106 protein-coding genes, 1 other RNA gene, 2 pseudogenes and 1 riboswitch (2 of these 110 running past the window's edge) are annotated in these 111,406 nt (G+C 58.4%); of the genes and pseudogenes, 62 read left to right on the top strand and 47 right to left on the bottom strand.

All coding sequences use genetic code 11. The features are described from left to right. From ACYZTM_RS10125 to ACYZTM_RS10100, 6 genes are all read right to left on the bottom strand, one after another. Nucleotides 1–291, bottom strand: partial view of a nuclear transport factor 2 family protein gene (locus ACYZTM_RS10125; RefSeq protein WP_131059481.1) — the 5' portion only. 132 nt of this gene lie to the left of the window's left edge; the window shows 291 of its 423 coding nt (coding positions 1–291); the start codon lies at nt 289–291; the stop codon falls past the left edge of the window. Beyond that, nucleotides 284–1,729, bottom strand: coding sequence for a deoxyribodipyrimidine photo-lyase (gene phrB, locus ACYZTM_RS10120; RefSeq protein WP_131059509.1), 1,446 nt, complete (start codon nt 1,727–1,729; stop codon nt 284–286). The genes ACYZTM_RS10125 and phrB overlap by 8 nt, the downstream gene beginning before the upstream one ends. A gap of 20 nt (nt 1,730–1,749) precedes the next feature. Then, nucleotides 1,750–2,691, bottom strand: coding sequence for a MerR family transcriptional regulator (locus ACYZTM_RS10115; protein WP_461988447.1), 942 nt, complete (start codon nt 2,689–2,691; stop codon nt 1,750–1,752). After that, nucleotides 2,691–3,653: a YbgA family protein gene (locus ACYZTM_RS10110; protein ID WP_131059479.1), complete on the bottom strand. Its 963-nt coding sequence runs from the start codon at nt 3,651–3,653 to the stop codon at nt 2,691–2,693. Before ACYZTM_RS10110 ends, ACYZTM_RS10115 begins: the two co-directional genes overlap by 1 nt. Nucleotides 3,654–3,898: 245 nt before the next feature. Then, on the bottom strand, nt 3,899–4,114 hold the full coding sequence (locus ACYZTM_RS10105) for a TIGR02450 family Trp-rich protein (protein WP_461988445.1): 216 nt from the start codon (nt 4,112–4,114) through the stop codon (nt 3,899–3,901). Beyond that, nucleotides 4,111–5,097, bottom strand: coding sequence for an NAD(P)/FAD-dependent oxidoreductase (locus ACYZTM_RS10100; protein ID WP_131059477.1), 987 nt, complete (start codon nt 5,095–5,097; stop codon nt 4,111–4,113). The genes ACYZTM_RS10105 and ACYZTM_RS10100 overlap by 4 nt, the downstream gene beginning before the upstream one ends. Nucleotides 5,098–5,293: 196 nt before the next feature. On the opposite strand from ACYZTM_RS10100, the gene ACYZTM_RS10095 reads away from it, so the two are divergent. Continuing rightward, a complete protein-coding gene (locus tag ACYZTM_RS10095; RefSeq protein ID WP_131059476.1) occupies nt 5,294–6,196 on the top strand; it encodes a TIGR01777 family oxidoreductase in 903 nt (300 codons plus the stop codon). Nucleotides 6,197–6,209: 13 nt separating this feature from the next. Beyond that, nucleotides 6,210–7,235 (top strand): ferrochelatase, encoded by a 1,026-nt coding sequence (gene hemH / locus ACYZTM_RS10090; protein ID WP_131059475.1) that lies wholly within the window; start codon nt 6,210–6,212, stop codon nt 7,233–7,235. Nucleotides 7,236–7,352: 117 nt separating this feature from the next. Here hemH and ACYZTM_RS10085 read toward each other — a convergent pair whose 3' ends face one another. Together ACYZTM_RS10085 and upp are read right to left on the bottom strand one after the other, a co-directional pair. Further along, nucleotides 7,353–8,627: a uracil-xanthine permease family protein gene (locus tag ACYZTM_RS10085; RefSeq protein WP_131059474.1), complete on the bottom strand. Its 1,275-nt coding sequence runs from the start codon at nt 8,625–8,627 to the stop codon at nt 7,353–7,355. A 2-nt stretch (nt 8,628–8,629) separates the two neighbouring features. After that, complete coding sequence (gene upp / locus ACYZTM_RS10080; protein ID WP_131059473.1) at nt 8,630–9,268, bottom strand: uracil phosphoribosyltransferase; 639 nt, start codon at nt 9,266–9,268, stop codon at nt 8,630–8,632. A gap of 175 nt (nt 9,269–9,443) precedes the next feature. Here upp and ACYZTM_RS10075 point away from each other — a divergent pair, with 175 nt between their 5' ends. The 5 genes from ACYZTM_RS10075 (at nt 9,444) to ACYZTM_RS10055 (ending at nt 13,050) form a co-directional block, all read left to right on the top strand. Beyond that, complete coding sequence (locus ACYZTM_RS10075; protein ID WP_461988442.1) at nt 9,444–10,001, top strand: hypoxanthine-guanine phosphoribosyltransferase; 558 nt, start codon at nt 9,444–9,446, stop codon at nt 9,999–10,001. 4 nt (nt 10,002–10,005) lie between these two features. After that, nucleotides 10,006–10,479 (top strand): WbuC family cupin fold metalloprotein, encoded by a 474-nt coding sequence (locus ACYZTM_RS10070; protein WP_461988440.1) that lies wholly within the window; start codon nt 10,006–10,008, stop codon nt 10,477–10,479. 85 nt (nt 10,480–10,564) lie between these two features. Beyond that, the gene (locus ACYZTM_RS10065; RefSeq protein WP_461988438.1) at nt 10,565–11,050 is read left to right on the top strand and encodes a hypothetical protein; all 486 of its coding nucleotides are present in this window, start codon (nt 10,565–10,567) and stop codon (nt 11,048–11,050) included. A 63-nt stretch (nt 11,051–11,113) separates the two neighbouring features. Further along, a complete protein-coding gene (locus tag ACYZTM_RS10060; protein ID WP_038981593.1) occupies nt 11,114–11,401 on the top strand; it encodes a PA4642 family protein in 288 nt (95 codons plus the stop codon). Between the two features lie 380 nt (nt 11,402–11,781). Continuing rightward, a complete protein-coding gene (locus tag ACYZTM_RS10055; RefSeq protein WP_461983557.1) occupies nt 11,782–13,050 on the top strand; it encodes an IS110 family RNA-guided transposase in 1,269 nt (422 codons plus the stop codon). A gap of 123 nt (nt 13,051–13,173) precedes the next feature. Here ACYZTM_RS10055 and mqo read toward each other — a convergent pair whose 3' ends face one another. Continuing rightward, nucleotides 13,174–14,682: a malate dehydrogenase (quinone) gene (gene mqo / locus ACYZTM_RS10050; protein ID WP_461988435.1), complete on the bottom strand. Its 1,509-nt coding sequence runs from the start codon at nt 14,680–14,682 to the stop codon at nt 13,174–13,176. Nucleotides 14,683–15,420: 738 nt separating this feature from the next. Further along, nucleotides 15,421–15,654 (bottom strand): hypothetical protein, encoded by a 234-nt coding sequence (locus ACYZTM_RS10045; protein WP_131059469.1) that lies wholly within the window; start codon nt 15,652–15,654, stop codon nt 15,421–15,423. A gap of 205 nt (nt 15,655–15,859) precedes the next feature. On the opposite strand from ACYZTM_RS10045, the gene ACYZTM_RS10040 reads away from it, so the two are divergent. Further along, nucleotides 15,860–16,444: a YajG family lipoprotein gene (locus tag ACYZTM_RS10040; protein ID WP_131059468.1), complete on the top strand. Its 585-nt coding sequence runs from the start codon at nt 15,860–15,862 to the stop codon at nt 16,442–16,444. A 193-nt stretch (nt 16,445–16,637) separates the two neighbouring features. Here ACYZTM_RS10040 and ACYZTM_RS10035 read toward each other — a convergent pair whose 3' ends face one another. After that, a complete protein-coding gene (locus tag ACYZTM_RS10035) occupies nt 16,638–16,844 on the bottom strand; it encodes a hypothetical protein (RefSeq protein ID WP_010458215.1) in 207 nt (68 codons plus the stop codon). A gap of 192 nt (nt 16,845–17,036) precedes the next feature. Here ACYZTM_RS10035 and ACYZTM_RS10030 point away from each other — a divergent pair, with 192 nt between their 5' ends. Beyond that, the gene (locus tag ACYZTM_RS10030; RefSeq protein WP_131059467.1) at nt 17,037–17,315 is read left to right on the top strand and encodes a hypothetical protein; all 279 of its coding nucleotides are present in this window, start codon (nt 17,037–17,039) and stop codon (nt 17,313–17,315) included. A gap of 260 nt (nt 17,316–17,575) precedes the next feature. On the opposite strand, the gene ACYZTM_RS10025 is transcribed toward ACYZTM_RS10030, so the two are convergent. After that, the gene (locus tag ACYZTM_RS10025) at nt 17,576–18,742 is read right to left on the bottom strand and encodes a 1-acyl-sn-glycerol-3-phosphate acyltransferase (protein WP_131059466.1); all 1,167 of its coding nucleotides are present in this window, start codon (nt 18,740–18,742) and stop codon (nt 17,576–17,578) included. Between the two features lie 139 nt (nt 18,743–18,881). On the opposite strand from ACYZTM_RS10025, the gene ACYZTM_RS10020 reads away from it, so the two are divergent. The 3 genes from ACYZTM_RS10020 to ACYZTM_RS10010 are packed head-to-tail and all read left to right on the top strand — an operon-like array spanning nt 18,882 to nt 19,993. Then, nucleotides 18,882–19,064 (top strand): CPXCG motif-containing cysteine-rich protein, encoded by a 183-nt coding sequence (locus ACYZTM_RS10020; protein WP_131059465.1) that lies wholly within the window; start codon nt 18,882–18,884, stop codon nt 19,062–19,064. Nucleotides 19,065–19,073: 9 nt separating this feature from the next. After that, complete coding sequence (locus ACYZTM_RS10015) at nt 19,074–19,334, top strand: putative signal transducing protein (protein WP_131059464.1); 261 nt, start codon at nt 19,074–19,076, stop codon at nt 19,332–19,334. 35 nt (nt 19,335–19,369) lie between these two features. Then, complete coding sequence (locus ACYZTM_RS10010) at nt 19,370–19,993, top strand: SOS response-associated peptidase (RefSeq protein WP_046048287.1); 624 nt, start codon at nt 19,370–19,372, stop codon at nt 19,991–19,993. Nucleotides 19,994–20,092: 99 nt separating this feature from the next. Here the strand turns inward: ACYZTM_RS10010 and ACYZTM_RS10005 are convergent, their stop codons facing one another. Then, entirely contained in the window at nt 20,093–22,234 is a 2,142-nt protein-coding gene (locus ACYZTM_RS10005) for a methyl-accepting chemotaxis protein (protein ID WP_131059463.1), read from the bottom strand. A 272-nt stretch (nt 22,235–22,506) separates the two neighbouring features. Here ACYZTM_RS10005 and ACYZTM_RS10000 point away from each other — a divergent pair, with 272 nt between their 5' ends. Next, entirely contained in the window at nt 22,507–23,325 is an 819-nt protein-coding gene (locus tag ACYZTM_RS10000; RefSeq protein ID WP_461988431.1) for a M48 family metallopeptidase, read from the top strand. Nucleotides 23,326–23,447: 122 nt separating this feature from the next. Here ACYZTM_RS10000 and ACYZTM_RS09995 read toward each other — a convergent pair whose 3' ends face one another. The 3 genes from ACYZTM_RS09995 to ACYZTM_RS09985 form a co-directional block, all read right to left on the bottom strand. Beyond that, nucleotides 23,448–24,032, bottom strand: coding sequence for a TMEM165/GDT1 family protein (locus ACYZTM_RS09995; protein ID WP_131059461.1), 585 nt, complete (start codon nt 24,030–24,032; stop codon nt 23,448–23,450). Between the two features lie 89 nt (nt 24,033–24,121). Further along, nucleotides 24,122–24,246: riboswitch (yybP-ykoY riboswitch) on the bottom strand. A 39-nt stretch (nt 24,247–24,285) separates the two neighbouring features. Beyond that, nucleotides 24,286–25,284, bottom strand: coding sequence for a methyltransferase (locus tag ACYZTM_RS09990; RefSeq protein ID WP_461988429.1), 999 nt, complete (start codon nt 25,282–25,284; stop codon nt 24,286–24,288). Nucleotides 25,285–25,317: 33 nt separating this feature from the next. Continuing rightward, entirely contained in the window at nt 25,318–26,283 is a 966-nt protein-coding gene (locus ACYZTM_RS09985) for a 2-hydroxyacid dehydrogenase (protein ID WP_131059459.1), read from the bottom strand. Between the two features lie 72 nt (nt 26,284–26,355). Here ACYZTM_RS09985 and ACYZTM_RS09980 point away from each other — a divergent pair. The 6 genes and pseudogenes from ACYZTM_RS09980 to ACYZTM_RS09955 form a co-directional block, all read left to right on the top strand. Then, nucleotides 26,356–26,481 (top strand): annotated as a pseudogene (locus ACYZTM_RS09980) (metal ABC transporter ATP-binding protein); the annotation flags it as partial. A 39-nt stretch (nt 26,482–26,520) separates the two neighbouring features. Continuing rightward, nucleotides 26,521–27,150 (top strand): LysE family translocator, encoded by a 630-nt coding sequence (locus tag ACYZTM_RS09975; RefSeq protein WP_131059458.1) that lies wholly within the window; start codon nt 26,521–26,523, stop codon nt 27,148–27,150. A gap of 163 nt (nt 27,151–27,313) precedes the next feature. Then, nucleotides 27,314–28,996 carry a fatty acid--CoA ligase gene (locus tag ACYZTM_RS09970; RefSeq protein WP_131059457.1) on the top strand — a complete coding sequence of 561 codons (1,683 nt, stop codon included), beginning with the start codon at nt 27,314–27,316 and terminating at the stop codon, nt 28,994–28,996. Nucleotides 28,997–29,333: 337 nt separating this feature from the next. After that, nucleotides 29,334–31,220 carry a DUF1302 domain-containing protein gene (locus tag ACYZTM_RS09965; RefSeq protein ID WP_131059456.1) on the top strand — a complete coding sequence of 629 codons (1,887 nt, stop codon included), beginning with the start codon at nt 29,334–29,336 and terminating at the stop codon, nt 31,218–31,220. Between the two features lie 27 nt (nt 31,221–31,247). Then, nucleotides 31,248–32,612, top strand: coding sequence for a DUF1329 domain-containing protein (locus ACYZTM_RS09960; protein ID WP_131059455.1), 1,365 nt, complete (start codon nt 31,248–31,250; stop codon nt 32,610–32,612). A 293-nt stretch (nt 32,613–32,905) separates the two neighbouring features. Continuing rightward, complete coding sequence (locus ACYZTM_RS09955; protein ID WP_461988425.1) at nt 32,906–35,641, top strand: LuxR C-terminal-related transcriptional regulator; 2,736 nt, start codon at nt 32,906–32,908, stop codon at nt 35,639–35,641. A gap of 187 nt (nt 35,642–35,828) precedes the next feature. On the opposite strand, the gene ACYZTM_RS09950 is transcribed toward ACYZTM_RS09955, so the two are convergent. Together ACYZTM_RS09950 and ACYZTM_RS09945 are read right to left on the bottom strand one after the other, a co-directional pair. Next, the gene (locus ACYZTM_RS09950; RefSeq protein ID WP_461988423.1) at nt 35,829–36,698 is read right to left on the bottom strand and encodes a hypothetical protein; all 870 of its coding nucleotides are present in this window, start codon (nt 36,696–36,698) and stop codon (nt 35,829–35,831) included. Then, entirely contained in the window at nt 36,691–39,459 is a 2,769-nt protein-coding gene (locus ACYZTM_RS09945) for an N-6 DNA methylase (RefSeq protein ID WP_461988421.1), read from the bottom strand. Before ACYZTM_RS09945 ends, ACYZTM_RS09950 begins: the two co-directional genes overlap by 8 nt. Nucleotides 39,460–39,700: 241 nt before the next feature. Between ACYZTM_RS09945 and ACYZTM_RS09940 the strand changes: the two genes are divergently transcribed. After that, entirely contained in the window at nt 39,701–40,345 is a 645-nt protein-coding gene (locus tag ACYZTM_RS09940; protein ID WP_461988419.1) for an MBL fold metallo-hydrolase, read from the top strand. Between the two features lie 102 nt (nt 40,346–40,447). Next, nucleotides 40,448–41,155: an OmpA family protein gene (locus tag ACYZTM_RS09935; protein WP_131059453.1), complete on the top strand. Its 708-nt coding sequence runs from the start codon at nt 40,448–40,450 to the stop codon at nt 41,153–41,155. A gap of 261 nt (nt 41,156–41,416) precedes the next feature. Here the strand turns inward: ACYZTM_RS09935 and ACYZTM_RS09930 are convergent, their stop codons facing one another. After that, entirely contained in the window at nt 41,417–41,851 is a 435-nt protein-coding gene (locus tag ACYZTM_RS09930) for a Z-ring associated ZapG family protein (RefSeq protein ID WP_131059452.1), read from the bottom strand. Between the two features lie 144 nt (nt 41,852–41,995). On the opposite strand from ACYZTM_RS09930, the gene ACYZTM_RS09925 reads away from it, so the two are divergent. The 3 genes from ACYZTM_RS09925 to zapE all read left to right on the top strand — a co-directional run bounded on the left by ACYZTM_RS09925 (nt 41,996) and on the right by zapE (nt 45,190). Next, nucleotides 41,996–42,625 carry an alpha/beta hydrolase gene (locus tag ACYZTM_RS09925; protein ID WP_131059451.1) on the top strand — a complete coding sequence of 210 codons (630 nt, stop codon included), beginning with the start codon at nt 41,996–41,998 and terminating at the stop codon, nt 42,623–42,625. A gap of 24 nt (nt 42,626–42,649) precedes the next feature. Continuing rightward, the gene (locus ACYZTM_RS09920) at nt 42,650–44,005 is read left to right on the top strand and encodes a tryptophan--tRNA ligase (protein ID WP_461966042.1); all 1,356 of its coding nucleotides are present in this window, start codon (nt 42,650–42,652) and stop codon (nt 44,003–44,005) included. A gap of 90 nt (nt 44,006–44,095) precedes the next feature. Beyond that, a complete protein-coding gene (gene zapE, locus ACYZTM_RS09915; protein WP_461988415.1) occupies nt 44,096–45,190 on the top strand; it encodes a cell division protein ZapE in 1,095 nt (364 codons plus the stop codon). A 75-nt stretch (nt 45,191–45,265) separates the two neighbouring features. Here zapE and ACYZTM_RS09910 read toward each other — a convergent pair whose 3' ends face one another. From ACYZTM_RS09910 to ACYZTM_RS09890, 5 genes are all read right to left on the bottom strand, one after another. After that, nucleotides 45,266–46,246, bottom strand: a complete 981-nt coding sequence (locus ACYZTM_RS09910; protein ID WP_461988413.1) for an asparaginase — start codon at nt 46,244–46,246, stop codon at nt 45,266–45,268. Between the two features lie 78 nt (nt 46,247–46,324). After that, complete coding sequence (locus ACYZTM_RS09905) at nt 46,325–47,533, bottom strand: hypothetical protein (protein ID WP_461988410.1); 1,209 nt, start codon at nt 47,531–47,533, stop codon at nt 46,325–46,327. A 16-nt stretch (nt 47,534–47,549) separates the two neighbouring features. Next, nucleotides 47,550–48,437 carry a nitrilase family protein gene (locus ACYZTM_RS09900; protein WP_461988408.1) on the bottom strand — a complete coding sequence of 296 codons (888 nt, stop codon included), beginning with the start codon at nt 48,435–48,437 and terminating at the stop codon, nt 47,550–47,552. A 200-nt stretch (nt 48,438–48,637) separates the two neighbouring features. Beyond that, a complete protein-coding gene (locus ACYZTM_RS09895) occupies nt 48,638–50,584 on the bottom strand; it encodes a flavin monoamine oxidase family protein (RefSeq protein WP_461988406.1) in 1,947 nt (648 codons plus the stop codon). 156 nt (nt 50,585–50,740) lie between these two features. Next, entirely contained in the window at nt 50,741–51,637 is an 897-nt protein-coding gene (locus ACYZTM_RS09890) for a GlxA family transcriptional regulator (protein WP_178083822.1), read from the bottom strand. 245 nt (nt 51,638–51,882) lie between these two features. Between ACYZTM_RS09890 and ACYZTM_RS09885 the strand changes: the two genes are divergently transcribed. Continuing rightward, a complete protein-coding gene (locus ACYZTM_RS09885) occupies nt 51,883–53,019 on the top strand; it encodes an acyl-CoA dehydrogenase family protein (protein ID WP_461988404.1) in 1,137 nt (378 codons plus the stop codon). 103 nt (nt 53,020–53,122) lie between these two features. On the opposite strand, the gene ACYZTM_RS09880 is transcribed toward ACYZTM_RS09885, so the two are convergent. Further along, nucleotides 53,123–54,163, bottom strand: a complete 1,041-nt coding sequence (locus tag ACYZTM_RS09880; RefSeq protein ID WP_461988402.1) for an NADP(H)-dependent aldo-keto reductase — start codon at nt 54,161–54,163, stop codon at nt 53,123–53,125. 245 nt (nt 54,164–54,408) lie between these two features. On the opposite strand from ACYZTM_RS09880, the gene rplM reads away from it, so the two are divergent. The 7 genes from rplM (at nt 54,409) to ACYZTM_RS09845 (ending at nt 59,296) form a co-directional block, all read left to right on the top strand. After that, a complete protein-coding gene (gene rplM, locus ACYZTM_RS09875) occupies nt 54,409–54,837 on the top strand; it encodes a 50S ribosomal protein L13 (protein ID WP_007905295.1) in 429 nt (142 codons plus the stop codon). A 14-nt stretch (nt 54,838–54,851) separates the two neighbouring features. Beyond that, nucleotides 54,852–55,244 (top strand): 30S ribosomal protein S9, encoded by a 393-nt coding sequence (gene rpsI / locus ACYZTM_RS09870; RefSeq protein ID WP_003216038.1) that lies wholly within the window; start codon nt 54,852–54,854, stop codon nt 55,242–55,244. Between the two features lie 267 nt (nt 55,245–55,511). Continuing rightward, entirely contained in the window at nt 55,512–56,105 is a 594-nt protein-coding gene (gene petA / locus ACYZTM_RS09865) for a ubiquinol-cytochrome c reductase iron-sulfur subunit (protein WP_131059445.1), read from the top strand. Beyond that, entirely contained in the window at nt 56,105–57,316 is a 1,212-nt protein-coding gene (locus tag ACYZTM_RS09860) for a cytochrome b (protein WP_138964339.1), read from the top strand. Before petA ends, ACYZTM_RS09860 begins: the two co-directional genes overlap by 1 nt. Beyond that, nucleotides 57,316–58,098: a cytochrome c1 gene (locus ACYZTM_RS09855; protein WP_131059443.1), complete on the top strand. Its 783-nt coding sequence runs from the start codon at nt 57,316–57,318 to the stop codon at nt 58,096–58,098. The genes ACYZTM_RS09860 and ACYZTM_RS09855 overlap by 1 nt, the downstream gene beginning before the upstream one ends. A 150-nt stretch (nt 58,099–58,248) precedes the next feature. Continuing rightward, on the top strand, nt 58,249–58,866 hold the full coding sequence (locus ACYZTM_RS09850) for a glutathione S-transferase N-terminal domain-containing protein (RefSeq protein WP_027922678.1): 618 nt from the start codon (nt 58,249–58,251) through the stop codon (nt 58,864–58,866). A 16-nt stretch (nt 58,867–58,882) separates the two neighbouring features. Next, a complete protein-coding gene (locus ACYZTM_RS09845) occupies nt 58,883–59,296 on the top strand; it encodes a ClpXP protease specificity-enhancing factor (RefSeq protein WP_008155980.1) in 414 nt (137 codons plus the stop codon). Nucleotides 59,297–59,446: 150 nt separating this feature from the next. On the opposite strand, the gene ACYZTM_RS09840 is transcribed toward ACYZTM_RS09845, so the two are convergent. The 4 genes from ACYZTM_RS09840 to ACYZTM_RS09825 form a co-directional block, all read right to left on the bottom strand. After that, the gene (locus tag ACYZTM_RS09840; RefSeq protein ID WP_131059442.1) at nt 59,447–60,025 is read right to left on the bottom strand and encodes a BON domain-containing protein; all 579 of its coding nucleotides are present in this window, start codon (nt 60,023–60,025) and stop codon (nt 59,447–59,449) included. Beyond that, on the bottom strand, nt 60,022–60,615 hold the full coding sequence (locus ACYZTM_RS09835) for a phosphoheptose isomerase (protein ID WP_008025961.1): 594 nt from the start codon (nt 60,613–60,615) through the stop codon (nt 60,022–60,024). Before ACYZTM_RS09835 ends, ACYZTM_RS09840 begins: the two co-directional genes overlap by 4 nt. Nucleotides 60,616–60,719: 104 nt before the next feature. Then, entirely contained in the window at nt 60,720–61,082 is a 363-nt protein-coding gene (locus ACYZTM_RS09830) for a YraN family protein (RefSeq protein WP_007904371.1), read from the bottom strand. Beyond that, nucleotides 61,082–62,893: a penicillin-binding protein activator gene (locus tag ACYZTM_RS09825; protein ID WP_461988398.1), complete on the bottom strand. Its 1,812-nt coding sequence runs from the start codon at nt 62,891–62,893 to the stop codon at nt 61,082–61,084. Before ACYZTM_RS09825 ends, ACYZTM_RS09830 begins: the two co-directional genes overlap by 1 nt. A 175-nt stretch (nt 62,894–63,068) precedes the next feature. On the opposite strand from ACYZTM_RS09825, the gene rsmI reads away from it, so the two are divergent. The 18 genes from rsmI to lpxC all read left to right on the top strand — a co-directional run bounded on the left by rsmI (nt 63,069) and on the right by lpxC (nt 82,574). Next, the gene (gene rsmI, locus ACYZTM_RS09820; protein ID WP_165557428.1) at nt 63,069–63,974 is read left to right on the top strand and encodes a 16S rRNA (cytidine(1402)-2'-O)-methyltransferase; all 906 of its coding nucleotides are present in this window, start codon (nt 63,069–63,071) and stop codon (nt 63,972–63,974) included. A 76-nt stretch (nt 63,975–64,050) separates the two neighbouring features. After that, nucleotides 64,051–64,404, top strand: an RNA gene (gene rnpB, locus ACYZTM_RS09815) — RNase P RNA component class A. Between the two features lie 354 nt (nt 64,405–64,758). Then, complete coding sequence (gene mraZ, locus ACYZTM_RS09810; RefSeq protein ID WP_008147486.1) at nt 64,759–65,214, top strand: division/cell wall cluster transcriptional repressor MraZ; 456 nt, start codon at nt 64,759–64,761, stop codon at nt 65,212–65,214. Further along, complete coding sequence (rsmH, locus tag ACYZTM_RS09805) at nt 65,211–66,158, top strand: 16S rRNA (cytosine(1402)-N(4))-methyltransferase RsmH (protein ID WP_165557427.1); 948 nt, start codon at nt 65,211–65,213, stop codon at nt 66,156–66,158. Before mraZ ends, rsmH begins: the two co-directional genes overlap by 4 nt. Continuing rightward, nucleotides 66,155–66,448: a cell division protein FtsL gene (gene ftsL, locus ACYZTM_RS09800; RefSeq protein ID WP_131059439.1), complete on the top strand. Its 294-nt coding sequence runs from the start codon at nt 66,155–66,157 to the stop codon at nt 66,446–66,448. Before rsmH ends, ftsL begins: the two co-directional genes overlap by 4 nt. Further along, complete coding sequence (locus tag ACYZTM_RS09795; RefSeq protein WP_178083821.1) at nt 66,448–68,187, top strand: peptidoglycan D,D-transpeptidase FtsI family protein; 1,740 nt, start codon at nt 66,448–66,450, stop codon at nt 68,185–68,187. Before ftsL ends, ACYZTM_RS09795 begins: the two co-directional genes overlap by 1 nt. Then, nucleotides 68,187–69,650 (top strand): UDP-N-acetylmuramoyl-L-alanyl-D-glutamate--2,6-diaminopimelate ligase, encoded by a 1,464-nt coding sequence (locus ACYZTM_RS09790; protein WP_461988395.1) that lies wholly within the window; start codon nt 68,187–68,189, stop codon nt 69,648–69,650. Before ACYZTM_RS09795 ends, ACYZTM_RS09790 begins: the two co-directional genes overlap by 1 nt. Continuing rightward, nucleotides 69,643–71,010, top strand: coding sequence for a UDP-N-acetylmuramoyl-tripeptide--D-alanyl-D-alanine ligase (locus tag ACYZTM_RS09785; RefSeq protein WP_131059436.1), 1,368 nt, complete (start codon nt 69,643–69,645; stop codon nt 71,008–71,010). Before ACYZTM_RS09790 ends, ACYZTM_RS09785 begins: the two co-directional genes overlap by 8 nt. Beyond that, nucleotides 71,010–72,092, top strand: coding sequence for a phospho-N-acetylmuramoyl-pentapeptide-transferase (mraY, locus tag ACYZTM_RS09780; RefSeq protein ID WP_131059435.1), 1,083 nt, complete (start codon nt 71,010–71,012; stop codon nt 72,090–72,092). Before ACYZTM_RS09785 ends, mraY begins: the two co-directional genes overlap by 1 nt. Before the next feature lie 5 nt (nt 72,093–72,097). After that, nucleotides 72,098–73,444, top strand: a complete 1,347-nt coding sequence (murD, locus tag ACYZTM_RS09775; RefSeq protein WP_461988393.1) for a UDP-N-acetylmuramoyl-L-alanine--D-glutamate ligase — start codon at nt 72,098–72,100, stop codon at nt 73,442–73,444. Then, entirely contained in the window at nt 73,441–74,658 is a 1,218-nt protein-coding gene (ftsW, locus tag ACYZTM_RS09770; protein ID WP_131059433.1) for a putative lipid II flippase FtsW, read from the top strand. Before murD ends, ftsW begins: the two co-directional genes overlap by 4 nt. Then, complete coding sequence (gene murG / locus ACYZTM_RS09765) at nt 74,648–75,718, top strand: undecaprenyldiphospho-muramoylpentapeptide beta-N-acetylglucosaminyltransferase (RefSeq protein WP_131059432.1); 1,071 nt, start codon at nt 74,648–74,650, stop codon at nt 75,716–75,718. The genes ftsW and murG overlap by 11 nt, the downstream gene beginning before the upstream one ends. After that, nucleotides 75,711–77,171 (top strand): UDP-N-acetylmuramate--L-alanine ligase, encoded by a 1,461-nt coding sequence (murC, locus tag ACYZTM_RS09760; RefSeq protein WP_461988390.1) that lies wholly within the window; start codon nt 75,711–75,713, stop codon nt 77,169–77,171. The genes murG and murC overlap by 8 nt, the downstream gene beginning before the upstream one ends. Then, nucleotides 77,168–78,136: a D-alanine--D-alanine ligase gene (locus ACYZTM_RS09755; RefSeq protein WP_461988388.1), complete on the top strand. Its 969-nt coding sequence runs from the start codon at nt 77,168–77,170 to the stop codon at nt 78,134–78,136. The genes murC and ACYZTM_RS09755 overlap by 4 nt, the downstream gene beginning before the upstream one ends. Nucleotides 78,137–78,140: 4 nt before the next feature. Continuing rightward, nucleotides 78,141–79,010 carry a cell division protein FtsQ/DivIB gene (locus ACYZTM_RS09750; protein ID WP_131059429.1) on the top strand — a complete coding sequence of 290 codons (870 nt, stop codon included), beginning with the start codon at nt 78,141–78,143 and terminating at the stop codon, nt 79,008–79,010. A gap of 15 nt (nt 79,011–79,025) precedes the next feature. After that, nucleotides 79,026–80,285 carry a cell division protein FtsA gene (gene ftsA, locus ACYZTM_RS09745; protein ID WP_128873758.1) on the top strand — a complete coding sequence of 420 codons (1,260 nt, stop codon included), beginning with the start codon at nt 79,026–79,028 and terminating at the stop codon, nt 80,283–80,285. A 71-nt stretch (nt 80,286–80,356) separates the two neighbouring features. Continuing rightward, entirely contained in the window at nt 80,357–81,550 is a 1,194-nt protein-coding gene (gene ftsZ, locus ACYZTM_RS09740) for a cell division protein FtsZ (RefSeq protein ID WP_131059428.1), read from the top strand. A gap of 112 nt (nt 81,551–81,662) precedes the next feature. Continuing rightward, nucleotides 81,663–82,574 carry a UDP-3-O-acyl-N-acetylglucosamine deacetylase gene (lpxC, locus tag ACYZTM_RS09735; RefSeq protein ID WP_131059427.1) on the top strand — a complete coding sequence of 304 codons (912 nt, stop codon included), beginning with the start codon at nt 81,663–81,665 and terminating at the stop codon, nt 82,572–82,574. A gap of 197 nt (nt 82,575–82,771) precedes the next feature. On the opposite strand, the gene ACYZTM_RS09730 is transcribed toward lpxC, so the two are convergent. The 3 genes from ACYZTM_RS09730 to ACYZTM_RS09720 all read right to left on the bottom strand — a co-directional run bounded on the left by ACYZTM_RS09730 (nt 82,772) and on the right by ACYZTM_RS09720 (nt 86,155). Continuing rightward, complete coding sequence (locus tag ACYZTM_RS09730; RefSeq protein ID WP_461988385.1) at nt 82,772–84,268, bottom strand: diguanylate cyclase; 1,497 nt, start codon at nt 84,266–84,268, stop codon at nt 82,772–82,774. Between the two features lie 148 nt (nt 84,269–84,416). Continuing rightward, nucleotides 84,417–85,736, bottom strand: a complete 1,320-nt coding sequence (locus ACYZTM_RS09725) for an OprD family porin (protein ID WP_461988383.1) — start codon at nt 85,734–85,736, stop codon at nt 84,417–84,419. Between the two features lie 194 nt (nt 85,737–85,930). Beyond that, nucleotides 85,931–86,155, bottom strand: a complete 225-nt coding sequence (locus ACYZTM_RS09720; RefSeq protein WP_131059507.1) for a hypothetical protein — start codon at nt 86,153–86,155, stop codon at nt 85,931–85,933. 505 nt (nt 86,156–86,660) lie between these two features. Here ACYZTM_RS09720 and ACYZTM_RS09715 point away from each other — a divergent pair. Beyond that, entirely contained in the window at nt 86,661–87,032 is a 372-nt protein-coding gene (locus tag ACYZTM_RS09715; protein WP_131059424.1) for a DUF6124 family protein, read from the top strand. A 214-nt stretch (nt 87,033–87,246) separates the two neighbouring features. Next, entirely contained in the window at nt 87,247–87,504 is a 258-nt protein-coding gene (locus ACYZTM_RS09710) for a hypothetical protein (RefSeq protein WP_028620828.1), read from the top strand. Between the two features lie 183 nt (nt 87,505–87,687). Here ACYZTM_RS09710 and ACYZTM_RS09705 read toward each other — a convergent pair whose 3' ends face one another. From ACYZTM_RS09705 to norR, 5 genes are all read right to left on the bottom strand, one after another. Further along, a complete protein-coding gene (locus ACYZTM_RS09705; protein ID WP_131059423.1) occupies nt 87,688–88,437 on the bottom strand; it encodes a YkgJ family cysteine cluster protein in 750 nt (249 codons plus the stop codon). Nucleotides 88,438–88,520: 83 nt separating this feature from the next. Continuing rightward, nucleotides 88,521–88,847 (bottom strand): hypothetical protein, encoded by a 327-nt coding sequence (locus ACYZTM_RS09700; RefSeq protein ID WP_461988381.1) that lies wholly within the window; start codon nt 88,845–88,847, stop codon nt 88,521–88,523. 170 nt (nt 88,848–89,017) lie between these two features. Continuing rightward, nucleotides 89,018–89,476 (bottom strand): GNAT family N-acetyltransferase, encoded by a 459-nt coding sequence (locus ACYZTM_RS09695; RefSeq protein ID WP_461989122.1) that lies wholly within the window; start codon nt 89,474–89,476, stop codon nt 89,018–89,020. A gap of 27 nt (nt 89,477–89,503) precedes the next feature. Then, nucleotides 89,504–90,406, bottom strand: a complete 903-nt coding sequence (locus ACYZTM_RS09690) for a chemotaxis protein CheV (protein WP_131059421.1) — start codon at nt 90,404–90,406, stop codon at nt 89,504–89,506. A 293-nt stretch (nt 90,407–90,699) separates the two neighbouring features. Next, the gene (norR, locus tag ACYZTM_RS09685; RefSeq protein WP_461988378.1) at nt 90,700–92,253 is read right to left on the bottom strand and encodes a nitric oxide reductase transcriptional regulator NorR; all 1,554 of its coding nucleotides are present in this window, start codon (nt 92,251–92,253) and stop codon (nt 90,700–90,702) included. A gap of 156 nt (nt 92,254–92,409) precedes the next feature. Here norR and hmpA point away from each other — a divergent pair, with 156 nt between their 5' ends. The 7 genes from hmpA to cyoE all read left to right on the top strand — a co-directional run bounded on the left by hmpA (nt 92,410) and on the right by cyoE (nt 100,069). Then, nucleotides 92,410–93,591 (top strand): NO-inducible flavohemoprotein, encoded by a 1,182-nt coding sequence (gene hmpA / locus ACYZTM_RS09680; protein ID WP_461988377.1) that lies wholly within the window; start codon nt 92,410–92,412, stop codon nt 93,589–93,591. A 310-nt stretch (nt 93,592–93,901) separates the two neighbouring features. Further along, nucleotides 93,902–94,411 (top strand): disulfide bond formation protein B, encoded by a 510-nt coding sequence (locus ACYZTM_RS09675; protein WP_461988374.1) that lies wholly within the window; start codon nt 93,902–93,904, stop codon nt 94,409–94,411. Between the two features lie 814 nt (nt 94,412–95,225). Beyond that, on the top strand, nt 95,226–96,170 hold the full coding sequence (cyoA, locus tag ACYZTM_RS09670; protein WP_109634678.1) for a ubiquinol oxidase subunit II: 945 nt from the start codon (nt 95,226–95,228) through the stop codon (nt 96,168–96,170). 3 nt (nt 96,171–96,173) lie between these two features. Next, nucleotides 96,174–98,204, top strand: a complete 2,031-nt coding sequence (gene cyoB, locus ACYZTM_RS09665) for a cytochrome o ubiquinol oxidase subunit I (RefSeq protein WP_131059417.1) — start codon at nt 96,174–96,176, stop codon at nt 98,202–98,204. Nucleotides 98,205–98,207: 3 nt separating this feature from the next. Further along, nucleotides 98,208–98,834 (top strand): cytochrome o ubiquinol oxidase subunit III, encoded by a 627-nt coding sequence (locus tag ACYZTM_RS09660; protein ID WP_461955624.1) that lies wholly within the window; start codon nt 98,208–98,210, stop codon nt 98,832–98,834. Beyond that, nucleotides 98,835–99,170, top strand: coding sequence for a cytochrome o ubiquinol oxidase subunit IV (cyoD, locus tag ACYZTM_RS09655; RefSeq protein ID WP_131059415.1), 336 nt, complete (start codon nt 98,835–98,837; stop codon nt 99,168–99,170). Nucleotides 99,171–99,181: 11 nt separating this feature from the next. After that, nucleotides 99,182–100,069 carry a heme o synthase gene (gene cyoE / locus ACYZTM_RS09650; protein WP_131059414.1) on the top strand — a complete coding sequence of 296 codons (888 nt, stop codon included), beginning with the start codon at nt 99,182–99,184 and terminating at the stop codon, nt 100,067–100,069. Nucleotides 100,070–100,279: 210 nt separating this feature from the next. On the opposite strand, the gene ACYZTM_RS09645 is transcribed toward cyoE, so the two are convergent. Beyond that, complete coding sequence (locus ACYZTM_RS09645; RefSeq protein ID WP_461988371.1) at nt 100,280–101,683, bottom strand: aminotransferase-like domain-containing protein; 1,404 nt, start codon at nt 101,681–101,683, stop codon at nt 100,280–100,282. 133 nt (nt 101,684–101,816) lie between these two features. Between ACYZTM_RS09645 and ACYZTM_RS09640 the strand changes: the two genes are divergently transcribed. After that, nucleotides 101,817–102,299, top strand: a complete 483-nt coding sequence (locus ACYZTM_RS09640; protein ID WP_371928406.1) for a RidA family protein — start codon at nt 101,817–101,819, stop codon at nt 102,297–102,299. Nucleotides 102,300–102,578: 279 nt separating this feature from the next. Here ACYZTM_RS09640 and ACYZTM_RS09635 read toward each other — a convergent pair whose 3' ends face one another. Further along, nucleotides 102,579–103,283, bottom strand: a complete 705-nt coding sequence (locus ACYZTM_RS09635) for a hypothetical protein (protein ID WP_461988368.1) — start codon at nt 103,281–103,283, stop codon at nt 102,579–102,581. 116 nt (nt 103,284–103,399) lie between these two features. Then, nucleotides 103,400–104,143: a DUF72 domain-containing protein gene (locus tag ACYZTM_RS09630; protein ID WP_461988366.1), complete on the bottom strand. Its 744-nt coding sequence runs from the start codon at nt 104,141–104,143 to the stop codon at nt 103,400–103,402. A 45-nt stretch (nt 104,144–104,188) separates the two neighbouring features. Here ACYZTM_RS09630 and ACYZTM_RS09625 point away from each other — a divergent pair. Then, nucleotides 104,189–104,419 (top strand): annotated as a pseudogene (locus ACYZTM_RS09625) (peptide-methionine (S)-S-oxide reductase); the annotation flags it as partial. Nucleotides 104,420–104,431: 12 nt separating this feature from the next. Here ACYZTM_RS09625 and ACYZTM_RS09620 read toward each other — a convergent pair. The 3 genes from ACYZTM_RS09620 to ACYZTM_RS09610 form a co-directional block, all read right to left on the bottom strand. Then, the gene (locus ACYZTM_RS09620; protein ID WP_461988364.1) at nt 104,432–104,836 is read right to left on the bottom strand and encodes a GNAT family N-acetyltransferase; all 405 of its coding nucleotides are present in this window, start codon (nt 104,834–104,836) and stop codon (nt 104,432–104,434) included. Further along, complete coding sequence (locus ACYZTM_RS09615) at nt 104,833–105,846, bottom strand: sensor domain-containing diguanylate cyclase (protein ID WP_461988362.1); 1,014 nt, start codon at nt 105,844–105,846, stop codon at nt 104,833–104,835. Before ACYZTM_RS09615 ends, ACYZTM_RS09620 begins: the two co-directional genes overlap by 4 nt. 72 nt (nt 105,847–105,918) lie before the next feature. Next, the gene (locus ACYZTM_RS09610; protein WP_461988360.1) at nt 105,919–106,824 is read right to left on the bottom strand and encodes a LysR family transcriptional regulator; all 906 of its coding nucleotides are present in this window, start codon (nt 106,822–106,824) and stop codon (nt 105,919–105,921) included. Nucleotides 106,825–106,926: 102 nt separating this feature from the next. Here ACYZTM_RS09610 and ACYZTM_RS09605 point away from each other — a divergent pair, with 102 nt between their 5' ends. Continuing rightward, complete coding sequence (locus tag ACYZTM_RS09605; RefSeq protein ID WP_461988359.1) at nt 106,927–108,102, top strand: acetylornithine/succinylornithine family transaminase; 1,176 nt, start codon at nt 106,927–106,929, stop codon at nt 108,100–108,102. Between the two features lie 146 nt (nt 108,103–108,248). On the opposite strand, the gene ACYZTM_RS09600 is transcribed toward ACYZTM_RS09605, so the two are convergent. The 4 genes from ACYZTM_RS09600 to ACYZTM_RS09585 form a co-directional block, all read right to left on the bottom strand. Continuing rightward, nucleotides 108,249–108,683 (bottom strand): bleomycin resistance protein, encoded by a 435-nt coding sequence (locus tag ACYZTM_RS09600; protein ID WP_131059405.1) that lies wholly within the window; start codon nt 108,681–108,683, stop codon nt 108,249–108,251. An 11-nt stretch (nt 108,684–108,694) separates the two neighbouring features. Further along, a complete protein-coding gene (locus ACYZTM_RS09595) occupies nt 108,695–109,204 on the bottom strand; it encodes a P-loop NTPase family protein (protein ID WP_131059404.1) in 510 nt (169 codons plus the stop codon). Between the two features lie 14 nt (nt 109,205–109,218). Continuing rightward, nucleotides 109,219–111,141, bottom strand: coding sequence for an alkaline phosphatase D family protein (locus tag ACYZTM_RS09590; protein WP_461988357.1), 1,923 nt, complete (start codon nt 111,139–111,141; stop codon nt 109,219–109,221). 148 nt (nt 111,142–111,289) lie between these two features. Next, nucleotides 111,290–111,406 carry the 3' portion of a hypothetical protein gene (locus ACYZTM_RS09585; RefSeq protein WP_131059403.1) on the bottom strand. 147 nt of this gene lie beyond the right edge of the window, so 117 of the gene's 264 nt are visible here — the last part of the coding sequence; its start codon lies beyond the right edge, outside the window; its stop codon occupies nt 111,290–111,292.

The raw sequence follows: 111,406 nt of genomic DNA, 5'->3' as shown, positions 1-111,406 counted from the left end.
GTCAACGCGAATCAACTGGCCACCGCTCAGGCGCGGATGGCGGTAGCTCATGACCCAGCGCAGATACCCTTCGCCTTCTCCGGTCTGGTCGAAGCCATGAAAATCGAAACGCAGTTCGCTGACGTTGGCGTAGAGCTCGGCGAAGTAATTGCGCAACTGTCCGATTCCTTGCACTTCGTGCAGCGGATCGGTGAAGCGCACGTCTTCGGTGTAGAGCTCACCGAGGCGTTGCAAACTGTCTTTGTCCAACTGGGCGAATTGCCGGGCAAAGCGCCGCAGGAAATCACTCATAAGCACCTCCTGCGCTCTGTCGCGAGGGCAGGTTCTTGAACGCCGCCAAGGCACGTTGGCGACTGGTACTCAGGTTGACGATTGGCGATGGATAATCCGCAACCCCGAACAAGCCGCCGAGGTTCGCCGGGTTGTGCACTTCTTTCTTGTTCAGCCCGGCCAGTTCCGGCAGCCAGTGCTTGATGAACACGCCTTCGGCGTCGAATTTTTCCGACTGGCTCAGCGGGTTGAAAATACGGAAATAAGGGGCCGAGTCAGTGCCCGTGGAAGCACTCCACTGCCAACCGCCGTTGTTCGCCGCCAAGTCGCCGTCGATCAAGTGGCGCATGAAAAAGCGTTCGCCTTCGCGCCAATCGATCAGCAGGTTCTTGGTCAGGAACATCGCCACCACCATGCGCAAGCGGTTGTGCATCCAGCCGGTTTCGAGCAATTGGCGCATGGCTGCATCGATGATCGGCAGACCGGTACGGGCTTGCTGCCAGGCCAGCAATTCTTCCGGGGCGTCGCGCCAGGCCAGGGCTTCGGTTTCCGGGCGGAAGGCGCGGTGACGCGAGACCCGTGGGTAGCCCACCAGAACGTGTTTGTAGAACTCGCGCCACAGCAACTCGTTGATCCAGGTGACCGCGCCAACCTTGCCGCTTTCGAACTCGCCTTGATTACTTTGCAGGGCAGCGTGCAAACACTGGCGTGGGGAAATTACCCCCGCGGCGAGATAGGCGGAGAGCTGGCTGGTGCCGGGTTTGGCCGGGAAGTCGCGCTCGTTTTTGTAGTAGTCGATTTGTGCGTCGGCGAAGGTGTCGAGGCGGCGGCGCGCTTCGGCTTCACCAGCGGGCCAGAGCTTGCGCAGGCTATCGCTTGGCGTTTCGAAACCTTCAACGCTCGACGGGATGACGTCGCTGCTGATGTTCAATGGACCCTGCTCCGCTGGTGAAGCAACCCGTCCCGGAAGAGCGCGGTGCAGGCGTTCATAACAGACTTTGCGGAACTGGCTGAAGACCTGGAAGTAAGTGCCAGTCTTGGTCAGCACGGTGCCCGGTTTGAACAGCAGTTGATCGAGGTAGCTAAAGAAGTCGATGCCATGGGCCTTCAGCGTTTCGGCTACCGCCGTATCGCGTCGGCTTTCATGAATGCCGTATTCCTCGTTGACGTGCACCGCGTCAATGCTCAATTGCTGACACAGCTCAAGCAGAACGTTCGGCGCCTCATCCCAGCGAGGGGCTTGGCGGATCAACAGGGGAATGTTCAGTTCGCCCAGCGCGCGGCTCAGTTCCTCCAGATTGCGCAGCCAGAAATCCACTTTGCATGGCGCGTCATCGTGTACCAGCCATTGCTCCGGGCTCAACAGGTAGACCGCCACCGTCGGGCCGCGCGCTGCGGCAGCCGAGAGGGCGGTGTTGTCGTTCAGGCGCAAGTCGCTGCGCAGCCAGATCAATTGCATGGTGGTGTCCGTACGTTTCATTAAATAAGCCCACGCTTGACCAGTTCCTGATGAGCCGAAAGCGGGTCTTCAACCAGGAACAAATCAGCAATCTCGGAAGTTCTTACGGACAACTCGGCGTGGTGGATGCATACCGTTGGTCCGGCAATTATTTTTGGGCAACTGACGCCATTCAAAAGTTTCGGCAGATGCGAAAGATTCATGGCTTTGCTGGAAAACAGCAGTACGCCGCGGGCTTGCAGGTGATCGACCGCCAACGAGAGTTCGCCCGCCGGAAGCGGCCAGTCGAAGACTTCCACCGGGCAATCGGCGCTGCTGATCAGCCAAGCGGTCAGCCACAGATGAGGTTCCAGTGGCAGGTCCGAGTGATTGATCAACAGCCATGGCGCGGTGCGTAACTGACGGTTGTTATGGTAGATGCGTGCGCCGAATTTGCTGCGCAGCCAGGAGAAGAAAAATACTCGCTCCATCTGCGCGCCGAACTGGCCCTGCCAGCGTTGTTCCAGTTCCGCCAGCAACGGCATCAGCAGTTGTTCGCACAAGGTGCGTGGCGGATACAGCGCCATGGCTTGATTGACGGTGTCATCCAGCGTGCGTTCATTGAGTTGGATCACCGCTTGCAGCAACGTCTGGCCCAGCACCTGCCAATCGTTTTCGATGGCTTCGGTAAAGGCCTGAGGCGTGTCGAGCAGTTGCTTGACCTGGCTGACAGCCACGCCGCGATTGAGCCAGGTGAGGATCGTCATAATCCGTTGCACATGTTCGGCGGAGAACAGGCGATGCCCCTTGGGCGTGCGCTGGGGCACGATCAGCCCATAGCGTCGTTCCCAGGCACGCAGGGTCACGGCGTTCACGCCGGTCTGCCGCGCCACCTCACGGATCGGCAACCAGCCTTCGTCCAGGGCTTTCTTGAAGTCATCGCCCAGGTCTTCCTGGGCGCTGGTGTCGATTGGGGTCTTCATTAGATTGCGTTTCGCAGGCTGAGGTTTTCCGGGTGCGGCTGAAGGTAAACCTGCTGCGCAATGTACGGATCCGGGTGTTGGCGGAAGTAATGTTTGAGCAGCGTCATTGGCACGACCAGCGGCACGATGCCGTGTCGGTACTGGCCGATAACGTGCTGCACTTCCTGCTTGTCTTCAGGGCTGATGACCTGTTTGAGGTAACCACTGATGTGTTGCAGCACATTGGTGTGAGTGCGACGCGTGGCACATTTTTTCAAAGCGACCATCAACTCACTGAAATAGCGCGGGCCGAGTTCGTCGGGATCGGTCTGGCCCATATTGCCCAACAGGTTGCCGAGGGCTTTGTATTGCACCGGGTTGTGGGCCATCAGCAGGTATTTGTAGCGCGAGTGGAAGTCTGTGATGCCGCGCCGGGTCAGGCCTTCTTGCAGTAACTGCTGCCAAGCGCTGTAGGCGAACACGCGGGTGAGGAAGTTTTCGCGCAGCACCGGATCGTTGAGACGGCCATCTTCTTCCACCGGCAAATCCGGATGCAGGGCGCAGAACGCCTGGGCATAGATGCCGCGTCCACCACCGTCCACCGGCGCGCCGTTGGCGTGGTAGACCTTGACCCGGTCGAGGCCGCAGGAAGGGGATTTCTGCATGAAGATGTAGCCGCAGATATCGTCCAGTTCCGCGGCCATTTTCTGACCGTACTCGGCGAGCGGGCGGGTGACATTGATTTCAGGGGTGACGGTGCCGACTGCCTCGGGATGTTCGGGGTCGCCGATCAGGCGGATCGGTTCGCGAGGAATACCCAGGCCAATGGCGACTTCCGGGCACACCGGGACGAAATCGAAATAGTCGGTGAGGGTGCGACTGCACAGCCGTGATTCCTTGTGCCCGCCGTTGTAACGCACCTCGGCCCCCATCAAGCAGGCGCTGATGGCGATTTTCGGACGGGTCGTTGGCTGTTCGCGCATCGGAGCACCTCGAATCTAAACCTGTACAGAGTGATTATTCTGTACAACATGTTCTTCATCATAGATTCAAAGATGTACAAGTCAAATTATTTGTATAAGTTTCCGAGAGGAGTGCAATTCCCTTGTGGGAGTGAGCCTGCTCCGGGCGGCGTTCCGACGATAGCGGTGTGTCAGACGACCCCTTTTTAGCTGGTACACCGCTATCGTCGGAACGCCGCCCGGAGCAGGCTCGCTCCCACAGGGGCCTATTTCCAGCCGAGTATCCAGGCGTCGCTATCTTTCAGGGTCTGCCAGGTCAAACGCTGATTACGTTGAGTCAACACCGCCTGCAACTCGACGTCCAGCACCGTGCCTTCCTCATTGCGGAACAACTCGGTCACCAGAAAATGTTTTTCGCGGTTTTGCGGATGGGCTGCTGTCCATTTCGACAGCAGCAATTTACTCGGGGAAATGCGATTCACTGCAAGTGCTCATGCAAGCGGCGCGCAGCTTCCTGGCCGCTGAGCCAGGCGCCTTCGACACGCCCGGACAAGCACCAGTCGCCACACACATAGAGGCCCAGGTCGGCATCGGCCAGGGCGCCCCATTCGTGACTGCTGGCGGGGCGTGCATAGAGCCAGCGGTGCGCCAGGCTGAAGGTCGGGGCGGGCATGGCGCTGTGCAACAGTTCGGCAAACGCACCGTGCAGTTGCTCGATCACCGCCTCCTTGGGCAGGTCGATATGTTGACGACTCCAGGCACTGGTCGCATGCAGCACCCACGTGTCGAGGGTGTTGTCGCGCCCCGGTTTGCTGCGGTTGCGCGCGAGCCAGTCGAGCGGGCTGTCCTGCACGAAGCAACCTTCCATGGGGGTATCCAGCGGAGTCTCGAACGCCAGCGCTACCGCCCAGGTCGGCTCCATTTTTACCCCGGCGGCGGCCCCGGCGAGTTTCGGCGCGGAAGCCAGCAGCGCAGTCGCCTGAGGCGCCGGCGTGGCGATCACCACGTGACTGAACGGACCATGGGTGAAGCCCTCGGCGTCTTGCAAATGCCAGTGTTCTTCACCGCGATAAACCTCGGTGATCCGGCAGGCGAAATGTACTTCCAGATCCCCGAGCAGGCCGCGAGTGATGGCGCTCATGCGTGGCGTACCGACCCAGCGCGTCTGTTCGTCCGGCGACAGGTTGAGTTGGCCGCCGTGGAAGGTGTAGAGCTGCGGCGTCCATTCGGCGACCCAACCGTTGGATTGCCAGCGCTGGACCTCGGTGACAAAACGCCGGTCGCGGGCAGTGAAATACTGGGCGCCCATGTCCAGGGCACCCGCATCGCTGCGCTTGCTCGACATGCGTCCGCCACTGCCTCGGCTTTTATCGAAAAGTTGAACGATGTGCCCGACTTCTGTCAGGGCCTGGGCGGCTGAGAGCCCGGCGATGCCGGTGCCGATGATTGCGATAGGTACAGTCATAGGGGCCTCGTTTACCTTTCTGTACAGACTACGCCGTGGATTAAACCTGTACAATATTGTTTTTCGGTATAACTTTTAGCGTTCTCGATCTGACAGCTTGGCCTATTGTTAAACACAGAGCCTGCCCGATAACAAAGATCCCTGCTTATAAAAATAGACTAGTGAACAGGGTAAAACGCCACGCGAGGAAGAAGTCATGCACATATTGCTGACCGGCGGTACTGGTTTGATAGGACGTCAACTCTGCCGGCACTGGTTGAGCCAAGGACATCGCCTGACAGTCTTGAGTCGCACGCCGGAAAAAGTCGCAAAAATCTGCGGTGCCCAGGTTCGCGGCGTCGCGTCGCTCGAAGACCTCGGGCAAGAACCGGTGGACGCGATTATCAACCTGGCGGGCGCGCCCATTGCTGACCGGCCATGGACGTCGAGACGCAAAGCCTTGCTCTGGAGCAGTCGCATCACCCTGACCGAGACCTTATTGGCGTGGATCGAAACCCGTGAGCAGAAACCGCAGGTACTGATCTCGGGATCCGCCATTGGCTGGTACGGCGACAGTGGCGAGCGGGAGCTGACTGAAGCGTCTCCGCCGTCCATCGATGATTTCGCCAGTCAGTTGTGCATTGCCTGGGAAGAAACCGCCCAGCGCGCCGAGGCTTTGGGCGTTCGGGTGATTCTGATTCGAACCGGGTTGGTGCTGTCCGCCGAGGGCGGCTTTTTGTCGCGGCTGTTGTTGCCGTTCAAACTGGGGCTGGGCGGGCCTCTAGGCAGTGGTCGGCAATGGATGCCATGGATCCACATCAACGATCAAATCGCCCTGATTGATTTTCTTCTGCATCGCAACGACGCCAGCGGTCCTTATAATGCCTGCGCGCCTAAACCGGTGCGCAACAGCGAGTTCGCCAAGACATTGGGCAGCGTGCTGCACCGCCCGGCGTTCATGCCGATGCCGGCCCTGGCCTTGAAAGTGTGCCTGGGCGAGTTGTCACTGCTGTTGCTGGGCGGCCAGAAGGCCGTACCGGTGCGCTTGCTGGAAGCGGGTTTCACTTTCCAGTTCACTGATTTGCGCGCGGCCCTGGACGATCTGTCCAGCCGCCTTTGAAATAGGACGTTGCATGACCGATCACGCATTGCTTCTGGTTAACCTGGGTTCACCTGCCTCCACGTCGGTGGCGGATGTGCGCAGCTACCTCAATCAATTTCTGATGGATCCGTACGTGATCGACCTGCCATGGCCGGTGCGACGCTTGCTGGTGTCGCTGATCCTGATCAAGCGTCCGGAGCAGTCGGCCCACGCCTACGCGTCGATCTGGTGGGAGGAGGGCTCACCGCTGGTGGTGCTCAGCCGTCGCCTGCAACACGCCATGACCGCCCAGTGGACCCACGGCCCGGTAGAGCTGGCGATGCGTTACGGCGAGCCGTCGATTGAGTCGAAACTGGTTCAGCTGGCGGCGCAGGGCTACAAAAAAGTCACCCTCGCGCCGCTTTATCCACAGTTCGCCGACAGCACCGTTACCACCGTGGTCGAAGAAGCCAAGCGGGTGTTGCGCGAGAAAAATCTCAATGTGCAGCTGTCGATTCTCCAGCCGTTCTACGATCAGCCGGAATACCTCGATGCCCTGGTGGCCAGTGCCAAGCCGCATTTGCAGCAGGATTACGATCACTTGTTGCTGAGTTTCCACGGTTTGCCGGAGCGCCACCTCACCAAGCTCGATCCGACGGGTAAGCATTGCTTCAAGAATGAGGATTGCTGCAAGAACGCTTCGCCAGAGGTCTTGGCCACCTGCTATCGCGCGCAATGCCTGCGCACGGCGTCGGAGTTCGCCAAGCGCATGGGGTTGCTGGACGGCACGTGGTCGGTGTCGTTCCAGTCGCGTCTGGGGCGTGCGAAATGGATCGAACCCTATACCGAGGCGCGTCTTGATGAATTGGCCGGAATGGGCGTGAAGAAAGTCCTGGTCATGTGCCCGGCGTTTGTTGCCGATTGCATCGAGACGCTGGAAGAGATCGGGGATCGCGGGCGGGAGCTGTTTCGCGAAGCGGGGGGAGAGGAGTTGGTGCTGGTGCCGTGCTTGAACGATGATCCGCAGTGGGCCAGGGCGTTGAATACTCTATGCGAACGAGCGCCTCTGGCACTTTAAAAGCTTCGCGGGCAAGCCTCGCTCCAGGTTGTGTGTCGCTCAACACAACGACGCAACTCTGTAGGCGCGAGCGGTGCGGCGATCCGACTTGCCCGCGAAAGCAATCTAAAGACTGACTTACAACAACGGCTCATCCGCCTTCTTGTGCTTCCAGCTGTCATTCCCTGGCAGCAGCAGGTTCAGCCCGATCGCCACCACCGCGCACAACGCGATGCCTTTGAGGCCGAAGTCGTCCGGGCCAGTGCCGGTGCCGACCAGCACACCGCCAATCCCGAACACCAGCGTCACCGAGACAATCACCAGATTGCGCGCTTCGCCCAGGTCGATCTTGTGGCGGATCAGCGTGTTCATCCCCACCGCGGCAATCGAGCCAAACAACAGACACAGAATCCCGCCCATCACCGGCACCGGGATGCTTTGCAGCAGCGCGCCGAACTTGCCGACGAACGCCAGGCTGATGGCAAAGATCGCCGCCCAGGTCATGATTTTTGGGTTGTAGTTCTTGGTCAGCATCACCGCGCCCGTCACTTCGGCGTACGTGGTGTTGGGCGGACCGCCGAACAGGCCCGCCGCGGTGGTGGCAATGCCATCGCCGAGCAGGGTGCGGTGCAGGCCAGGTTTCTTCAGGTAATCGCGGCCGGTCACGCTGCCGACAGCGATCACGCCACCGATATGCTCGATGGCCGGCGCCAGGGCCACCGGAACGATGAACAGAATCGCCTGCCAGTTGAATTCCGGCGCGGTGAAGTGCGGAATCGCGAACCACGGTGCCGCGGCAATCTTCGCGGTATCAACCACGCCGAAATAGAACGCCATGGCAAAACCCACCAGCACCCCGGAAATGATCGGCACCAGGCGGAAGATGCCTTTACCGAACACCGCGACGATCAGGGTGGTCAGCAGCGCTGGCATCGAGATTAGCATGGCGGTCTGGTAGTGAATCAGCTCGGTGCCGTCGCCCGCCTTGCCCATCGCCATGTTGGCGGCAATCGGCGCCATGGCCAGACCGATCGAGATGATCACCGGGCCAATCACCACCGGTGGCAGCAGGCGATCAATGAAACCGGTGCCTTTGATCTTCACGGCAAGGCCTAAGAAGGTGTAGACGAAACCCGCCGCCATCACGCCGCCCATGGTCGCCGCGAGGCCGAACTGGCCCTTGGCGAGAATGATCGGGGTGATGAAGGCAAAGCTCGACGCCAGGAACACAGGCACCTGACGCCCGGTGACGATCTGGAACAGAATCGTCCCCAGACCCGCGGTGAACAACGCCACGTTCGGGTCGAGGCCGGTAATCAGCGGCATCAACACCAAGGCGCCGAAGGCCACGAACAGCATCTGTGCGCCAGACAGCACCGTGCGCCAGAGCGGATCGTTGAACTCTTGCTGCATGCTCAAGCGTCCTTCTGCTTGGTACCGAAGATCTTGTCACCGGCATCGCCCAGGCCTGGGATGATGTAACCGTGTTCGTTGAGTTTTTCATCAATGGAGGCGGTGTAGATCATCACGTCCGGGTGAGCTTTCCCTACAGCAGCGATGCCTTCAGGCGCGGCAACCAGCACCATGGCGCGGATGTCGCGGCAACCGGCTTTTTTCAGCAGGTCGATGGTGGCGACCATTGAGCTGCCGGTGGCGAGCATCGGGTCGATGATCATCGCCAGGCGTTCATTGATTTCCGGAACCAGTTTTTCCAGGTAGGTGTGGGCCTGCAGGGTTTGTTCGTTGCGGGCCACGCCGACGGCGCTGACTTTGGCGCCCGGGATCAGGCTCAGCACGCCTTCGAGCATGCCGATGCCGGCGCGCAGGATCGGTACTACCGTAATTTTCTTGCCGGCGATTTTCTCGACCGACACCGTGCCGCACCAGCCCTCGATGTCGTAGGATTCCAGCGGCAGGTCTTTGGTGGCTTCATAGGTCAAAAGGGCACCGACTTCCTGAGCGAGCTCACGGAAATTCTTCGTGCTAATGTCGGCGCGGCGCATAAGGCCGAGTTTATGACGGATCAGCGGATGGCGGATCTCGAGGATGGGCATGGGAAAGGCTCCGGCGGCGGGCAAAAAAACCGGCCTAGATTAATCTATCCGAGGGTGTTGTCCTATAGACATACAGTACGTTAGTCCACAAACGCTTGATCTGGCCTCGCTTGATGCGTACCTTTGCCCGCTTTTCCGAACCCGTCCCTCCCCTCAACCTCCCTTGGAGAGCGCCATGTCCGCTGATCTCGAGCATATCCGTCAAATCATGCGAGAGGCTGACTGCCTGTACACCGAAGCTGAAGTCGAGGCGGCCATCGCCCGCGTCGGTGCACACATCAACGAACAGATGGCGGACACTAACCCTGTGGTGTTCTGTGTGATGAACGGCGGGTTGATTTTCGCCGGAAAGCTGCTCACCCATCTGCACTTCCCGCTGGAAGCGTCCTACCTGCATGCTACCCGTTATCGCAACGAAACCAGCGGCGGCGACCTGTTTTGGAAAGCCAAGCCGGAAGTCTCGTTCATTGACCGTGACGTGCTGATCATCGACGACATCCTCGACGAAGGCCACACCCTGGGCGCGATCATCGACTTCTGCAAACACGCCGGCGCACGTAAAGTGCACACCGCCGTGCTGATCGACAAGGACCACGACCGCAAGGCTCGTCCGGACCTGAAAGCCGATTTCGTCGGCTTGCCGTGCATCGACCGTTACATCTTCGGTTACGGCATGGACTACAAAGGCTACTGGCGTAACGCCAACGGGATTTTTGCCGTTAAAGGAATGTAAGAACATGACCGCGCCCAGCTTTCTTGATCAAACACTGTTCGCCGGGTTGGCCGAGAAAGCGGCGGCGAATCCTCGCGGGCGTCAGCATCACAACTTCCATCAGATGGAAGAGTCGTGCCATCGCATGGCGGTGGGCTTGCAGCCAAACACGTATATCCCGCCTCACCGGCACTTGGGCGATAACAAGGCCGAAACCTTGTTGGTCCTCAAAGGCCGGCTCGGTTTGCTGATCTTCGATGAGTCCGGCGTGGTCGTGAAGAAACAAATCCTCGTGGCGGGGGGTGACTGTGTCGGCGTGGACCTGCCAACCGGTGTGTTCCATGGCCTGGTGGTGCTGGAAGCCGATAGTCTGATGTTCGAGTGCAAGGCCGGGCCTTATCGCCCGGTCGGCGAAGGCGAGCTGGCGCCCTGGGCGCCGCGCGAAGGCGAGCCGGGTGTGGCCGAGTATCAGGCGTGGATGCGCGCGCAGTTCGATTGATCTCCGCTCCTACAGAGACGGTGTACACAGATCCACGTTCGTGTGCCCATGCTAGAGTGCTCAGCCCCGCCCTCCGGAGCCCGTCATGAGTCTTTTGATCCGCAGCTGCGCCGCCCTGTTGCTGACCCTCAGCCTGCCTCTGGCTGCCGCTCCGGCGCCGATGCACGCGCAGTTCCTGCCGCCTGACGACCTGACCCTGCGTGACGCGGAGCCCGAGCAGCAACAACTGTTGCAGGTCACCGAGTATTCAGTGGTGGTCGGCAGCCAGCGTCAGTCCAATCAACAGCCTATTCCGGTCACTTCACCGCTACTGATCCGCCTCAAGGGCAAATCCTTGAACAAGGGCGCGACCATCAACCAGGTGCTGGTCAACTTCGATGGCGAAAGCAAAAGCCTGAAAAAGCCGATCTACGACGAAAAGAACAAGACCCTGACGCTGTTTTACCCGATGGCGCAGTACCGGGTGGTGATCGACTTGTTGCGCAATGACACGGTGTATTGCCAGTTCCTCAGCTACGCCAACGGTCATATCTGGGCCGATCTGCATACCGGGGCTGTTCGTCCGCGTTGAGCCTTGTGCCCGGGCAGGAGTAAACTGCCCGCCCCGTGAAATGTCTGCGAGCTGGAGTCGGCAATGCGTAAAGATAAGAAACAAGTGATTGGTGACGAGATCGGCGATGAGCAGATCAAGTTGTTTCTCGATTTCGAGCCGGTCGACGCCACTTCGCCGTCCCTGCACAAACTGATCAAGGCCTACCGTGGCCTGCGCATCGATGACTTCGAGCGTTTTCTGACGTTCTTTGTTGAAGCTGGCCTGGATCTGGATGGCAAGGATGAGCACGGCAATGACTTCGTCGCCTTGATCAAGGATCAGCGCAACGCCGCCGAGTACATCGAGCTGATCAGCAAGGCTCGCGGTTAACCTCAGACACACCGGTTGTTGCCCTGAGTTGGTTGGTGCTTGTTCTGGCCCCTTCGCGAGCAAGCCCGCTCCCACATTTGATTTGTGTACGCCGATCCACTGTGGGAGCGGGCTTGCTCGCGATATAGGTAGTCCGTTCCTTTCTCTTCCATACTGATATCGCTGGAAGTCAGTTGTCGGCGAGGAAGGAACATGCACCTGTGGGCTACGAATATGCTCGCGCAGCACTCGATGATTACGCCTTCACCTTCGAGTCCACAGGTGCGCTTGCGCCCTCTAACGAATTCTCAGGGAAAGCCCGACACGGCTCTCTATATCGCCTTCGCTGGACGCAAGCATGCATGTCCCTGCATGTACTTTAGCGCCTGTTGAGGTGTTCCATGCAAACGCTCCTGTCTCAGAGTTTCACTGCTTATATCGGAATTGATTGGGCAGACGCCAAGCACGACATCTGTTTGCAGATAGCTGGAGAGGCTCAGCGCAGTTTCGAGGTCATCGACCACAAGCCCGAGTCGATTGATCGCTGGGCCAAGTCGCTGCATCAACGTTACGGTGGCCCTATCGCGATCGCCGTGGAGTTGAACAAAGGCCCACTGATAGCGGCTCTGCAAAAATATGAGTTTTTTTGTATCTTTCCGATCAATCCGAGCACCTTGGCCCGGCACCGTAAAACCTTCGTCCCCAGTGGCGCCAAGGATGATCCAACGGATGCTCAATGGGCGCTTGAGCTGTTGCTGAATCACCCCGAACGGTTTCCTCAACTGGTCCAGCAAAGCTCCGCCATGCGTTCGCTCGCCAGCCTGACCGAACATCGGCGCGGGCTGGTCGATGACCGGGTCAAGCTCAGCAACCGTCTGGTCTGCATGCTCAAACAGTATTATCCGTTGGCTCTTGAGCTGTTTCATGACCATGACACGCTGGTTTTCTGTGATTTTTTGGCGCGCTGGTCGACCTTTGAAGTGCTTAAGCACGCTCGGCCGGCCAGCGTTTTGAAGTTCCTTCACGCGCACAATGTTCGCCATGCTGAGCTCAATCAGCAGCGTTTGGCGTTGATCGCCAAAGCCATGCCGTTGACTGAAGATCCAGGCGTGGTCAGTCCTTCAGCGCTGTATGTGGTGGCCCTGGTCTCGCAACTGAAAGGGGTTGTCACGGCGATCAAAGACTTTGATCGGGAGATCGAAAAAACTGCCAACACCCTGGCCGACTACCGACTCTTCAAGGCCTTGCCCGGCGCGGGACAGCAGCTTGCCCCACGGTTGATGGTCGCCTTTGGTGAGCAGCGTGATCGCTTCAAGGATGCCAGTGCGGTGCAGCGATATGCCGGAATTGCCCCGGTCACCGAACGCAGTGGCAAGAAAAAAGTCGTCCACTGGCGCTATCAATGCGCAACTTTTTTGCGCCAGACCTTTGTTGAGTGGGCTGCCCACAGCATCAATCAATCGGTGTGGGCAGAGGCGTATTATCGCCAGCAAAGGGCCAAAGGCAGCTCTTACCAAGCGGCCCTCAGGGCCTTGGCGTTCAAGTGGATCCGGATCGTTTATCGGTGCTGGAAGACCAGTACCGTGTACGACGAAAAGGTTTATTTACAGGCCTTGCTCCGGCACGGCTCACCGTTGACCAGCGAGCTGGACACAGCAAAACCGCGTTGACGGAAAGGCTCAGGGCGTGAAGGCGGTGTAACTAACACCGAGGATCTTAAGGCCATCTGTTGCACAGCCCATAAAAAAACGCCCCGCCCTCAATGAGGACGGGGCGTTTTTTATGCGACCGAATCAAGCGTAGCTTTCGGTCTCGTTACTGGCTTCAACCAGTTCCAGCGCGACGTTGTTGTGCGCATTGATCTTGCGATACAGCGCAGCGTCGGTTTCCAGAACCGTCTCCCGAGCCGGGAAGATTTCCGCCAGTTTGGCAGCCCATTCACCAGACGCCTTGTTCGGGAAGCATTTTTCGATCAGCTCAAGCATGATCGAAACAGTCACCGAAGCACCTGGGGACGCGCCCAGCAGGGCGGCAAGAGAACCGTCCTTGGCCGCGACCAGTTCGGTACCGAACTGCAGAACGCCGCCCTTTTTCGGGTCTTTCTTGATGATCTGCACCCGTTGGCCGGCCACTTCCAGGCGCCAGTCTTCGGCTTTCGCTTCAGGGTAGAAGCGCCGCAGGGAGTCCAGACGCTGCTCCATCGACTGCATCACTTCGCTGACCAGGTACTTGGTCAGGTCCATGTTGTTTTTCGCCACGGCCAGCATCGGGCCGATGTTGCCAGCGCGAACCGACATCGGCAGGTCCATGAAGGAACCATGCTTGAGGAACTTGGTGGTGAAACCGGCGTAAGGTCCGAACAACAGGGACTTATTGCCGTCGACCACGCGGGTGTCCAGGTGCGGCACCGACATCGGTGGCGAACCCACCGCCGCCTGGCTGTAGACCTTGGCCTGGTGGTGTTTGACCACTTCCGGGTTGTCGCAACGCAGCCACTGGCCACTGATCGGGAAGCCGCCGAAGCCTTTGCTTTCTTCGATGCCCGACGCCTGCAACAGCGGCAGTGCCGCGCCGCCAGCGCCGAGGAAGACGAACCTGGCGTCGACTTCACGGGAGTTGCCGCTGTTGACGTCCTTGATGCTGACGGTCCAGCCGCTGCCGTTGCGCTTGAGGCCGGTCACGCGCTTGCAGTACTTGACCTGGGCATCGGGTGCGCTGGTCAGGTGCTTGAGCAGTTGATTGGTCAGGGCGCCGAAGTTGACGTCGGTGCCGTTCATCACGCGGGTGGCCGCGACGACTTCGTCGGCTGGACGGCCCGGCATCATCAATGGCATCCACTCGGCCATGGTGGCCTTGTCTTCGGTGTATTCCATGTCCGAGAACGCGTGGTGCTTGCTCAGGGTCTTAAAGCGTTCCTTGAGGAAAGAAACGCCATCATTTCCTTGCACGAAGCTCAGGTGCGGCACCGGGCTGATGAATGTCTTGCACGAGCCGAAAGTGCCTTTTTTGGTCAGGTAGGACCAGAACTGCTTCGACACTTCAAACTGAGTGTTGATGTGCACGGCTTTCTTGATGTCGACGTTGCCGTCGGCGGCCTGCGGCGTGTAATTGAGCTCACACAGCCCGGCGTGACCGGTACCGGCGTTGTTCCACGGGTTCGAACTCTCCGCGGCACCGGAATCCATCAGCTCGACGACTTCCAGCTTGATCGCGGGGTCGAGTTCTTTGAGCAGTACGGCAAGGGTGGCACTCATGATGCCGGCCCCAACCAGTACTACGTCGACTGCTTCGTTATGCGCCATTTAACGCGTCTCCAAAATCTGCAGCACCAAATTGTCGGCATGGCTGCCAGGCGTTCAGGGGCGTGTCAGTGATGCCCCAGGTACCTATGGCAGTATCGCCATGTCCGAATCTTCGCAATTTTTCGCAACTTCGACGGATGCATGCGGCCGGGCCTAAAGAGTTACATGAACTCATCTCAGCGCGCGGCTGGCAATTCGACTTATGGTCGAGACATCCGTTTGTGCAACCAAATCCGTAGCGGACAGGCTTCAGGCTCCGGTGTTCGAGGAGTACTCGGTCCTGTGTCGTTGGGCTGTTTCAGACGCTAATGGTGCATGTTCAGACGCAAAACTATTCATTTGCTCGCCACACTCTTGTGAAGTTGTGAAAACCCGTTTTTTTCACGCTCTTTTGAAGACGTGAACCTCAAAAAAGGGCTGTCCCAGCCTGGCACTGTGCCCGGATGGATTGCCGTCATGGGGTACATGACAGGCAAAACGGGCAAACACCTCAGTAACCGAGCGTAATGACAGCTCTGCAGATTCGCGAAAAGTGGGGGTTTTGCTCAAGGAACAGCAAGCGCGCCAGCTTCACTCGATCTGTGTGGGCGGCTCTCTGTGGGCGGTGCGGGGTGCCAATACCGAAGCATTGACGATGCTGCGAGGCCCGATCAGGAGACGTCCTTATAATCGGGGGGAGATTGTATCTAAGAAACGCGGGGAAATGGACGTGTTTAATGACTTTTATTAGGTGTCTGGTCAGGTGGTCAACAGATGTTGCACCCGTGCACGTGGCTGGCGTTGGCTGACACGGGCGCTCGGGGGCAGAGGATGATGCAGCCAGTTGAGGCGGATTTCTTCGATTTCGACCCAGCCATCGCCCATCGGCTGGAGGCTGCACTGCTTGAACGCCTGGCAGTGGCCATTGCGGTCGAGCAGGGCGAAGCTGCGGTGCAACGGACGTGGCGCGAACAGCGAAATGAGATAACGCATGGGGAAGTACCTTGTGGGTGACCTGATGTGAAGGTTGCCAGCGAGCCGTGACGTGAACGTGTATGGGCGATGACAGATGTGTGACAGGAACCGGTTTCCCAAGGGTTTGTCAGACATTTCAGTATTCATTGCGAGACGCTAGTTAGCGACGATGGCCCACCGCTATACTGCGGGCCTGTTTGTGCCTGATTCTGGAGAGAAGAGCATGTTGCAACGCCTGTTGTTCGGTTTGATCACTGTGACCAGTTTGACCCTCGTCGGCTGCGCCCACAGCCCGCAACAACTGAACCCTGAACCCAAGCTGACGACTCAGCTGGCGCCGGTCGGCCGTGGTCAGCCGGTGGTAGTGCGTGTGGTGGACGGTCGTCCGTCGCCAACCCTGGGCACCCGTGGTGGCTTGTACCCCGAGACCAGCGCGATCACCGTGCAGGGCGCGCAGGTCCTGCCGAAGTTGCAGGCTCAGGCCGAGGCGGCCGTGCGGCTGCTGGGCTTTACCCCGACGTCGAATGCGCCGAATGCTCCGCAGTTGACGGTGACCTTGGCCGAGCTGAAGTACCAGTCGCCCAAAGAAGGCATGTACGTGACCGAGGCGACCATCGGCGCGACGTTCCGCTCTGATGTGCAGAACGCCAACCGTCGTTACAGCGGTCGTTACGGTGCGTCCCTGGATCAGCGTTTTGGTATGGCGCCGAATCAGGAAACCAACACCAAACTGGTCAGTGATGTGTTGAGCGATGCGTTGACGCGTCTGTTCAAGGATCCGACGATTGGTCAGATTCTCAGCGAATAACGGTCCGCGAGATTCAAAAAAGCCCGGTGCCAGCAATGGCCCGGGCTTTTTCATGCCTGTTGATTTTCGTGAGTTCCACCCGAACAAATGTGGGAGCGGGCTTGCTCGCGAAAGCGGTGTGTCAGACGACGTAAATGTTGAATGTCACACCGCTTTCGCGAGCAAGCCCGCTCCCACAAGAGGTCAGTGGTGGTCAGGCAGCTTGCGAATAAAAATCCAGCACACTCACACCTGTCAGCAAATCCGTCTCAGGCAAATCCGCATGTTGATGCCCGCCCAGCGCGCAATAAACCAGCCAGTGGCGGTCCTGGACGTTAAAGGCGAGGCTTCCTACGAGGTTTTGTTGTTCGTCACTCTGGGCGATGAGGTAGAGGCGGTCCTGGTTTTCGGCGTGCAGCATGACGGTTTCCGTGTCGGTTTCGAGGGGCGCCAGACTGGCGTATTCAGATGACGGAGCCGTGACACAGGGCAACATTTGGTCAGTGGTTTCGTTATTTGTCGGAAAGGTGGGGCAGGTGGACAGGCTTTCGGTAGAATCCGCGCCGCAGTCGTCGGTTCGGCGTCCGCCACACCTGTTTTGCCGAGGTCCGTGATGTCGTTGCATTTGATTTCGCTGTTCACCAACCATCCCGCCAAGTTGATCAACCTGCTGGCTTTGCTGTTGGCCTTCCCGGGCGGCTGGCTGCTGCACGCTACTCGTCGCCGCGAACAACGCGCCATGGCCAGCCTGGTCGCCCAGCGCCAGAGCCGCCCGAGCGAGGAGCCCATCCTGGATTGGGCAACCTTGCGTATGAACCGGTTCTTCTACCGTTTCGGTTTCGCCTGCCTGGGGTTGGCGTTGCTGGTGTCGTGGATCAGCACCCGGTTTTGAATCTCTGACGCAGAACCCTGTGGTGAGGGAGCTGATGTGTTGAGAGGACTCTGTGGCGAGCGGATTTAGCGAAACGTCGCACCGCCCCGTTCGGCTGCGCAGCAGTCGTAAAATCGGTACCCACGGTATGTCTGAAGAAATGTGATTGCAGGTTTCGGGACTGCTGCGCGGTCCAACGGGGATAAATCCCCTCGCCACAATAATGTTGTGTCAGGCAAATAGAAACGGCGCCCGAAGGCGCCGTTGTTGTATCAGGGCAATTACAGCGGTAAACCAGCCTTGACGCGATACTGATTACGCACCGGCGTCGCATATTGCAGCACCATGAACGGACGATGTTCCTCAGGGCAGTCTTCCAGACGGCGTTGCCATTCTTCCTGCGCCTTGGCCAGTTCATCCGCCGCAAACATTTCGGCAGCTTTCGGCACCTGCAGTTGCGGGTCGGCGTCCTTCCACTGGGCGTAAGCCAGGTAGTGCACCGGGAACAATCGGTAGCCGCCGAGGATCTGCCGGTCCATTTCGATCGCCAATTGCTTGGTGTCGTCGAACAGTTCGGTGATCGGCGCGGCGAAGTTCACATGCACCCGGCCTTTGTAGCCGGTGATGCCCTTTGCGATGCTGACGTCGTCCTCACCCGGGACTTTGGTGTAGCTGCCGGTGGTAGCGCGGATGAACAGCTCGCGAGCCTTGGCCTGGTCGCACGGGTCGTATTCGTAGCTGATCGACACCGGGCTGACGTTAAGCGAGCGGATGACTTCGCCGAACGGCTCGTCCTTGCGGCTCATGTGGAACATTTTCAGGATCGCCGACTCGGTGCGGTCGTCGCCGTCCTTGGCCCGGCCTTCGGCCTGGGCGATCCAGATCGAGGCGCAATCGTTGCGGATCGAGTGGTTGATGTAGGCCGACAGCAGCTGATACGCCGCCATCTTCTCGCGGCGACCGGTGATCGAACGGTGCACGATGAAGCTCTTGTTCAGGCGCATCAGATCGCTGACGAAGGGCTTTTGCAGCAGATTGTCGCCGATCGCGATGCGCGGTGTCGGCAGGCCGGCGTGGTACACGGCGTAGTTGACGAAGGCCGGGTCCATCACGATGTCGCGGTGGTTGGCGATGAACAGGTACGCGCTGCCGGACTTGAACTGCTCGACGCCGGTGTACGTCACACCGTCCGTGGCCCGTTCGATAGTGTGGTCGACGTACATCTCGACTTTATCCTGCAACGTGGCCACCGACCTGACATCGGCGAACTCACGGCGCAGCCGATGAGCTATAAGAGGTTTGAGCGCCCAGCCGAAAGCACCGGCAAAACGCGGGAAGCGGAAGTGGATGAGGATGTCTAGAAACGCCTTGTCGCCGAGCAGCCTGTCCAGCACCGCTGGGACTTCGCTATCGTCGTACGGTCGGATGGCATCGAATTCGCCCATCATGCTCTCTTGTTAGAAACGGCTAGGGTAAGTAAAGGTTTTGCTCGAAAACCAACGGGGCACGGTCTGAAAAGGTAGCCAGACAAAAATAGCCCTGCAAATAGACCGGCGATTATACGCATAAGTCACTTGGGAGACCGCGATGCTGGAAACTGCGCAGTATGAATGTCCGTATTGTGGTGAAGAGGTTGAGACGACGGTGGATCTGTCCGGGGGCGATCAGACCTATATCGAGGACTGTCAGGTGTGCTGTCGGCCGATAACGTTTGTGTTGCAGGTTGACGGAGCGGAATGGCATCTCGAAGTGTTCAGCGAAAACGAGTGAGGGGCGTCTATGCAGCGAATCTACGAGCCGGAAAACCTGATGGAAGGTGAGTTGCTGCAAGGCATGCTGGCCAGCGAGGGCATCGAGGCGCATCTGGTGGGGCGCGATTTGCTTGGCGGGACCGGCGAATTGCCGGTCTATGGCCTGCTGGGCTTGTCGGTGGATAACGACCAGGCCGAATACGCCCGCGAGCTGATCACCGCGTACAATGCCGCGCTGCCACTGCCCGGCGATGAACCGGACAGTTTTCCCGGCACGCTGGTCTGTTAGGCTGGCGTTCGTTTTACTGAGAGTCGTGTTGCCCCATGTGTGGACGTTATGCCCTGTTTCGCTGGAACCCCGCCTTCGCGGCCCTGCCTGGCTTCCCCGCCGATCAGCAGGCCCAGTGGAATATTTCCCCCAATGATTCGGTGTTGATGCTGCGTGCAGGCGTTGACGGTCAGCGTGAGCTGGCTCGAGCGCGTTGGGGTTTGACGCCGCCGTGGCTGACTGACCTTTCCCGCACCCCGGCCCATGCCCGGGCCGAAACGGTCGCCGAACAACCGATGTTTCGCCAGGCCTTGCGCGAACGCCGTTGCCTGCTGCCGGCCAACGGTTTTTACGAGTGGCGTGGTACGACCCGCAAGCGCCCCTATTGGCTGACGCCGGGGGAGGGCTCGACTTTGTTTTTTGCCGCCATCTGGGAAGCGTATCCGGTGCAGGAGCAGGTGTGGTTGAGCACGGCAGTGATCACCCAACCGGCGGCGAGTCAGCGTCGACCGTTGATTCTGGATGCGGCGGGGCAGGAGGCGTGGCTGAATCCTGAAACACCTTTGCATGCGTTGCAGGCATTGCTGGCCAGTGAGCCTGCGGCGTTGCGCGAGCGGGTGTTGGCGAATCTGGTGAATGATCCGAAGCTGAATGGGCCGGAGTGTTTGACCCCCGGCTGATGGTTGCCTGGGCTGACGCCTTCGCGGGCAAGCCTCGCTCCTACAGGGGGGATCACTTAACCCGTAGGAGCGAGGCTTGCCCGCGAAGGGGCCTTTGGATCAAACCTTGAACTGATTGATCAACCGCCGCTGCTGCTCAGCCAGCTTGGTCAAATCCGCACTCGCCGCACTCGATTCATCCGCCCCGCCAGCCACTTCATTGGCCACTTGCCCGATGTTGATTACGTTACGATTAATGTCATCCGCCACCGCGCTCTGTTCCTCAGCCGCGCTGGCAATCTGCGTGTTCATGTCATTGATCACCGACACTGCCTGAGTAATCGTCTCCAGTGCTTCAGCCGCTTTCGCCGCATGCTGCACGCTTTCGTCAGTACGGCTCTGGCTGTCTTCCATCACCCGCACCACATCGCGGGTGCCTTGTTGCAACTGCTGGATCATGGTCTGGATTTCTTCCGTGGCCTTCTGGGTTTTCTGCGCCAGGTTGCGCACCTCATCGGCCACCACCGCAAAACCACGGCCCTGTTCGCCAGCGCGGGCGGCTTCAATGGCCGCGTTCAAGGCGAGTAGATTGGTTTGTTCGGCGATCCCGCGAATGGCGGTCAGGATCGCGTTGATGTTCTCGCTGTCCTTGGCCAGGGTCTGTACTACGCCGACAGCCTTGCCGATTTCCACGGCCAGCACGCCAATCGAGTTTGACGTATCGCGCACAATCTGCATGCCCTGGGCCGCTGCCTGATCGGCATGGCTGGCGGCTTGCGCAGCCTGGGTCGCGTTGCGCGCCACGTCTTGCGCGGTGGCGGTCATTTCATGCACCGCGGTGGCCACTTGATCGATTTCGGCCATTTGTTTCTGCACGCCAATGTTGGTGCGGATCGCAATGTCGGCGGTGTGTTCAGACGAATCGCTGACGCTCTGCACCGACGTCACGACCTGGGTGATCATCGCCTGCAACTTGGCGAGGAACGTGTTGAAGCCTTTGGCGATCGAGCCCAGTTCGTCGGCGCGGTCGCTGGTCAGGCGGCGCGTCAGGTCGCCTTCACCTTTGGCGATATCGTCGAGCATCGCGACCATTTGCTTGAGCGGACGGGCAATACCGTGGCCCACCAGCCAGATCACCAGCAAACCGATACCGGCGATCAATAAACCGACCATGGCCATACCGAAGGTGTCGGATTTGCGTTGAGCGTCCAGGTCGCCCTGGAGTTTTTGCAGGTCGGCCATTACGGCGTTCAGCGGCAGTTGCAGCATCAAGGTCCAGCGCGCATCGGTCTGGCCGATGCCGAACGGCAGGTACAGCTCGATCCGGCCCTGGGCCTTGTCGACGGTGTAGGTCACTTCGCCGCGCTTGAGGTTAGCCATGTTGGCGATCTGTTTGCTGTCGAGAATGTCGCTGACTTTTTCGCCGAATTTGCTCGGGTCCTTGGTGTAGGCAACGATCCGGCCATTACCGCCGATCAGCGCCATTTCCCCTGCGCCGCTGTACAGTTTCTGATTCGCGCCCAACAACATTTCCTGGATGAAGTTCACCGACAGATCGGCGCCGACGATGCCTTGGAAGGCGCCGTTGAGCATGATCGGTTCAATAAAGGAGGCGAGCATGACGATCTTGTCGCCGACCTTGTAGGGCGCGGGATCAATCACGCAGGATTTCTTGGCTTCTTTCGAACACAGGTAGTATTCGCTGGCGCGCACGCCAGTGGACAGGGTTTTCTGGTCGTCGACGTCCACCAGTTTGTCCAGGCCCAGGGTGCCGTCCTCGTTGCGGAACCACCACGGCAGGAAGCGCCCGTTGCTGGCGTCGATGCCGACCACTTTGGTATCGACGTAGGCCGCGTCGTTGTGGTCAAGCGCGTCTTTTTCCCAGCCTATATAAGTGCCGAGAATTTTCGGGTTCTTGACCACGTTTTCCTTGATCAGGCTGATCAACTGCTCACGGCTCAGGCTCAGCTGCGGCTGGCCATCGGCGCCCGGTGTGCCGATCAGCGCGTTGGCCCGCACCAGGCCGCCGGCGATCAGCAGCGGCGCTTCGAGCTCACGCTGGATCTGGCTGACCTGGGTTTGCGCCAGAGAGGTCAGGCGCTGCTCGATCACTTGCTCGAATTGCGCCTGGGTCCGCTCCTGGACCATGTCTTGCGTCCGCGCGCCGGAAAACAGTGCGTACAGCACCAGCGCGGCGACTACGCTAAGAACGATGGCGCCGGCGAGGGCTGCCACGGAAAACTGGATCGACTTGAATTTCATGGGTGCTCCGCACGCAAGAGGACGTCTGCGGAGGTTTATCGGCAGGAGCCTGGAGGGTCATGAGCGGGGTCGGGCGAAATGGCTGTTTTGGAGTGTTGGATGTCGCAAATGAATCATTGCGGGGCCGTTGTCGGCCGGGGCCAGCGTCGGTATGTGAATTTTTTCCTACGGCCATGAGAGCTTTGGCTGAAATGTGCGTCTACTCATCTGCGTAACTGGCGTCGATAACATTCCCGCCCAGGATACGCGCCATGTTTCCAGGGAGTTTTTTGATGAACAAGACATTGGTTGTGTGTGCGCTGAGTGCAGGTTTGCTGCTTGCCGGTTGTCAGTCAGTCAATACCACCAGCGGCGGCGCCGTCGGCGTTGAGCGTAAGCAGTACATGTTCAGTATGTTGTCCACTGACGAAGTCAACCAGATGTACGCCCAGTCTTATCAAAAGACTGTCGGAGAGGCGAACACCAAAGGCGTGCTGGACAAGACCAGTAACGATGCCAAGCGCGTCCAGATGATTGCCGACCGGCTGATTGCCCAGGCGCCGGTTTTCCGTCCGGATTCGGCCCAGTGGAAATGGGAGGTCAATCTGATCAAGAGCGACGAGCTCAACGCCAACTGCGGGCCTGGCGGCAAGATCTTTTTCTACACGGGGCTGATCGACAAACTGCAACTCACCGACGATGAAATCGCCGCGATCATGGGGCATGAAATTGCTCATGCCCTGCGCGAGCATGGTCGTGAAGCGATGTCCAAGGCGTACGGCGTCGAAATGGCCAAGCAGGGCGCTGGCGCGTTGCTCGGTCTGGGCCAGGACAGCCTGGCCCTGGCGGACACCGTGGCGAAATACGGCATGACCTTGCCCAACAGTCGTGGCAATGAAAACGAGGCGGACCTGATCGGCCTCGAACTGGCGGCCCGTGCCGGATACAACCCGAACGCCGCGATCACGTTGTGGAACAAGATGAGCAAAGCCTCGGAAGGCGCGCCGCCGGAGTTCTTGAGTACTCACCCGGCTTCGTCCAGCCGGACGGCGGCGTTGCAGGGGGCGATTCCGAAGGTGATGCCGTTGTACGAGAAAGCGCCTAAATCCTGATAGTCATGCAGTGAGGCTGCTGATGCCTTCGCGGGCAAGCCTCGCTCCTACAGTTCAGCGCATCCCTGTAGGGGCGTGGCTTGCCCGCGAAGAACGATAACGCGGTCTAACGACCTACCGCGTCAAACCCACCCACTGCTCTGCATCGCCTTGTACACCGCCACAATCGCCAGGATAAAGAACGCCGACGCCGCCAGGCGACGGATCAGGGTGAGCGGCAATTTGTCCGCCGCAAAGTTACCCGCCAACACCACGGGCACGTTGGCAATCAACATCCCGGCGGTGGTGCCGATGATCACCAGCCACAGTTCCGGGTATTGCGCGGCGAGCATCACCGTGGCGACCTGGGTTTTGTCGCCCATTTCGGCCAGGAAAAACGCAATCAGCGTGGTCAGGAACGGCCCGAACTTGCGGGCGGTGCTGGCTTCATCGTCGTCCATCTTGTCCGGCACCAGGGTCCACAGCGCGGTCGCGGCGAAGCTCGCTGCGAGGATCCAGTGCAACACTGCATCCGAGAAGAAACTCCCGAACCAGGCACCTACTGCGCCGGCTGCCGCGTGGTTGGCCAGGGTCGCGGCGACGATGCCGGCAATGATCGGCCAGGGTTTGCGAAAGCGGGCAGCGAGAATGAGCGCGAGCAGTTGCGTTTTGTCGCCGATTTCGGCCAAGGCAACGATTGCGGTGGGAACGAGCAGAGAGTCCAGCATCAGGGATTTTCCTAAGGGGCGGGTCGACACGGCTATGACACGTACAGCCTTCCCGCCCCGGGTAAGGTGTTCGTGTCATAGGTCTTGTCAAACCCTGCGATCCGTCTGATGCGGACGCTTGGGTCGCATACGCCATGGTCTGTTGACCAAGTATGTTGACGTATGCCGGACGAGCATGACGCTCGTGGGAGACTACTCCCCTAGGACGGAGCGGATTCTGCCTAGGCAAATCCGATTGGGCAAGCAGAAAGTTTTATCCACGCTTGGCCCGGTAAATCCTGAAACCCTGTCCTTCAGCCTTGATCGCGCACACGCCCAAGTGCTCTTCGATCAGCGGTTGGTACTTCAGGAAACTGTTCGCTACCAAGCGCAGTTCGCCGCCGTTTTTCAGATGTTTGGCTGCTTTTCGCAGCAAATTCTCGGTTGCGAAGTAATCGGTATGGACGCCGACATGGAACGGTGGATTGCTCAGAATTGCACTCAAACCCATCGGTGCCGCATCGATGCCGTCACCGGTTATCACGTCGGCTTCCAGGCCATTGGCGGCCAGTGTCAGGCGACTGCTGGCTGCTGCAAACGCATCCACGTCCAGCAAAGTGACCTGATTGTGTGGATAACGGCGTTTCACGGCGGCGCCCAACACGCCCGCACCGCAACCGAAGTCGAGCAAGTGGCCGCTCGGCAACTTGTCCAGATGCTCCAGAAGCAGCGCGCTGCCACGATCCAGCCGACCGTGGCTGAACACGCCCGGCAGGCTGATGACTTTCAGCGGACCTTCGGCCAGCGGCAACTCATACGTCTGGGCCAGGCTTTCCAGCGACTTGGCTTCTGGCGCGTTGGCCACGGTAACCAGCCAGAGCTGGCAATGCCGCGCGCTGTCGAGCTTGCGTGGCTTGCCGAACGGGTTCAGTTGCTTGGCCGCGCCTTCTATGCCGCTGCGTTTTTCACCCACCAGGTACAACTCGCGACCGGTCAGGCGCGAGGCGAGGGCGTTGAGGATGTAGTCGGTCAGGTCCTTGGACTTGGGCAAAAACACCACGGCTGTCTCGAACTCACGCTCGGGCGCGTTCACACCAAAATGGCTGCGCTCGGCAAAACGCGCGTCCAGCGCCGCTTGATCGCCGGCGTGCCAGCACCAGCCGTGGGCATCGGGCAGGCGGCCCAGCAAGTCGTCGGCGGGCAAACCGGCCAACAGCACCGAACCCTGGAATAACTCGGCCTGACGAAGCAGTACTTCACTGCGCGGATCCATAACTGCTCCTGTGAAAAAAAGTGCCGCAGTCTATCAACTGACGACCCGCAGCGCTTTACCGCTGAAGTAGCCCTGCGCGTTTTCGGTCAACTGACCGACGATCCGCTGCCGCGCCTCGCGACTGCCCCAGGCGTTGTGCGGCGTGACGATCAGCCGTGGGATGTCATCGGCCAGCAATGGATTGCCGGCGTTCGGTGGCTCGACGCTCAGCACATCGGTGGCCGCGCCGCCCAGATGACCGTTGCGCAAGGCATCGACCAGCGCCTGTTCATCGATCAAACCACCGCGTGCGGTGTTGACCACGAAAGCGCCGGGTTTCATTGAGGCCAGTTCTCGGGCACCGATGAAGTGACGGGTGTGCTCGTTGAGTGGGCAATGCAAGGTGAGGGCGTCAACTTGCGGCAGCAGTTCATCCAGCGGCAAACGATCCGGCCGGGCAGGGCGCCCCGGAATCTGGCCCAGCAGCACGCGCATACCGAACGCTTCAGCCAGCCGCGCGACCGCGCCACCCAATTCGCCATGGCCGAGCAGGCCGAGGGTTTTTCCCTCGAGTTCGACAATCGGGTAATCCAGCAGGCAGAACTGCTTCGCTTGCTGCCAGCGGCCTTCACCGACGGCTTTCTGATAATCGGCCAGACGCGTGGCCAGGTTGAGCAGCAACATGATCGTGTGCTGCGCCACCGACGGCGTGCCGTAACCCTGGCAGTTGCAGACCGTGATGCCGTGGGCGCGAGCGGCCGCGAGGTCGACGTTATTGGTGCCGGTGGCAGTGATCAAAATCAGCTTCAGGTCCGGGCTGGCAGCGATGGCGGCGGCGTCGATCAGGATCTTGTTGCTGATGGCCACGGTGGCGCTTTTGAGGCGTTCGATCACCTGCTCCGGCGCGGTTTGTGCGAACAGTTGCAAGTCGTCAAAGCAGTCGCGCAACGGGCTGAGGTCGAGATCGCCCAAATCCAGCGACGGATGGTCGAGGAAAACGGCGCGGCGAGAGTTCGTCATCAACTGTACCTTTTGTGCATTGAACTGAAGGCGTAATCTGCCGAGCCTACCAGATGAAACAAATGGTTACCCATTGCCAGGCTGGACACTGACCCTGTGGGAGCGGGCTTGCTCGCGAAGGCGGCGTGTCAGGTAACAAAGATGTTGACTGACACTCCCTCTTCGCGAGCAAGCCCGCTCCCACAGGGGGAGACCTTGTAAATTTCAATTAGACCGATCTGCCCCAGAGGAGCCCCCATGTACTGGACAGAGTTCTTGACCGTTGCCCTGATTCACTTGCTCGCCGTCGCCAGCCCCGGCCCGGATTTCGCCGTGGTGGTACGTGAGAGCGTGACTCACGGCCGTCGCGCCGGAACCTGGACAGCGCTGGGCGTCGGTACCGCGATTTTCCTGCACGTCGGTTATTCGTTGCTCGGCATCGGCCTGATCGTGTCGCAGTCGATCGTGCTGTTCAACGCCTTGAAATGGGCGGCTGCCGCTTACTTGCTGTACATCGGCTACAAGGCCTTGCGCGCTCAACCGGCCAAACCGGTTGCCGACGATCTGCACAAAGAAGCTGGCGAACGCACGCCGCGCGGCGCCTTCACCTCAGGTTTCGTGACCAACGGCCTGAACCCGAAAGCCACGCTGTTCTTCCTGTCGTTGTTCACCGTGGTGATCAACCCGCACACGCCGCTGGCGGTACAAGCGAGCTACGGAATCTATCTCGCAGTGGCGACGGCCGTGTGGTTCTGCCTGGTGGCGCGACTGTTCAGTCAGCAACGCGTGCGTGCCGGTTTCGCCCGCATGGGCCACTGGTTCGACCGGACCATGGGTGTGGTGCTGATCGCCATCGGCGTGAAACTCGCGTTTACCGAGGCGCATTGATCGCGCAGTGCCCGACAGATAACGATTTCCCGCAAATGCTGGCGCAAAGCTAGCATTTGTACGGCTCTGCAAATCATTCCTTTGGCTGATTTGGCCGGCGTATAAGGGTTCTAGAGTGGTTACCTCTTAAAGCCAACACCGTGCAGTCAGAAAAGGGATTCTTATGTTGCAGACTCGCGTTATCCCCCCAGCCGAAGGCGCTTACCAGTATCCGCTGCTGATCAAACGGCTGCTGATGTCTGGCGCTCGTTACGAGAAAACCCGCGAGATCATTTACCGCGACCAGTTGCGCTACAGCTATCCGACCCTGATCGAGCGGGTCGCGCGGCTGGCCAACGTGCTCACGCAAGCTGGCGTCAAGGCCGGCGATACCGTGGCGGTGATGGACTGGGATAGCCACCGGTATCTGGAATGCATGTTCGCCATCCCGATGATCGGTGCGGTGATTCACACCATCAACGTGCGCCTGTCTCCCGAACAGATCCTCTACACCATGAACCACGCCGAGGACCGCTTCGTGCTGGTCAACAGCGAGTTCGTCGGGCTGTACCAGGCGATTGCCGGGCACCTGACCACGGTCGAGAAAACCCTGCTGCTGACTGATCTGCCGGAAAAAACTGCCGACTTGCCGAATCTGGTGGGCGAATACGAGCAGTTGCTGGCAGCCGCGAGCACGCAATACGACTTCCAGGATTTCGACGAAAACTCGGTCGCGACCACGTTCTACACCACGGGCACCACCGGTAATCCTAAAGGTGTGTACTTCACCCATCGGCAACTGGTGCTTCACACCATGGGCGTGTCGACCATCATGGGCGCCATCGACAGCGTGCGCCTGCTGGGCACCAACGACGTGTACATGCCGATCACGCCGATGTTCCACGTGCACGCCTGGGGCTTGCCGTATGTGGCAACCATGCTCGGGCTCAAGCAGGTTTATCCCGGTCGTTACGACCCGGAATACCTGGTGGAGCTGTGGCGCAAGGAGAAGGTCACCTTTTCCCATTGCGTACCAACCATTCTGCAAATGATCCTTAACTCCAAAGCCGCGCAAATCACTGACTTTGATGGCTGGAAAATTGTGATCGGGGGCAGTGCGTTGAACCGCACGTTGTACGAAGCCGCCAAGGCCAACGGCATTCAGTTGACCGCCGCTTATGGCATGTCGGAAACCGGACCGCTGATCTCGTGCGCGCACCTCAACGACGAGTTGATGGCCGGCACCGAAGACGAACGCACCACGTATCGCATCAAGGCCGGCGTACCGGGGCCTTTGGTGGAGGCAGCGATCGTCGATACCGATGGCAACTTCCTGCCCGCCGATGGCGAGAGTCAGGGCGAACTGGTGCTGCGTGCGCCGTGGCTCACCGAGGGCTACTTCAACGAGCCGCAGAAGGGCGCCGAGCTCTGGGCCGGGGGCTGGCTGCACACCGGCGACGTGGCGACGCTGGACAGCATGGGCGTGATCGACATACGCGATCGCATCAAAGACGTGATCAAGACCGGTGGGGAGTGGATCTCCTCTCTGGACCTCGAAGATCTGATCAGTCGCCACGTGGCGGTACGCGAAGTAGCAGTGGTGGGTATCGCCGATCCACAGTGGGGCGAGCGCCCGTTTGCGCTGTTGGTGATCCGCGAAGGGCATGAGATCGGGGCTAAAGAGCTCAAGGAACACCTCAAGCCATTCGTGGAATTGGGCCACCTGAGCAAGTGGGCGATCCCGAGTCAGATCGCCCTTGTTACTGAAATTCCCAAGACCAGTGTCGGCAAGCTCGACAAGAAGCGTATCCGCCTCGACATTACTGAATGGCAGGCCAACAACAGCACCTTCCTTTCGACACTTTAAGCGCCTTCTGGCGTGCCCCAAAGGGCACGCCAGCCCCACCAAGCAAGCGCTTGGCTTGTGAAATCCGAATTTTCAGCCATCCTTGCGGTGCCGACATGCGTCGGACTGGCGAAAGGACTGTTCCAGAGTGGCCGGCAGCTGCAAATCACACTTTAGAGGGATCAAGCTCTACTACCTGCTGGCTATAGTCCGCTCAAGGATTTTTAAGAACGGAGCAAACGCACAAAACGGGGCGATGCAATTTTGGAGTGACTTCGGGACGCCTTGGCTCCTCGTCACCCACAACGTTTTTAGAAGTGCTAACTGCCATAACAATAATGCACATGGAGTAGCGTCGATGACATCAGTAAACAAGTTCTGGCGCCGGGCGAAATTGCCCCTGGCGGTCAGTCTCGCCTCTTCGCTCGCCGGGCCTGCATTCGGCGTCAGTTTCAACGTTGGTGAAATCGAAGGTCAGTTCGACTCTTCCCTGTCGATCGGTGCCAGTTGGTCGACCGAGAGCGCCAACAAGAACCTCATCGGCGTCAACAACGGTGGCCGCGGTCTGTCCCAGACCTCCGATGACGGTCACTTGAATTTCGAGAGCGGTAAAACCTTCTCGAAGATCTTCAAGGGCATCCATGACCTTGAATTGAAATATGGCGACACCGGCGTTTTCGTCCGTGGAAAATACTGGTACGACTTTGAACTGAAGGACGAAAGCCGTCCGTTCAAGGACATCAGCGACAGCAACCGCAAGGAAGGCGCCAAGTCCGCCGGCGGTCAAATTCTCGACGCCTTCGTCTACCACAACTACTCCGTTGCCGATCAGCCGGGTTCCGTGCGTCTGGGCAAGCAGGTAGTGAGCTGGGGTGAAAGTACCTTCATCGGCGGCGGCATCAACTCAATCAACCCGATCGACGTGTCCGCGTTCCGTCGTCCGGGTGCCGAGATCAAGGAAGGCCTGATCCCGGTCAACATGTTCTATGTGTCCCAGAGCCTGACCGAAAACCTGTCGGCTGAAGCGTTCTATCAGCTGGAATGGGACCAGACCGTTGTCGATAACTGCGGCACGTTCTTTTCTCAACCGGACATCGTCGCCGACGGTTGCGACACCAACTTGCGCGTGCTGAACAAGCGCTCGCAGATTCCAGCCGTTGCGTTGGGGCCGTTGGCCGCCAACGGCGTTAATGTCAACGACGAAGGCGTCCTGGTCCGTCGTGGCCCGGACCGTGATGCACGAGACAGCGGCCAGTGGGGCGCGTCCCTCAAGTACATGTTCGAGCCGCTGGACACCGAATTCGGTGCCTACTTCATGAACTACCACAGCCGTGCGCCGATCTTCAGCGCCACGGGCGCGCCACAGTCGGTCTATAACACCGCTGCTGCACTGCCAGGCCCGTTCGCCGCACTCGCGCCGTTGCTGGTGGCCGGTAACTCGAAATACTTCATCGAATACCCGGAAGACATTCGCCTCTACGGCCTGAGCTTCTCCACCACCCTGCCTACCGGTACGGCGTGGAGCGGTGAACTGAGCTACCGTCCGAACGCGCCGGTGCAGCTCAACTCCACCGACATCCTGTTCGCCGGTGTACGTCCTCTGGGCGGCGCCCTGGGCAACGCTTCGCTGCTCTCTGCCGGCCCGGGTCAAGATCTGCACGGCTATCGTCGTAAAGAAATCACCCAGTTCCAGACCACCCTGACGCACTTCTTTGACCAAGTCATGGGCGCAAGCCGTTTGACCCTGGTGGGCGAAGTGGGCGTAACTCACGTCGGCGGCCTGGAAAGCACCTCCGACGTTCGTTATGGCCGCGACCCGGTCTACGGCCCGGGTGAATTGCCAGCCACTGGCACGGTGAATACGTGCGTGGCACTCAACACCAGCACCATCAACGGCGCCGGCCCGGGTACTGCGACCAACAACCGCAGCCGCAACTGCAACGACGAAGGTTTCACCACGTCCACTTCGTGGGGTTATCGCGGTCGTGCCATCTGGGAATACAACGACGTGTTCGCCGGTGTGAACCTCAAACCGAACGTGGCCTGGTCCCACGACGTCAGCGGTTACTCGCCAGGCCCTGGCGGCAACTTCGAGGAAGGTCGCAAAGCGGTCAGCCTGGGCGTTGATGCCGAATACCAGAACACCTACACCGCGAGCCTGGCGTACACCAACTTCTTCGACGGCAAGTACACCACCGTGGATGACCGCGACTTCGTTGCGCTCAGCTTCGGCGTGAACTTCTAAGCACTGATTATCAGGACGAACACACCTATGAAAATAACCAAGAGTCTGTTCCACGCCGGTGTTCTGGGGCTTTCGCTGCTGGCGACCAGCGTCATGGCGGCAGTGCCTGCCGCCGAAGCGGACAAATTGGGCAAGAGCCTGACCCCGATGGGCGCCGAGATGGCGGGCAACGCTGACGGGTCTATTCCGGCCTGGAAACCGATGGCGAAAAACGCTGGCAACGTCGACGGCAAAGGCTTCCTGTCCGATCCGTTCGCTAGTGAAAAGCCGCTGTTCACCATCACTGCGCAGAACGTCGACCAGTACAAGGACAAGCTCGCACCGGGCCAGTACGCGATGTTCAAGCGCTACCCGGAAACCTTCAAGATCCCGGTCTACCCGTCCCATCGCGGCGCCACCGTGCCGGATGCCGTGTTTGCCTCCATCAAGAAAAACGCCACCAGCACCAACCTGGTGTCTGGCGGCAACGGCCTGGAAAACTTCGAAACCGCAGTTCCGTTCCCGATCCCGAAGACCGGGGTTGAAGTCATCTGGAACCACATCACCCGCTATCGCGGTGGCAGCGTGACCCGCCTGGTAACTCAGGCCACGCCACAACCGAATGGCTCGTACAGCCTGGTGTACTTCCAGGACCAGTTCGTGTTCCGCGACAAGATGAAGGATTACGATCCGGCGAACCCGGGCAACATCCTGTTCTACTTCAAGCAGAAAGTGACCGCGCCGGCACGTCTGGCCGGTGGTGTGCTGCTGGTGCACGAAACCCTCGACCAGGTTAAAGAGCCGCGTTCGGCGTGGGTCTACAACGCTGGTCAACGTCGTGTGCGTCGTGCGCCACAAGTGTCCTATGACGGGCCGGGTACTGCGGCGGATGGCCTGCGGACCTCCGACAACCTGGACATGTACAACGGTGCGCCGGATCGCTACGACTGGAAACTCGAAGGCAAGAAAGAGATGTACATTGCCTCCGACAGCTACAAACTCGACTCGCCGCAACTGAAGTACGCCGACATCATCAAGGCCGGTCACATCAACCAGGACCTGGCTCGCTATGAGCTGCGCCGGGTCTGGCATGTGGTTGCCACCTTGAAGGAAGGTCAACGTCACATCTACGCCAAACGTGACTTCTACATCGACGAAGACACTTGGCAAGCTGCGGTGATCGACCACTACGACGGTCGTAACCAACTGTGGCGTGTGGCGGAAGCTCACTCCCAGAACTACTACAACGTTCAAGTGCCGTGGTACACCCTGGAAACCTTGTACGACCTGCAATCGGGCCGTTACCTGGCACTGGGCATGAAGAACGAAGAGAAGTCGGCATATGACTTCGGCTTCACCGCGACCACCAGCGATTTCACACCCGCTGCACTGCGTCAGGAGGGGGTTCGCTAACCTGCACTGAACCGAGGCCGCATCCTCGAAAAACGCCCCGACTGGTTCGGGGCGTTTTTTTTTTTGCCTGGCCATCCATGCATCCGTAGGAGCGAAGCTTGCTCGCGATATAGGTAGTCCGTATCTACATCGCATGTTTTCAGATACACCGCGTCATCCCCGATCGCGGGCAAGCCTCGCTCCTACATTCTTTTTGTAGCCATTTGTAGCAATAACCTTCATTCCCTCTTCGTTTACCGATAGTCTGCGGACATCTGCAACGCCGCCACCCGCAATTCAAACAAGAGCCGGCCATGACTGATCTGTCCCCACTCCCGGGCCCTGCAAGCGTTGCCGTCGCGGCACTGGACGGGCGCTTTTTTCGGCCCCCGTTGCCTGACGGCCATGTGCTGCGGCCTCGTCTGTGCGAGCGCCTGAGTGCCGGCCTCGGTGGCAGGCTGTTGCTGGTCAGCGCACCCGCCGGGTTCGGCAAAAGTTCATTGGCGGTGGAGTTCTGCCAGGGGCTGCCGGCCCATTGGCACAGTCTGTGGCTGGGGTTGAGTCCTCGAGACAGCGATCCTGGCCGTTTCCTCGAGCGCATGCTCGAAGGTCTTCAGGACTACTTTCCGAAGCTCGGCAGCCAGGCCCTGGGCCTGCTGAAAATGCGCCAGCGCCATCAGCCATTCGCCTTCGAAGAATGGCTCGATGGTCTGCTTGATGAGCTGGCCATCCACCTTTCGCCGATGACACCTTTGCTGCTGGTGCTGGATGACTATCATCTGGCCCAGGGCCCGGTGCTCGATCGCTGCCTGCAGTTTTTCCTCAATCATTTACCCGATGGCTTGCTGGTCATGGTGACCAGTCGACAGCGTCCGGACTGGCACCTGGCGCGTTTGCGCCTGTCACGGCAACTGCTCGAGTTGCATGAGCACGACCTTCGCCTGACCCACGATGAAGCCCTCACGTTGCTTGATCGACACAGCACCTCCTTGCGTGGCGAGGCCTTGGAAAGCCTGATCCAGCGCAGTGAAGGCTGGGTCGCCGGTCTGCGTTTCTGGTTGCTGGCGGCCTCTGAGGCGGGCACCGACGGTGCGTTGCCGCAGTCGTTGCATGGCGGGGAAGGGTTGATTCGCGATTACCTGCTCGAAGAAGTCATCGATTGCCTGCCCGCCGAAGTGCAGTCATTCCTTTACGACACCGCGCCTCAGGAACGTTTTTGCAGCGAGCTCTGCGATGCCGTTCGCGAGGCCCATGACAGTGCCGAAATTCTGCGTTTCCTTCAGGCGCACCAAGTGTTCCTGGTGCCGCTGGACGAGCACGGCCACTGGTATCGCTATCACCACCTGTTTTCCGACCTGCTGCGTACCCGGCCAACCGCTCAGTCGATAGTGCCGGCCGCCAGTCTGCATCTGCGCGCCTGTCGCTGGTTCAATGCTCAGGGGTTGATCGATGAGGCAGTGGAGCAGGCATTGCGGGCCGGGCATCAGGACGTTGCGGCGAACCTGGTGCAAAACCTCTCTGAAGAACAACTGCTCGCCGAACAGAACGTCGGCATGCTGCTGCGCTGGAAAATGGACTTGCCCGACAGCCTGTTGATCAGCACGCCGCGGCTGATCGTGCTTTACAGCTGGGCCTTGGGGCTGGCCTGTCAGCTGGACGCTGCCGAGGAGCTGGCGGCCCACTTGAGCCGCTTCCTGCCTGCCCCGTCGGCCACCGCGCAGAAGTCCATGCTGGCGCAATGGCTGGCGCTGAGCGGCATCATCGCCCGGGGCCGAGGCAATCGCGCGCTCACGCAACTCTACTGCACCGAAGCGCTGGAGAGCCTGCCAGCCAAGCGCTACGGGCAACGTCTGATGTGTCTTTCGACCCTGTCCAACCTGGCGATCGCCGATGGCGACCTGTGGCGTGCACGCAGCTTGAACCGCGAATCGCTGGAATTGGCGCAGCGGGTCGGCAACCCACTGTTCGAAGCGCTGGCCCATTACGACCGCGCGCGCGTGTTGCAAGCGCGTGGGGAAATCATGCGCTCGCTGCAAGAAGTCCGTCAGGGCCTGCAACGTTTGCAAGGGTTGTCCCCGCAACGGCTTTACGCCGTGCGTGCGCGCCTGACCTTGTACGAGGGCTTTTTGCTGGCTGTGCGCTTGCAACCGCAAGCCGCGCGGGCGCGTTTACAAGCCGGGTTGAGTGAAGCCCGAGCCTGTCGTGATATCAGCGTATTGATCGGCCACTGCGTGATCGCCCGGCTGGAGGGCAGCAGCGGCGAGTTCGCCAAAGCCTTCGCCGAACTCGCCGAAGCCGAACGCCTGATGCACATCTGGGACGTGCCGCCGATCTATTACTTGGCGATGATCACCCTGGTCAAATGCGAACTCTGGCTGGCTCAGGGGCGTACCGATCTGGCCGAAGCCTGGCTGGCGCGACTGGGCCAGACCTACAACGGCGACCACGCGGCAGCGCCGCCGGAATTTCATCCACAGCTGCCGCTGCATATCGAATTGCAGCAAGCCTTGCTGGAGGTGATTCAGGGGCAGCCGATGCTGGCCGAAGGCCGTTTGAACGCGCTGCTTGAACATGGGCAGAAATCGGGACGGCAAATGCTCAGCGTAATGGCGCTGACGCAGAAAATTGCCTTATTGCTGGCAGGTGGCCGTGAGCCCGAGGCCCGCAAGGCGCTGGTCCAGGCTCTGGAAGCGGCCACCGGCGGCGTCCTGCAACCGTTCGACGGGTTGCTGGCTGAACACCCGGACTGGCTGCGCGGGCAACTGCAACTCTGTGCCCAAACAGCTGTTTCGCAAAACCTTGTGGAAAAACTGCCTGCCGCCGCCTCACGTCCGGCGCTGGAGTTATCCCCCGGCGCGGAAACGCTCAGCACCCGTGAACTGGCCGTCCTGCGCCTGATCGCCCAAGGATGCTCGAACCAGGAAATCAGCGATCAGCTGTTCATCTCGTTGCACACGGTCAAGACCCACGCCAGCCATATCAACAGCAAGCTTGGGGTGGAGCGGCGCACGCAGGCGGTGGCGCGGGCGAAGGAGTTGGGGGTGCTATAACTGTTATCAACGGATAATTGAAATATTAGTATTAATGCCGTTTGATTCTCTGGTGAAAAAAATTGATATGCGCTTTAAAAGTAAATGGCTTTATAGATATCTAAAGAAGTCTAGAAAGCCAGTTTTGTGATCGTGAGATAGTTTATTTTGGAGACTAGTATTTACTCTGCTTTTTTTGCGGCGTAATTTAAGTGACGTGGGGTTTGGACCAGAGCACAATTTCAAGTAGAGAGTTTGTCATGGCTCTTATCGTGTAATTGCTGATGTGGTATGTTTCTTTTGGGTCTGCATGTATGTATTTTCCGCACGTCCAGTAAAGGGAGTCTGCAAGGTTACGTACTGCCGAATTTTGGTACTGTGTTGTTGTGGGGGTTTGTCCCGCTGGATTTCCGCTAAGATGTCTCATTAGGCCATTAAATTCAATCATGCCATTAGGCTTGAAATAAGTGTCTGGTACGACAGTTTTATTGTTTTGATTAATGGCTTTGTAAATAACCTCCTGTATGGATCTAATATCTCTCAGTATGCCACCAAATTTTGTTATATCTGTTTCGTCTTGGATTTTGAGAATGTTGATTAGCGTTGTTTCAGTTTGAGCTCCATAAGAAGGGTTTTTTAGTATGTTAAAGACGTTTGGGTTGTCAATGATGATTTTTATTGAAGTGGAGTTTTTGCAAAAGTGATTGAGCTTCGCGATAGCATCTTTCAAACCTTGCGGGGTTTTTAGATATACATCTTCTGAGCCAGAAAAGCGCTTGAAGTTATTAAAAGCATCGTCATCCCCTGTAAGTATTATTCGGGGGAAATTTGGATAGCTTGTATCTAGGAATTTAATTGCCGTTCCAATGAAATTTTCATTTTCTATTGGTTGATCGCTGGTCAATAGACATTTAATGTCAAGTACAACCGCCGCGATCGTATTATGGTGTTGAGGCATTACCTCTTGTAGTCCAGCTAAGCTGTTTCTATATATAGTCTGAATTGAAAAGCGTTGTGCATCCATGCTGAATGTTTCTTTGAAATCTTTGTCGTCATCGATCAACAATACTTTATACATTACCGTTCCTTTTTGTTGGTATTTCAATCTTCATTGTAAATCCTTTTTTAGTATCTTCTTTCATTTCTATATCGCCATTATGGGCCTTGATAATTTTGTATATATAGTTTCCCCCGATACCGGAGCCATCACTGGTTTTGCTTTTCTTGAAAAACTGGATGTACTCTAGTCTTGTGAGGGTGAAGGGTGCACCGTTATTGCTATAGTCTATTGTTGCAACGCCTCTATCGCTATCTTCCTTTATAAGGAATGTAACTCTGTCTTTTGTTGTTGGTTCTTTGAACGCGTGCTTTTCTGCGTTTGATAGAAGTTGGTCGATTACTTGAGTCATTGACGCCTGGTGCAAATAGGCTTCAACGCTAGCCCCTTTTATTTCGACGGTGTATCTAGGGGCTTGTTCTGATAGTCTAATGGATAAATAGTTGTTAAAAAAATCCAACAGATCAACTTTTATAAAGTCAGAACTGTGTAAGTTGAAATTCATGACATCTTTGACAAGTGATAAGGTGTCATTGAGCTCCTCTGAGCTTTTTAGTATTATTTTAGAAACTAGCCCTAGTTCTTTGTTTTCGAGGGGTTCTGTGCCGTAAAGTTCGATTTCGTCTTCGTCATATAAAAAAGCTTCATACTCTGTGAGTAAGGAGATATTATGCTTTTCTATTATTCTTATCAATTTATTAGAATATGTGTTGATTTTTATAAGTTTTGGACGAAGTTCGTGTACTAAAGTGCTTATTATGTCTGCTTCTTTTTGAATGTGCTCTTCTTCGAACCCTATCGCCATTAGGCGTTGGTTTACCCTTTCTTTTTCTGCTGCAATTATGTTCGTTTTTTGTATGGTTATAAATTCTTTCTGAGAGCTCAATGGGATGTAGGGGATTATGATGTCGTTCAGGACGCGCTGGCTGATATATGGCATCACAGTTCCAGCTCGTCTAAGTTCTATTTGGTTTTGAACGGTCGGAGAGTAAAGTTGATAGTAAAGATACTCGATATCGATTATTTTTTCTGAACGAGGCTCAAGTACAATTACTCCGTGATGAGTAATTATCTCAGGTATACGTTTGCTTGGTTTGAAAATAGTGGATTTAAGGTTTTCTCCTATTCGAGCAACTAATAAAGCTTCGCTTCTTATTATATGTTTTATGGTGTGTGGGTTTTTTGGTGCGAAACTTGTGACTCTGTCTGTTGCAAGACGCATGTCGAGTATGTCTTTTTCTAGGCTTTCTATTTTTACATATGGAAGTTCGAAATCGGTTGGTCCAGTATCTCCGGCATTTACACCGGATCTTATCTTTACTAGGTCTCTAAGTGTAAAGGCCTTGCCTTCGTTCAGAAGTTTTTTGAGTTCGTGGAAACTTTCACTGTATGCATTAGGGTTAAGAGTATTTTTGCTTAGTATTTCTTCAGTGCTTACTATTTGTGAGTTCTTGTCTTCTGCGTTTTTTTGGCTGTACAGGCTTAATATTGTCGCCGTGTCAAGGGCAGGTGCTTGTGACGATGTGGAAGTTCCGATCGCAGTAATAAACTTGATTTTGCCGATAAGGAAAGATGCTTTGGCTTTGTTGAGTACTACAACTGAAGCTTTTCCATTGATATAAGGTTTTAAGCTTCCGGATGGTAGGCTGATTACACACTCGATTAAATCTTCTTCGATGAGTATTTTTCGGCAACGTTCTTCTGCTCCTCCTGAACTGAGGAAGCTATCACCTACCGTTATAACAGCTTTCCCGTAATTCCCCAATTTCGATATTATTAGATAGATGAACGAGTTGAAGCCCTTTCCTGTTTGAAAGCCATAATACTCAAGATTTGATATGGCAGGATTGCTATTGTTGGAGCTCACGCTGGGAAGATCGGCAATTATATAGTCATATTTATCAAAGTTAGATATCTCTCGCAAGCAGTCACCAACTTCAATGCTGTGGTATGGTGCTCCGTGCATGATTAGATTCATTGATGCGAGATTTGCAATGTTGTAGCTGATTTCAGTTCCTTTAAATAGCGTACCTATATCGTTAGAGTTTCTTAGCGCGCTAGTAAGTAAACCTCCCGTGCCACAAACGGGGTCGTATACAGTGCCGCCTTTTGCATTTAGTAGCTCTGCCATAAGGTCGCATATCTGTTGAGGTGTTCTTATCGTAGAAACTTTGTGGGTGTCTAGAGTGTTGGCCTCAATTATGTATTCAAATATTGCGCCATATTCGAAATCTGTAAAGTTATTGGTTTCGACCCCGTGAATCATATGTAACACTTCGCTTAATCGCGATCTAGGTAGTTTTTTTAATAAGCCGGCTAGCTCTAAATAGATTTTTCCTTTTGGGTCATTATATTGATCGAGTTTATATAGGTCCGAAAGCCAGTCTTCTGGGGAGGAGGAAGCAGAGAAAATTTCCCGGTTGTGATTTGAATGGCCGGAAGTGTATAGATTTAGGTCTCGACATCTTTTGTGAAAGAATAGGGTGGAAACTATTGTTTGAAGATCTGCGTGTGTGTAAGTGGCTCTAAGTATGTTGACTATGTACCAGTATGCAGTAAGTATATCTTTCCATTTTTTTAAGGATATTGGGACTATGCGGCCGTTTAAGTCCAAAAACAGGTTGGGGTTTTTCTTTATGGTGTCGACTATTACGGCGGTGGGGAGAATGGGTTTGAGGTCTTTTTTTGGATGGGAGGATGTTAGCGCTTTAGAAATTTCAGAGACGGTTAAAGGGGAGTTGCTTTCGATCAAGAGCTTATTGATTTCTTCAAACAATTCCATTTTTCATCCTGAGTGAATTAGTCAGTGTTTTTAGAGGCAACTATTCCTTGGTGTGTGCATTGTTGGCTCTATTTTTTTGCAGGTTAAACTTTCTCTTTTGATGTGAGGCTTTTTTGTGTCATTATTTTATTTTGATAGTCCATATTAAATGTAACTATTCTCTTTTTCAATTGATAGATTTCAGCTGTCCCATCGCAAAGCCTAGTGTTTCAAGTGGGTGGTCTTATTCCGAGGTCAGTTTATGAAAATTGGTCAACTCAGTGTCATCCGCGAAACCTTCCCCGTCGGCCCTTTGCAGTGCAACTGCACGATCATCGGCGATCCGATCACCAAAAAAGCCATCGTGGTCGACCCTGGCGGCAATCACGAACTGATCCTCGCGCGCCTCGACGCCTTGGGACTGAAAGTGGTCAGCATCATCCATACCCATGCGCACCTGGATCACTTCCTGGCCTCCGGTCAGCTCAAGGAGAAAACCGGCGCGACTCTGCACCTGCATAAAGAAGATCAGTTCCTTTGGGACAATCTGGAGATGCAGTGCCAAATGTTCGGTGTGCCTTACACGCCGGTGCCGTCGCCGGACCGCTGGTTGGCCGACGATGAAGAGCTGGCCTGTGGTTGCGGCGTGGCGCTGCACACGCCGGGTCATACACCGGGTTCCATGAGCTTTTGGTTTTCCGAGGCTAAGCTGCTGATTGCCGGAGACACGTTGTTTCGTCGTGGGGTAGGGCGCACGGATTTGTGGGGTGGCGATCAGGCGACCATCGTGCGGTCGATCAAGCAGCGGCTTTATACGCTCGACGAAGAGGCGACTGTCGTGACCGGGCATGGTCCGGACACGCGCCTGGGCGATGAAATGCGCGAGAACCCTTTTGTGCGGGCTTAAATGTAACCGACGGAATTTTCGTCGGCCAAAATGATCCAACGCCCGCAAAGGTCCAATGCCTTAGTCTGTTGCACCACAAAATGCAAAAACCAGGAGCTCTTCATGTTCACCAAGCAGCGTTTGATTATTGTCGCTACGGCTGTGGCCTTGCTGTCTGGCTGCGCCTCGCCTAACCCTTACGACAACCAGGGCCAGGCCGACGGTGGCTCCACGGGCATGAGCAAAACCGCAAAATACGGTGGCCTCGGCGCGCTGGCCGGTGCGCTGGCCGGTGCCGCCATCGGTCACGACAACCGTGGCAAGGGCGCGCTGATTGGCGCCGCCGTGGTAGGTGCTTCCGCTGCCGGTTACGGTTATTACGCTGACCAGCAAGAGAAGAAGCTGCGTGCCAGCATGGCCAATACCGGTGTCGAAGTGCAGCGTCAGGGCGATCAGATCAAGCTGATCATGCCGGGCAACATCACGTTCGCCACCGATTCGGCGAATATCGCCTCCAGCTTCTACCAGCCGCTGAACAACCTGGCAGGCTCGCTCAAGGAGTTCAGCCAGAACCAGATCGAAATTGTCGGCTACACCGACAGCACGGGTGCCCGTCAGCACAACATGGACCTGTCCCAGCGTCGGGCCCAGAGCGTGGCGACTTACCTGACCTCGCAAGGTGTCAGCGGCGCCAACCTGTCGGCTCGCGGCGCCGGGCCGGATAACCCGATTGCCAGCAACGGTGACGTCAATGGCCGGGCGCAGAACCGTCGGGTCGAGGTCAACCTGAAGGCGATTCCGGGCCAGCAGTATTCGCAACCGACCCAGTAGTGACCGCAAAAGCCTGACTGAACCCCAGGCAAAAAGCCCGCCCGATCCTCAGCAGATCGGGCGGGTTTTTTTGTCGCCAGCACTGGCCCCATCGCGAGCAGGCTCGCTCCCACAGGTGACCGCGAACCGATCCAACACTCGGTCCACTGTGGGAGCGAGCCCGCTCGCGATGGGGCCAGAACTGGCGATGAAAACTTCAGAATTAAAAAAAGCCCCCGGACAATCACTCGTCCGAGGGCTTTTTTGTGTCGTGAAACCTGATTACTTCTTCAGGCCGTAATGTTCATCGAGCATGCCCGGCGCGTTCGGGGCTTTGGGGGCGTAGTCGCGAGGCGGCTCCTGATTGCGCGGTGGCGTCAGGCGTTCCCGTGGTGCCACGGCAGCGTCGGCGTGCAGGGCGGCCAGCAAGCGTTGACGAGTCTGCTCGTCCAGGGCCAGGCGGTTGGCACCCTCGGCGAGGTGATCCTGCACTTCCTGATAGCTCGCAGTGAGTTTCTTGACCAGTGTTGCAGTGCTGTTGAAGTGGGTGACCACTTCGTTCTGATAACTGTCGAAACGTTCCTGAATGTCATCCAGCTGACGTTGTGTGCTGCTAGGCGCAGCATTCGGCACCAGGCGAGCGATCAGGAAACCAATGGCGACACCCACAACCAGGGCAAGAGTCGGCAACAACCAAACTAAGAGCGAGTGTTCCACGAGTCCTTCCTCTATAAACGGCTTTGCTTTACGTTAACGGCTCGAACCTGCGCTGTATACCGCGATTCACTCGCAATAGATTGGCACAGACAATTTGCTAGACGAGTCGACCCGATTCGAGGTCACGGAGTTCCTTCCTTGCTTATGCGCGAAACCCCTGTAGTGATTGATGGCCCGGTCGGCCAATTGGAAGCCCTTTACCTCGACAATGAGCAGCCGCGCGGCATCGCGCTGATCTGTCATCCGAACCCGGTGCAGGGCGGCACCATGCTCAACAAAGTGGTCTCGACCCTGCAGCGCACGGCGCGCGACGCTGGTTTGATTACTTTGCGTTTCAACTACCGGGGCGTCGGTGCCAGCGAAGGCAGCCACGACATGGGTACCGGTGAAGTCGATGACGCCCAGGCAGCGGCCGAATGGCTGCGGGCCAAACATCCTGACATGCCGCTGACCCTGTTCGGATTCTCCTTCGGCGGTTTTGTTGCAGCAAGTCTCGGCGGACGCCTGGAAGCCAAGGGCGAACAGCTGAAACATCTGTTCATGGTCGCGCCAGCGGTCATGCGCCTTGGCGATCAGGATCAACTGCCGCAAAACGGTGCACTGACCCTGATCCAGCCGGAAACCGACGAAGTCATCGATCCGCAAGCCGTCTACGATTGGTCCTCGACACTCGAACGCCCCCATGAGCTGCTGAAAGTGGCAGAATGCGGACACTTTTTTCATGGCAAGCTGACCGATCTCAAGGATCTGATCCTGCCGCGTCTTTCGAATTGATTGCAGTCTGACAAGCGATTACCCATGACGACTCGTACCCGCATCCTCACCGGCATCACCACCACCGGCACGCCGCACCTGGGCAACTACGCCGGCGCCATCCGCCCGGCGATCGTCGCCAGCCGTGACAGCAACGCCGATTCGTTCTACTTCCTGGCCGACTACCACGCCCTGATCAAATGCGATGACCCGCTGCGCATCCAGCGCTCGCGTCTGGAAATCGCCGCGACCTGGCTGGCCGGTGGCCTGGACGTGGACCGCGTAACCTTCTATCGCCAGTCCGATATCCCGGAAATCCCCGAGCTGACCTGGTTGCTGACCTGTGTTGCCGCCAAGGGTCTGCTCAACCGTGCCCACGCCTACAAGGCGTCGGTGGACAAGAACGTTGAAACCGGAGAAGACCCGGACGCCGGCATCACCATGGGCTTGTACAGCTACCCGGTGCTGATGGCGGCGGACATTCTGATGTTCAACGCCCATAAGGTGCCGGTCGGTCGTGACCAGATCCAGCACGTGGAAATGGCCCGTGACATCGGCCAGCGCTTCAACCATCTGTTCGGTCAGGGCAAAGAATTCTTCACCATGCCCGAGGCGCTGATCGAAGAAAGCGTCGCGACGCTGCCAGGCCTCGACGGTCGCAAAATGTCGAAGAGTTACGACAACACCATTCCGTTGTTCAGCAGCGCCAAGGAAATGAAGGACGCGATTTCGCGGATCGTCACTGACTCCCGCGCGCCGGGCGAGGCGAAAGATCCAGACAATTCGCACCTGTTCACCTTGTTCCAGGCCTTCGCCACCCCTGCGCAGTCCGACGAATTCCGCAGCGAACTGTTGCAGGGTCTGGGTTGGGGCGAAGCGAAGAATCGTCTGTTCCAGCTGCTGGACAACGAATTGGGCGAGTCCCGCGAGCGATATCACCAACTGATTGAACGCCCGGCAGACCTGGAAGACATCCTGCAGATCGGCGCCAAAAAGGCCCGCTCGGTGGCGACACCGTTCCTCCACGAACTGCGTGAAGCGGTTGGCCTGCGCTCTTTCGTTGCTCAGACGCAAGTCGCGACCACCACCAAGAAGAAAACCGCGAAAGCCGCGCGTTTTGTCAGCTTCCGCGAAGAAGACAGCAGTTTCCGTTTCCGTCTGCTGGCGGCCGATGGCGAGCAACTGCTGCTGTCGCGCAACTTCGCCGACGGCAAAACCGCAGGTCAAGTGACCAAGCAGTTGCAATCGGGTCAGCCGTTGGATGTGCGCAGTGAAGACCGCAGTTTCAGCGTCTGGCTGGAAGGCGAGTGCGTGGCCGACAGCCCGACCTTTGCTGACAACGCCGCTCGCGACGTCGCCATCGACACCTTGCGGGTTGCCCTGACCCCGGTTCAGGAATAATCAACGGCTCGGTCCGACCAAGGGCCGATTGCCATTCCCACGGGCCGTCGCTACAGTGACGGCCCGTTTTTGTTGCCTTGCTAACGAATTATGACGCCCCTAGAACGATATCAAGCTGATCTGAAACGCCCGGAATTCTTCCATGACGCCTCGCAGGAAACTGCGGTGCGCCATTTGCAGCGCCTGTACGACGATCTGGTCGCTGCGTCGAACAACAAGCCGGGCCTGCTCGGCAAACTGTTTGGCAAAAAAGAACAGGCACCGGTCAAGGGTCTGTATTTTTGGGGCGGCGTTGGCCGCGGCAAGACTTACCTGGTCGACACCTTCTTCGAAGCGCTGCCGTTCAAGGAAAAGGTCCGCACGCACTTCCACCGCTTCATGAAGCGTGTGCACGAAGAGATGAAGACCCTCGGCGGTGAGAAGAACCCGCTGACCATCATTGCCAAGCGCTTCTCTGACGAAGCCCGGGTGATCTGTTTCGATGAATTCTTCGTGTCCGACATCACCGATGCGATGATCCTTGGCACGCTGATGGAAGAGCTGTTCAAGAACGGCGTGACCCTGGTCGCGACCTCGAACATCGTGCCGGACGGTCTGTACAAGGATGGCCTGCAACGTGCGCGCTTCCTGCCGGCCATTGCGCTGATCAAGCAGAACACTGACATCGTCAACGTCGACAGCGGCGTCGATTATCGTCTGCGTCACCTCGAACAAGCCGAGCTGTTCCACTTCCCGCTGGACGAAGCCGCGCATGAAAGCCTGCGCAAGAGCTTCCGCGCCCTGACACCGGAATGCACGGCAGCCATCGAGAATGACGTGCTTATGATCGAGAATCGTGAGATTCGCGCACTGCGTACCTGTGATGACGTGGCCTGGTTCGACTTCCGCGAACTGTGCGACGGCCCGCGTAGCCAGAACGATTACATCGAACTGGGCAAGATCTTCCACGCCGTATTGCTCAGCGGTGTCGAGCAGATGAGCGTCACCACCGACGACATCGCCCGACGCTTTATCAACATGGTCGACGAGTTCTACGACCGTAACGTCAAGCTGATCATCTCGGCTGAAGTCGAGCTCAAAGACCTCTACACCGGCGGTCGCTTGAACTTCGAGTTCCAGCGCACGCTTAGCCGTCTGCTGGAAATGCAGTCCCACGAGTTCCTGTCCCGGGCGCACAGGCCATAGAGCGAAAAAAAAGTAGGACATTTTGAAAAATGAAAAAGGGCCTGCACTGCTGGCCTTTTTTTTGTGCGCTGTGTGTCAGTTTTGAACGAGAAAGCGTGCCAGTTTATCTTGTCGCTGGCAGCCGACGAGCAGCCACAGCAGGACTCGGGCTTTGCGTGGACAGAGAAATCCAGCCATCAATGCACCTTTACTGATCAGGTCCATCTCGCTGCCAATAAATCCGTAGGTCGATTGAGCCGTGGAGCCGGAACCTGTCCGGGTGGCAACGATGACAGGGATTTTTCTGGCGATGGTTTCAATGACATCCGCCCAGCTCGCGCTAACGTGTCCTGCACCGAAACCCGCAATCACCAGCCCGTCGTAACCCAGTTCGAGGATGTTCTCGATTAACAGGGTATCGGCGCAAAGCGACGCTTCCAGCAGGGCAATCTTCTGTGTGGTCAGCTGTGGCAACGGCAGGATCCTGCGCTGGACTGGCAGGCGCAGATAGTTGACGGTGTTTTCCATCAGCATGCCGGCAGGACCGACGATGGGGGAGGAAAACGCCTGCAATGCCAATGAGTCGGTTTTGCGGACGGCGTTCGCTGAATGAATCTGTCCGTTCATCACCACGTGAACGCCTCGTTGACGGCTGCTTTCAGCCAGTGCAACCCGGCAAGCATCCAGCAGATTCGCCGGACCATCGGCCCCTGCCTGGGCTGCCGAACGCATGGCGCCGGTCAGGACCAACGGCTCGTCGTGGTCCCACAAATAGTCGAAAAATGCGGCCGTTTCTTCGAGGGTGTCCGTGCCTTGAGTGATGACAACACCCACCGCACCTTGCCCGATTTGAACATTCGCCCAGGAAAGGACGCTTAGCAAAAAGTCGAAATCCAGTGAGGCACTCGGCAACAGTCCGAGCGTTTCTACGGTGACCCGTGCCAAGGTCGCCAACTCTGGCGCCGAGGCCAGCAGGGTTTCGCCGCTGACGGTCGGGATCACCCCTTCACCAGCGTTGCTGGCTTGCATGCTCACGGTGCCGCCGAGCGCCGCAATGGCCAGTTTGGGCAGGTCCATGTGATACCTCATTTGCTTGTGATGAGAAGTGGCTGTATCCGGATTTGAGTCCGAGATACAGCCCAATCGCGACGTTCGTCAGCCGGCTACCAGCAGTCCGACAAACGGAATGATCAGCAGCGTACTGATGGCCATGGCCAGTACATTGCCGATGAAACCGTGCATGTCGGCCGGTAACCGCTTAGTAATCGCGCACGCCAACGGTGGCGCAATCAGTGCCCCCAGCAGTGCGCTTGAGGCGATGACCTGCCAGCTGCCACCGTACGTAAGAACGGCCGCCGGCACGACTGACACCAATGGAACATAGGTGGGATACCAGCCGCGCAATATCCATTGCCGACGCCAGATCACTACCCCTAGTGCCGAGGTCAACGCCTGCGCGGCGATCAGTTGGGGCAGCAAGCCCGTGCCATACACCGGGCTCGTCGGGTTCAAGGTGTAAGCCAACAAGGCGCCCGCGATCAAGCCGAGACTGGCCCATTCATTGCCGAAGAACGGCGCTTCCGAAAAGTCGGCCAACACCCGGCGTAGACTCCAAACGACGCCATAGTCCGGCGTTTTGGTGATGACGGGTGCGGGCACAGGGGCGGACGGCTTCTTGAGTGGGTCGGACTTCACCAGGCTCGGCAGGTAACGGCAGAGCAGAAAAGCGCCGACGCTGGCGACCGCCATGCCCGTGACGTTGCCGATCACAGCTGGCAATCCGAGGGGATTGCAGACGTAATTGACGATCAACAAGCACATCGGAGTGACGAACACGGCGCCCATGATTGCGCCATTGATCGTGACCTTCCAGCCGCCGCCAAACATCAGCACCATCGCCGCCGGCAACGAAACAAAGGCGGCAAACGTGGGTTGCCAACTGGTGGCCGTCACCGTCCAGCCCCACAGAAGGTTGCTCAGCAACAGGCCAAGCAACGAACTGGTGACGAGCCACGGCCATAATCCGCTGCCGTAGCAAATGGTAAAACCTTGCCAGGCTTTTCCCGTTCGATTCGCCCAGTAGGCCAAATAGGCGCCTGCAAGCAGTCCGATCGAAGCGAACTCGTGTTTGTAGAACGCAACCTCGCTGATGTCTCCCAGGACCCAGCGCAACCAGGCACTCGGCTCCGGGAGGCTAGATACCATGTGACTGTAGTCGGGCCAATGGGCTGACCAGGATGTCCGGTAGGTGAATGAAAGCCAGATGATCAACAGTGCCGTGCCGAGCATCAGCCAGATGATCGCCGTATCCAGCGGTGACCGGGCGGCAAGCCGGTTTTGCGGTTTTTCGTTTGCGGTTTCCATCAGTCATGTCCCCTTATCAGCGCGGCAGACAAGGGTGCTGGGTGTAACCGAGCATTTGATCGTAGAGATCGGATCGACGATCGCGATGCAAATCGTTCAAATTGTTCCAGATCGGCGCGCTGCGCGAGCTGGTCAGGTCGATGTCGGCAAACAGGATCTCCTGCTTGTCCGCTGAAGCCACCTGGCCAATCGGCCAGCCGTTGGTGCCCGCGATCAGCGAACAACCCAGGTAACGTGCACCTCGCTCTTCGCCGATCCGGCTCGCCGCCGCAATAAACACATTGTTGACGTGAGCCGCCGTCATCGTCAGGTACGACGCCATGCATTTGCCGGCGTCATCGAACAGGGGCGGCGGGGTCCAGACCCAGTTGTTCAGGCTGCAAATAATGTCAGCGCCTTGCTGGCTCAAAATGCGCGGGACTTCCGGGAACCAGATATCCCAGCAGATCAACAACCCGATGCGACCGATGGGGGTGTCGAAAACCGGGAAGCCCAGATCGCCCGGCGTGAACCATAATTTTTCCAGATTCCATAAATGTGCTTTTCGGTACTTGCCGATGAAGCCGTCAGGCCCGACAAGAACGCCGGTGTTGAACAGCTGCATGCCGTCGCGCTCCGTCAAACCGGCGACCAGATAAACCTTGTGCTGGCGGGCAAAGTCCATCCAGCTCTGCACGCTAGGCCCGCTGGGAACGGCCTCCGAGTGCTCGAACGCATCCTGCCGGGTTTCGAAGAAGTAACCTGTGTTTGAAAGCTCGGGCAGGACGATGAGATTCGCACCGTCATTTGCGGCTTCCAACGCTAATTTCAGGCTGTTACGCAGATTTGCTTCGCGATTTTGCATGCCGACTTGTGGATCGAATTGCACGACTGCTACACGAACAGGGCTTGTTGGCTCGCTCATTCCCGATGACCTCTTTTTATTGTTATTCACGCTGTTTAATTGCGTGCTTATGAGAGTCGAATCGACGAGAGCGTGTAAGTCAGCTATTTCCGTTTAGGGTGTAGTCCGTATCCCAAGATGACTGCGCGAGGCGCTTGACAGGAGGGTCGCCAAAGTAGAGCCAATGCACGTCGTGCATGGCTCCAGGGCAAGGAAGTTGATCAGGTTCTGACGTTATAGTGCGGATAGTCGCTCATGGAAAAACCGCCATGGAAGGCTGCGCCGGTTTTGTTGCAGATATGAATGACCGCATCGACGGCGCCCCGAAAGCAGGGCTCGGTCCAGCCCGCATCGACTGAAAACGACTCCCCGGAAAAATACAGACCTGAAACATGCGCGAAGTCCCGGTTGTACTTCATCAGGCTGACGGCGTCGTAGTAGGTGCCGGGTCGGTATAACTTTGCACAACCCAGCGCATTTTTATCGGTGATCCAACGCTGGACCACGGCTTGATCCAGGCCAATGTAGGGAGTGATTTTCTCCTGGATATTGGCGGAATGCATAAGGATCCGGTCCAGCTCTTTGGCACACGTGTTCACCAGTTCCTTGTCGGTGAAAGAGGCCAGTTTGGTGGCGTCATCCTCCCATGTGTAACTTAAAAGGATGCAGTCGTAACTGTAGTTATCGTTGTAGCGGTAGGTGTAGACGTCGTGAATGAAGCTGTCAGTGATGATGACTTGCGGGATTTTGCTGTTTTTCGAAAGGAAGGATTTTTTTAACGGTGCGAAGACTTTGCAACTGGTTTCCCAGTGCGCGGTTTTATAGGCATTGATCGTCTCGAACGGCAGCATCTGTGGTGTGAAGTTTTCAAGCTTGATGCGAGTTTCGATCAGCCAGGAGGGAAGGGTCATGATGACCGAATCAAAGTCATCGTAGTGCTCCAGGATTTGCTCGGGTTGGCTATGTTTCGAGTTGTAGTAGACGCGTGTTTTCTGGTTCGTCAGTTTTTTAAGTTTTGTAACGGATGAGTCCATGAGCAAACCGTTGTTTCTTTCCCGGCAGTGGTCGTAGAAGGACTTTCCGGTTTCGTCGGTTTTCATGAACAGCAGGCATTCGTCCAGCGCTGCGAGTCCGATGTAGCGTGGCCTGTCGAAACTCAGCCCCCTTGAGTCTAAAACGGCTTCGTTGTGCAGGCAGGGTGAATCCAGCGGATCGCCAGTTGAGTCGACCCGACCATGGATCAATTGCAGCTGGCTGCTGAATCCAAAAATGGCAGTGCGCAGGGGATACAGGGAGCAGACATCGTAAAAGGCACCCCAGCTACCGTCGCCGATGCCAATGGCATAGAAGATCGCGGACTCCTGCGCGGACATTCCCATTCCGCCAAAGTCCCCCGGCGAGCGTTCATCCCACGCTTGCAGGGCGGGCATGCTGACCAGGTCGCGAAACGAAACGCTCTCGTATTTTTCGACGATAGCGGCCCACATGGCTTCCCATTCCTGACTGGCGTAAACCTCTGCGACGTACCGGGTCATGCGATCGGCAAAGGCCTTCCACTTTGCATAAACCTTTTGCAGTTCTTCACCGGGAGGTGGTGTCTGCCCATCTTCATTTTTCCAGATCAACATCTGCGGAGCCGATCCGTCGCCCATGCTGCCCTCTCGTAGATAGATCCCGGTCGAAGTGACCCATTGGCTTCCGGGATTGGCAAAATCTGAGAACGCCAGGTCGAACGCCTTGGCGTAGTAAGCCATCAGCGACTGGCCTTCTGTCGGTGACTCATCCGCCCGGTTGAAGAAGGGCATGCGCATGGCCCCCATTTCAAACGGTGTATGACTCATCGCCGAGTTCGGGCTTCCAGGGACGGTCAGGTGTCTGCCGCCTATGCGTCTGGATTGTTCTATGAGGGTGATATGGGTGAACCCGCAACGATAAAGTTCTCTGGCGGCAGTCAGTCCGGTAACGCCGGCGCCAATAATGCAAATTTTATGTTGCGGGTCAGTTGCCTTGGCGATGCCGTTTTCCTGTTCAACCAATGCTCGATAGTCGAAGCACAAGTCTGGCGGGTTGGGGAAACGGGCCTTCCATTTGTTTTCCGCCGAGCGTTTTGGGCGAGCGGCATCCTTCGCGGCATAGGAGGGGTAGTTGTAGCTTGATCCGATAGTCACTGTTGATCGTCCTTGATGGTGTTTTCAGGGACGATGTTGAGGTTCTGAACGCGCAGCGTATAGGAGACAAGTAAGGCTCGCAGATACTCTTTTTTCGTTTTTTATCGTGGGAAAAGACCTGCAGGGCTCCGGCTAAGGATCCCTGCGGTATTGGGCCTATGCAGCCTGCTGAAACTGCTGCCGATACTGGTTCGGCGACAGCTCGGTGTGCTGGCGAAACAACCGCGCAAAGAAGCTCGCATCGTCGTAGCCGACTTCATAACTGATGGTCTTGATGCTCTTGCGGCTACCCGACAGCAAGCCCTTGGCCGTCTCGATACGCAGGCGTTGCAGGTAATGCAGCGGCTTGTCGCCGGTGGCGGTCTGGAAGCGGCGCATGAAGTTGCGGATGCTCATGCCGTGTTCGCGGGCGACGTCTTCGAAGCGGAATTTGTCGGCGAAGTGTTCTTCGAGCCAGTGCTGGATCTGCAAGATGATCACGTCCTGGTGCAACTTCTGTCCGCCGAACCCGATGCGTCCTGGCGAGTAGCTGCGCTGCACTTCGTAGAGAATATCCCGGGCCACGGCCTGGGATACGCTGGCGCCGCAGAAGCGTTCGATCAGGTAGATGTAGAGGTCGCAGGCCGAGGTGGTGCCGCCCGCGCAATACAGGTTGTCCGCGTCGGTCAGGTGCTTGTCCTGATTGAGTTGAACCCGTGGGAAGCGTTCGGCGAAGGCATTGAAGAAACGCCAGTACGTGGTCGCTTCCTTGCCGTCGAGCAGCCCGGCCTCAGCCAGCCAGAACACCCCGGTGGCTTCACCGCAGAGTACTGCGCCGCGAGCATGTTGCTGGCGCAACCAAGGCAGGACCTGTGGATAACGTTGGCAAAGGGTGTCGAAATCGTCCCAGAAGGCTGGAAGGACAATGATGTCGGCGTTTTCCAGGCCGCCGTCCACCGGCATGATCACGTCACTGAAGCTGTTCACCGGTTTGCCGTCGGGGCTGACCAGTCGGGTTTCGAACGCCGGAGTCAGGCCCTGACCCAGTTGTTTGCCATAGCGCAGGCTGGCCAAGTGGAAGAAATCCTTTGCTTGCATGAGGGTGGAAGCGAAAACCCGGTCGATAGCCAGGATGCTGACGCGCCGCAAGGGCGTGGAGACTTGGTTAGACATAATTCAACTTTATTCTTATAGGGGAAAGTGGTCACCAGACGGCTGGATCGTCTTGTTTTTTGTCTGATGTGTCCAGTGTCCTGTATCGGATGCGAGGCTTAGTCTCTGAAGGTCAACTCCTTCTAACAATTAACGACAGGTGCCGCATGATCCCCAGAACCTTGTTCAGTTCCGAGCACGAATTGTTTCGCGACAGCGTGCGAACGTTCCTCGAAAAAGAGGCCGTGCCGTTCCATGGGCAATGGGAAAAACAAGGCTTCATCGACCGTAAACTCTGGAACAAGGCGGGGGAGGCGGGGATGCTCTGCTCGCACCTGCCGGAGGAGTACGGCGGGCTGGGGGCGGATTTTCTCTACAGCGCGGTGGTGATCGAAGAGGTGGGTCGTCTCGGCCTGACCGGCATCGGTTTTTCCCTGCATTCCGACATTGTGGCGCCGTACATCCTGCACTACGGCAGTGAAGCGCTGAAGCACAAATACCTGCCGAAACTGGTGTCCGGAGAAATGGTGACAGCCATTGCCATGACCGAGCCGGGCGCCGGTTCCGACCTGCAAGGGGTGAAAACCACCGCTGTGCTGGATGGCGACGAGTACGTGATCAACGGGTCCAAGACGTTCATCACCAACGGCTATCTGGCTGACCTGGTGATTGTCGTGGCCAAGACGGATCCGAAGGCGGGCGCGAAGGGCACCAGTCTGTTTCTGGTCGAGGCCAATACGCCAGGCTTCGACAAGGGTAAGCGCCTGGAAAAAGTCGGCATGAAGGCGCAGGACACTTCGGAGCTGTTCTTCCAGGACGTGCGGGTACCGAAGGAAAACCTGCTGGGGCAAGCCGGAATGGGCTTCGCTTACCTGATGCAGGAGTTGCCTCAGGAGCGCCTTACTGTCGCTATCGGCGGGCTAGCTTCGGCCGAAGCCGCGTTGAAGTGGACGCTGGATTACACCCGTGAGCGCAAGGCGTTCGGCAAGGCGATTGCCGACTTCCAGAACACGCGCTTCAAGCTGGCGGAAATGGCGACTGAAATCCAGATCGGCCGGGTGTTCGTGGATCGCTGCCTGGAGCTGCATCTGCAAGGCAAGCTGGATGTGCCGACGGCAGCGATGGCCAAGTACTGGGGCACTGACCTGCAATGCAAGGTGCTCGACGAATGCGTGCAGTTGCATGGCGGTTACGGGTTCATGTGGGAATACCCGATTGCCCGGGCGTGGGCGGATGCGCGGGTGCAGCGGATTTATGCGGGGACCAATGAAATCATGAAGGAGATTATTGCCAGGTCGCTTTGATGCTGCGGTGACTGGTCGGACGCTTTCGCGAGCAAGCCCGCTCCCACAGGTTAAGTGATCTCCTGTGGGAGCGGGCTTGCTCGCGAATGGGTCTATGAATCAATCAAGGTGCAGGATTCGGGTGATCCTTGTGAATCGCCTCAATCCCCTCCAGCACTTCATCGGAAAGTTTCAGCTCGAAACTGGCAATGTTGCTCTCCAGCTGTTCCATGGTGGTCGCGCCGATGATGTTGCTGGTCACGAACGGCTGCTGAGTGACAAACGCCAACGCCATCTGCGCCGGGTCCAGGCCGTGTTCACGGGCCAGTGCCACATAACGACTGCACGCAGCTTCCGACTGTGGGTTGAAATAGCGGCTGAAGCGGCTGTAGAGGCTCAAGCGACCTTTTGGAGGGCGCGCGCCACCCTCGTACTTGCCCGACAGGAAACCGAACGCCAGCGGCGAATAGGCGAGCAGGCCGCACTGTTCGCGGATGGCGATTTCCGCCAGGCCGACTTCGAAGCTGCGGTTGAGCAGGTTGTACGGGTTCTGGATCGATACGGCGCGCGGCCAGCCACGGGCTTCGGCCAGGGCGAGGAAGCGCATGGTGCCCCACGGCGTTTCATTGGACAGGCCGATGTGGCGAATCTTGCCGGCCTTGACCTGTTCGTCCAGCGCTTCGAGGGTGTCCTCCAGCGGCGTCAGGTTGGCTTCGATCTTGTGTTTATAGCCCAGTTGGCCGAAGAAGTTGGTGCTGCGTTCCGGCCAGTGCAGCTGATAAAGGTCGATGTAGTCGGTTTGCAGGCGCTTGAGGCTCGCGTCCACGGCTGCGGTGATGTGCTGGCGGTTGTGCCGCAGGTTTTTGTCGCGGATGTAATCGATGGTGTTGCCGGGGCCGGCGATCTTGCTGGCCAGGATCCAGTCGGCGCGATCACCGCGACTTTTGAAGTAATTGCCGATGTAGCGTTCGGTGGTGGCGTAGGTTTGGGCCTTGGGTGGCACCGGGTACATCTCGGCGGTATCGATGAAATTGATCCCGGCGTTTTTGGCACTTTCAATCTGGGCGAAGGCTTCAGCCTCGCTGTTTTGCTCGCCCCAGGTCATGGTTCCGAGGCAGATGGCACTCACGTTCAGATTGGTTCGGCCTAGCTGGCGATAGTCCATCGGGTGCTCCTTGGGCAAAACAATCATAAAAGCAGGTTGAAATATTTTTCGCAATCTGCATAATTGCGCACCTCTTTCTGCAGTGGAAGTGATGCGCCGCCGCCGAAGAATCTTGCCGTTGAACGGACGCGCCGACCCGAGCCCCCGAAAGCGTCTGTATCCGGCTGCCTTTGACTTGTCAAAGTACGCACTATTCAGTAAGATCCGCCGTCTAATTTACAGGGCGGCCCCTGAGGCTATAAAGAATGAAAACTTTTACTGCTAAACCGGAAACAGTACAGCGCGACTGGTTTGTCGTCGACGCTGCTGGTCAGACCCTGGGTCGTCTGGCCACCGAAATCGCGAGCCGTCTGCGTGGCAAGCATAAAGCTGAGTACACTCCTCACGTTGACACCGGCGATTACATCGTCGTCATCAATGCCGAGCAGATTCGTGTAACCGGTGCTAAGACCACCGACAAAATCTACTACTCCCACTCCGGTTTCCCGGGCGGCATCAAGTCGATCAACTTTGAAAAGCTGATCGCTAAAGCCCCTGAGCGCGTGATCGAGACCGCGGTCAAGGGCATGCTGCCTAAGAACCCGCTGGGTCGCGACATGTATCGTAAGCTGAAAGTCTATGCGGGCGCTGTACACCCTCATACTGCTCAGCAGCCCCAAGAACTGAAGTTTTAACGGAATAGTTCATTATGTCGGCGACTCAAAATTACGGCACTGGCCGTCGCAAGACCGCAACCGCACGCGTTTTCCTGCGTCCGGGTACTGGTAACATCTCCATCAACAACCGCACCCTGGAAAATTTCTTCGGCCGCGAAACTGCCCGCATGGTAGTTCGTCAGCCGCTGGAACTGACTGAGACTGTCGAGAAATTCGACATCTACGTCACCGTGATCGGTGGTGGTGTAAGTGGTCAAGCTGGCGCAATCCGCCACGGTATCACTCGCGCACTGATGCAGTACGACGAAACCCTGCGTGGCGCTCTGCGCAAAGCTGGCTTCGTTACTCGCGATGCTCGTGAAGTTGAACGTAAGAAAGTTGGTCTGCGTAAAGCGCGTAAGCGTCCGCAGTACTCGAAGCGTTAATTCGCTTTCGCGTTCAAAAAGAACGCCCAGTTTCCTCGCGAAGCTGGGCGTTTTTTTATGGGCGCGATTTATCAAAGAATTGCTCTGTGACAACTTGCCACAGCCGTAGAAGCCCTATACTGCAAGGCTTGGCAGTGGAGCCCCTCGGTAATTACCTTGTCAGAATTGGGGCTTTTCATTACCATTCGGCAAAATTTTTATAAGTTCAGATTTTTACTTAGTAGACGCCTGATTTAACAGGCCACAAAGCTGATGGGAGAGGACTGAATGAGCAATGACGGCGTGAATGCAGGCCGGCGTCGCTTCTTGGTAGCAGCCACATCCGTGGTGGGTGCTGCAGGAGCGGTGGGGGCTGCGGTCCCGTTCGTGGGGTCATGGTTTCCCAGTGCCAAGGCGAAAGCCGCAGGTGCACCGGTGAAGGTGAATGTCAGCAAAATCGAGCCAGGTCAGCAGATGATTGCTGAGTGGCGCGGTCAGCCGGTGTTCATTGTCCGCCGTACCGAGGAAATCCTGGGGAATCTGAAAAAGATCGAGGGCCAGCTGTCTGACCCGACCTCCAAGAACTCGACACAACCGACCTATGTCGACCCGGAAACGCGTTCGATCAAGCCAGAAGTCCTGCTGCTGATCGGTATCTGCACGCACCTGGGTTGCTCGCCGACCTTCCGTCCAGAAGTGGCGCCTGTGGATCTGGGCAAGGACTGGGTAGGTGGATATTTCTGCCCTTGCCACGGTTCCCACTACGATCTGGCTGGTCGCGTCTACAAGTCGCAACCTGCGCCTTTGAACCTGCCAGTTCCCCCGCATTCCTATGAGACCGATGACATCATTGTCATTGGCGTCGATACGGAGAAAGCGTGATGAGCAAGTTCATGGATTGGGTTGATGCGCGCTTTCCCGCGACCAAAATGTGGGAAGACCATCTCAGCAAGTACTACGCCCCGAAGAACTTCAACTTCTTCTATTTCTTTGGCTCCCTTGCACTGCTCGTTCTGGTCAACCAGATCGTTACCGGTGTCTGGCTGACCATGAGCTACACCCCGTCGGCGGAAGAAGCATTCGCCTCCGTCGAATACATCATGCGCGACGTCGAGTACGGCTCGATCCTGCGTCTGTTGCACGCGGTCGGCGCTTCGATGTTCTTCATCGTGGTTTATCTGCACATGTTCCGTGGCTTGCTCTACGGTTCGTACCAGAAGCCGCGTGAGCTGGTGTGGGTTTTCGGCATGCTGATCTACCTGGCGCTGATGGCTGAAGCCTTCATGGGTTACCTGCTGCCGTGGGGCCAGATGTCCTACTGGGGTGCCCAAGTGATCATCTCGCTGTTCGGTGCGATCCCGGTCATCGGCAACGATCTGACTCAGTGGATCCGTGGTGACTACCTGATTTCCGGTATCACCCTGAACCGCTTCTTCGCCTTGCACGTTGTTGCCTTGCCGATCGTGATCCTCGGTCTGGTGGTGCTGCACGTTCTGGCGCTGCACGAAGTCGGTTCGAACAACCCGGACGGCGTGGACATCAAGAAACACAAAGACGAAAACGGCGTACCGCTGGACGGCATTGCCTTCCACCCGTACTACACCGTGAAAGATATCGTCGGCGTGGTGGTGTTCCTGTTCATCTTCTGCTCGATCGTGTTCTTCTTCCCTGAAATGGGCGGCTACTTCCTCGAGAAGCCGAACTTTGAAGTGGCGAACGCCTTCAAGACGCCAGAGCACATCGCTCCGGTCTGGTACTTCACGCCGTTCTACGCGATTTTGCGGGCGGTTCCGGACAAGCTTCTGGGCGTTATCGCCATGGGCGCCGCCATCGCGGTGCTGTTCGTCCTGCCATGGCTGGACCGAAGCCCGGTCAAGTCGATGCGCTACAAAGGCTGGCTGAGCAAAATCTGGCTGGTGGTGTTCTGCGTTTCGTTCGTCATCCTCGGCATTCTGGGTGTTCTGGCCCCGACGCCAGGCCGTACATTGCTGTCGCAGGTGTGTACCTTCCTGTACTTCGCCTACTTCATTCTGATGCCTTTCTACACCAGGCTCGAGAAGACCAAACCGGTTCCGGAAAGGGTGACTGGCTGATGAAAAAGCTATTTGCTGTACTGATTCTTGCTGCTATGCCTGTGTTCTCGTTCGCGTCGACAGCGGGTGCTCCTGAGCTGGAAAAGGTCGACATCGACGTTTCCGACAAGGCTGCAATGCAGGATGGCGCACGTACTTTTGCCAACTACTGCATGGGCTGTCACAGCGCCAAGTTCCAGCGTTACGAGCGTGTCGCCGATGATCTGGGCATCCCGCACGACCTGATGCTCTCGAAGCTGGTGTTCACCGGCGCCAAGATCGGCGATCACATGAGCATCGGCATGCAGCCGGCGGACGCCAAGACCTGGTTCGGTGCGGCACCGCCCGACCTGACCCTGGTCGCCCGCGTTCGTGGTACTGACTGGCTCTACGGTTACCTGCGTTCGTTCTATGAAGACCCATCGCGTCCCTGGGGCGTGAACAACAAGGTCTTCCCGAACGTCGGGATGCCTAACGTTCTGGTCGGCCTGCAGGGTCGTCAGGTGGTAGGCTGCAAACAAGTTCAAATCGTCGAAGACGGCAAGAAGCAATACGATCCGCTGACCGGTACGGCTCTGACTCATGAGGCGTGTGACCAGCTGACCGTGGTGCCAAAAACCGGCACGCTGAACGCAGAGCAATTCGATGAGAAGGTCAAGAACCTGGTGACCTTCCTGGCCTACTCGGCCAACCCGGTGAAGCTGCAGCATCAGCGCATCGGTACCTATGTGTTGCTGTACCTGGCGTTCTTCTTTGTATTCGCATACTTGCTCAAGCGTGAATACTGGAAAGACATCCATTGATAAAGCTGTAAGCAATTGCTGTTAATCGCGCGCGCCCAAGGGCGTCTCTGAAGGTGTAACGAGCCTGGTGATCCAGGCGTTACGGGAGGCGCTCTCTGGGCGCGTGCGTTTTTCCGCTTCCGATAATTTCAACAAGCGAGGAGGACCGCCATGGGCGTGACCAATCGGTTGGCCTGTTACTCCGACCCCGCCGACCACTATTCCCACCGAGTGCGCATCGTACTTGCAGAGAAGGGTGTCAGCGCAGAGATCATTTACGTGGAAGCTGGTCGCCAGCCGCCTAAACTGATTGAAGTGAACCCTTACGGAAGCCTGCCCACCCTGGTCGATCGTGACCTGGCGTTGTGGGAGTCGACCGTGGTGATGGAATATCTGGATGAGCGTTACCCGCACCCGCCCTTGCTGCCGGTTTATCCTGTGGCGCGTGCCAACAGCCGTCTGCTGATTCATCGTATTCAGCGTGACTGGTGTGGTCTGGTGGATCTGATCCTGGATTCGAAGACCAAGGAAGCCGCCCGCGTCGTGGCTCGTAAAGAGTTGCGTGAAAGCCTGACTGGCGTGTCGCCGTTGTTCGCCGACAAGCCGTTTTTCCTCAGTGAGGAACAAAGTCTGGTGGATTGCTGCCTATTGCCAATACTCTGGCGTTTGCCGATTTTAGGTATTGAACTGCCGCGGCCTGCCAAGCCGCTGCTTGATTACATGGAGCGCTCGTTTGCGCGTGAGGCTTTCCAGGCGAGTCTGTCTGGCGTCGAACGCGATATGCGCTAAGGCTTAAGGAGCCGCTATGAACTCCAGTCGACCTTATCTGGTCCGCGCGCTCTACGAGTGGATTGTGGATAACGATTGCACCCCTCACATGCTGGTCAATTCCGAGTATCCGTCGGTGCAGGTGCCTCAGGGTTTTGCCAGTGACGGACAGATTGTCCTGAACGTATCACCGGCTGCCGTGCGTCATCTGCACATGGACAACGAGGCGGTCAGCTTCGAAGGGCGCTTCGGTGGCGTGCCACACACCCTGTACGTGCCTATTGCATCGATCCTGGGTATTTACGCCCGGGAGAATGGTCAGGGCATGGTGTTCGATCTGGAATCGCCGATGGAAGACGAGGAAGAGATCGAGCCGGATGATGATATTCCGCCGCCCGACAGCGAGCCGCCGCGTCCCAGCGGTCGACCCAGTTTGAAAGTGGTGAAATAAAAAAAGGGTGATCCGCAAGGATCACCCTTTTTTATTTCATGTAGGAGCCAGGCTTGCCGGCGAAGGCGTCATCGAAATCGCCTTCGCCGGCAAGCCTGGCTCCTACAGTGCGAAGGCGTCTTTGAAATCACCTTCGCCGGTAAGCCGGTATCAGTCGATGTACTCAAACAACTTCACAATCTTCTGCACACCGGAAACGCTCTGCACCAGATTGGTGGCCTGCGCCGCTTCCTGCTTGGTCAGCAGGCCCAACAGATAAACGATGCCATTCTCGGTGACGACCTTGATGCGCGAGCCCGGGATGTTCGGGTCGGTGAGCATCTGGGTCTTGATCTTGGAGGTCAGCCAGGTGTCGTTCTGGCGAGCAAGGAAGCCGGAGGGTGGCAGAACCTGCAGCTCGTTATGAACCTTCTTCACGCGCTGGACGGCGGAAGCAGCCTGTTCGGCCTTGGCCTTGAGGTCTGCGGTAGGCGTTTGCCCGGCGAGCAGTACGACACCGTTGAAGCTGGTGACGACAATGTGTGAATCATTGTCCAGGGCAGGATCGGCCTTGGCGACGTTCACGCCGACCTTGGTGTCGATCAGGGAGTCGTCGATCTTGCTGCCGAAGGTGCGCGTGCCGCGGTCATCTTCAATCGGCGCTTCACGGCTGGCGTTCACCACCGAGGTGCAGCCGCTGATGCCGAGGCACAGGGTCAAGGCCAGAAGGCCTAGGCGATTAGGGGTCATTCTTCACTCCCGAACAGTTGGCTGTCGATCAAATCGCAAAGGCAATGGATCGCCAGCAGGTGGACTTCCTGAATACGTGCGGTGACGTTGGCCGGTACGCGAATCTCGACGTCCTCAGGCAATAGCAGCGACGCCATGCCGCCGCCATCGCGACCAGTCAATGCTACGACAATCATTTCGCGATCATGTGCGGCCTGGATCGCTTGAATTATGTTCGCCGAGTTGCCGCTGGTGGAAATTGCCAGCAATACGTCACCCGGCTGGCCGAGGGCGCGGATCTGTTTGGAAAAGATTTCGTTGTAGCTGTAGTCGTTGGCGATCGAGGTGATCGTCGAGCTGTCGGTGGTCAGTGCAATGGCGGGCAGGCTCGGACGTTCGCGCTCGAAGCGGTTTAGCAGCTCGGACGAAAAGTGCTGGGCGTCACCGGCGGAGCCTCCGTTGCCGCAGGACAGCATTTTGCCCTCGTTGAGCAAGGCGTTGACCATCACCTGGCTGGCTTGCTCGATGTGCGGTGCAAGTACGTCCATCGCCATTTGCTTGGTGTCGATACTGGCCTGAAAAAGCTGGCGAATTCGGGATTGCATGTCCATCTGTGTGACCTTAATTAGCGCGGCTACTCGGCACATGAATGTGCAGCCCGCAAAGCAAAGAGCAAAAGTGTTGGGTAAAGGTGTCCGCTTCGGGGCGCACGCGATCAGCTGTCGAAGGCATTCTGCAACCAGTTCAACTGATCGAGGTTGCTGTCGATGGCAACCACGTCGAAGCGGCAGGGGGAATTGGCCCAACGCGACTCGCGCTGAAGAAAATACTGCGCGGCGAAAATCAGTTTCTGCCGTTTGCGCCCATCGATGCTGTCGAGCGCTCCACCCCATTGGGTGTTTTTTCTGTAGCGAACTTCAACGAATACTACTGTATCGCCATCAAGCATGACCAGATCAAGCTCGCCGCGTTTACACAACCAGTTCTGCGCCAGCAGGCGCAGACCCTGTTGTTGAAGATGCTCGAGCGCATGGCGCTCGGCATCTTTACCGCTTTGCTGACGTGACCTGTCAGGCATCAGCGCGGGGTATCCGGCAGGCGTTGAACCTGACCGTTGGTGAACTGTGCCCACGGCAACTGGCGCACCACGCGCTGGTTCTGAGTCATGCCCAGGCTGCCCGACTGGCCTTCAATGCGGCTGTCCGGCAGCGCCTTGAGTTGCCCCAGGCGCGGCGCCAGGCGATACGCATCCACGCCCATTGCGTACAGGCGCCCCAGGCTGCCGGCGGCTTGTGGCCATTGCGCGGTGACCTGCTTGCGCAGCGGATCATTGGCGTCCAGCAACCACGGGGTCTCGCAGAAGCGGATGCCGTTCATGTCGTTGTACTGGTTCACGTCGCCGCTGGCACTGAATACGTGGGACGTGGCGTAAACCGGCACATCGCCCGCGTACTGGAAGTTCAGGGTCGGTTTGATCTGCTGGGCCTGTTGCGGAGTCGCGGCCAGGAAGATGAACTCGATGTCCTGACGACGCGAAGGCTGGGCCGCTACCTGCGAGCCAACGGTGCTTTGCAGGCTCTTGGCGCGACCTTCGCTCTGACGCAGCTGGAACATGTCGGCAATCTGCTGGGCCAGTTGAACCGGTTGGTCAACGCGTTCGGTCGCGACGATGCTGCCACCGTTGGCTTGCCAGTCCTGGCTGAACGCTCGCATCACGCGATCGCCCCATTCGCCTTTCGGCACCATGATGGCGGCGCGGTGCAGGCCGTCGGCGCGAGCACGACGAGACACTTCGCGGGCTTCATCTTCAGCGGCCAAACCAAACTGGAACAGCTGAGCCGGACCTTGTTCGCCTTCGCTGTAGTTCAGCGCCAGGGTAGTGATCGGCAGTTGCGGGCGAGCACTTAGCTGTTTGACCAGCGGTTTTTCCAGCGGACCGACCACCAGTTGCACACCGTCGGCCTGGGCCTTGCGGTAGAATTCGTCCATCGAGGTCAGTTTCGAGCTGTCATAGAACTCGATGGCTGGCGGCTTCTGCCCGGCTTGTTGAGCCTGGTAGTGAGCGGCCATGAAACCTTCACGCAGTGCTTTGCCGACCGAGGCCAGCGGACCGTCTTGCGGCAGCAGCAGGGCGATCTTGCTCAGGGGCTGGCTGGCCAGCTCCTTGAGTTTGGTCAGTGGCAGCGGCAGCTGAGTGGCGGCCGGGTGTTTAGGGTTCTGTGCGCGCCAGGCGTCGATAGCGGCCTGCTGCTGTTCCAGGGTGCCAGCGGTTTTCACGGCCAGCGCCAGCGCCATCCAGCCGCCGAGGTCGTCGGTGGTGGTTGGCTGCAATTGGTCGGTTGGCAGCGAGGCGATCAGGGTCCAGATCGCTTCGTGGTTTTTGCTCGCCGCCTCACCTTCAAGCATTGGCGCGATGAAGATGCGCTCCCGTGCGGCGGCAAGCGTCTGGCCATCGGCCTCAAGGGCGCGAGCATGGACAGTGCCGGTGCGCACCTGTTGCTCGACCGGCAACTCGCTCAAGCGTTGCAGGCTTGGATGGCTCAAGGCAGTCAACGCCGCCTTGGGCTGGTTGCGCACCATGGCCAGTTCAGCCGCCAGGGTGCTGGCGAAGACTTGTTGGCCGGGCTTGAGTTGTTCCACCGGAACCTGTTGCAGGATTTGCGCGGACTGGCCGGCATTACCCTGACGATAAGCCAAGTCTGCCGCGCTCAGGCGCAACAGCGCGGCTTTTTCCGGATCCTTGCTTTGAGCGGCCTGTTCGAGCAGTTGCTCGATACTGGCATCCGGGGTCCGTGGAAGTTCGCCAAGGCTGGAAGAGGGCGAGCTGGCGCAAGCCGCCAGCAAGGCAGCGAGGCAGAGGGCAGTGAACAGCCGCAGGCAAGCGATCATGTAGTGTTCCTGATACTCGATCAAATTAGCGTGGAATTGTACCCAAGCGCTGGCCGGGGCGCGATGTTACTGGCGTGAATCGATCAATTTAGCTCGTGCAAATGTTGCCGCGCTGCACAAACGCCTGAAAAACCCGAGGCGGGCAGGGCGATCGCAAGCGCCGCTACGCGCTACAATGTCGCCTTTTACCGATCATGAGGTGTGCGCTTTGACTGCTCCAGGTGCTTTGAATTCCGCTGCTGGCTCGCTTTATGTGGTGGCGACGCCCATCGGCAACCTGGACGACATCAGTGCGCGTGCGCTGAAGATCCTGCGCGACGTCGCGTTGATCGCCGCCGAAGACACTCGTCACTCCCAGCGCTTGATGCAGCATTTCGGCATTCCCACGCCGCTGGCAGCCTGTCATGAACATAACGAGCGAGATGAAGGCAGCCGCTTTATCACCCGTTTGTTGGCGGGCGACGACGTGGCGTTGATCTCCGATGCCGGCACGCCGCTGATTTCCGATCCGGGTTATCACTTGGTCCGTCAGGCCCGTGCCGCGGGGATCAATGTGGTGCCGGTTCCGGGGGCCTGTGCATTGATCGCGGCGTTGTCGGCGGCGGGCCTGCCGTCGGACCGCTTCATTTTCGAAGGCTTCTTGCCAGCCAAGGCTGTGGGTCGGCGTGCTCGTCTGGAGCTGGTCAAGGAAGAACCGCGCACATTGATTTTCTATGAAGCGCCACATCGCATCCTTGAGTGCCTGCAAGACATGGAGCTGGTGTTCGGTCCCGAGCGTCCGGCGTTGCTGGCGCGTGAACTGACCAAAACCTTCGAAACCCTTAAAGGTTTGCCGTTGGCCGAGTTGCGCGAGTTCGTCGAGTCGGACAGCAATCAGCAGCGCGGCGAGTGCGTGGTGTTGGTGGCAGGCTGGTCGGCACCCGAGACCGAGGACGCGGTCAGCAGCGAAGCCATGCGCATCCTCAATCTGTTGCTTGAAGAGATGCCGCTCAAGCGCGCGGCGGCATTGGCGGCGCAAATTACCGGTGAGCGCAAGAATGTGCTCTATCAGGTTGCGCTGGATAAACAGAAGGGCGAGTAAAAAACCGACGCGCAGGAGTGGCTTGGGGCGTTTAGCGCTTGTTCTTCGGCCGCTCTGCCGTTAACCTTCGCGGCGGAGAGTCGATTGGACAGTCGCTGCCCTCTATGAAAATTAGGGGGGGGAGGAAAGTCCGGGCTCCATAGGGCGAAGTGCCAGGTAATGCCTGGGAGGCGTGAGCCTACGGAAAGTGCCACAGAAAATAACCGCCTAAGCGCTTCGGCGCCGGTAAGGGTGAAAAGGTGCGGTAAGAGCGCACCGCACGTCTGGCAACAGTTCGTGGCTAGGTAAACCCCACTTGGAGCAAGACCAAATAGGGTCCCAAGGCGTGGCCCGCGCTGGGACCGGGTAGGTTGCTAAAGATGTCCAGTGATGGCCATCGTAGACGAATGACTGTTCAAGACAGAACCCGGCTTACAGATCGACTCTCCACCTTTTTTCCCTCCCTGCTTTAATCATTGAGCAGGGCGCTGGTAGTAGCCTTTTCCCTCCTTCCAGAATCGTTGCCAGAACACTTTCGTAATACCGAAAAAATCTTACTCTTAACAAATTACTTTAACTTTCGAACGCAGCCTTCTGTGCTGATTCAAGTTATTGGACAAAATCATCTGCCAGATTGTCGTTACCCCTCCGTTTACCCTCCTAAATCTCAGTTCTGTAAGGCTTTTCCTTTAATCCGCGCCTTGACGGTGCGGTGGCCGCATTCCTATAGTGTGCACAAGTGGCGGAAAGTGGCATGAAGTGGGTTTTTTAAGCGTAAAACGCTAATATTTGGAGAAACGCTGACGTGTTTCGCGGAGCTAACGCTATCAGTCTCGACGCAAAGGGCCGTCTCGCCATGCCGAGCCGGTACCGTGACGAGCTCGTTTCGCGTAGTTCCGGTCAGTTGATCGTCACAATTGATGCCGTTGATCCGTGTTTGTGTGTTTACCCCCTCGATGAGTGGGAAATTATCGAAACCAAACTGCGCGCACTGCCTTCGCTTCGCGAAGAGAACCGCCGCCTGCAACGTTTACTGATTGGTAATGCCGTCGACCTCGAGCTCGATGGCAGTGGTCGTTTTCTGGTTCCACCGCGTCTTCGTGAATATGCCAAGTTGGATAAGCGCGCGATGTTGGTAGGCCAACTGAACAAGTTCCAATTGTGGGACGAGGATGCCTGGGACGCGGTTTCTGCCGCTGACCTGGCTGCTATTCAACAACCGGGCGCCATGCCTGATGAACTGCGTGATTTGATCCTGTGACTATTGATAGCGGCTTTAACCACATCACCGTACTGCTTGACGAAGCCGTGGAGGCTCTCGCCGTACGTCCTGATGGCTGCTATCTGGACGGTACGTTCGGGCGCGGCGGGCACAGTCGGTTGATCTTGAGCCAGCTCGGTCCCGAAGGTCGGGTCCTCGGATTCGACAAAGATCCTCAAGCGATTGCCACCGGGCAAACGCTAGCGGCCGAAGACGGCCGCTTTGTCGTTGTGCAACGCAGCTTTGCCGAGCTCGGTTCGGAAGTGGCCGAGCGCGGCCTGCATGGCAAGGTCAGTGGCGTTTTGCTCGACTTGGGCGTGTCTTCGCCACAGCTCGACGACCCTGAGCGCGGCTTCAGCTTCCTCAATGATGGCCCGCTGGACATGCGTATGGACCCGTCCCGCGGGATCAGCGCTGCCGAATTCGTCAACACCGCACCGGCGGAAGAAATCGCCCGGGTGTTCAAGGAATACGGCGAAGAACGTTTCTCCGGCCGCATGGCCCGTGCCGTGGCCGAGCGCCGCGACATCAAGCCGTTCGAGCGCACGGCCGATCTGGCTGAAGTCCTGAAAGTCGCCAACCCGGCATGGGAAAAGGGCAAGAACCCTGCCACCCGTGCGTTCCAGGGGCTGCGCATTCACGTCAACAACGAACTGGGCGATCTGGAAGCCGGCCTCGAAGCCGCGCTGGACTGCCTGGAAGTGGGCGGCCGCTTGGTCGTCATCAGCTTCCATTCGCTGGAAGACCGTATCGTCAAACTGTTCATGCGCAAACTGGTGAAAGGCGAAGCCGACAACCTGCCGCGCAACCTGCCGGTCCGTCACGTCGCTTTCGAACCGATCATCAAAATCCATGGCAAAGCGCAGTCCGCCTCCGAGGCCGAACTCAAAGCCAACCCACGTTCCCGCAGCGCCGTCATGCGCGTCGCGGAGAAGCTGCGGTGAGCAAGCTTTTCGCCAAGCCACTGCCCGGCGGCAGCTTCTTCATGATGCTGCTGTTTGTCGGCGTGCTCGTGTCGGCCATCGGCGTGTCGTACAGCGCCCACTGGAACCGTCAGTTGCTGAACTCGCTGTACGCCGAGTTGAGCGTGCGCGACAAGGCGCAGGCGGAGTGGGGGCGGTTGATTCTCGAGCAGAGCACCTGGACCGCCCACAGCCGTATTGAAGTCCTGGCCACCGAGCAACTGAAGATGCGCATTCCCGGCGCCGCTGAAGTGCAGATGGTGGCGCCATGATGAAACTCGAAGGCGCGCTGTTCCCATGGCGTTTCCGCCTGGTACTGGGTTTGCTGGGCGTCATGGTCGTGGCTATTTGCTGGCGCATCATCGACCTGCAAGTCGTCGACCGTGCCTTCCTTAAAGGTCAGGGCGATGCGCGCAGCGTTCGTCATATTCCGATTCCGGCTCACCGTGGTCTTATTACCGACCGTAACGGTGAGCCTTTGGCCGTGAGTACCCCGGTCACCACATTGTGGGCGAACGCCAAGGAAATGCAGCAGGCCAAAGAGAAATGGCCAGCACTGGCGGCCGCTCTGGGCCAGGATCCGAAAGCCCTGACCGAACGTCTCGAAGCCCAGGCCAACAAAGAATTCATCTATCTGGTGCGCGGGCTGACCCCCGAGCAGGGCCAGTCTGTGCTCGACCTGAAAGTGCCAGGTGTTTACGGCATCGAAGAATTCCGGCGTTTCTACCCGGCCGGTGAAGTCACCGCGCACATGGTCGGCTTTACCGACATCGATGACCACGGTCGTGAAGGGGTCGAACTGGCCTACGACGAATGGCTGGCCGGGGTCCCCGGCAAGCGACAGGTCATCAAGGATCGGCGTGGCCGACTTATCAAGGATGTCCAAGTCACCAAAAACGCCAAGGCCGGCAAGCCCTTGGCGTTGTCCATTGACTTGCGCCTGCAATATCTGGCCAACCGCGAGCTGCGTAACGCGATCATCGAGAACGGCGCCAAGGCCGGCAGCCTGGTGATCATGGACGTGAAGACCGGCGAGATCCTCGCCATGGTCAACCAGCCGACCTACAACCCGAACAACCGTCGCAACCTGCAACCGGCGATGATGCGCAACCGCGCAATGATCGACGTGTTCGAGCCGGGTTCGACCATGAAAGCCATTTCCATGAGTGCCGCGATCGAAACTGGCCGCTGGAAACCGAGCGACACCGTCGAGGTGTACCCGGGCACCTTGCAGATTGGCAAGTACACCATCAAGGACGTCTCCAAGTCCGAAGGCCCGGTGCTCGACCTGACCGGCATTCTGATCAATTCCAGTAACGTCGGCATGAGTAAGGTCGCGTTCGATATCGGCGGCGAAACCATCTTCCGTCTCGCGCAGAAAGTCGGGCTTGGCCAGGACACTGGTCTCGGCTTCCCGGGCGAGCGCGTCGGCAACCTGCCGAACTACCGCGAATGGCGCAAGGCTGAAACCGCGACGCTGTCCTACGGCTACGGTATTTCGGTGACGGCAATCCAGTTGGTCCACGCCTTTTCGGCCCTGGCCAACAACGGTCGCCTCGCGCCGCTGACCCTGATCAAAACCGACAAGCCTGCGCAAACCACGCAAGTGCTGCCGGAAGCCGTCGCGAAAACCATGCAAGGCATGCTGACCCAAGTGATCGAGGCACCGCGCGGTGTGTTCCGTGCGCAAGTGCCGGCGTATCACGTGGCAGGCAAGTCGGGTACTGCTCGTAAAACGTCGGTGGGCACCAAAGGCTACGCCGAGAATTCCTACCGTTCGCTGTTCGCCGGTTTCGGCCCGATGAGCGATCCGCGCTACGCCATCGTCGTGGTGATCGATGAACCGACCAAGGCCGGTTACTTCGGTGGTCTGGTATCGGCACCGGTGTTCAGCAAAGTGATGTCCGGGACACTGCGCCTGATGAACATCACGCCGGACAACCTGCCACCGACTCAAACTGCTAACGCCACACCGGTCGTTCCGCTGAAAGCCAATGGAGGGCGCGGCTAATGTCTCTGAGCCTGAACAAGATTTTTGCCCACGCCGGCCGCGATCTGTTGATCCGCGAACTGACCCTGGACAGCCGCAACGTGCGCGCTGGCGATCTGTTTCTCGCCGTTCCTGGCGGCAAGTACGACGGCCGCGCGCACATCGCCGATGCCTTGCAACGCGGTGCTTCCGCCGTGGCGTATGAAGTGGAAGGCGCTACCGTGTTGCCGATCACTGACGTGCCGCTGATTCCGGTCAAAGGCCTGGCGGCGCAGCTGTCGGACATCGCCGGTCGCTTTTATGGCGACCCGAGCCGGCACCTGAACCTGGTTGGCGTAACCGGCACCAACGGCAAAACCAGCGTGACGCAATTGGTCGCGCAAGCCTTGGACCTGCTCGGCCAACACTGCGGCATTGTCGGCACCCTGGGCACCGGTTTCTACGGCGCGCTGGAAAGCGGCCTGCACACCACGCCGAACCCGATCGCCGTGCAAGCGACCTTGGCTGACCTGAAAAAGGCCGGTGCCAAGGCTGTTGCCATGGAAGTGTCTTCCCACGGTCTGGATCAAGGCCGCGTGACTGCGCTGGCGTTTGATGTGGCGGTGATGACCAACCTGTCACGCGATCACCTGGATTACCACGGCACCATGCAAGCCTACGGCGAAGCCAAGGCCAAGCTGTTTGCCTGGAACGATTTGAAGTGCCGGGTGATCAATCTCGACGACGAGTTCGGCCGCCAACTGGCTGCGGACAAGCGTGAGTCGCGCCTGATCACCTACAGCCTTGAAGACTCGAGCGCCTACCTCTATTGCCGTGAAGCGCAGTTCAACGACGAAGGCGTGCGCGCCACGCTGGTCACGCCCCAGGGCGAGCATCATTTGCGCAGCACCTTGCTCGGTCGTTTCAATCTGAGCAACGTGCTGGCCGCGGTCGGCGCCTTGCTTGGCCTGGACTACGCGCTGGACGAAATCCTCAAGGTCCTGCCGAAACTCGAAGGCCCGGCCGGTCGCATGCAGCGTCTGGGCGGCGGCACTCAACCGCTGGTGGTGGTCGATTACGCCCACACCCCGGATGCGCTGGAAAAAGTATTGATGGCCCTGCGTCCGCACGCCAAAGGCCGTTTGTTGTGCCTGTTCGGCTGCGGCGGTGATCGTGATCGTGGCAAGCGTCCGCTGATGGCGGAAGTGGTCGAGCGTCTGGCCGACGGTGTGCTGGTGACCGATGACAATCCGCGTACCGAAGACCCGGCAGTCATTTTCGATGACATCCGCGCCGGCTTCACCGCTGTGGATAAAGTCACCTTCGTCGCTGGCCGTGGCCAGGCGATTGCCCAGTTGATCGCCAGCGCCTCGGCGGATGACGTGATTGTCCTGGCCGGTAAAGGTCACGAGGACTATCAGGAAATCAACGGCGAGCGTCATGACTTCTCCGATCTGGTCGAGGCCGATCACGCCTTGACCGCGTGGGAGGTGGCTCATGCTTAAAGCCTTGAAACTGAGCGAGCTGACCGGCGCACTGAATGCACGATTGATCGCGGCCGATGCCACGTTCGATGGCGTCAGCATCGACAGCCGCGCGATCAAGCCAGGCCAGCTCTTTATTGCGCTGACCGGCCCGCGTTTCGATGGTCACGATTACTTGAACGATGTGGCCAGTAAAGGCGCCGTCGGTGCGTTGGTCGAGCGCGAAGTCGCCGACAGCGCGCTGCCGCAATTGCTGGTTAAGGACACTCGCGAGGCGTTGGGCCAACTGGGGGCGATGAACCGTGCTGCGTTTACCAACCCTGTTGCGGCGATCACCGGTTCCAGCGGTAAAACCACGGTCAAGGAAATGCTCGCCAGCATCCTGCGTACGCGCGGTCCGGTACTGGCGACCCGTGGCAACTTGAACAACGACCTCGGCGTGCCGCTGACCCTGCTCGAACTCGCGCCGGAACACACCGCCGCCGTGATCGAACTCGGTGCTTCGCGTCTGGGCGAAATTGCCTACACCGTCGGCATGACCAAGCCACATGTGGCCGTGCTCAACAACGCCGGGACCGCCCACGTCGGCGAGTTTGGCGGGCCGGAAAAAATCGTTGAAGCCAAGGGCGAGATCATTGAAGGGCTGGATGCCGATGGCGTCGCCGTACTCAACCTTGACGACAAGGCGTTCGACATCTGGAAGACCCGCGCGGCCGGTCGCAAAGTCCTGACATTCGCCTTGAGCAATGTCAGCGCTGACTTCTACGCCAGCGATCTGGATCGCGATGCGCGCGGTTGCCCGGCCTTCAACCTGCACAGTCCTGAAGGTGTGGAGCGGGTTCAATTGAACCTGCTCGGCACCCATAACGTCGCCAATGCCTTGGCCGCCGCCGCTGCCGCCCATGCCTTGGGCGTGTCGCTGTTCGGCATCGCCACCGGGCTCGGCGCAGTGCAACCGGTCAAGGGTCGTACCGTCGCGCAACTGGCCACCAATGGCATGCGCGTGATCGATGACACGTACAACGCGAACCCCACCTCCATGTGCGCCGCCGTTGATATACTCGCCGGCTTTTCCGGCCGCACCGTTCTGGTGCTCGGAGATATCGGCGAACTGGGCGATTGGGCGGAGCAGGGCCACCGCGATGTGGGCGAGTACGCCCGTGGCAAGGTTTCTGCGCTTTACGCCGTCGGGCCACTGATGGCTCACGCCGTGAACGCTTTCGGTCCCCAGGCCTTTCACTTCAGCACTCAAGCTGAGCTGATCAAGGCCCTGGGCGCCGAGCAAGACACAAACACCACCATTTTGATCAAGGGCTCGCGCAGCGCTGCGATGGAAAACATCGTCGCCGCTTTGTGCGGGTCCAGCCTGGAGAAACATTAATGCTGCTGCTGCTAGCGGAGTATCTGCAACAGTTCTACAAAGGCTTCGCGGTCTTTCAGTACCTGACCCTGCGCGGGATCCTCGGTGTGCTGACCGCGCTGGTTTTGTCGCTGTGCTTTGGCCCGTGGATGATCCGCACGTTGCAGAACCGTCAGATCGGTCAATCCGTTCGTAACGACGGTCCACAATCGCACCTGTCCAAGTCGGGCACCCCGACCATGGGCGGCGCACTGATTCTGTCGTCCATCGGTGTCAGCACCTTGCTCTGGGCTGACCTGAGCAACCGCTATGTCTGGACCGTGTTGCTGGTGACGTTGCTGTTCGGCGCTATCGGCTGGGTCGACGACTACCGCAAAGTCATCGAGAAAAACTCCCGTGGCTTGCCAAGCCGCTGGAAATATTTCTGGCAGTCGGTGTTCGGCCTGGGCGCGGCGATCTTTCTGTATATGACCGCTGCGACGCCGGTGGAAACCACCCTGATCCTGCCGATGCTCAAGGACTACAGCATTCCGCTGGGCATAGGCTTCGTGGTCCTGACCTATTTCGTGATTGTCGGCTCGAGCAACGCGGTCAACCTGACCGACGGCCTCGACGGTCTGGCGATCATGCCGACGGTGATGGTCGGCGGCGGGCTGGGGATTTTCTGCTACCTGTCGGGTAACGTGAAATTCGCTGAATACCTGCTGATCCCCTATGTACCGGGCGCCGGTGAATTGATCGTGTTCTGCGGTGCCTTGATCGGTGCGGGCCTCGGATTCCTCTGGTTCAACACCTACCCGGCACAAGTCTTCATGGGCGACGTCGGCGCACTGGCGCTGGGCGCGGCCCTGGGCACCATCGCGGTGATCGTCCGTCAGGAAATCGTCCTGTTCATCATGGGCGGCGTGTTTGTGATGGAGACCCTGTCCGTCGTTATCCAGGTTGCGTCTTTCAAGCTGACCGGTCGCCGTGTGTTCCGCATGGCACCGATTCACCACCACTTTGAACTCAAGGGCTGGCCCGAGCCGCGCGTGATCGTCCGTTTCTGGATCATCACCGTGATTCTCGTATTGGTCGGCCTTGCCACCCTGAAGCTGAGGTAGAACGAGTGTCTCTGATCGCTTCTGACCACTTCCGCATCGTTGTCGGCCTCGGCAAGAGCGGCATGTCCCTGGTTCGCTTCCTGGCGAACCGGGGCACGTCGTTTGCTGTGGCCGATACGCGGGACAATCCACCGGAACTGGCCACGCTCAAGCGTGACTATCCGCACGTGGAAGTGCGTTGTGGCGAGCTGGACGTCGAGTTCCTGTGCCGTGCCGACGAGCTCTACGTGAGCCCCGGCCTGGCGCTGGCGACCCCGGCCCTGCAGGCTGCCGCTGCCCGTGGCGTGAAATTGTCCGGCGACATCGAGTTGTTTGCGCGTAACGCGAAGGCGCCGATCGTCGCCATCAGCGGTTCCAACGCAAAAAGCACCGTCACCACCCTGGTCGGCGAGATGGCTGCGGCGGCCGGCAAGCGTGTCGCCGTCGGTGGCAACCTCGGTACGCCGGCGCTGGATTTGCTCAGCGATGACGTCGAGTTGTACGTGATGGAGCTGTCGAGCTTCCAGCTCGAAACCACCGATCAACTCAACGCCGAAGTGGCAACCGTGCTCAACGTCAGCGAAGACCACATGGACCGTTACAGCGGTCTGCCGGCCTATCACCTGGCCAAGCATCGGATCTTCCGTGGTGCGAAGCAGTTTGTGGTCAACCGTCAGGACGCCCTGAGCCGTCCGCTGATGGGCGAGGGCCAGCCGTGCTGGACCTTCGGTTTGAGCAAACCTGATTTCAAGGCTTTCGGTATCCGCGAAGAAGACGGCGAGAAATACCTCGCCTTCGAATTCCAGAACCTGATGCCGGTGCGCGAGTTGAAAATTCGTGGCGCCCACAACCAGTCCAACGCCCTGGCGGCTTTGGCGCTGGGCCACGCCGTCGGCCTGCCGTTCGACGCCATGCTCTCGAGCCTGCGCACCTTCGCTGGCCTCGAGCATCGCTGCCAATGGGTCCGTGACCTGGATGGCGTGGGCTACTACAACGATTCCAAGGCCACCAACGTCGGCGCCGCACTGGCGGCCATCGAAGGGCTGGGCGCGGACATCGACGGCAAGGTCGTGCTGATCGCCGGTGGCGATGGCAAGGGCGCCGAGTTCAATGATCTGCGTGATCCGGTGGCGGCCAACTGCCGCGCCGTGATCCTGATGGGGCGCGACTCCGACAAGATCGGTGAGGCCATTGGCGATGCCGTGCCGCTGATTCGCGCCGTTTCGCTGATCGAAGCCGTCGAGCAGTGCCGCGCCGTTGCGCAACCGGGCGACGTCGTGCTGCTGTCGCCAGCCTGCGCCAGTTTCGACATGTTCAAGAATTACGAAGACCGTGGTCATCAGTTCGTCCGCGCCGTGGAGGAACTGGCATGAGCCTGCTGAATATCATCAAGCCCTATCCGTCGCCGATCATCACCGGGCGCGGGATCGACCTCGACTTCCCGATGCTCGCCGGTTGCCTGGCCTTGATCGGCCTCGGGCTGGTCATGATTGCATCGGCCTCGACCGAAGTGGGGGCCGTGCAGTCGGGCAGTGCCCTGTACTACATGATTCGCCACCTGATCTACATCGTGCTGGGCCTGGGTGCCTGCATCGTCACCATGATGATTCCGATCGCCACCTGGCAACGTCTGGGCTGGCTGATGCTGATTGGCGCGTTCGGTTTGCTGGTGATGGTGATCATCCCGGGGATCGGCCGTGAAGTGAACGGTTCGATGCGCTGGATCGGCTTCAGTTTCTTTAACGTCCAGCCTTCCGAGATCGCCAAGGTGTTCGTGGTGATCTACCTCGCCGGTTATCTGGTGCGTCGCCAGAAAGAAGTGCGCGAAAGCTGGATGGGCTTCTTCAAGCCGTTCATCGTTCTGCTGCCCATGGCCGGTCTGTTGCTGATGGAGCCGGACTTCGGCGCCACCGTTGTAATGATGGGCGCCGCGGCGGCGATGCTGTTCCTCGGCGGGGTCGGGCTGTTCCGTTTTTCCTTGATGGTGGTCCTCGCGGTCGGGGCCGTGGTGTTGTTGATTCAAGTGCAGCCGTATCGAATGGCGCGCCTGACCAACTTTGCCGATCCGTGGGCTGACCAGTTCGGTGCCGGGTATCAGTTGTCTCAGGCATTGATCGCGTTTGGTCGCGGCGAGTGGCTGGGCGTTGGCCTGGGCAACAGCGTGCAGAAACAGTTCTACCTGCCGGAAGCTCACACTGACTTCGTGTTCTCGGTCCTGGCCGAAGAACTGGGGGCCATAGGTTCCTTGTGCACGGTCGCGCTGTTCGTCTTCGTGTGTGTGCGTGGCATGTACATCGGTTATTGGGCCGAGAAGGCCAAGCAGTTCTTCGCCGCCTACATCGCGTACGGCCTGTCGTTCCTGTGGATCGGCCAGTTCCTGATCAACATCGGGGTGAACGTCGGCCTGCTGCCGACCAAAGGCCTGACCTTGCCTTTCCTCAGTTATGGCGGCAGTTCGTTGGTGATCTGCGGTGCCTGTCTCGGCTTGTTATTGCGCATCGAGTGGGAGAGTCGAACCCACCTGGGTAGCGAAGAGATGGAGTTCCATGAGAGCGACTTCGCCGAGGAGTCGAATCATGGGCGCTAACGTCTTGATCATGGCGGGCGGCACCGGTGGCCACGTGTTCCCGGCGCTGGCCTGTGCTCGCGAATTCCAGGCCCGCGGTTACACCGTGCACTGGCTCGGAACGCCGCGCGGGATCGAGAACGAGCTGGTGCCGATGGCCGGGATCGAGCTGCATCGGATCAATGCCAGCGGGTTGCGCGGCAAGGGCAAATTGTCCCTGCTCAAGGCCCCGTTCATGTTGCTCAAATCTGTCTGGCAGGCGCGGGCGATCATTCGTCAGCTGCGGCCGGTGTGCGTGGTCGGCTTCGGTGGTTATGTGACCGGTCCTGGCGGCGTTGCAGCCAAACTGGCCGGCGTGCCAGTGATCGTTCATGAGCAGAACGCCGTGGCCGGTACCGCCAATCGGTTGCTGGTGCCGTTGGCCGCCCGAGTCTGTGAAGCGTTCCCCGACACCTTTACCCTGTCGGACAGCCGTCGGACCACCGGTAACCCGGTGCGCACCGAGCTGTTCCTCGAAACACAGCGCCCCGCCCTGGCGGGTCGCAAGGCGCGTTTGCTGATCCTGGGCGGAAGCCTGGGCGCAGAGCCGTTGAACAAGTTGCTGCCTGAAGCCCTGTCGCAAGTCGCCCCCGACCTGCGCCCGGAAGTGTTTCATCAGGCCGGCAAAAACCACGATGAAGTGACTGCAGAGCGCTACCGCGCGGCTGGCGTCGAGGCGCAAGTGCAGCCTTTCATCAAAGACATGGCCCAAGCCTATGGCTGGGCCGACCTGGTGGTGTGCCGCGCAGGCGCATTGACCATCAGTGAACTGGCTGCCGCCGGTCTGCCCTCGATGCTGGTGCCTTTGCCCCACGCGATCGACGATCACCAGACCCGCAATGCCGATTATTTGGCCCGTGAAGGCGCTGCCTTCCTGATGCCGCAAAGAACGACTGGCGCAGCGGATCTTGCCGCACGCCTGACAGAGGTCCTGATGCAACCACAACGACTCAACGACATGGCCACCGCGGCACGCCGCCTGGCCAAACCCGATGCAACCCGTAACGTGGTCGATACCTGTCTGGAGGTGGCCCATGGTTGAGAAACAGAAAGCCATGCCGCAACCGGAAATGCGCCGCATCCGTCGCATCCACTTCGTCGGCATCGGCGGCGTGGGCATGTGCGGCATCGCCGAAGTGTTGTTGAACCTGGGCTATGAAGTGTCCGGTTCCGACCTGAAAGCATCGCCGGTGACCGAGCGTCTCGAGTCCTTTGGCGCGCAGATCTTCGTCGGCCACCGTGCCGAGAACGCCGCTGCCGCCGACGTGCTGGTGGTGTCGAGCGCGGTGAACACTTCCAACCCGGAAGTCGCCACCGCTTTGGAACGCCGTATCCCTGTGGTGCCTCGCGCCGAAATGCTGGCCGAGCTGATGCGCTATCGCCACGGCATCGCCGTCGCCGGTACGCACGGCAAAACCACCACCACCAGCCTGATCGCTTCGGTGTTCGCGGCCGGTGGCCTGGACCCGACGTTCGTCATCGGTGGCCGACTGAATGCCGCGGGCACCAATGCCCAGCTCGGCACCAGCCGCTACCTGATTGCCGAAGCCGACGAAAGCGACGCCAGTTTCCTGCACTTGCAGCCGCTGGTGGCCGTGGTCACCAACATCGACGCCGACCACATGGCGACCTACGACGGTGACTTCAACAAACTGAAGAAAACCTTCGTCGAGTTCCTCCACAACCTGCCGTTCTACGGTCTGGCGGTGGTGTGCCTGGACGATCCGGTGGTGCGTGAAATCCTGCCGCTGGTCAAACGCCCGACGGTCACTTATGGCTTCGGCGATGACTGCGACGTGCGCGCCATCAATGTACGCCAGCAAGGCATGCAGACCTTCTTCACCGTGCTGCGTCCTGAACGCGAGCCGCTGGATGTGTCGGTGAACATGCCGGGCAATCACAACGTCTTGAACGCCCTGGCCACCATCTGCATCGCCACCGACGAAGGCGTCAGCGATGAAGCCATCGTCCAGGGCCTGTCCGGGTTCCAGGGTGTCGGCCGTCGCTTCCAGGTCTACGGCGAACTGCCGGTAGACGGCGGCAACGTGATGCTGGTCGACGACTACGGTCACCACCCGACCGAAGTCGCGGCCGTGATCCAGGCCGTACGCGGAGGCTGGCCGGAACGCCGTCTGGTGATGGTTTACCAGCCGCACCGTTACAGCCGCACCCGCGACCTGTACGACGATTTCGTCAATGTACTGGCCGATGCCAACGTCCTGCTGCTGATGGAAGTCTACCCGGCCGGTGAAGAACCGATCCCGGGCGCCGACAGCCGCAAGTTGTGCAACAGCATTCGTCAGCGCGGTCAGCTGGACCCGATCTACATCGAGCGTGGCGTCGATCTCGCGCCGCTGGTCAAGCCGCTGCTGCGTGCCGGTGACATCCTGCTGTGCCAGGGCGCCGGTGATATCGGTGGTCTTGCCCCGAAACTGTTGGCCAGTCCGCTATTCGCGGGTGCTGTTGCCGCGCCGACTGTGGGGAAGTTGAAATGACTGCTGCTTACGCCAACCTCGTCTCCACTGTCGCGCCGAAAGACTTCGGTCGCGTCGCGGTGCTGTTCGGCGGCAAGAGTGCCGAGCGTGAGGTTTCCCTGAAGTCGGGTAACGCTGTGCTCGACGCGCTGCTGAGCGCCGGTGTGGATGCGTTCGGCCTCGATGTGGGCGATGACCTTTTGCAGCGTTTGCTGAACGAAAAGATCGACCGCGCCTTCGTCATTCTCCACGGTCGTGGTGGTGAAGACGGCAGCATGCAGGGCCTGCTCGAATGCCTGGGCATTCCGTACACCGGCAGCGGCATTCTGGCTTCGGCACTGGCCATGGACAAGCTGCGGACCAAGCAGGTCTGGCATAGCCTCGGCATCCCGACGCCACGCCACGCGGTACTGAGTTCCGAGGCCGATTGTATTTGCGCCGTGACGGAACTGGGCTTCCCTTTGATCGTCAAACCGGCCCATGAAGGTTCAAGTATCGGTATGGCCAAAGTGAGTTCCGCGTCGGAGTTGATCGACGCCTGGAAAGCGGCCAGTACCTACGATTCGCAAGTGTTGGTCGAGCAATGGATTCAAGGTCCGGAGTTCACCGTCGCCACCCTGCGTGACCAGGTGTTGCCACCGATTGCCCTGGGCACCACGCACAGTTTCTACGACTACGACGCCAAGTACGTGGCTTGCGATACCCAGTACCGGATCCCGTGTGGCCTGGACAGCAACAAAGAAAAAGAACTGATGGACCTCACGGCGAAAGCCTGTGAGGCGCTGGGTATCGCCGGTTGGGGCAGGGCAGACGTGATGCAGGACGCCGACGGGCAGTTCTGGTTCCTGGAAGTCAATACCGCGCCGGGCATGACCGATCACAGTCTGGTGCCGATGGCGGCCCGTGCTGCCGGTCTGGATTTCCAGCAACTGGTTCTGGCGATTCTGGCGGCAAGTATTGCCAGCGACGAAGAGCCGCGAGGATAAGACCATGCAAGGCGCACAGCTACGACATCAGCCCCCTTCAGCACCCGGCCGCAAGCCGGTGCCACGGGGTGCCAGCCGAATGGTGGCCAAAGAGCCGATGTCTGCGCGCCTGCCGAAAGCCAACTTCGGCTTTCTGAAAAGCCTGTTCTGGCCGGTGCTTTTGGTTGCGTTGGGCTTCGGTACCTACGAAGGCGCACAGCGTTTGCTGCCGTACGCCGACCGGCCGATCACCAAGATCAACGTGCAGGGCGACTTGAGTTACATCAGCCAGCAAGCGGTGCAGCAGCGGATCGCCCCGTACGTGGCGTCGAGCTTCTTCACCATTGATCTTGCGAGCATGCGCACCGAACTTGAAACGATGCCATGGATTGCCCACGCCGAAGTGCGCAGGGTATGGCCGGATCAAGTGATGATCCGCCTGGAAGAACAACTGCCGGTGGCCCGTTGGGGCGATGAATCGCTGTTGAACAACCAGGGTCAGGCGTTCACCCCGCGTGAGCTGGCGAACTACGAACACTTGCCACAGCTGTTCGGCCCACAACGGGCTCAACAGCAAGTGATGCAGCAATACCAGGTGCTGAGCCAGATGCTCAGGCCGTTGGGCTTCTCGATTGCACGCCTGGAGTTGCGTGAACGAGGCAGCTGGTTCCTGACCACCGGCGCCGGCAGCGCTGGCCCGGGGATCGAACTGCTGCTGGGACGCGGAAAGCAGGTGGAAAAGATGCGCCGCTTCATTGCCATCTATGACAAGACGCTTAAAGAACAGATTACGAACATTGCGCGCATCGATCTGCGCTACGCCAACGGCCTCGCTGTTGGCTGGCGGGAACCTGTAGCGCCCACGACAGCCCAACCCGCTGTCGCGAAGAATTAAGAAGAGGCAGGACCCATGGCAAACGTGCAAAGCGGCAAAATGATCGTCGGTCTCGATATCGGCACCTCCAAGGTGGTGGCGCTGGTCGGCGAGGTCTCGGACGACGGCACGCTGGAAATCGTCGGGATCGGCACTCATCCGTCCCGTGGCCTGAAGAAAGGCGTGGTGGTGAACATCGAGTCCACCGTGCAATCGATCCAGCGCGCGATCGAAGAAGCGCAGCTGATGGCCGGTTGCCGGATCCACTCGGCGTTCGTCGGCGTGGCCGGCAATCACATCCGCAGCCTGAACTCCCACGGCATCGTGGCGATTCGTGATCGCGAAGTCAGCGCTGCCGACCTTGAGCGCGTCCTCGACGCCGCTCAGGCCGTGGCGATCCCGGCTGACCAGCGCGTGCTGCACACCTTGCCGCAGGATTACGTGATCGATAACCAGGAAGGCGTTCGTGAGCCGCTGGGCATGTCGGGCGTACGACTGGAAGCCAAGGTTCACGTGGTCACCTGCGCCGTCAACGCCGCACAGAACATTGAAAAATGCGTGCGTCGCTGCGGCCTGGAAATCGACGACATCATTCTCGAGCAGCTGGCGTCCGCGTATTCGGTCCTGACCGACGACGAGAAAGAGCTGGGCGTGTGCCTGGTGGACATCGGTGGCGGCACCACCGACATCGCAATCTTCACCGAAGGCGCGATCCGTCACACCGCGGTGATCCCGATTGCGGGCGATCAGGTGACCAACGACATCGCCATGGCGTTGCGCACCCCGACCCAATACGCCGAAGAAATCAAGATTCGCTACGCCTGCGCCCTGGCCAAGCTGGCCGGTGCCGGTGAAACCATCAAAGTGCCAAGCGTTGGTGACCGTCCGCCGCGCGAGCTGTCCCGCCAGGCCCTGGCCGAAGTGGTCGAGCCGCGTTACGACGAGCTGTTCACGCTGATCCAGGCCGAACTGCGTCGCAGCGGCTACGAAGACCTGATCCCGGCCGGCATCGTGCTGACCGGCGGTACGTCGAAGATGGAAGGCGCGGTCGAGTTGGCCGAAGAGATCTTCCACATGCCGGTCCGCCTGGGCGTGCCCCATGGCGTCAAGGGTCTGGACGATGTGGTTCGCAACCCGATTTATTCCACCGGCGTTGGCCTGTTGATGTACGGCCTGCAGAAGCAGTCCGACGGGATTTCGTTCTCGGGCATCAGCAGCCGCGACAGTTACAGCAATGAAGAACCGAAAGTCGCCTTGCTCGATCGCTTCAAGAGCTGGGTACAAGGCAACTTCTAAAGATTTACCGCAGTACCGTTGTAGATACAGGCAGTAGGCGAAAAAACTAGAGAAATGAAAGGAGAGGGAAAATGTTCGAACTCGTAGACAACGTCCCCGCAAGTCCGGTAATTAAAGTTATCGGTGTTGGCGGAGGTGGCGGCAACGCCGTCAATCATATGGTCAAGAGCAACATTGAAGGCGTTGAATTCATCTGCGCCAACACTGATGCCCAGGCGCTGAAAAGTATCGGCGCGCGGACCATCCTGCAACTGGGCACCGGCGTGACCAAAGGTCTGGGCGCCGGCGCCAACCCTGAAGTAGGTCGTCAGGCCGCTCTCGAAGATCGTGAGCGCATTGCCGAAGTCCTGCAGGGCACCAATATGGTGTTCATCACCACTGGCATGGGCGGTGGTACCGGTACCGGTGCTGCGCCGATCATTGCTGAAGTGGCCAAGGAAATGGGGATTCTCACCGTTGCGGTGGTGACCCGTCCGTTCCCGTTCGAAGGCCGCAAGCGCATGCAGATCGCCGACGAGGGTATCCGTCTGCTGTCTGAAAGCGTCGACTCGTTGATCACCATTCCCAACGAGAAGCTGCTGACCATCCTTGGCAAGGACGCAAGCCTGCTGTCCGCATTCGCCAAGGCCGACGATGTATTGGCCGGTGCCGTTCGCGGTATCTCCGACATCATCAAGCGTCCAGGCATGATCAACGTCGACTTTGCCGACGTACGGACCGTGATGAGCGAAATGGGTATGGCGATGATGGGCACTGGCTGCGCCAGCGGTCCGAACCGTGCACGTGAGGCCACCGAAGCGGCCATTCGCAACCCGTTGCTCGAAGACGTGAACCTGCAAGGTGCACGCGGCATCCTGGTGAACATCACCGCCGGTCCTGACCTGTCCCTGGGTGAGTACTCCGACGTGGGTAGCATCATCGAAGCCTTCGCTTCCGAGCACGCGATGGTCAAGGTCGGTACCGTTATCGATCCGGACATGCGCGACGAGTTGCACGTGACTGTGGTTGCCACTGGTCTGGGCGCGAAAATCGAGAAGCCTGTTAAGGTCATCGACAACACCGTTCACACTTCCATGGCCTCCCAGCCGCAACAATCGGCGCCCGCTCGTCAGGAACAACCGGCGGTAAACTACCGTGACCTGGACCGTCCGACCGTCATGCGCAACCAGGCTCAGGCCGGTGCTGCGACTGCCGCGAAGATGAATCCGCAAGATGATCTGGATTACCTGGACATCCCGGCTTTCCTGCGTCGTCAGGCTGATTGATGGAATGTATCAGGGCTATGAAGGTGATTGGTGTTCAGCAAAGGCGTGGTCTGCTATCATCGCCAGCCTTTGTTGATACCAGTTCGCAATTTGCGCTGAAGCGGCCCAAGCCATGATTAAACAACGCACACTGAAAAATATTATCCGTGCCACAGGTGTAGGCCTGCACTCCGGTGAGAAGGTCTACCTGACCCTCAAGCCTGCGCCTGTCGACACTGGCATTGTGTTTTGTCGCGCTGACCTCGACCCTGTGGTGCAGATTCCTGCCCGCGCGGAAAACGTTGGCGAAACCACTATGTCCACCACGCTGGTTAACGGTGACGTCAAAGTGGACACGGTAGAGCACTTGCTCTCGGCCATGGCTGGCCTGGGCATCGATAACGCCTACGTCGAGCTCTCCGCGTCCGAAGTCCCGATCATGGATGGTAGCGCTGGACCTTTCGTATTCCTGATTCAATCGGCCGGCCTGGAAGAACAGGACGCACCGAAGAAGTTCATCCGGATCCTGCGGGAAGTGACAGTAGAAGATGGCGACAAGCGCGCCACTTTCGTCCCTTTCGAAGGCTTCAAGGTGAGCTTCGAGATCGATTTCGATCACCCGGTTTTCCGTAACCGCACTCAAAGTGCAAGCGTGGATTTTTCCAGCACTTCGTTCGTAAAAGAAGTCAGCCGCGCCCGTACCTTTGGTTTCATGAGTGACATCGAGTACCTGCGCAAGCACAACCTCGCACTCGGCGGCAGCGTTGAAAACGCTATTGTGGTCGACGCGGATGGTGTACTGAACGAAGACGGCCTTCGCTATGAAGACGAATTCGTGAAGCACAAGATCCTCGATGCAATTGGTGATCTCTACCTGCTGGGCAATAGCCTGATTGGTGAGTTCAAGGGCTTCAAGTCCGGACATGCATTGAACAACCAGCTGCTGCGCAAGTTGATTGAGCAGACAGATGCTTGGGAAGTCGTGACTTTCGAAGACGCCAGCACTGCACCGATCTCTTACATGCGTCCCGTTGCGGCCGTGTAAGTAAAAAAACCTCTCTAGTTTTTAAAGGCTGCCTTCGGGTGGCCTTTTTTTATGCCCGGTTTTTTTGGCGTCAGGGCTGGCCCCTTCGCGGGCAAGCCTCGCTCCTACAGGTACGAGGCGACCACGGAAGTTGGTGCAACGCAGTCGTGTAGGAGCGAGGCTTGCCCGCGAAGAGGGCAGCAGTGACACCAAAGATTTCAGGCAGAAGCCACTACCCGATTCCGCCCACCTTCCTTCGCCTGATACAACGCCTTGTCCGCCGCAAACAGCAAACTCTCCAGGCTGATATCCGTCGCTGTCGTCCAGGTACTGATCCCGATACTGACAGTCATCGGCAAATCGGCACCCTCGACCAAAGGCAACTCTTCGACAGCCTTGCGGATGTATTCAGCAATCTGCCGCGCCCCTGCGCTATCGGTTTCCGCCAGGATCACCGAAAACTCCTCACCACCGTAACGAGCGGCCAGGTCCGCCGGTCGTCGGACGTGGGCGGTGATGACGTTGGCCAACGCGCGCAGCGCTTCGTCGCCGGCCTGATGGCCATGGCGGTCGTTGAACGCCTTGAAGTGATCGGCGTCGATCATCAGCAGCGACAACGGCTGGCCCGACCGTTGGGCGCGAAACCATTCATGGCGTAGGGCCTGATCCAGCGTTCGGCGGTTGGCCAGGCCGGTCAAGGCATCGGTGGCCGCCAATTGTGCCAACTCCTGCTCGGCGTTGTGGCGCAGGCGCAGTTCACGGCAGAACAGCCAGGTCAGCCAAAGCAGGCTGATGCACAGCGCAATGGTCGCAACGCTGACCACCACCGCCGTGCGTTTCCACGACGCAAACACTTCATCGCTGGAGAGAGCAACGATGACAATCAACGGCAAGTTGCCCACCTTGGAAAACGTGTACAGGCGTTCGTCCTTGTAGCGACTTGAAACACTGGTGAAGCTGCCGTCGCCTTCCTTGACGATGCGCTGGAAGTTGGGGCGGTTGCCGAAGTCTTTGCCCACCAGTTCTTCGGCCAGACGGGGTTCCTGGGCCAGAAGAATCCCGTCCGAGCTGATCAGGTTGACCGAGCTGTCACGACCGATGCTCAAGCTGTTGAACAATTGATCGAAGTAACTCAAGCGCATGGCGGCTTCGGCCACGCCGAGGAATTCGCCCTGCGAGCCGCTGACCCGGCGACTGAAGCTGATGCGCCATTCATGTTCAGCCAGCCTGGAGCGGAAAGGACGGCTGATGAACATGTTCGGGTCGCGATTGTTCACGTGGGACTGAAAGTATTCACGGTCGGCATAATTGCCCGTTCTGGGCTCCACCGAGGCTGAGTCGGCGATCACGTTGCCCTTGTTGTCCAGCAACAAAATGTCGCCCTTGTACGGCGCGGCAGTGGCGCGGTCAAACAAGGCCAGATGGCGGATGGCGGGGGAAACGAGCTTGAGGTCTTCTCGCTGCGAGGCCGCGATCAGGCCGAGCAAGGACAGGTCATAGAGTTCGACATTGCGCAGCACGTCGGCGTCGATCAATTGCACGATGTTGGACGCCGAGCGTGTGGCAGACAGTTCTGCGTTGGCGCGTTCGCGCACCAGCAGGAACGCGACAATGCTCAGAATCGCGATCACCAGCAGCAAACTGCCGAGAACCAGAAGCCGCTCCGACCGGGTCGAACGGATCGGATCGTGAGGATTTGTGTTGCTCACACTCATGGCTCTGGCTTCTGCTGATAAGGCGTTATGAAAGTACGGTTGCAAGCATCGGGCAGAATTCCGGGAGCCGTTTGCGTTCAGGGCGCCTGTATAAATCCCTGATAAACAAAAGGCCAGCAAAACGTGCTGGCCTTATGTTTATTCAAGCTTAGAAGACATTGAGCGGGTAGTCGACGATCACCCGGTATTCATCGGTGTCCTGATCCAGCGCGCCGTAGCCATTGCCGCCACGGTTGGTGGCCCATTGCAGACGCACCGCCAGATCCTTGACCTTCCCGCCCTGGACCACGTACTTGAGATCGATGTCGCGTTCCCAATGCTTGGCTTTTTTGCCGTCGGCGCTGTACCACGAGGCGTAACCGCGGCTGTCTGGATCGACTTTGGTCAGGTCCAGTTCACCTCGGGAGTACGACACCGCTGAGGTCAGGCCGGGCAGGCCGAGGCCAGCAAAGTCGTAGGCGTACTTGAGTTTCCACGAGCGCTCGTTCGGGCCGTTGAAGTCTGAATACTGCTGGGAATTGTCGAGAAAGACGCTGTCGCCCTGGCTGATGTAGTCGAACGGCGTGTTGCCGTTGACCCGCTGATACGCCGCGGTAACGCTGTGATTGCCCACGCCGACGGTGAAATGCAGGCTGTAGGTGTTGTTGTCGATGTTGCCCAGCAGTGCATCGCCGGTGTCTTGCGTGTGATAGAAGTGCAGGCCCGGGTTGAGGCTCACCAGATCGTTCAGCGCGTAGGTGTAATCCAGGTCGTAGTAGTACTGGTTCCAGATGTCCTTGAGCTCGGACGCGTACAGGCTGCTGGTCAGCCCCGGCAGACCGCTCCAGGCCACGCCGGCCCAGTTCAGGTGCTGACTGTCGTCACCGTCTGCGAGGCTGCCGTAGGAAGTGCCGATGCGGGTGTGACCACTCTGGTTGTACGGCTTGGTGAAACTCGCCTGGCCACCTTCGATCAGCAAACCGTCGACGCTGTGGTTGGTCAGGCTCACGCCACGAAAGGTCTGCGGCAGCATGCGGGTCTCGCCGCCCGCAATCACCGGGTTGGCGAGGAACAGGTCGCCGGCCTTCAACTCGGTATCAAAGGCGCGCATTTTCAGGGTGCCGCCCGCCGTCGAGAACGACCCCGGCGCTTTGCCGTCGCCATCGCTGATCGGCAGGATGCTCGAGCCATCCGTGCCGCCACCACCGTCGAGCTTGAGCCCGAGCATGGCGTGGGCATCAACGCCGAACCCGACGATGCCCTGGGTGAATCCCGATTCGAAAATGCCAAGGAAACCCTGACCCCATTCGATGTTGTCGTCCGTCTGCTGCAGACGGTTACGGTTCAGGTAGTAGTTGCGCGCATTAAGGTTGAGGCTCGAACCTTCCACAAAACCTTCGTGGCTGGATTCGTCGTCGGCGTGGGCGTTGGCGGTCATCGTTGCAGCGATTGCAATGAACAGCGGGCTGAATCTGAGAGGGAAACGCACTTTCGGTAAAGCTCCTTGGGGTTTATCAGCACTTCATTATTTGAAGTACAGGATGTTTCTTGTAAGGGAAGACGAACTCAACGGGCTTTAAACCACAACGAAAAAAAGCCGCTGATAGCAGCGGCTTTGAAGACAACTTTTCAAAGGGAAGAGCCGATGAAAAGTGTCGAGGGAAACGGAGCGGATACGAGGGATCAGCTGTCTTTCTCAACCCGTGGCTGGGTCGCAGACGTGGACGCTTGAGGGGTTTGCGCAGCGTCCTGAGCCTTGGCCGTCATTTCGCTCTGATACTGTTCGTATGCGGCGGCACGCGCGGCATTTTGCGCGACGAAAGTCTGAGACTCTTCAGCCATGGCAAAGGGAGACAGGAACAAAGTGGACAAAACGAAAGCGCTGGCAATACCCATAGTGTTGGACATCTTTAAAACCTTCTTGCTTGGCAAGTGCTGTTTGGTGCGGGCAAAGATAAGGGGGATTGGAGAGGGGAAAAAGAGCGGATTCATGAAAGGACTGTTGCGCTAAAAGCAACAGTGACGCACTGATCGATCCCACGTTCCGCGTGGGAATGCCGCCCGGGACGCTCCGCGTTCCATTTTTGTGTTGAACCATGTGTAAAAAACACAGCGTTTTCCCACGCATTTTTCAGGTTGCCGGGTAGGACGCGTGTTCTCTAACCTTTGGCTGTCGCTGAAAACTCAGCGACCGGGAGTGAGATCCCCGGCTACTAGTATGCATCTAGCGCCAATGCCACCATAATTGGCGCCAGCTTATCCGCTGCCTGTAAATGCGTTATGGCGGCTGTGTGCGGGCAGACTTCGGTCTGGCCGGGTGCCTACTACCGGTGATCTCACACTGCACATAGCTGCCACCTCTTCGCCGCGTGAGATCCGGCGAATGGTGGTACCCATTTCAGTAGGAGTTTGCATGGATAAGTTAATCCCCGATCCACCCATCGACACCACCACTCCCCGCGACGAGGTCACTCCGACCGAAGCGCTCATCAAAGACCGCGAAGCGATAAAACGCGCTCTCGATTACTACCTCGATCCACCCGAGCCATACACCGCCAAACCCCGCCGCCCCAGCACCATGTTTATGGTGGCTCCCGATATTGATTCAGAAAGCCTATTGGCCCATGCCTGTGAGTCTTTGGCGTCGGCGAGTGTGATGAGCAGTGATTTTGCGACGAGTCTGGAGGGGCCGCAGCGCCATACGGTGTTGGCGATTCAGCAGGTCATCATGCTGGCGGAGCTGGCGGTGAATCGGGTGTTGGACAGGGTTGAGCTTCCGGCGTAGGTAGTGTTCGGTCAGGTTGACCGCGTTATCGTTCTTCGCGGGCAAGCCTCGCTCCTACGGGTGCGGGGGGGTGCTCGCGATTGGGTGTGTCAGTTGGCACAAAACCCGACGGACTCGCTTGCGGTGTGGAGCTTGCGGCTCTGGACACAGGTATACTGCCGCCTTTCGCGGCTCGCTGACCGGGCCCGACTCTTTTGCATCACCCGGAGCTTTCATGACTTCCCCGACACAACCGCCGGTTGCCGACGCTTTGAGCGACGACCAGGCAGACCTGCCAGACAGCGTCGACTCCAGCGCAGACAGCGAAGCCAAAGCCGCGATCCCGGCGTTCAAGTTCCCGTTTAAACCGGGTGATTTGGCCGCCGCGAAGAACGCCAGCCAGCCTTGGTACAAGAATGGCGCGAAGAATGGCCATACCAAGACGCCTGGGGCGGCGCCTCCTGGTACTCGTCGTTCGATGGGTAAGCGCTGAGTTTCTATTTTTGCGGTGCCTGATCTACCGTCATCGTCGGAACGCCGCCCGGAGCAGGCTCGCTCCTACAGTTGATCTCCATAGCACACAGATTTTGTGTACGCCGAAGATCCACTGTGGGAGCGAGCCTGCTCCGGGCGGCGTTCCGACGATGAGGCCATAACAGGCGACATCTCTTCTGGATCAAGCCGCCCGCAACGATATAAATGCATAGTTCACCGGCGCTTCAGTCGCCACTTGCGCCCCGGCTGCCTGCACTTGCCCGGCAATGTCTTCCCCCGACACATGAAACTGCCAATCACTGCCTGAGTCCGTCAGCGGCTGTCCGGCAAGCTGATCAACGACCGTGGCAAACGCATTCATATCCGGCAGATAAGCCGTAAACCCATCCCCCTTCAACGCTGTAGTACGAATCCCCAACAACCCACAAATCGCATCCTTGGTCTGGATGTCATCGCGATCCGCCTGACGTGAGCGTTGGATCAATCCCGCGAGTTCCTGATCCACCAGTTCGCCACCGATGATCAAGTCCGGCCCTTGTTCCCATGATTCGGGCGGGCATTCCTTGATCGCTGGGTTCAGCGGGATGTGTGGATTGATTTCCATCGGGTAGATGCGGCACACCAGCGGTCGGCGTTCGTAGATGCGGCAGAGGTTGTCTTCGTCAAGATTCCGGCAGGGGCCGACGTTGTAGGCGGCGAAGGTGATCGCCACGTACGCCTCGGACGTGCCGCTTCGAACCACCACTGAACGGCGTTCGGCGTGTTCGCGTTGCTGCACGGGCAGGCCCAGGCCGTTGCCAAGGAAACCTTCCACCAACACGATCACCTGACCGCCATCAGCCGCCCACATACGGGCTTCGGCCAGGGTCAGGGGCACGTGGTGATCGTTGCAGCATTTGCCGCAACCTACGCAGGAGAATGTCGTATTCATTGAGCGATCGGTCGCTTCCGAGGGCATGAAGCGGCGCCAGAAAGACACCGCAAAGGCGCGTTTCGAAGCAAGTTATGCGCCAGTCACTGAGCTTTGGCGGTGGGGCGGATGGAGTCCCATTCGGTGACGTAGGCGGTTTTGGTTTTTTTGTTGTAGAGACACAACTCGGTGCCTTGCTGGCCTTTCATGTGTTTTTGCGGGTATTGGCCTTGCAGCAGGAGTGCGGTGTAGCCGACCCGGTCGTCGAATTGAGCGGCGGTGCCGACGGCTTTGGCGTTTTTCAGGCCACTGGCTTTGGTGCAGCTGGCGAGCACGGCTTTGTCGTAGGCGGCCCAGGCGTCGGGGCTCGTGGCGTGGGCCTGGGTGGCGAGGGCGGTGAGGCAGAGGAGGGTCAGGGTTGCGGCTTTCATGGGTCAGGCATCCTTGGGCATTGAGTTCGCCGAGGGGTGGAGTATGCCTGATGGTTTGAGGGTGAATGTGTCGGCCCCTTCGCGAGCAAGCCCGCTCCCACATTCGATCGAGTCATGTCTGGGGAATGCGATCAAAATGTGGGAGCGGGCTTGCTCGCGAAGGCGGTGTATCAGACTGGAACCGGCTCCCTGCGGACCAAATACATCCCGGCGCTTTCATACAGCCGCTGCGCCCGAAGGTTGTCTTCCAATACCTTCAAATCCACAAAGCCTTCCCGGCGTTCCCGAAACACTTTGAACGCATGCAGCAGCAACGCACGGCCAAGCCCAACGCCCTGAGCCCGAGGATGCACCACCAGGTTCTTGATGTACGCACTGGTCCAGCACTGGCAAACGCCGATGATGCCTTCGCCATCCAGTGCGATAAAACACAGGCTCGGATCGTATTCAGGATCGGTCTCAAACCGCTGTTGCCAGGCATCCAGTGCCGGCACACGACCGCCACCTTCTCGATAACCCAGTTCCATCAAACGATGAACAGCTTCAGCCAGTTCGGGGCGGTATTGGACGAGGTCTATCCCCTGAGGCCAAGTGATCGCGGGTACAGCCTCAGCGAGGTTGCGCCGCATCAGAAAGCAAAATGCCTCGGCCAAGACTCAGTGACCTTGTTCAGCGACGGCTTTGGCCGCCTCGATCAGGCATCGGGTCAGTTCCGGTGAGGAGAACTTGGTCAGCACCGCGTTGGCCCCGGCGAGTCGCGCTTTCTCGCTGTTCATCGCGCTGTCCAGAGACGTGTGCAGCAGCACGTAAAGGTGAGAGAAGTCCGGCGTCTCGCGAAGGGTGCGGGTAAAGGCGTAGCCGTCCATCTCCGACATTTCGATGTCCGAGACGATCAGGTTGATCTGCTGCGCCGTACCTTGCAGATCCAGCAGGCAGTCGATGGCTTCCTTGGCGCTGCGGGCGGTGTGGCATTGCAGGCCGAGGTTGCGCAGGGTGTACACCGATTGCTGCAGCGCGACCTGACTGTCATCGACCACCAGAATCCGTGCGTTGCCCAGCACGTCGGCGTCTTCCATGCTCAGTTCGGTCGGGGCCGTTTCGATCTGCGCCGGGGCGATGCCGTGGATGACCTTTTCGATGTCCAGCACTTGCACCAGGGTGCCGTCGACCGAGGTCACGCCGGTGATGTACGAGCGCACGCCACCGGAGCCGAAGGGCGGCGGGCGGATGTCGGTGGTCAGGCAGTGGACGATCTTGCTTACGGCCTGAACGTGCAGGCCCTGCTTGGAGCGGCTGACGTCGGTGACGATCAGGCAGCCACCGTTCGGGTCTTCAAGCGGCCGCTCGCCGATGGCGCGGCTGAGGTCGATCACCGACAGCGAGGCGCCGCGCAGGGTGGCGATGCCTTTGACGTGGGGGTGCGACTCCGGCAGCTTGGTCAGCGGCGGGCAGGGGATGATTTCGCTGACTTTCAGCAGGTTGATTGCCATCAGCTTGCCGCTGCGCAAGGTAAACAGCAGAAGCGAAAGTGAGTCTGCGCGGGCTTTGGTGGAGGACATAAAAACCTTCTGTGGAAAAAGGTGATGGGCGAGTAAAAAGTCGCCAAAAGCTATTGATGCCGGGTTATCGACTTGTTGGGGGCAGGCTTTAGGGACATTCCCCGCCCATTGGTCCATTACGGACTTTTGTGGCAAAACACCAACCTGTGGCGAGGGGGTTTACCCCCGTTGGAGTGCGAAGCGCTCCTCGCTTTTTTTCCGATGGAACCACATCGTCAGTTTTACGACCGCTTCGCGGCCGAACGGGGGTAAACCCCCTCGCCACAGGGATTGTGCAGGTCATTACGATTGCGTTATTTCATGCCCAACCGCTTGGCCATCCGCCCGAGATTCGCCCGGTCCAGGCCTAGCTCACGCGCCGCGCTCGCCCAGTTGTCGTGATGCCGTTCCAGGCAAGTGCTGATCAATTGTCGCTGATAATTTTCGGTCGCCTCACGCAAATCTCCAGCGACCAACGCGACGGGACTGGCAGCCGGCTGCTCAGTGGGGGCGTTTTCAACGCTGCCATTGGGCAAGTCCAGATCCGCCGCACTCAAGCTGAGAATCTTCGGTCGTTCCTTGCAGTTACCCAGCGCCTTCAACGCGCTGCGACCGATCAAATGCTCCAGCTCCCGCACATTCCCCGGCCAACCATACGCCAGCAATGCCGCCTGTGCATCGCTGTTCAGTCGCAGGCTGTTAAGGCCCATCCGCGAGCGGTTCTGTTCCAGGAAGTAACCGCTGAGCAGCAACACGTCCCGCCCGCGATCACGCAGGGCCGGCACCAACAGCGGGTAAACACTCAGGCGATGATAGAAGTCGGCGCGGTAGCGGCCGCTGCGCACTTCTTCGGCCAGGTCGCGGTTGGTCGCCGCGATCAGGCGCACGTCCACCTGATGTTCTTTATCGGATCCCAAGCGCTGCAACTGACCGCTTTGCAGCACCCGCAACAACTTGGCTTGCACAGTCAGCGACAATTCACCGACTTCATCGAGAAACAGCGTACCGCCATTGGCCAGTTCGAACTTGCCACGCCGATCGTTCGTGGCGCCGGTGAAGGCGCCGCGCACATGACCGAACAATTCGCTTTCCACCAGCGTGTCCGGCAGGGCGGCGCAGTTGAGGCTGATGATCGGTTTATCCGCCCGAGGTGAGGCCGCGTGTATCGCCTGCGCCACCAATTCCTTGCCAACCCCGGTTTCACCGGTGATCAGCACGGTCAGGTCGCTGCCGCCCACCAGACTGATCTCTTCCACCAAGCGTTTATGCGCCTTGCTCTGGCCGATCATCTCGCGGTTCTGCTGGCCGCTGGCCTGACGGTAGACCTCGGCGCGCTGATGTTCGTCTTCGGCGCGATTGGCCAGGCGTTCGATGCGCTCGGCGGCGTTGACGGTCGCCGCCGCAAGGCTGGCGAAGGCTTCCAGGGCGTCCAGTTCGATGGGTTCAAATTGTTCTGGATCGAGGGCGTCGAGGGTCAGCAGGCCCCACGGACGTTCGTCGATAAACAACGGACAGCCCATGCAGTCGTGGACTTCCAGGTGATCGTCGAGGCCGTCGACCAGTCCGTCGTACGGGTCGGGCAAGTCGCTGTCGGCGGCGAACCGTGTCGGGCCGTGGCTGCTGAGTAAGGCTTCGAAGCGCGGGTGTTCGCTGACTTTGAAGCGTCGGCCGAGGGTGTCGGTGCTCAACCCGTCGACGGCGAGCGGCACCAGCCATTCGCCATCAAGGCGCAGGAGGGCGGCGGCATCGCAGGGGAGCAGGGCGCGCATGGCTTCGAGCAGGCGCCGATAACGCTCGCCTTCGGGGAGTTCGCGGGACAGGTCAGAGACCAGCGGCAGTAAGGCGGTGAGCAATGATTTTGCAGTCATAGTGACTCCGTGTAGTCGGTATGACTATAAGTCAGTCTGGGTCGATATGACTACTCTGTTCATAAGTTGTTGATTTTAAACGCTTAAATTATTGGCATGGAAAGTGATACGCATAGGGCAATCAGTTAGTAACTAAAGTAGCCCAGGAGTCACTTTATGCTTAGCGTTCAAGACCGTGCCATCGTCAAATCCACCGTGCCGCTGCTGGAAAGCGGTGGCGAAGCGCTGATCACTCACTTCTACCGCATGATGCTCTCCGAATACCCGGAAGTCCGCCCGCTGTTCAACCAGGCCCACCAGGCCAGCGGTGACCAGCCACGCGCCCTTGCCAACGGCGTATTGATGTACGCCCGCCACATCGACCAGCTCGACCAGTTGGGCGATCTGGTGGCCAAGATCATCAACAAACACGTGGCCCTGCAAATCCTTCCAGAACACTACCCGATTGTCGGCAGGTGCCTGCTGCGCGCCATCTCCGAAGTGCTGGGCGACGAAATCGCCACTCCTGAAGTGATGAGCGCCTGGGGCGCGGCCTACGGTCAATTGGCCGAGATCCTGATTGGCGCCGAAACCAGCATCTACGATCAGAAGGAACAGGCCCCCGGCGGCTGGCGCGGGGCGCGGGAATTCATCGTCGCGGCCAAGGTCGAGGAAAGCGCGGAAATCACCTCGTTCTACTTCGAACCTGCCGACAAAGGCGCGATTCTGGCCGCTGAACCGGGCCAGTACATCGGCATGAAACTGATCCTCGATGGCGAAGAGATTCGCCGTAACTATTCGTTGTCGGCCTTGCCCAACAAGGGCCAGTACCGCATCAGCGTCAAACGTGAAACCGGTGGCCGCGCTTCTAACCACTTGCACGATCAGCTGCATGTCGGCTCAAGCATTCAACTGTTCCCGCCATCGGGCGAGTTCACCCTGACCGCCAGCGACAAACCGTTGGTGCTGATCAGTGGCGGCGTGGGCATCACCCCGACGCTGGCGATGCTGGAAGCGGCGTTGGCGACCGAGCGGCCGGTGCACTTTATCCACTGCGCACGCAACGGCAGCGTTCACGCCTTCCGCGACTGGATCGATGGTTTGGCCGAGCGTCACCCGCAACTCAAACGCTTCTATTGCTACGCCGAAGATGACGGCGTGAGTCCGGCAGCGCACCAGGTCGGGTTGTTGAGCCGCGAGCAGCTGGGTGAATGGTTGCCAGAGCAGCGCGATCTGGACGCTTACTTCCTGGGGCCGAAAGGGTTTATGGCGGCGATCAAGCGTCACCTGAAGGCGTTGGGTGTACCGGAGAAGCAGAGCCGTTACGAGTTCTTCGGGCCGGCTTCGGCGTTGGAATAAGCCTCTCTCCCTGATCGTTCCCACGCTCTGCGTGGGAATGCCTCCCCAGACGCTCCGCGTCTGCTCTTGGGACGCAGAGCGTCCCTTGCTGCATTCCCACGCAGAGCGTGGGAACGATCTCTATCAGGACAGACCGAGTCGCCTTCATCGCGAGCACCACGGCCTTCATTCGTAAAAATCCTTCGAAGGTTAATCCCTCCTTAACGGGTTTATCGTCTATTCCCCGATCATCACCGGTACGCGCCGGGCTCTCAAAGGTTGGAGCCTGCGTGTAGACTTCCGGGCAATCGATCTTTACAAGGGAAACGCGATGAGCGAGGAAACGATGCGGTTGGGACGTGAACGGCGCTATCTGGTGTTGCTGGGCGTCATCTGTCTGGCGCTGATCGGTGGCGCGTTGTACATGCAAATTGCGCTGGGCGAGGCACCGTGCCCGCTGTGCATCCTGCAACGCTATGCGTTGTTGCTGGTTGCGCTGTTTGCCTTCATTGGCGCGGCGATGCGCACCCGTCGCAGCATCACGGTGCTGGAAAGCCTGGTGGTGATTTGCGCACTGGCCGGCGTCGCGGTGGCCGGGCATCACGTCTACACCCAGTTCTACCCGGCGGTCAGCTGTGGCGTTGATGTGTTGCAACCGATTGTGGATGGCCTGCCGCTGGCGAAGATCTTCCCGCTGGGCTTCCAGGTCGATGGCTTCTGCTCCACGCCGTACCCGCCGATCCTCGGCTTGTCGCTGGCGCAGTGGGCGCTGTTGGCGTTCGTGCTGATCGTGGTGCTGGTGCCGCTGCTCACTTCGCGTAACCGCAAGGCGCTGCGCTGAGGCTATTCGCCTTACCGTTGAGTGAAACCTGAAACGCCCCGGCCTTCGTTGAGAAGGCCGGGGCGTTTTGCATTTCAGTCCACAGGTAAAAGACCTTGATGCCCGACAAGAATGGGTGCGAAACATGTGCGACATGTTGTCACAGCGTGACTGTCGCAAGGCATTTCACGGGGCTGGATCGGTGCATAGCCAGGCAACGAAATTGGTCTATTCGGGCGACTTCCGATTTCAAGGCTATCGCGCGCAAGCAGGCAGTTTTAACAGGGGCTGGCGAATCGCCAGAGCCCTTGCTTCATAGGGGCTAGGGCAGCGTCGAAGTCCCTGCTTGAGCACTAATAGCTGTCTGAACTGCGCTCGGTAGACCTACAAATTTTGGTGTTTTTGTTGAGAATGAATTTCGATAAGATGCCGCACTTTTGCAAAAACCGTTAATGATTGTTGCTGGAATGGATAAAATTTATTTCGGGATGAGACATGGTTTATGAATCGTTACATATCTACAATCGCCCGCACTGAATTCCGGCACTGCTCACCTTGAGCAGGAAAACAGGGCGTCGAGGAGCTTGAACGCTTCGTGCGACTCCCCGGTGTCGGAGCCTTCCAACTTTCCGCACCAAATGGAATTGGTCTGTAACAAGGCCTTTGACCACGAATTCGAATAAGAACTTACCGCTAGCCCAGGATTTGTCGAACAGCGTCTGACGCGCGACGGGCAGCCCTTATTCAATCCAAGAAAAATGCCAACCCTTGGCAGGGTGAAGTGTTGGCGATCAAAACCCAACTGCATTGCGCAAGCTGCTTTAGAGGTCGTGAGATGAGTAAAAACAGGTACCCCAGGCTACTAGGCTTATTGCCGCTGCTCGGCACGTTGTTGCTGTCAGGCTGCAACATGACCTTGCTCGATCCCAAGGGCCAGGTTGGCCTGGATGAGCGAAACCTGATCATCACCGCAACGCTGCTGATGCTTCTGGTCGTGGTACCGGTCATCGTCATGACCTTCCTGTTCGCCTGGAAATATCGCGCGTCCAACCAGGATGCCGTCTACACACCGAAGTGGTCGCACTCCACCAAGATCGAAATCGCAGTGTGGACGATCCCGGTACTGATCATCATTGCCCTGGGTTACATCACCTACAAATCGACCCACGCGCTGGATCCTTACAAGCCGCTGGAGTCCGACGTCAAGCCGATCACCATTGAAGTGGTCGCGCTGGACTGGAAGTGGATGTTCATCTATCCGGAGCAAGGCATCGCCACCGTCAACAAGATCGTGTTCCCGGCGCACACGCCGATCAACTTCAAGGTGACTTCGGACTCCGTGATGAACTCGTTCTTCATCCCGGCCCTGGGTGGCCAGATCTACGCGATGGCCGGCATGCAGACCAAACTGCACCTGATCGCCAACCAGAACGCTGAAATGGACGGTATCTCCGCCAACTACAGCGGCGCTGGTTTCACTGGCATGAAATTCAAGGCTATCGCAACTTCCCAGGAAGATTTCGACGCCTGGGTAAGTGAAGTCAAAAAGGCACCTAAACAGCTTGAAGAAGCTGAATACGCAGCCCTTTCCAAGCCGAGCCAGAACAACCCAGTCGAGCTCTACTCCTCGGTCACTCCGAACCTGTTCCAGATCATCGTCGACAAGTACGAAGGCATGAAACCGGGTCCGAAGGTCAAGCACGAGAAGAAAGAGAAAGAAGTGGCCGCTACGCAAGGAATGGACATGAACTCGCATTCAGCTGCCGGGGCAGAGGAGTAAACGATGTTTGGTAAATTAAGTTGGGAAGCGGTCCCGTTCCACGAACCGATCGTGATGATAACCATCGCCATGATCGCGCTCGGTGGTCTGGCGCTGTTCGCGGGGATCACTTACTTCAAGAAGTGGACCTACCTGTGGACCGAGTGGCTGACCTCGGTCGACCACAAGAAAATCGGCGTGATGTACATCATCGTCGCCATGGTCATGCTGCTGCGCGGTTTTGCCGACGCCATCATGATGCGTACCCAGTTGGCCATGGCCACCGAGGGTTCGCCTGGCTACCTGCCACCTGAACACTATGACCAGATCTTCACCGCTCACGGTGTGATCATGATCATCTTCATGGCGATGCCATTCTTCACCGGCCTGATGAACCTTGCAGTGCCGCTGCAGATCGGCGCGCGTGACGTTGCCTATCCGTTCCTGAACTCCTTGAGCTTCTGGCTGCTGGTATCGGGCGTGGTGCTGATCAACCTGTCCCTGGGCGTCGGCGAATTCGCCAAGACCGGTTGGGTTGCCTATCCGCCGCTGTCGGGCCTGCAATACAGTCCGGGCGTGGGGATGGATTACTACATCTGGGCGCTACAGCTATCCGGGTTGGGTACGACGCTGACGGGGGTCAACTTCCTGGCCACCGTGCTGAAGATGCGTACCCCTGGCATGAAGCTGATGGACATGCCGATCTTCACTTGGACCTGCACCTGGGCCAACGTTTTGATCGTGGCTTCGTTCCCGATCCTGACCGCTACCCTGGCACTGCTGACGCTTGACCGTTACATGGATTTCCACATTTTCACCAATGAACTTGGTGGCAATCCGATGATGTACGTCAACCTGTTCTGGGCCTGGGGTCACCCCGAGGTGTACATCCTGATTCTGCCGGCATTCGGGATCTTCTCCGAAGTCATCTCGACCTTCACTGGCAAGCGTCTGTTCGGCCACCACTCGATGGTCTACGCATCGGGTGCGATCTCGATCCTGGGCTTCATGGTCTGGCTGCACCACTTCTTCACCATGGGTTCGGGTGCCAGCGTCAACGCCTTCTTCGGTCTGGCGACGATGCTGATTTCGATCCCGACGGGGGTGAAGCTATTCAACTGGCTGTTTACCATTTACCAAGGCCGTCTGCGTTTCACCAGCCAGGTTCTGTGGACCCTGGGCTTCATGGTGACCTTCGCCATCGGCGGCATGACCGGCGTACTGCTGGCCATCCCGGGTGCTGACTTCGTTCTGCACAACAGCCTGTTCGTGATCGCTCACTTCCACAACGTGATCATCGGCGGCGCGGTATTTGGTTACATCGCAGGCTTCGCGTTCTACTTCCCTAAAGCGTTCGGCTTCAAGCTGCACGAAGGTTGGGGCAAGGCAGCGTTCTGGTTCTGGATCTCGGGCTTCTTCGTCGCGTTCATGCCGCTCTATGCACTGGGCTTCATGGGCATGACCCGTCGTCTGAACGCCACCACCAATCCTGAGTGGGTGCCTTACCTGTACGTGGCCATGTTCGGTGCGGTGATGATCGCTGTGGGTATCGCTTGCCAGCTGATCCAGCTCTACGTGAGCGTGCGTGATCGCAACAAGCCAGAAAACATGTGCGAACACGGCGACCCGTGGAATGCGCACACGCTGGAATGGTCGACCTCGTCGCCACCACCGTTCTACAACTTCGCTGTGCTGCCAAAAGCCGAAACCATCGACCCGTTCACTGAAGCCAAGGAAAACGGTACCGCGTACCAGGCGCCTAGCCGGTACGAACCGATCCACATGCCAAACAACACCGCGACCGGTGTGGTCATGGGGGCTCTGTTGACCGTGTTCGGTTTCGCGATGATCTGGCACATCTGGTGGCTGGCCATCGTTGGCCTGGTTGGCACCGTGGTCTACTTCGTGATCCACGCTGCACGTGATGACCAAGGCTACATGGTGCCGGTCGAGACAATCGAACGCATCGAAGCCGAGCAGCACAAGCGTCTGGTAGCGGCCGGGAAAGTTCCAGCCACCGCCACCCGTGTTGAAACCTCGTTGGAACAGGCTTAAACCATGTCGAACTTAGTGACCAATGCTGGACACACCCATGTCGATGGACATGGGCACGATGACCATCACCACGACTCGGGCGAGATGACCGTATTCGGTTTCTGGCTCTACCTGATGACCGACTGCATTCTGTTTGCGTCGATCTTCGCGGTGTACGCGGTACTGGTTAACAACGTAGCGGGTGGCCCGTCGGGCCACGACATCTTCGAGCTGCCCTACGTGCTGGGCGAAACCGCTCTGCTGTTGTTCAGTTCGATCACCTACGGCTTCGCCATGCTGGCGTTGTTCAAGGGCAAGAAGAACCAGGTGCTGGGTTGGCTGGGCATGACCTTCCTGTTCGGCGCCGGCTTCATCGGCATGGAGATCAACGAGTTCCACGTACTGATCTCCGAGGGCTACGGCCCTAGCCGCAGCGGCTTCCTGTCCGGGTTCTTCACCCTGGTCGGCACCCACGGTCTGCACGTGACCAGCGGTCTGATCTGGATGGCGATCATGATGTATCAGGTGCAGAAAAACGGCCTGACGGCGACCAACAAGACACGTCTGAGCTGCCTGAGCCTGTTCTGGCACTTCCTGGACGTGGTGTGGATCTGCGTATTCACCGTTGTTTATCTGATGGGGACTATGTAAATGGCTAACGCTCATTCCCACGATAGCCACGACGCCGGCCACGGCAGCGTCAAGTCTTACGCTATCGGTTTCATTCTGTCGGTGATCCTGACCGTCATTCCTTTCGGCCTGGTGATGTACCCGTCGCTGCCGAAGTCGCTGACTCTGTGGATCGTACTGGCTTTCGCCGTTATCCAGGTGCTGGTGCACCTGGTGTACTTCCTCCACCTGGACCGTTCCGCCGCGCAGCGTAACAACGTGGTTGCGTTTGTTTTCGCCGCGATCGTGATTGTCCTGCTGGTTGGCCTGTCGCTGTGGATCATGTTCAGCATCCACACCAACATGATGGCGAAGTGAGGTAAGTCCGAATGTCCTTGAAGCACTTTATCCAAATCACCAAACCGGGGATCATTTTCGGTAACGTGCTTTCAGTGGCAGGCGGATTTTTCCTGGCCTCGAAAGGGCATGTCGATCTGGCCATTTTCCTGGCAGCAATGATCGGCACATCCCTGGTAGTGGCTTCCGGTTGCGTGTTCAACAACTGCATCGACCGCGACATCGACCTGAAGATGGAACGCACCAAGAATCGGGTGCTGGTCCAGGGCTTGATCTCCCTGAAACTGGCGCTGATTTTCGCGACCGTCCTTGGTGTTGCCGGCGTTGCGTTGTTGTACAAGGTGGCGAATCCGCTGGCCGCGATGTTCGCGGTGATCGGTTTCGTCATCTACGTCGGCTTCTACAGCCTGTACCTCAAGCGCAAGTCGGTTCACGGCACGCTGGTGGGCAGCCTGTCGGGCGCCATGCCGCCAGTGATCGGTTACGTCGCTGTGACCAACAGCTTCGACATGGCCGCACTGACGTTGCTGGTGATGTTCAGCCTGTGGCAGATGCCGCATTCCTACGCCATCGCGATCTTCCGCTTCAACGATTACCTGGCCGCATCGATTCCGGTGTTGCCAGTGAAGCGCGGGATTCAAGTGGCCAAGAAGCACATCCTGCTCTACATCCTGGCCTTCCTCGTGGCGACCTTGATGCTGACCTTCAGCGGCTACGCCGGCATGAGCTACCTCGCCGTCGCCGCGGCCATGGGCATGTACTGGTTGTACATGGCCTGGACCGGTTACAAGGCAGTGGATGACACGGTCTGGGCACGCAAGCTGTTCGTGTTCTCGATCTTCACCATTACCGCGTTGAGCGTGATGATGTCCCTGGACTTCAAAGTGCCGACGGAGCTGTTGCTGACGTACGCGCCTTAAGCGTCGGATGCTGTAAAGAAAAGCCCCGCCCTTCGAGAGAAGAGGCGGGGCTTTTTGTTGGGGGGCTTTCTGGTGGACCGTGTTGCCCCAATCGCGAGCAGGCTCGCTCCCACATTTTGATCGGAGTAGCCTCAGATTCTGAGTACGACGCTGAACCCCTGTGGGAGTGAGCCTGCTCGCGATGGCCGCACCGCGGTGAATCAGAAAAACTCAGCGATCGAGCAGTCGAAAGAACCGCTCGCGCACCTGCGGGCTATCACTGTGCGCGACGTTGAAGCGCAGGAAGCTGCTGGCATCGGCGGCTTTACTCAGCAAGGTGCCGGGGGCAAGGACGAGGTCGCTTTCGAGGCCTTTGATAGCCAGCGTTTCGGCATGCAGGCCATCCGGCAACCGCGTCCAGATAAACAACCCTTCACCCGGTATCGATGACACCGAGCATCCAGCCTCTACCAGCCATCTCGTCACGCGACTGCTCGATTCATACAGACGATCAACCGTGCGCCGGGTGTGTTTGGCGTAGCTGCCATTGCTGAGCATGGTGCAGGTGATCTGCTCCGCCAGTTCCGAGGTGACGCCACCGCAGGCCAGCTTCAAGGTGATCATTCGTGCGGCCAGTTGCGGTGATAACGCGGTATAGCTGACCCGGCTGTTGGCGGTCAGGGTCTTGGAGAACCCGGACACGTAACTGACATGGTCCAGACCGCTCGCGGCCAGGCGCGGAGTGCGCCTTTGCTGGATGTCGCCGTACAAGTCATCTTCGAGGATGTGCACGCCATAGCGGTGGCTCAGCTCCAGCAGGCGATAAACCTGGGCTGAGGAGAACGAGTGCCCGGTCGGGTTGTGCAGGGTGCTGTTGGTCATGTACAGCACGGGGCGATGGGCAATCAGCAATTGTTCGAACGTTTCCAGATTCAGACCGTCGCAATCGCGGGCAATGGTGATGACCTTGGCGCCGTGCAACGCCAGGTTGGTGTGCATGTTGAAGTAGCACGGGTCGTCGAGCAGCACCGTGTCACCCGGTTTTATCAACAGACGCATCAGCAGGTCGATGGCCTGCACGGTATTGGCGGTGGTGATGATCTGCTCAACCGGCACCTCGATGCCGACGGTCGCCAGCTTGACCTGCAACGCCTCGCGCAGCGGGAGGTAACCACCGACCTCTCCGTATTCGCCCATCCGTAGCGCGGTCGCGCGAAGGGTGCCGCGCACGGCTTTGAGCAAGTCGTCGGCGGGCAGCCACGAGGCGGGCAGAAATCCGCAGCCGGGGCGCAGCGCGCCGTTGTCCTGCAGCAATTTGCGGCGGACCCGACTGAGCGTGTCTTGGGGCTGCAGGTTGGGGCCGGCCGCACTGTGGGGTTGGGTGCTTGGGCGGTGAATGTAATGCCCCGAGCCTTGGCGTGAGACCACCAGTCCTTTGGCCCGCAATCGGTCGAGCGCGTCGACCACCGTGGATTTACCCACGTTCATCAACTCGGATAGCTCGCGAATCGGTGGCAACTTGGCCCCGTGAGGCAGGCCGCCCTGGCTGATGGCCAAAGACAACTGATCGACGATCTGCTGTACCAGCGGCACTCCAGGCTGGAACTCGATGGCGGCGATGACGGCGCGCTGCATTTTACTGGTCTCCCTGGCAGTAAAGTTCGCTGGATTCTATACGAACTTGCTCTGATCAAAGCAAGCGTCTGTCTCTACCATCATCTGCGCGTATGCATGATTGATTAAGAGGGTTCAGTTAATGAGTAATCAAATGAGTCGCGACGAACGCTTCCTCGCGATGGCAAAAGAACTCGGCTTTGATATCTACGACGAGAACTCTGCCGGCGGGCATTACGCGCCGCTGATTCGGCACGATGATGAGCTGTATGTCAGCGGGCTGGTGCCGCGGATGAACGGCAAAGTCCAGTACCCCGGACGGGTGGGGCTGGAGCTTAATCTGGCCGACGCTCAAGAGGCGGCTGGCATCAGCGCGATACGCGGACTTGCATTGATCCGAGAGGCCATCGGGTCACTGGATAACGTCAAGGCACTGCTGCGCATCACGGTCTATGTGAAATCCACTTTCGATTTTGTGGACCTCAGTGACGTGGCCAACGGCGCGTCTGACGTCTTCACGCATGTGTTGGGTGAGGCAGGTAAACACACCCGAACGACCGTCGGGGTTTATCAGCTGCCGAAGAACGCCCCGATCGAAGTGGATATGATCGCGGCCCTGTATCCGTCAGCGCGGTAAGTCTTTCGGGCAATAAAAAACCCCGCTTCACGGGCGTAATGCTGTTCACTTAAGACAATCATCAGTCGAGCGAGAACCTGTGGCGAGGGGATTCATCCCCGTTGGGCTGCGAAGCGGCCCCCTGCGCCCGTTCGGACAGACCGAGTTGTGTGGATTTACGACTGCTTCGCAGCCGAACGGGGCGGTGCGACGTTTCGATGAATCCCCTCGCCACAAATGAGTGCCCGCGATTAAGTGAACAGCATTACGCTTCACGGGCGGGGCTTCAGGTCGATCGTGTTACTGCGCGGCGATGCTGTAGCCGTCGAACGCGGTTTGCTGCTGAAGTGCGGTGATGATGTTCTTGCGGTTGACCGCTTGTTCGGCCCCGGTGTTGTCCAGGAACGTCTCGTTTTCAATCGCCGCGTCCTCACCTTCGCCGACGAACGTGAAGCCGAGGAACTCCAGCGCTTTGCGATCAACATTCAGGCTCGAACGTGGCGTGCGCAGCGGCAGCGTGACGCTCACGCCATCCTTGCTGATGGTGAACACTTCGAGGTCTTTCTTGGCGCGAGCCACTTTGCTCTTGCCGGTGCTCGGGTTGCTGATGGCCTGGTGAGTCTGGTTCAGCACCTTCAATGCCAAGCCATAGACGATTTCCTGAAAGGCCGGGTCGTCCTTGAAGCTGGAAAGAATACGGCTGATCGGGAACTTGCTGCTCAGGTCTTCAAGCGCGGCAATGTCGGACGCTTCGGCGTCTTTCAGTTGTTTGAGTTCGCCCATCAGTTCATAGGCTTTATCGTCATCGAAGCTATCGTGGGCCTGGCGAATCGCGACGCGCAGCTCGCGGAGCTGGTCGCTTTCCCGAGTGGATTGAAAAGCGTCCAGGACCATCTCGCTGATGGTCTTGGCCTGTGGCACATGCTGTGAAAGATTGATGGAGTTTTCGTATTCCGCTTTGGACGACAAGGTGACTACGGATTCAGCGGTATTGGAATCGGACATTGAAATTTCACTACTTCTTTTAACTTGGGTTTAGGCGAGAAAGCACGAAGCCTTTTCAGGCCGCCTAATCTATTGGACCTGACCTGAGTTGTCACGGATGAACAGGCGGTTGGTCATCATTTTTGGCGTGGAGATGTCATTCGCTGAAGTTCCAGCGCATTGGTCGTCGCCGCGCCACTGGCGGTGTTGTCGAAGATGCACCAGGTGGGAGTGTCGTCGGCGTGGGTTTGTAACTTTTGAGCCAGTTCCCCAAGCCATGGCATTTCGTAACTTGAGTAGTAGATTCGCGGTGATCCGTGTAATCGGTAGTAGCGGATGCCCTGCCAGGCACCTGGTAAATCGCCATTGGGTAGGGGCGAAGGATCGGCTGCCACTTGGCCGATTCGATGCTCAATCAGTAGCGCTTGCGCCTCAGGCGTTTGCCAGCTGACATGCCTCGGTTCAAACACCGCATAGCCTCTGTAGTGCGAACGGAGTGTGTTGAAGAAGGCTTCGGCAGTTTTGACTTCGAAGGATAAAGAGGGCGGGATCTGGATCAGCAGGCACCCAAGCTTCTGGCCCAGATGGGAGCATTGCTCGATAAAGTCATCGATCAACGTTTCACAGTTCAGCAAGCGAGCTTCGTGGGTGATCTGCTTCGGGACTTTGACTGAAAACCGAAAGCCCTCCGGCACACTCTCGGCCCATCGTGTATAGGTTGCCGGGCGGTGAGGCCGATAAAACGAGCTGTTGATTTCCGCGCACGTCAACTGTGCCGCATACCGTTGCAGGTGAGTGCCTGCGTCGGGAAATGCCTTCCACTGTTCGCGGGGCAGGTTCCATCCGGCGCAGCCGATGTACAGGGATGTCGTGGCAGTCATCAGCGTTTTCTCGCCTCAGCATCAGGTTCAAAGCTCAATGCTGACGCCACTGGAGTTCAACTCGACGCCGCCCGTTCGTTCAACAAGCCCATTGTGACCAAGCTGGAAACCTACAACGGTTTCTACCCGGCGGAGGAGGAACATCAGGACTTCCAGACCGAGCACCCGACGTATCCGTACATCGTGATCAACGACCTGCCGAAAGTTGCGGCACTCAAGCAGCTGTACCCGGATCGATATCAGGAGAAACCTGTGCTGGTGAAGGCGGGGATGTGAAGCGCGGTTTGTCTATCGACTGCGTGGGCGCTCCATCGCGATGCTTGACGTTTCAAAGCCCAGGCGCGAGAAGAATTCTGAAGCGCCTTCGCGTCCCGCGCGCAGAACCCAGGTGATGTCAGTGTTCTCGCCCATGACATGCTCGACCAGTGCCCGACCAACGCCTGCTCGCCGATGCTGCCCGGCCACGACAACCATCGACAGGTAACCGTTGGACAGACCGTCGGTGATGCCTCGGGCAAACCCGACGATGTGGGCGTTCTTCACGGCAAGCGCAGTACGTTGGGAATTGGCGATCAACTGCGCAAAATGTTGAGTTGTTCCCAGGCGGTGAGCCCATCCGTTCTGCTCAAGAAAAAGCCGTACGGATTCCACTTCCGAGGCCAGTACATCGCGGACATGCAGGACGGTACTCATCCCGAAATCACATTTTTGCCCGCAATCTTCGACCGATACAGCGCCTGATCCGCCCTGGCCAGAAAACCCGTCTGTTGCTCTTCTTCAAAGCGCTGGACCACGCCAAAACTCATGGTCACCTGAAACTCTCCCACAGGCGGCAGACTCGACAGGCCATGGCGGATTTTTTCGGCGATGGATCTGGCGTTGACCAGCGAAGTATTGGGCAGGATGAGGATGAACTCGTCACCGCCCCAACGCGCCAATAGATCGCCTTCGCGCACGCAGCGTTCCACGCTCTCGACGACCTGAATCAACGTCGCATCTCCCAAAGCATGGCCGTAGTAATCGTTGATGTTCTTGAAGTCATCGATGTCCATGGCGATCAGTGACAGCGGCTGCCGAAAGCGCTGGGAACGGTCGCACTCCTGGGGCAGGGCTTTTTCCAGACGATAGCGATTGGCGATCGACGTCAGCGCATCGGTTTCCGCCAGTTTGCGGTTTTCTTCGAGTTGAATTTGCAGCTGCTGATTGACCCGCGACAATTCACGGGTACGTTCTTCGACGATGGCTTCAAGGGATTGATTGCGCCGTTCCATCTCTTCGAAGAGGCGTTTCTTGTCTTCGATACTGCGGTGCGCGCCGACCATCCGCGCCACCGATCCGTCGACATTGCGAGCCAGCACGTAGCCGCGATCTTCGATCCAGGTATAACTGCCGTCCTTCTTGCGGCAGCGATACTCGGCTTGATAGCCCGGCACTCGTTGATTCAGGTAATCATCAAACACCGTCATCACCCGCGGGTAATCGTCGGGGTGAATCACGTTTTCCCAGGTAAACACGGTGTTGTCCAGGGAGTGAACTTCGTAGCCGAGCATTTCATACCACCCGGGATTGCGGTAGACGAACCCGGTGTTGGCGTTCCAGTCCCAAATGCCGTCACTGACCAGTTCCAGAATGGTGTGCAGCATGTCCTCGTTCAAATCCGACACATTGAATTTCAACGGCTCGATATTCGATGCTTCACCCATCACCGCTCTCCCTGCACTGATATCAAAGTGACCCTTCAGTCGAGGAGATTAGTGCATGGCGTGTAGCCCCCGCTAGTGCTTGGCCCACAACTGCATGGCGAAGTCGACGAAGTGACGCAATTTCGGTAAGCGGTAGCGATCCTGGGCGTACACCAGGTGCATCGACCGGCTCGGCAGTTGATAGTTCTGCATCAACGCCACCAGTTTTTCGTCCAGCAAATCCTGCTCGATCAACGCGTCGGGCAACATCACGACGCCCATCCCGGTTCGAGCAGCCTGATGCAGCCCGGCCGAACTGTTGATCAGCATCGGGCCTCTGACGGCCACCATCACTTCGCCTTCCGGCCCGCTCAGGCGCCAATGTTTTTCCACGGATTGCCAGTCATCGCCAACCGGATAGGCAAACGACAAGCAGTCATGATGTTGCAGGTCTTCGGGTTTTTCCGGTGTGCCTCGGCGTGCCAGATAGTCCTTCGAGGCGCACATGGTCAGCGTGTAGTCGATGAGCGGACGGGCGATCAGGTTGGACGGTTCAATCGCGCCCAAGCGAAACGCCACGTCGAGGCCGTTCTCGAGAAGATCGGGTCGCCCATTGGTGAGCACCACGTCCAGTTTGACTTGCGGGTAACGCAGGGTGAACTCGCTAAGCGCTGGTGCGAGCTTTTCAGTGCCGAAGGTCAGCGGAGCAGTGATGCGCAAGATCCCGCTCGGCGTGTCCTGGCTCTGTTCAGCCAAGCGTTCGGAATCGGCCACCAATCCCAGCACCTCCAGACAGCGCTGGTAATAAGCCGAGCCGAATTCCGTCAGTCGCTGGCGCCGCGTCGTACGGTTCAACAAGCGCACACCCAGACGTTGCTCCAGCGCGCGAAGGTGGTTGCCGACCATGGTCGTGGACATTTCGCACTGCTGTGCGGCCGCAGTCATGCTGCCGGCTTCCACCACCCTTACGTAAACCGTCATTGCCTGGAATAGATCCATTATCAAGCTCGGCTTTAAGATGATTGAAGTGTTACAGCGTTTATCCAGCTCAGGTGGCTAACCATACTGCAAAAACACCGACAATTGATGGAGCTTGATGTCATGACCGCCGCCTGCCTGATGACCACTTACCAACCTCTGGCCCTGAGTTTCAGCAAAGGCCTGGGCACTCGACTTTGGGATCAGGCGGGTCGTGAGTATCTGGATGCGGTGGCGGGCGTGGCGGTGACCAATGTTGGCCACTCTCACCCCAAAATTGTGTCGGCGATCAGCGAGCAGGCCGGACTGCTGCTGCACACCTCCAATCTCTACAGCATCGACTGGCAGCAACGGTTGGCGAAGAAACTGACGAAGTTGGCGGGCATGGAGCGGGCGTTCTTCAACAACTCCGGTGCCGAAGCTAATGAAACCGCACTGAAACTCGCGCGGCTTTACGGCTGGCACAAAGGCGTCGAACGGCCGCTGGTGGTGGTCATGGAAAACGCCTTCCACGGCCGGACATTGGGCACTCTTTCCGCCAGCGACGGCCCGGCCGTGCGTTTGGGATTCAATGAGTTGCCCGGCGACTTCGTTAAAGTGCCCTTCGGCGACCTCCATGCGCTGGAAAAGGTGCAGCAGGTTCATGGCCCGCGCATCGTGGCGATTCTGATGGAACCGATTCAGGGCGAAAGCGGTGTCCAGTTGGCGCCTGCCGGTTACCTGAAAGCCGTACGCGACCTGTGCAACCGGCGCGCCTGGCTGATGATGCTCGACGAAATCCAGACCGGCATCGGTCGAACCGGCCGGTGGTTCGCTTTCCAGCATGAAGGCATCGTCCCGGACGTCATGACCCTGGCCAAAGGCCTCGGCAACGGCATTCCCATCGGCGCCTGCCTGGCCCGGGGCAAAGCCGCCGATCTGTTCACCCCCGGCAGCCACGGCAGCACCTTCGGCGGCAACCCGCTGGCGTGCCGTATCGGCTGCACAGTGCTGGACATCATCGAAGAACAGGGCCTGCTGGAAAACGCCAGACTGCAGGGCGAACGTCTGCTGGCCAGACTGCGTGCCGAACTGGCAGACGACTCGAACGTCCTGGCGATTCGTGGCCAAGGGTTGATGATCGGCATCGAACTCAAGCAGCCGATCCGCGACCTGACCCTGATCGCCGCACGGGATCACGGCTTGCTGATCAATGTGACGCGGGGCAAAACCATTCGCCTCCTGCCACCGCTGACGATTGATGAGCGGGAAGTGGAGATGATTGTCAGAGGGGTTTGTCGGGCTCTAACCACCGCCTAGGAGAGTTATCGTTCCCACGCTCTGCGTGGGAATGCCTCAATGGACGCTCTGCGTCCGCTTTTGGGACGCGGAGCGTCCGGGGCTGCACTCCCACGCAGAGCGTGGGAACGATCATGCGTCGCGCTACAGATTTGTGCGTGGTGACCTCAACGGCCTGACAAAAACGCCCGCTCCCCCAAACTTTCCACCAGCCGAAGCAGATACCCATCCGGATCCTGCACCAAAAACTCACGTTGCCCGACTTCCACCGCATCGGCGCGATACCAGACCTCGGCGCAGGGACGGAACAAGGGCCATTCAACTTCTGCCAATCGCTTGAGTATCGGTTCGACGAGATCAACAGTGATCTGAAAGTTAATGCCCCGGCCAAACGGCGCTTCCAATGCACCTGTCATCCACTGGCCTTCGTTCGGTGCGTATTGCTCCAGCATGATTTGCACGCCGTTTTTATCGAGGTAGGCGAAACCCGCTTCTGGACGCTCGTAGGCGATCTTGAAACCGACTAATGAAGTCCAGAAATACAGGCTTCTCTTGATGTCGGTGACCATCAGTTCGGGCACCAACTTGCTCCGTGCAAACATACAAATCCTTGTTAAACGCTGTGAGATGAGTCGGAAAGGGGGTTCACGAAGGCCGTGATTTCACTTCGATCCATGAGTTTGATCTTTGAACCGCTGAATCCTTCGAACAGTTGTCGGTGTGCGGAAAACCCACTGGAGTCTTCGCGAGCACGATAACTGCCAGCCCATTCCAGCAACGCTATCAGCAACCCGTCGTTGTCTGGTCTGTTTTCTCGCTGGCGAATATTGGCGACGCAGTTTTCGTCGTCAACACACAGCCAGACAAGCGCTGTTGCGCGGTGGATAACTTCGCTGACGATCCAGCCGTAAACACCCTCGATCACCCAGCACTCTTCATCGGCCAGCACTCGCGCCATGCCCAGTGCTTCGGGGCGAGGGCGGGCGATGCTGCATTCATCTGACGTCCAGTGAACCCGATCGAGATCGGTCCACGGCACGTGTAGTCGTTCGGCCAAGCGTTTAGCCAGCCAACTTTTGCCTGCGCCAGAGTTGCCGATGATCAGGGTTCGGGTGAGGTTCATGGTGGCTCACACATTCAGTCGTCATTGTCAGGCGCGATCATCCGCGTCTTCGGCGCACCGTTTGAGTTGTGCTGATAAATTTCCTGGGGTTGTCCTTTCTCATTGAAGAACACTTGGCCGATTCCCGCCGAATTCCACAGCCGCTCACCCGCTTCAGCATGTTCAGGGATGTGCGGGATGATGCGCATGCGTCGGCGTTTGGTCAGCCAGTTCAGGGGCGAGCGCGGTGAGTAGAGCCAGCGGTTGAGGCGGTCGAACCATTCGAGCAGCGCGGGCGGGAATTCGTTTTTGATGCCGCTGCTGGTGATCTGCCAGATTCGCGGGCCGGCCTTGCGGTGTCGGATCAGGACTTCGTAGACGAAGGAATAATGCACATCACCCGACAGCACCACGTAGTTACCGGGTGTCCGCGAGTGTCGGAAAATGTTCAGGATGACCTGGGCCGCGCCGCGATGGGCCATCCAGTTTTCCGCGTCGACCAGCAGCGGATAACCGCACCAGCTGAACACTTTTTGTACGGTTTCGATCAGTTTGACGCCGAAGATCGGCGCGGGCGAAACGATGATTGCCGACGGATGATCCAGCAGTTCCTGTTGCAGTTCGCTGAGCGCTTCCCAGTCCAGCAGACCAGAGGGTTGCTTGAGGTTCATCTCGCTGCGCCAGCGTCGGGTGCGGGTGTCGATGACGACCAGCGCCGGGGTGGTGGGCAACACGTAATGCCAGTGTTGAAAACGCAGCAGTTCATCGATCAGGTCGTCCTGGACGTCGCAGTCGAGATAATGGTCGTGCCCGGTGGCACTCAACAAACGGGTTTTTTCCAGGACGCCGCCGAACGCATCCGGGTTGTTGCCCCAGCCCTGGCACAGCATGTAGGCGAGCAGCGCGTTGCCGATGATGCGCTTGGAGAACGGATGGCCGTAGGCCGTTTCCTCCCATTGCGCGGAAAGATTCCAGTCATCGGTGATGTCATGGTCGTCGAAAATCATCAGGCACGGCAGATGCGCCATCGCCCGCCCGACACCGCCAAGACCTGCCTTGAAGTCATCGATGCGCGTTTGTTCGAGGGCATAACGTTTGCGTCTTTCGGGCGTCAGCGCGGGTGGTTGTGGCGCGATCAGCGTCCAGGGTGTCGGCGACCAGACCAGCAGGTACATGGCCATGACTTCGGCGAACGTCACCAGATGGTTGTCGGCACTGCTGCTGGTGAAAATCGGCTTACGCGCCCCGCCGAAAAATCGCTCGCGCAAGGTTCTGTTGCTCTCAAGCGCCGGCAACAAATCCGCACGATGGTAGTAACTGGCGGGGTGCTCGTAGAGTTTGGCGCTGTCGCTGACCACCGCACCGTCGAGGTGTTCTTCGAACAGTCCCAGTTGCTCGATCAGGGCATGAATCGCCCGCAACATCGGGCCGGCGACATCATCGGCGTACACCTGGTCGCCGCTCATCATCAGCAGGGCCGGGCGCTCTGTCGCGGCATGCTCCGTCGCTAAAAAGCGATCGACGCAGAGCAAACCGTCGGCTGCCGGATGATGCGGTTTACGGCAGGAACCGTGCAGCAACTGATCGATGCGCGAACGCAAAACAAAGTTCGGGCAACGGGCTTCGCCGTACAGCAGATGAGGCGCCCAGTCGGCGATGCCTTCCATCGCGTCATCAATCAGCAGGTCATAGTCGATCAGGGTGTCGCAGGGCAGGGCGGTCGTCAGCGGCACATCGATCAGATGAACGAAGGCATGATGGCCAACCGGGATGACCGTGCATTGCCCGGCATCGAGGCGAATGTCGCCGACACCTTGCAGGCGCAATGTCAGCGACAAGGCCCGGGTTCCCACCAGCCAGAGCACCAGGCGCGTGGGCTCCAGACGCCGCAACAGCGGGCCGGCGAGGACCGGTGGCAGAGAGCGATGGCCGTCGGGGAATGGCGAAGACATGGGCATGCAGGTTCAAGACTCTTGGTGCACAGAGCGCGCGATGATAGCGCAGCCAGCGCCCAGGTTTATCTGATGGCCACTGGCTTGCTGCTGAATCTGTAACAAGCGATGATCGATTCGGCATCACCCACACCCATCAAGGCTCGAAGGTACATCAAGGCAGTGAAAGGCTGTCCGCTGTCATGACACTGGTTTCCCCATTGGCCACGAGCCAGCGAAACAACTCGCTCACCGACACCGTATGACTGCGCTCGATCCAGCGCACCACCGC

The organism is Pseudomonas sp. MDT2-39-1 (genome assembly GCF_054898085.1).
Note: the sequence above shows the minus strand (reverse complement) of the source record. Positions and strands in the feature narration are given on the sequence as shown.

Excerpts from the sequence above, each read along its gene's own strand:
- phrB (WP_131059509.1), bottom strand. The coding sequence starts at position 1,729 with ATGCAATTGATCTGGCTGCGCAGCGACTTGCGCCTGAACGACAACACC.
- ACYZTM_RS10115 (WP_461988447.1), bottom strand. The coding sequence starts at position 2,691 with ATGAAGACCCCAATCGACACCAGCGCCCAGGAAGACCTGGGCGATGAC.
- ACYZTM_RS10110 (WP_131059479.1), bottom strand. The coding sequence starts at position 3,653 with ATGCGCGAACAGCCAACGACCCGTCCGAAAATCGCCATCAGCGCCTGC.
- ACYZTM_RS10100 (WP_131059477.1), bottom strand. The coding sequence starts at position 5,097 with ATGACTGTACCTATCGCAATCATCGGCACCGGCATCGCCGGGCTCTCA.
- ACYZTM_RS10095 (WP_131059476.1), top strand. The coding sequence starts at position 5,294 with ATGCACATATTGCTGACCGGCGGTACTGGTTTGATAGGACGTCAACTC.
- hemH (WP_131059475.1), top strand. The coding sequence starts at position 6,210 with ATGACCGATCACGCATTGCTTCTGGTTAACCTGGGTTCACCTGCCTCC.
- ACYZTM_RS10085 (WP_131059474.1), bottom strand. The coding sequence starts at position 8,627 with ATGCAGCAAGAGTTCAACGATCCGCTCTGGCGCACGGTGCTGTCTGGC.
- upp (WP_131059473.1), bottom strand. The coding sequence starts at position 9,268 with ATGCCCATCCTCGAGATCCGCCATCCGCTGATCCGTCATAAACTCGGC.
- ACYZTM_RS10075 (WP_461988442.1), top strand. The coding sequence starts at position 9,444 with ATGTCCGCTGATCTCGAGCATATCCGTCAAATCATGCGAGAGGCTGAC.
- ACYZTM_RS10070 (WP_461988440.1), top strand. The coding sequence starts at position 10,006 with ATGACCGCGCCCAGCTTTCTTGATCAAACACTGTTCGCCGGGTTGGCC.
- ACYZTM_RS10065 (WP_461988438.1), top strand. The coding sequence starts at position 10,565 with ATGAGTCTTTTGATCCGCAGCTGCGCCGCCCTGTTGCTGACCCTCAGC.
- ACYZTM_RS10060 (WP_038981593.1), top strand. The coding sequence starts at position 11,114 with ATGCGTAAAGATAAGAAACAAGTGATTGGTGACGAGATCGGCGATGAG.
- ACYZTM_RS10055 (WP_461983557.1), top strand. The coding sequence starts at position 11,782 with ATGCAAACGCTCCTGTCTCAGAGTTTCACTGCTTATATCGGAATTGAT.
- mqo (WP_461988435.1), bottom strand. The coding sequence starts at position 14,682 with ATGGCGCATAACGAAGCAGTCGACGTAGTACTGGTTGGGGCCGGCATC.
- ACYZTM_RS10045 (WP_131059469.1), bottom strand. The coding sequence starts at position 15,654 with ATGCGTTATCTCATTTCGCTGTTCGCGCCACGTCCGTTGCACCGCAGC.
- ACYZTM_RS10040 (WP_131059468.1), top strand. The coding sequence starts at position 15,860 with ATGTTGCAACGCCTGTTGTTCGGTTTGATCACTGTGACCAGTTTGACC.
- ACYZTM_RS10035 (WP_010458215.1), bottom strand. The coding sequence starts at position 16,844 with ATGCTGCACGCCGAAAACCAGGACCGCCTCTACCTCATCGCCCAGAGT.
- ACYZTM_RS10030 (WP_131059467.1), top strand. The coding sequence starts at position 17,037 with ATGTCGTTGCATTTGATTTCGCTGTTCACCAACCATCCCGCCAAGTTG.
- ACYZTM_RS10025 (WP_131059466.1), bottom strand. The coding sequence starts at position 18,742 with ATGATGGGCGAATTCGATGCCATCCGACCGTACGACGATAGCGAAGTC.
- ACYZTM_RS10020 (WP_131059465.1), top strand. The coding sequence starts at position 18,882 with ATGCTGGAAACTGCGCAGTATGAATGTCCGTATTGTGGTGAAGAGGTT.
- ACYZTM_RS10015 (WP_131059464.1), top strand. The coding sequence starts at position 19,074 with ATGCAGCGAATCTACGAGCCGGAAAACCTGATGGAAGGTGAGTTGCTG.
- ACYZTM_RS10010 (WP_046048287.1), top strand. The coding sequence starts at position 19,370 with ATGTGTGGACGTTATGCCCTGTTTCGCTGGAACCCCGCCTTCGCGGCC.
- ACYZTM_RS10005 (WP_131059463.1), bottom strand. The coding sequence starts at position 22,234 with ATGAAATTCAAGTCGATCCAGTTTTCCGTGGCAGCCCTCGCCGGCGCC.
- ACYZTM_RS10000 (WP_461988431.1), top strand. The coding sequence starts at position 22,507 with ATGAACAAGACATTGGTTGTGTGTGCGCTGAGTGCAGGTTTGCTGCTT.
- ACYZTM_RS09995 (WP_131059461.1), bottom strand. The coding sequence starts at position 24,032 with ATGCTGGACTCTCTGCTCGTTCCCACCGCAATCGTTGCCTTGGCCGAA.
- ACYZTM_RS09990 (WP_461988429.1), bottom strand. The coding sequence starts at position 25,284 with ATGGATCCGCGCAGTGAAGTACTGCTTCGTCAGGCCGAGTTATTCCAG.
- ACYZTM_RS09985 (WP_131059459.1), bottom strand. The coding sequence starts at position 26,283 with ATGACGAACTCTCGCCGCGCCGTTTTCCTCGACCATCCGTCGCTGGAT.
- ACYZTM_RS09975 (WP_131059458.1), top strand. The coding sequence starts at position 26,521 with ATGTACTGGACAGAGTTCTTGACCGTTGCCCTGATTCACTTGCTCGCC.
- ACYZTM_RS09970 (WP_131059457.1), top strand. The coding sequence starts at position 27,314 with ATGTTGCAGACTCGCGTTATCCCCCCAGCCGAAGGCGCTTACCAGTAT.
- ACYZTM_RS09965 (WP_131059456.1), top strand. The coding sequence starts at position 29,334 with ATGACATCAGTAAACAAGTTCTGGCGCCGGGCGAAATTGCCCCTGGCG.
- ACYZTM_RS09960 (WP_131059455.1), top strand. The coding sequence starts at position 31,248 with ATGAAAATAACCAAGAGTCTGTTCCACGCCGGTGTTCTGGGGCTTTCG.
- ACYZTM_RS09955 (WP_461988425.1), top strand. The coding sequence starts at position 32,906 with ATGACTGATCTGTCCCCACTCCCGGGCCCTGCAAGCGTTGCCGTCGCG.
- ACYZTM_RS09950 (WP_461988423.1), bottom strand. The coding sequence starts at position 36,698 with ATGTATAAAGTATTGTTGATCGATGACGACAAAGATTTCAAAGAAACA.
- ACYZTM_RS09945 (WP_461988421.1), bottom strand. The coding sequence starts at position 39,459 with ATGGAATTGTTTGAAGAAATCAATAAGCTCTTGATCGAAAGCAACTCC.
- ACYZTM_RS09940 (WP_461988419.1), top strand. The coding sequence starts at position 39,701 with ATGAAAATTGGTCAACTCAGTGTCATCCGCGAAACCTTCCCCGTCGGC.
- ACYZTM_RS09935 (WP_131059453.1), top strand. The coding sequence starts at position 40,448 with ATGTTCACCAAGCAGCGTTTGATTATTGTCGCTACGGCTGTGGCCTTG.
- ACYZTM_RS09925 (WP_131059451.1), top strand. The coding sequence starts at position 41,996 with ATGCGCGAAACCCCTGTAGTGATTGATGGCCCGGTCGGCCAATTGGAA.
- ACYZTM_RS09920 (WP_461966042.1), top strand. The coding sequence starts at position 42,650 with ATGACGACTCGTACCCGCATCCTCACCGGCATCACCACCACCGGCACG.
- zapE (WP_461988415.1), top strand. The coding sequence starts at position 44,096 with ATGACGCCCCTAGAACGATATCAAGCTGATCTGAAACGCCCGGAATTC.
- ACYZTM_RS09910 (WP_461988413.1), bottom strand. The coding sequence starts at position 46,246 with ATGGACCTGCCCAAACTGGCCATTGCGGCGCTCGGCGGCACCGTGAGC.
- ACYZTM_RS09905 (WP_461988410.1), bottom strand. The coding sequence starts at position 47,533 with ATGGAAACCGCAAACGAAAAACCGCAAAACCGGCTTGCCGCCCGGTCA.
- ACYZTM_RS09900 (WP_461988408.1), bottom strand. The coding sequence starts at position 48,437 with ATGAGCGAGCCAACAAGCCCTGTTCGTGTAGCAGTCGTGCAATTCGAT.
- ACYZTM_RS09885 (WP_461988404.1), top strand. The coding sequence starts at position 51,883 with ATGATCCCCAGAACCTTGTTCAGTTCCGAGCACGAATTGTTTCGCGAC.
- ACYZTM_RS09880 (WP_461988402.1), bottom strand. The coding sequence starts at position 54,163 with ATGGACTATCGCCAGCTAGGCCGAACCAATCTGAACGTGAGTGCCATC.
- rplM (WP_007905295.1), top strand. The coding sequence starts at position 54,409 with ATGAAAACTTTTACTGCTAAACCGGAAACAGTACAGCGCGACTGGTTT.
- rpsI (WP_003216038.1), top strand. The coding sequence starts at position 54,852 with ATGTCGGCGACTCAAAATTACGGCACTGGCCGTCGCAAGACCGCAACC.
- petA (WP_131059445.1), top strand. The coding sequence starts at position 55,512 with ATGAGCAATGACGGCGTGAATGCAGGCCGGCGTCGCTTCTTGGTAGCA.
- ACYZTM_RS09860 (WP_138964339.1), top strand. The coding sequence starts at position 56,105 with ATGAGCAAGTTCATGGATTGGGTTGATGCGCGCTTTCCCGCGACCAAA.
- ACYZTM_RS09855 (WP_131059443.1), top strand. The coding sequence starts at position 57,316 with ATGAAAAAGCTATTTGCTGTACTGATTCTTGCTGCTATGCCTGTGTTC.
- ACYZTM_RS09850 (WP_027922678.1), top strand. The coding sequence starts at position 58,249 with ATGGGCGTGACCAATCGGTTGGCCTGTTACTCCGACCCCGCCGACCAC.
- ACYZTM_RS09845 (WP_008155980.1), top strand. The coding sequence starts at position 58,883 with ATGAACTCCAGTCGACCTTATCTGGTCCGCGCGCTCTACGAGTGGATT.
- ACYZTM_RS09840 (WP_131059442.1), bottom strand. The coding sequence starts at position 60,025 with ATGACCCCTAATCGCCTAGGCCTTCTGGCCTTGACCCTGTGCCTCGGC.
- ACYZTM_RS09835 (WP_008025961.1), bottom strand. The coding sequence starts at position 60,615 with ATGGACATGCAATCCCGAATTCGCCAGCTTTTTCAGGCCAGTATCGAC.
- ACYZTM_RS09830 (WP_007904371.1), bottom strand. The coding sequence starts at position 61,082 with ATGCCTGACAGGTCACGTCAGCAAAGCGGTAAAGATGCCGAGCGCCAT.
- ACYZTM_RS09825 (WP_461988398.1), bottom strand. The coding sequence starts at position 62,893 with ATGATCGCTTGCCTGCGGCTGTTCACTGCCCTCTGCCTCGCTGCCTTG.
- rsmI (WP_165557428.1), top strand. The coding sequence starts at position 63,069 with ATGTCGCCTTTTACCGATCATGAGGTGTGCGCTTTGACTGCTCCAGGT.
- ACYZTM_RS09795 (WP_178083821.1), top strand. The coding sequence starts at position 66,448 with ATGAAACTCGAAGGCGCGCTGTTCCCATGGCGTTTCCGCCTGGTACTG.
- ACYZTM_RS09790 (WP_461988395.1), top strand. The coding sequence starts at position 68,187 with ATGTCTCTGAGCCTGAACAAGATTTTTGCCCACGCCGGCCGCGATCTG.
- ACYZTM_RS09785 (WP_131059436.1), top strand. The coding sequence starts at position 69,643 with ATGCTTAAAGCCTTGAAACTGAGCGAGCTGACCGGCGCACTGAATGCA.
- mraY (WP_131059435.1), top strand. The coding sequence starts at position 71,010 with ATGCTGCTGCTGCTAGCGGAGTATCTGCAACAGTTCTACAAAGGCTTC.
- ftsW (WP_131059433.1), top strand. The coding sequence starts at position 73,441 with ATGAGCCTGCTGAATATCATCAAGCCCTATCCGTCGCCGATCATCACC.
- murG (WP_131059432.1), top strand. The coding sequence starts at position 74,648 with ATGGGCGCTAACGTCTTGATCATGGCGGGCGGCACCGGTGGCCACGTG.
- murC (WP_461988390.1), top strand. The coding sequence starts at position 75,711 with ATGGTTGAGAAACAGAAAGCCATGCCGCAACCGGAAATGCGCCGCATC.
- ACYZTM_RS09755 (WP_461988388.1), top strand. The coding sequence starts at position 77,168 with ATGACTGCTGCTTACGCCAACCTCGTCTCCACTGTCGCGCCGAAAGAC.
- ACYZTM_RS09750 (WP_131059429.1), top strand. The coding sequence starts at position 78,141 with ATGCAAGGCGCACAGCTACGACATCAGCCCCCTTCAGCACCCGGCCGC.
- ftsA (WP_128873758.1), top strand. The coding sequence starts at position 79,026 with ATGGCAAACGTGCAAAGCGGCAAAATGATCGTCGGTCTCGATATCGGC.
- ftsZ (WP_131059428.1), top strand. The coding sequence starts at position 80,357 with ATGTTCGAACTCGTAGACAACGTCCCCGCAAGTCCGGTAATTAAAGTT.
- lpxC (WP_131059427.1), top strand. The coding sequence starts at position 81,663 with ATGATTAAACAACGCACACTGAAAAATATTATCCGTGCCACAGGTGTA.
- ACYZTM_RS09730 (WP_461988385.1), bottom strand. The coding sequence starts at position 84,268 with ATGAGTGTGAGCAACACAAATCCTCACGATCCGATCCGTTCGACCCGG.
- ACYZTM_RS09720 (WP_131059507.1), bottom strand. The coding sequence starts at position 86,155 with ATGTCCAACACTATGGGTATTGCCAGCGCTTTCGTTTTGTCCACTTTG.
- ACYZTM_RS09715 (WP_131059424.1), top strand. The coding sequence starts at position 86,661 with ATGGATAAGTTAATCCCCGATCCACCCATCGACACCACCACTCCCCGC.
- ACYZTM_RS09710 (WP_028620828.1), top strand. The coding sequence starts at position 87,247 with ATGACTTCCCCGACACAACCGCCGGTTGCCGACGCTTTGAGCGACGAC.
- ACYZTM_RS09705 (WP_131059423.1), bottom strand. The coding sequence starts at position 88,437 with ATGAATACGACATTCTCCTGCGTAGGTTGCGGCAAATGCTGCAACGAT.
- ACYZTM_RS09700 (WP_461988381.1), bottom strand. The coding sequence starts at position 88,847 with ATGAAAGCCGCAACCCTGACCCTCCTCTGCCTCACCGCCCTCGCCACC.
- ACYZTM_RS09695 (WP_461989122.1), bottom strand. The coding sequence starts at position 89,476 with ATGCGGCGCAACCTCGCTGAGGCTGTACCCGCGATCACTTGGCCTCAG.
- ACYZTM_RS09690 (WP_131059421.1), bottom strand. The coding sequence starts at position 90,406 with ATGTCCTCCACCAAAGCCCGCGCAGACTCACTTTCGCTTCTGCTGTTT.
- norR (WP_461988378.1), bottom strand. The coding sequence starts at position 92,253 with ATGACTGCAAAATCATTGCTCACCGCCTTACTGCCGCTGGTCTCTGAC.
- hmpA (WP_461988377.1), top strand. The coding sequence starts at position 92,410 with ATGCTTAGCGTTCAAGACCGTGCCATCGTCAAATCCACCGTGCCGCTG.
- ACYZTM_RS09675 (WP_461988374.1), top strand. The coding sequence starts at position 93,902 with ATGAGCGAGGAAACGATGCGGTTGGGACGTGAACGGCGCTATCTGGTG.
- cyoA (WP_109634678.1), top strand. The coding sequence starts at position 95,226 with ATGAGTAAAAACAGGTACCCCAGGCTACTAGGCTTATTGCCGCTGCTC.
- cyoB (WP_131059417.1), top strand. The coding sequence starts at position 96,174 with ATGTTTGGTAAATTAAGTTGGGAAGCGGTCCCGTTCCACGAACCGATC.
- ACYZTM_RS09660 (WP_461955624.1), top strand. The coding sequence starts at position 98,208 with ATGTCGAACTTAGTGACCAATGCTGGACACACCCATGTCGATGGACAT.
- cyoD (WP_131059415.1), top strand. The coding sequence starts at position 98,835 with ATGGCTAACGCTCATTCCCACGATAGCCACGACGCCGGCCACGGCAGC.
- cyoE (WP_131059414.1), top strand. The coding sequence starts at position 99,182 with ATGTCCTTGAAGCACTTTATCCAAATCACCAAACCGGGGATCATTTTC.
- ACYZTM_RS09645 (WP_461988371.1), bottom strand. The coding sequence starts at position 101,683 with ATGCAGCGCGCCGTCATCGCCGCCATCGAGTTCCAGCCTGGAGTGCCG.
- ACYZTM_RS09640 (WP_371928406.1), top strand. The coding sequence starts at position 101,817 with ATGAGTCGCGACGAACGCTTCCTCGCGATGGCAAAAGAACTCGGCTTT.
- ACYZTM_RS09635 (WP_461988368.1), bottom strand. The coding sequence starts at position 103,283 with ATGTCCGATTCCAATACCGCTGAATCCGTAGTCACCTTGTCGTCCAAA.
- ACYZTM_RS09630 (WP_461988366.1), bottom strand. The coding sequence starts at position 104,143 with ATGACTGCCACGACATCCCTGTACATCGGCTGCGCCGGATGGAACCTG.
- ACYZTM_RS09620 (WP_461988364.1), bottom strand. The coding sequence starts at position 104,836 with ATGAGTACCGTCCTGCATGTCCGCGATGTACTGGCCTCGGAAGTGGAA.
- ACYZTM_RS09615 (WP_461988362.1), bottom strand. The coding sequence starts at position 105,846 with ATGGGTGAAGCATCGAATATCGAGCCGTTGAAATTCAATGTGTCGGAT.
- ACYZTM_RS09610 (WP_461988360.1), bottom strand. The coding sequence starts at position 106,824 with ATGGATCTATTCCAGGCAATGACGGTTTACGTAAGGGTGGTGGAAGCC.
- ACYZTM_RS09605 (WP_461988359.1), top strand. The coding sequence starts at position 106,927 with ATGACCGCCGCCTGCCTGATGACCACTTACCAACCTCTGGCCCTGAGT.
- ACYZTM_RS09600 (WP_131059405.1), bottom strand. The coding sequence starts at position 108,683 with ATGTTTGCACGGAGCAAGTTGGTGCCCGAACTGATGGTCACCGACATC.
- ACYZTM_RS09595 (WP_131059404.1), bottom strand. The coding sequence starts at position 109,204 with ATGAACCTCACCCGAACCCTGATCATCGGCAACTCTGGCGCAGGCAAA.
- ACYZTM_RS09590 (WP_461988357.1), bottom strand. The coding sequence starts at position 111,141 with ATGCCCATGTCTTCGCCATTCCCCGACGGCCATCGCTCTCTGCCACCG.